We start from the raw sequence: 91625 nt of genomic DNA, 5'->3' as shown, positions 1-91625 counted from the left end.
GTGACCGCTCGGTTCGTAGCCGAGTACTCTATCCAGCTGAGCTACGAGTGCATTTGTTGCGCCGCATTATAGCCCGTCTAATCTCTATTCCAACCACTTTTTCTATAAATTTCAACAACTTACAGAAAAAGCCAGATTACAACGTACTAAGCAAATAATGGCGGAGAACGGGGGATTCGAACCCCCGACACCCTTTTGAGGTGTACTCCCTTAGCAGGGGAGCGCCTTCGGCCACTCGGCCAGCTCTCCGCAACACGGGGCGTATATTAACCACCTTCTTCCCCGTTTGCAAACATAAAAATCGATAAAAATTAATGGCTTGGTTCTTCGTCCTTCTCTTTCTTTATACGCAGATAGATTTCTTCACGGTGCACGGCCACCTCTTTCGGGGCGTTGACGCCGATACGCACTTGATTTCCTTTAACGCCGAGCACGGTCACGGTGATTTCGCCATCACCGATAATCAGGCTTTCTGCGCACCGACGAGTCAGAATCAGCATACCTTTCTCCTCACGCGAATCATTTCAGGGACAACAGTCTGCAAAAAAAAGGCACCCGACCTACAACCGGAGCGATCGTAGCCCTACATGCCTGAGTATTGACCAGCGCGAGCAAAAGAACAGTTCAGGGCTCACGCCATTCAAAAAATAAAGGGCGCGGTCAGACCGCGCCCTTCAGACAACGCATCACTCGCCCTGACGGGCCGGAGCGTCGAGTTCGAAAGCCGTGTGCAGGGCGCGCACGGCCAGTTCCAGGTACTTCTCTTCGATCACCACGGAAACCTTGATTTCCGAGGTCGAGATCATCTGGATGTTGATGCTTTCTTTTGCCAGGGATTCAAACATGCGGCTGGCCACGCCTGCGTGGGAACGCATGCCGACGCCGACGATCGAGACCTTGGCAATCTTGGTATCGCCCACCACTTCACGGGCACCGATCTCGCGAGCGGTGTTTTCCAGCACGGTTTGCGCGGACTGGTAGTCGTTGCGATGCACGGTGAAGGTGAAGTCGGTGGTGTTATCGTGCGCGACGTTCTGCACGATCATGTCGACTTCGATGTTCGCGGCACTGATCGGGCCGAGAATCTTGAACGCCACGCCCGGGGTGTCTGGCACGCCACGGATGGTCAGCTTGGCTTCATCGCGGTTGAAAGCGATGCCGGAAATGATCGGCTGTTCCATGGTTTCCTCTTCATCAATAGTAATGAGGGTGCCCGGACCCTCCTTGAAGCTGTGCAGTACGCGCAGCGGAACGTTGTACTTGCCGGCGAATTCCACCGCGCGGATCTGCAGCACCTTGGAACCGAGGCTGGCCATTTCCAGCATCTCTTCGAAGGTGATCTTGTCCAGACGCTGAGCAACCGATACCACACGCGGGTCAGTGGTGTAGACACCATCGACGTCGGTGTAGATCTGGCACTCGTCAGCCTTCAGCGCAGCGGCCAGCGCCACACCGGTGGTGTCGGAACCGCCACGACCCAGGGTCGTGATGTTGCCGTGCTCGTCGACGCCCTGGAAACCGGCGACCACCACCACGCGACCGGCTTTCAGGTCACCGCGAATCTTCTGGTCATCAATCTGCAAGATACGCGCTTTATTGTGCGCACTGTCCGTCAGGATCCGCACCTGGTTGCCGGTGTACGACACCGCCGGCACACCGCGCTTGATCAGCGCCATGGCCAACAGGGCGATCGTCACCTGCTCACCGGTGGAAACGATCACGTCCAGCTCGCGCGGAACCGGTTGATCTTCGCCACTGATTTGCTTGGCCAGATCGATCAGACGGTTGGTTTCGCCGCTCATTGCAGACAGCACAACCACCAGGTCATCGCCGGCATCGCGGAATTTCTTAACCTTGTCGGCGACCTGCTCGATTCTCTCGACAGTGCCGACCGAGGTGCCTCCAAATTTCTGTACGATCAAAGCCATTTCAAAGCCGCCTCTGCCCATGAAGGGCGCCCAATAATCACTCGAACAGCCGCCGGGTCCGCCACTAGACTGCGGGCCCGACGGGCCGTCTTATAAACCCTGCTCGACGAATGGAACGGTCAGCGCCAGTGCGCCATCCAGTGCGCCGGCGTCGACACCGCCGCCCTGCGCCATGTCCGGACGACCACCGCCCTTCCCGCCCACTGCCGCAGCAGCCTGCTTCATCAAATCACCGGCTTTGAGTTGGCCAGTCAGGTCCTTGGTCACGCCTGCGACCAGTACGACCTTTTCCTCATGGACACTGCCGAGCAGGATCACTGCGCGGCCGAGTTTGTTTTTCAGCTGATCGACCAGCGCCAGCAGCGCCTTGCCGTCCTGACCATCCAGACGCACGGCCAGCACTTTCACGCCCTTGACGTCCACGGCCGAGGCCGACAGATCGTCGCCCGCGGCAGCAGCGGCCTTGGCCTGCAACTGCTCGAGCTGCTTTTCAAGCGCACGGTTGCGCTCCAGCACCGCCGACAGCTTGTCGATCAGGTTGTCGCGGCTGCCCTTGACCAGGCTGGCCGCTTCCTTGAGTTGTTCTTCAGCAGCGTTCAAGTAAGCCAGCGCCGCAGCGCCGGTAACTGCTTCGATACGACGCACACCCGATGCCACACCGCCTTCGCTGATGATTTTCAGCAGACCGATGTCACCGGTACGGTTGGCGTGGATACCGCCGCACAGCTCGACGGAGAAATCACCGCCCATGCTCAGCACGCGCACGTTGTCGCCGTACTTCTCGCCGAACAGCGCCATCGCGCCTTTCTGCTTGGCGGTTTCGATGTCGGTTTCTTCGGTTTCAACGGCGGAGTTCTTGCGGATCTCGGCGTTGACGATGTCTTCCAGCGCTTTGATCTGCTCCGGCTTGATCGCTTCAAAGTGGCTGAAGTCGAAACGCAGGCGCTGACTGTCGACCAACGAACCTTTCTGTTGAACGTGGTCGCCCAGCACTTTGCGCAATGCAGCGTGCAGCAAGTGAGTGGCCGAGTGGTTCAGCGAAGTAGCGTGACGCACGTCGGCTTCGACGTGGGTTTCCACCGGTGCGCCAACGATCAGGCTGCCCGACGCCAGTACGCCGTGGTGCAGGAACGCGCCACCGGTCTTGGTGGTGTCGCGCACGTCGAAACGGCTGTTGCCGGCCTGCAGGTAACCGCAATCGCCGACCTGGCCGCCGGATTCGGCGTAGAAAGGGGTCTGGTTCAGAACCACAACGCCTTCCTGCCCTTCACTCAAGACGTCCACGGACTGGCCATCTTTATAGAGAGCAACGACTTTCGCCGAACCGCTGGTGGCGTGATAACCGGTGAACTCGGTATCGACGTCAACCTTGACCAGGCTGTTGTAGTCCAGACCGAACGAGCTGGCGGAACGTGCACGGACGCGCTGGGCTTCCATTTCACGCTCGAAACCGGCTTCGTCGATGGTCAGGCTACGCTCGCGGGCGATGTCCGCGGTCAGGTCCATCGGGAAACCGTAGGTGTCGTAGAGTTTGAACACCACGTCGCCCGGCACCACGTCGCCTTTGAGCTCGGCCAGATCCTGCTCAAGGATTTTCAGGCCCTGTTCCAGGGTTTTGGCGAATTGCTCTTCTTCGGCTTTCAGTACGCGCTCGATGTGCGCCTGCTGGGATTTCAGTTCCGGGAACGCTTCGCCCATCTCGGCCACGAGTGCGGCAACGATCTGGTAGAAGAAGCTGCCCTTGGCGCCCAGCTTGTTGCCGTGACGGCAGGCGCGACGGATGATCCGGCGCAGCACATAACCGCGACCCTCGTTGGACGGCAACACGCCGTCGGCAATCAGGAAGCCGCAGGAACGGATGTGGTCAGCCACGACTTTCAGCGATGCCTGAGCGTCGTTGGTGCAGCCGATCGCCTTGGCCGATGCGGCCAGCAGGCTCTGGAACAGGTCGATTTCATAGTTCGAGTGAACGTGCTGCAGCACGGCACTGATCCGCTCAAGACCCATGCCGGTGTCCACCGACGGGGCTGGCAGCGGGTGCAACACGCCATCGGCGGTGCGGTTGAACTGCATGAATACGTTGTTCCAGATTTCGATGTAACGGTCGCCGTCTTCTTCCGGCGAGCCCGGTGGGCCGCCCCAGATGTCGGCGCCGTGATCGTAGAAAATCTCGGTGCAAGGACCGCACGGGCCGGTATCACCCATGGTCCAGAAGTTGTCGGACGCGTAAGGCGCGCCTTTGTTGTCGCCGATGCGCACCATGCGCTCGGCCGGCACACCGACTTCCTTGGTCCAGATGTCGTAGGCCTCGTCATCGCTGGCGTAGACGGTGACCCACAGTTTTTCCTTCGGCAGGTTCAGCCACTTCTCGGAGGTCAGGAAGTTCCAGGCGTAGGTGATGGCATCACGCTTGAAGTAGTCGCCGAAGCTGAAGTTGCCCAGCATTTCGAAGAAGGTGTGGTGACGGGCGGTGTAACCGACGTTTTCCAGGTCGTTGTGCTTGCCGCCGGCGCGCACGCATTTCTGGCTGGAGACGGCGCGGGTGTAGGCGCGCTTTTCCTGGCCCAGGAAGCAGTCCTTGAACTGGTTCATCCCCGCGTTGGTGAACAGCAGGGTTGGGTCGTTGCCCGGAATCAAAGAGCTGGAGGCTACACGGGTGTGGCCTTGCTCTTCGAAGAAGCGAAGGAAGGCTTCACGGATTTCTGCGCTTTTCATTAGGTTCTTCCACGGAGGCTGCGGCCAAAGGCCTGTACGAAACGTCAACAGACGAAACGACGGCAAAGGGCCGCATTATATCGGCCCTGCGCGCGGGGTACAGCGTGTTTATACGATAGAAACGGTCAATTGGGCCGCTAACGCTGTCACTTGCGCGAAAACTCGACGAATGTCGCGATCACTTGCTCGATTTGCGAGCGATTGACGTCCATGTGCGTGACCATCCGCAGACGGGCGGCAGCGCTCAACTTGATCCCGCATTCGGCGGCAAATGCCTTGATCGCCTCGGCACGGTCGCCCATCTGCACGTAAACCATGTTGGTCTGCACCGGCTCGACACTGAAACCGGCCTCGCGCAAGCCTTCGGCCAGCAACTGTGCGTTGGCATGGTCATCGGCAAGACGCTCCACGTTGTGATCCAGCGCATACAGCCCCGCCGCCGCCAGCAGTCCGGCCTGACGCATGCCGCCACCGACCATTTTGCGCAGGCGCCGGGCCTTTGCAATCAACGCCGACGAACCGCACAGCACCGAACCGACCGGCGCGCCGAGGCCTTTGGACAGGCACACCGAGACCGAATCGAAATACTGGGTGATTTCCCGGGCATCGACCCCGAGCTTGACCGCCGCGTTGTACAGCCGCGCGCCGTCCAGATGCAGTTGCAGGCCGTTGTCCCGAGTGAACTGGCGGGCCCGGGCCAGATAGTCCAGCGGCAACACTTTGCCCTGCATGGTGTTTTCCAGCGCCAGCAGGCGCGTACGGGCGAAGTGGAAATCGTCGGGCTTGATCGCCGCGGCCACCTGATCCAGGTCCAGCGAGCCGTCGGCCTGCACTTCCAGCGGCTGTGGCTGAATCGAGCCGAGCACCGCTGCGCCGCCGCCTTCGTATTTATAGGTGTGTGCCTGTTGACCGACGATGTACTCGTCACCGCGCTCGCAGTGCGCCATCAAGCCCAGCAGGTTGCTCATGGTGCCGGTCGGGACGAACAGCGCGGCAGCAAAACCGAGCCGTTTTGCCAGTTCGGCTTCCAGACGATTGACCGTCGGATCTTCGCCATACACGTCGTCACCGGTGTCGGCGCGGGTCATCGCGTCGAGCATGGCGGGAGTCGGTTGAGTGACGGTGTCGCTGCGAAGATCGATAACGCTCATGAACCTGGCCTCAAGTCAGCAGGGGAAATCCCTTTTCGAAGAGGAATTACTGCGGGCATGGCGCGGATTAATCAACCCTTGCGCAAGGAAAAGTCGTTTTCACGCTTCGAATAATCCGATGGCAATCATCACAAAGGCGCAATGCACAGCCCGGCAATCTGTGTTAAAAACGCTGCGCCGTCCGATAAAGGGCGGCGAAACGTTCTCAGGGCGGGGTGCAATTCCCCACCGGCGGTAATTGCGCGCAATGTGCATAGCCCGCGAGCGCTTGGTGACGGACACGGCATAAGCCGTGAGCGGCAGCAAGGTCAGCAGACCCGGTGTGATTCCGGGGCCGACGGTCACAGTCCGGATGAAGAGAGAACGGGATTGACGCCAAAGGGCCGTCCGCCGTGTTCGCGCGAGCGTGCGTACCCTTGAATCCCTTTCGATTCATAACGCCCTGTTTTTCACACAAACAGGAGTCAGAACATGCAACCCACCGCTATCGACAGCAAAAGCAAACACACCCACGGCGAGCGCGTCGCGTTCATCCAGGCCTGCTGGCACAAGGAAATCGTCGACCAGAGCCGTAAAGGCTTCCTCGCCGAAATGATCGCTCAGGGTTATCAGGAATCGGACATCGATTTCTTCGAAGTCGGCGGCGCCTTTGAAATGCCTCTGCACGCCAAGCTGCTGGCCAAGACCGGTCGTTATGCCGGTATCGTTGCCGCCGCGCTGGTGGTGGACGGCGGAATCTACCGTCACGAGTTCGTTGCCCAGTCGGTGGTCAGCGGCCTGATGCAGGTTCAACTGGAAACCGAAGTGCCGGTGTTCTCGGTGTCGCTGACCCCGCACCACTTCCATGCCGGCGAAGAACACCAGAAGTTCTTCTTCGAGCATTTCGTGCACAAGGGTCAGGAAGCGGCGAAGACCTGCGCCGATACGTTGCAGAAAGTGCGTGCATTGCGCCGCACCGAGCCGCGTGCTGTAGCGGTCTGATGCAATAACGATCTCCCCCGCGCGCTGCGTGGGGGAGATTTCAGTGTCAGGCAAGACTTTCGTCAGTGGTCGGCACGATCAGAATACCCGCCCGCAGGCCGTTCTTGACCTTGGGGTTGGGGAAGATGATCCGCGCGCCCTGCTCTTCGATGATCCAGCGGGTATTGGCCAGGTCTTCGGCCAGCACATAACCCACATCCAGTTCGGAAAAGTTTTCGATGTCCGCCGGCAGGTTCAGGCGGAACGCATCGCTGTGCTTGATGATTTCCCGGGCCACGCTGAACAGTTGCAGACCATCCAGCCCCTGCTCGGCCATCTCCGGTTCGGTGCCTTCGATGATCTGCTTCAGGCGGGTTTCCAGCAGCGACACATTGACCCCGGCGTTCTGCCCGAATGGCCGCGCCTTGCCCAGTTCCAGCGTGAAGGACTCGGCCCCCAGCTTGTCGTAGGTGTAAGAGCTGAACACGATCGACGGCTTGTTCTGCAACAGCACCGCCTCCATGCCGGCGGCGCGCAGGCGGGCCAGCTCAAGACGGGAATGCTGGCGACCTTCCTTCCACGGATAAAGGGCGAACTGCTCGATCTTCGAACCGCGAATCGCGGTGTGCAGGTCGTAGTGCAGGCGCTGACGATCAGGAAGACTGAAGAAACTCGCCGCCAGACGTTCCAGCTCGCAGGCGCGCAGGGCTTCGGAACCGCTGCTTTGTTCGTGACGGCCGTTGAACAACCGATTGACGTCCTGCTCGACGAAACGCTCGCCCTTGCGAATCGCTTCCGGGTTGCCGAACAGGAACAGAATGCGTGCGCGCGGCTTCAGATCGCCGCGGGCGATGTCATGCAGCAACCGGTCGAGCAATTCGATCGGTGCCGTTTCGTTGCCGTGGATGCCTGCAGACAGCAGCAGGTCCAGGCCATTGTCGCGCGCTTCGGGTGGCCGGACTTCCAGCGCACCCTCGCTCAACCAGCGCATGCGCACGCCTTCGACAGTCAGTTGAGTCTTCTCCGCCGGTTCACGGCCGGCGAGGGTCAGTTCAAGCAGTTTGCCGAGGGCGAGCATAGAGCGGTTTCCTTAGTGGTCGTGATTGCAATCCGGGCCGTGCACGTGGCCGTCATCGTCGCCGAGGTCAGCCGGTTCCATCTCCAGTTGCAGACTTACCAGATTAGTCGCCAATGGGCGCAACAGCAGGTTGGCGTACTCTTCGTCGCCCTCTTCGACGTCCACGCCGATCAACAGTTGGCCGCGGCCGTCCTGCTGGATCCACAGCTCTTTGCCTTGCCACATGACCGCGACGCGGGTGCAGGAAGTTTGCAGTTGCGTGCCGTCAGTGTCTTCAAGGATCAGCTGCAGGGAATCGCTCATGTTTTACGCTCTCTTGGGGAGATGGAACCGTGCGCCGCGACGAGGCGGCGCATCGGTCATCAATTGATCTGGAATGGATAAACCGCGCCCAGTTTAAGGATTTGCGTCAGTTCATCCAGTGCCGTCCGGCATTCAAGCAGCAATTGCGGATCCGCCAGATCGCTTTCGGTCAGGCGGTCGCGGTAGTGCTTTTCAACCCATGCGGTCAACGAACCGTACAACGGGGCAGTCATGATAACCCCTGGGTTGACGGCCGCCAGCTCGGTTTCGTTGAGCGCGACGCGCAGTCGCAGGCACGCCGGGCCACCACCGTTCTGCATGCTTTGCTTGAGGTCGAAGACTTTCACTTCGCGGATCAGGCCGCCGGAGCTGGTCAGGCCTTGCAGGTAATTCCACACGCGCTCGTTGCCACGGCACTCTTCCGGCACGATCAGCAGCATCGAACCGTCAGGACGCGACAGCAACTGGCTGTTGAACAGGTAGGAACGCACCGCGTCGTCCACGGTGACCGCCGAACGCGGCACGCAGACCGACTGGAACTTGCCGCCGACCTTGGCCAGTTTGGCTTGCAGTTCAGCCAGCATCTGATCGGTGTCGAGGAACGCGTCCTCGTGATAGAACAGCACCTCGCCGTTGCCCACCGCGATCACGTCGTTGTGGAACACGCCCTGATCGATAACGGCGGGATTCTGTTGCGCGTAGACCACTCCGTCGTCACGCAGACCGTGCAAACGAGCGACCGCTTGCGACGCTTCGAGGGTCTGACGCGCCGGGTATTTCTGCGGCGCCGGGTAGCGGGTGTCGAACGCACTGCGACCGAACACGAAGAACTCGACACCGGCATCGCCGTACTCACGGCAGAAACGCGTGTGGTTGGCTGCGCCTTCGTCACCGAACTGCGCCACTGCCGGCAACGCGGCGTGGTGAGCAAAGTGTTGCTGGTTGGCGAACATCGCGCCCAGCACGCGACTGGTGGTCGGGTGCTCGATGCTGCGGTGGTATTTGCAGTTCAGGTTGGCGGCGGTGAAATGCACGCGACCGTCAGCGGTGTCGGCACTCGGGCTGACCGTGGCGGCGTTGGCCACCCACATGCTCGACGCCGAGCAGCTGGCGACCAGCAACGGCATCGCTTCTTTGGCGGCGCGCTCGATCACCTGAGCGTCGGTACCGCTGAAACCCAGACGGCGCAGAGCAGCCACGTCCGGACGCTCCTGCGGTGCGAGAACGCCCTGCTGAAAGCCCATTTCCATCAGCGCTTTCATTTTCGCCAGACCTTGCAGCGCCGCTTCCTTCGGGTTCGAGGATTGCTGGCTGTTGCTCTGGGACGCAACGTTGCCGTAGGACAGACCACCGTAGTTATGGGTCGGCCCCACTAGACCGTCAAAATTGACTTCATAGGATTTCATCAGCGAGGCTCCACGAGAATCTGTTGTTATAGGCTTCAGTAACTATTCTTTGAGACCGCGGCGCGGCCATCGCTGGCAAGCCAGATCCCACAGGGATCTCATCGCCCTTGTGGGAGCTGGCTTGCCAGCGATGGGCATCATGCCATCTTCACGCCAGGCGTCAGGGCCGCCGGCAACACCAGGCTCGGGGTTTCCAGCGAGGCCACCGGGTACGCGCAGTAATCCGCCGCGTAGTAGGCGCTGGCGCGGTGGTTGCCCGAAGCGCCGACACCGCCGAACGGTGCGCTGCTTGCAGCACCGGTCAGTTGCTTGTTCCAGTTGACGATCCCGGCACGGCTTTCCAACCAGAACTGCTGGTAGCGCTCTTCGGAATCCGACAGCAGACCTGCGGCCAGGCCAAACGCAGTGTCGTTGGCTTCGGCAATCGCCGCCGCGAAATCGGCGTAGCGGATCACCTGCAGCAACGGGCCGAACAGTTCTTCATCGGAACGCTCGGCAACCGCCGTCACATCAACGATGCCCGGGGTCAGCAGTGCCGATTGCGCCTGTGGCTGAGTCATCGCCAGCAACGACACAGCGCCGTTGGCCAGCAGATGCGCCTGGGCATCCATCAACGCTTTCGCCGCGCCAAGGGAAACCACCGAACCCATGAACGGTGCCGGCTGCTGATCGAACGCACCGACCTCGATGGTCGAGCTGACTTCCACCAGACGCTTGAGCAGGCTGTCGCCCCACGCGCCTTCCGGCACCAGCAGACGACGGGCACAGGTGCAGCGCTGACCGGCGGAAATGAACGCCGATTGAATAATCGTGTACACCGCAGCATCAATATCGGCGACCTGATCGACCACCAGCGGGTTGTTGCCGCCCATTTCCAGCGCAAGAATCTTGTCCGGACGACCGGCGAACTGCTGGTGCAGGTGATTGCCGGTACGGCTCGAGCCGGTAAAGAACAGACCGTCGATGCCCGGGTTCGCCGCCAGAGCGATACCGGTTTCGCGGGCGCCTTGCAGCAGGTTCAGCACGCCGGCCGGCAGACCGGCTTCAATCCAGCACTTGACCGTCAACTCGGCGACTTTCGGGGTCAGCTCGCTTGGTTTGAACAGCACGCTGTTACCGGCCAGCAGCGCCGGCACGATGTGGCCGTTCGGCAAATGGCCGGGGAAGTTGTAAGGGCCGAACACCGCGACCACGCCGTGGGGCTTGTGGCGCAACACGGCGGTGGCGTCGCCCAACGGGCCGCTCTTCTCGCCGGTACGTTCGCGGTAGCTCTGCACCGAGATCGCAATCTTGTTGACCATGCTGGTGACTTCGGTCGCGGCTTCCCACAACGGTTTGCCGGTTTCCTCACCGATGGTGCGGGCCAGTTCGTCAGCATGGTTTTTCAGCGCAGCGGCGAATGCTTCGAGCACGCTGATGCGATCTTCCAGGGTACGCCGGGCCCAGCCCGGGAACGCCTGACGCGCAGCCTGCACGGCCGACTCGACCTGAGCGGCGGTGGCGCCCTCCCCCGACCACAGCACTTGCTGGGTCACCGGGTTCAGCGATTGAAAGGCCTCGCCCTGACCGGCCAGCCACTCACCTGCGATGTATAGCGAATTCATTATTTCGACTCCCGGGCAGCGGACAACGCTACGGCGCGCACCTGATCGCCAGCGTTGAGTTGAAGACGTTTGGCGGTCAGCGGATCGACCACCAGGGTGCCGGCGGCCAGACGGGCCGGCGCAGCCGTGATGCGGCAGTCTTCGCGTTTGCGGTTATGGATGATGAACGGCGTGGCGTCGTCGCCCGGCGTGCCGATAGCCAGCACCAGCGCTTCGCTGTCACGCACCGCGCGGATCTTGCTGGTCTCGCACTCGATGGCGGGGCCGGCGTCGAAGATGTCGACGTAACCCTGATAGCTGAAGCCTTCGCTCTTGAGCATTGCCAGCGCCGGCTCGGTGTCCGGGTGAACCTGACCGATAACGTTGCGCGCGTCCGGCGACAGGAAGCAGGTGTACAGCGGGAATTTCGGCATCAGTTCGGCGATGAACGCCTTGTTGCCGACACCGGTCAGGTAATCGGCCTGGCTGAATTCCATCTTGAAGAAGTGACGGCCCAGGCTTTCCCAGAACGGCGAACGGCCGGCGTCATCCGACACGCCGCGCATCTCGGCGATGATCTTGTTGCCGAACAGTTCCGGGAATTCGGCGATGAACAGCATCCGCGCCTTGGACAACATACGGCCGTTGAGGCCGGTGCGGTAGTCAGCGTGCAGGAACAGCGAGCACAGCTCGGAGTTGCCGGTCAGGTCGTTGGCCAGGAACAGCGTCGGGATCTCGCGATAGATGTTCAATTCCTGCGAGGCGCTGACGGTCAGGCCGACGCGGAAGTTGTACCAAGGCTCGCGCAGACCGACCGCGCCGGCGATGGCGGAAATCCCCACCACGCGACCGTTGTCGTCTTCGAGCACGAACAGGTAATCCGCGTCGCCACGACCGGCTTCACCGCGAAAGGTCTTCTCGGCCCAGCCAACCCGGTGGGTCAGGCGCTCTTCGTTGGCCGGCAAGGTGGTCAGGCCGGTGCCGGTGCTGCGGGCCAGGTCGATCAGAGCGGACAAATCGCTGCTGCGTACGGGACGAACAATCATGCTATCTCCTCAAACGGGCCGCCGTGGCCACCCGTGAAACTCGCTAAGGCGTTAAACCGCCACCAGGCGCACGCTGGCACCTTCACCGACGCCCAGGGCTTCGGCCGCTTCCAGATCCAGGGTCACCGGTTTGCCCGGCGCGTAATCCAGCTCGAGCAATACCGCGCGGTAATCCTGCAACTGGGCGTTGGCCACCAGATACTGGCGACCGGCACCTTTGACCGGCTCGCCGAGCTTCACCGGCACCACACGGCTCTGGGCGATCGAACGGATCCCCGAGACACGCGCATGCAGGGTCGGGCCACCGTCGAAGATGTCGATGTAGTGATCGGTCTCGAAGCCTTCGCGCATCAGGATGTCGAAGGTGATCTGCGCACGCGGGTGTACCTGGCCCATCGCTTCCTGAGCGGAGTCCGGCAGCAGCGGCACGTAGATCGGGTAATGCGGCATCAGCTCGGCGAGGAACGTCCGGCTTTTCAGGCCACACAGACGTTCGGCCTCGGCGTAGTTCAAATCGAAGAAGTTGCGACCGATGGCGTCCCAGAATGGCGAGTCGCCGTTTTCATCGCTATAGCCGACGATCTCGGTTACCACTGAATCGGCGAACCGCTCCGGATGGCTGGCGACGAACAGCAGACGGCCACGGGAGTTGAGCTCGGCCCACGGCGACCCCACCAGCTCGCGCTGCACGTAGAAACTGGTCAGCAAGCTGTTGCCGGTCAGGTCGTGGCATTGCGAGAGCACGTGGATCTTGTTGTGGATCTTCAGCTCGCGGGAGGCGTGCACGAAGGTCTCGTTGCGAAAGCTGTAGAACGGCTCGGAGTAACCGGCCGACGCGACGATCGCCGAGCAGCCCACCAGCTTGCCGGTGGCGGTGTCTTCGAGGACGAAGAAGTAACTTTCTTCGCCGTTGAAGCTCACTTCGGCGGCAAACGAGGCTTCGCTCGCAGCGATTTTGTCGCTCAGGCGTTCAACGTCATCCGGCAAGGAAGTGACACCAATCGGGCTGTCCGCAGCCAGACGCTGTACCTCGCCCAGATCAGCCATTTGCGCGGGGCGCATCACCAGCATGGTGTCACTCCTTTCTCTACTTCAGGTCGGCGAAAGCGCCGACTCGGGAAAAAAATGCCGGGCAGGCCCGGCACAGGAAAATGGTCCCGGCACCTGTCGATGACGACAGACGCCGGGCGGTCTTGCATGAATCAGGCTTGGGTCAATTTCGCCGCAGCACGCTCGAAACGATCCAGACCGGCGTCGATGTCTGCGTCTTCCACCACCAGGCTCGGGGCGAAACGGATCACGTCCGGACCCGCCTGCAGAATCATCAGGCCTTCTTGTTCAGCGGCGTTGAAGATGTCCTTGGCCTTGCCTTTCCAGGCGTCGCTCAGCACGCAACCGATCAGCAGACCGAGACCACGCACCTGGGTGAACAGGCCGTACTTCTCACCGATCTGTTGCAGGCGGGTCTTGAACTTGTCGTGCTTGGCATGGACGCCGTTCAGCACCTCAGGGGTGTTGATCACGTCGATCACCGCTTCGGCCACGGCACACGCCAGCGGGTTGCCGCCATAAGTGGTGCCGTGAGTGCCGACGACCAGATGCTTGGCCAGCGCTTCGGTGGTCAGCATCGCCGCGATCGGGAAACCGCCGCCCAGGCTCTTGGCGCTGGTCAGGATGTCCGGGGTCACGCCGTAATGCTGGTAGGCGAACAGGTTGCCGGTACGGCCCATGCCAGTCTGCACTTCGTCGAACACCAGCAGCGCGTTGTTGGCGTCGCACAATTCACGGGCGCCTTGCAGGTAAGCCAGCTCGGCCGGCAGCACGCCGCCCTCGCCCTGGATCGGTTCCAGAACGACCGCGCAGGTCTTGTCCGAAACAGCGGCTTTCAGCGCCGCCAGATCGTTGTACGGTACGTGGGTGATGCCGGTGATTTTCGGACCGAAACCGTCGGAGTACTTCGACTGGCCACCAACGTTCACGGTGAACAGAGTACGGCCGTGGAAGCTGTTGAGCGCGGCGATGATTTCGTATTTCTCGGTGCCGAAACGGTCGAACGCGACACGACGGGCCAGCTTGAAGGCGGCCTCGTTGGCTTCGGCGCCGGAGTTGCAGAAGAACACGCGCTCGGCAAAGGTGGCGTCGATCAGCTTGTGCGCCAGGCGCAGGGCCGGTTCGTTGGTGAACACGTTGGACACGTGCCACAGCTTGTTCGCTTGCTCGGTCAAGGCACCGACCAGCGCCGGGTGCGCATGGCCCAATACGTTGACGGCGATGCCGCCGGCGAAGTCGATCAGCTCGCGGCCGGCCTGATCCCAGACGCGGGACCCGGCGCCACGCACCGGAATGAAAGCGGCAGGCGCGTAGTTGGGAACCATAACCTGGTCGAAATCGGCGCGTTGTACCGCAGCGTGCTCAACGGACATCGGAGTCTCCTGATGAGGGCCACCCGCCTGAAACTGGCGAGCGATGGGGGGATTGTAAGGACAGTTTTGTGCCCGGCCTTGCCGCCAAGCGACAACTTCTTATAGCGCAAACCCCGGATTTTCCCGGGTTTACGGCAATGCGACATATAGCGTCGCAAAGGCGCAGTTTAAACCGTCGCCAGCAATTGCAGCAGGCCTGAGAGGATATCAATTGCGGCAGCCGCCAATGTCATATCTATGTACCGCACTTTGTCGAAAGCAATTTGATTTGCTGGGCTCCTTTTCCGGATGCCGAAGGCAGGATCACCATGCAATCTCCGATCAATCGGGCCAGCGCCACGGCCGACACCGACGACCGACACAACCCGCCCTCTCATTATCAACCGCTCGTCAACGCCATGCCCTCATGGCTGGGCAATGCCTCGGACAAAAGGCGCGAGGCACTGAAGAACAATCGCAAGACACTTCCCGACACCCTCAAGACTGCACCGCAGGCGGATCACGACGAATTGAGAGCCGCGATCGCCAACCACATGTCAGCTCAGAACACCGTGGATCAGAGGCTCGAACGCGTGCAGGACGCCAGCGCGTTTGCAACACCGCTGCTTGCGCAAGCGTTGAAGTCCCGGTTCGGCGTGGAAGTGGATGTCAAGGAAACCTTCCTGCGCCTCTACATACCGGTGACCGTGTCCGGCTTTGCGATCAAAACCGGCGCCCGGGTCTGGACCGTATCGCTGGTAGAGGCGGCGCTGCACAATTTCGAAGAGAAGGAAACACGGCAAGGGGCTTACGAAAGTGGCTCGTCCTTTATTTCCAGACCGACTGCGACAGGGCAGTTCGAGCCGCTGCCGCAGGTCAACGGCAAAATCACTATCCCGGCCTTCACCAGCCTTTGCCGGGAGCTGGACATCGGCGCCCGCTACAAAAACTACCTTGAAGACAGCCTCGGTTTCACCAGTCCGGTCGCCGCCGCGGTGTTATCCCGCGAGGTCAAGGACAGTCAGAAAGCCGCACTGAGGGCCGCCCTCCAACTGGCACGGATGAACCAGGACATCGGAGAGTTATATTTTCGACTGATCGGCGGCTTGCTCGATGGTCTGGAAGGCATGCGGATCGACCGTCAACCGCTGCGCTGTCACGATTTGACGATGATGTCGGCCACACTGACCGGCATCGTGATATTCACCCCGGATCTGGAACAGGCCAGGGCCTCGACCCGGGTGGTTGCTTACATACCCGATGATCCCGAGCACCCCGTCAAGGAATACGCCTCGCCCGTCGAAATGGAGAAAGAACTGACCCGCCAATTGCGCGCCCCCGACTATCAGCGTTTCTTCAGCCGTTTCGTACTCCATGAACAACGTGGTCATTTCTTCAGCGAACTGAACCGGCGACTGAGCAAGGTGACATGGCACAAGCCTGAGGCGGGAAGCCCGCTGCCTGCCTGGCGAGACACCCCTGTAAACAAGCCGAAACTGCAACTTGCCGTCACGCCCATCACCACAGAACTATGGGAACACCTCTACCAGGGCAAGCTGAACAAGATCCTCAATGACGCAGCGACTATCGCCGTATCAACGGCCACGACGGACGCTAACGCCCGCTGGGCGCTCTGGGACTCCTTCGTCAACGTGGCGTCATCGATTCTCGAGATCGCCTCCTTCGTCCTGATGCCGTTCGTACCGTTTCTCGGAGAAATCATGATGGCCTACATGGCCTACCAATTTCTCGACGAAGCCTTCGAGTGGATTGTCGACTGGGCCGAAGGGCAGATTACAGAGGCCGCCGAGCATTTTTTCACCGCATTGGAATCATTGATTCAGCTGGGAGCCTTCGCCCTCGGTGGCGGGATTGCCCTGGCAGAACTTCCAAAAATACTGCCGGCAGAAGTCATGTCATTCATTGACCGGTTCCAGCCCGTCAAACTGCGCAATGGCAAAACCCTCTACTGGAAACCGGATCTGAAACCTTACGAGCGCCAGGTCAAGCCACCCGAAGGGACCGGGCCCGACCGCCAGGGCCTGCATCACTATCAGGGCGAAAGCCTGCTGCCACTCGAGCAGACGCATTACCTCGTCAGTCCGCATGAACATCCCGGCAAACTCTACATCGAACACCCCGCACGGGCAGATGCCTACCGTCCCATCGTGCGCCATAACGGCGAAGGCGCCTTTCATACCGAGCTTGAACGACCGCTTGAATGGGACGCCCCTACCGTATTGCAACGGATCGGTCACAGCGTCGAGTCGTTCCCTGCGGTGCGACGTGAGCAGATCCTCAAGGTCAGCGGTTATTCGCAAGACGCACTGCGCAAAATGCACGTCAACCAGGAGCGCTTGCCCCCCCTGCTGGCTGACAGCATTCAGCGCTGCCGGATTGATCAGGACCTGCAGGACTTCATCGACCGGATGGCCAGCGACCGCCCCGAGGATTATTCAGGTGCGGATCCGCTGCTCCAGCTCCGGCTTATCGCAGAGCAAACGCCCTGGCCGCAGCGCAAGACATTGCGTTTCATCAACGCTCAAGGTGAGATTGCATGGCAATCCTCTGCCGACGAACAGCTTCCTATGACTGAGATTCGACAGGACAGCCTCTCCGATGGCGACGTCCTCAAGACGCTGCTGCAAACGCTCAGCGAGCCGGAAATCAATACGCTGCTGGGAGAGGATTTCGCAGAGATGCACGCTATCGAAGCGCGCACGCGCAAGCTCAGAGCCAGACTGGCGCAGATCGCCCGAGAGCAGCGCACTTCGCTTTTCGAGCAACGCTACCAGGCGCTCCAACAGCGCGACGAGCCCTTGATCAGGCGTGCGGCCCTGCATGAGCCGCAGCTGCCTGCCAGGGTGACTGAAGAGTTGCTGAACACGGCCACCGGTTCGGAACTGGTGATGATCAGCAAAGGACAATGGCCCGAACGGCAACAGGCGCTGGCAGAACATGCCAGGCAGGAACTGCGCGTCACTCGCGCCTTCGAAGGGTTGTTGCTGGATTCTGTGCGCAATCCTGATACCGATACGCTGGCGCTGCACAGCCTGCAACGATTGCCAGGCTGGTCCGCAGACGTACGCCTTGAAGTGCGCGGTCAAGATCCCCAGGGACAGTTGATCGACAGCACCGGCCCGGTCGATGCCGCCATTCAGAAGGTGCTGGTGCTCAAATCCGATGGGCTCTGGCAGCCGTACGACGAGCAGGGACTGCAACTGCACGGCTCCACCGATTTCTACACTGCCGTCCTGCAAGCCCTGCCGGACGCGCAAAGAAACGCCTTGAACCTGCAGATCAGCGAGGGGGGAAAACTCAGACAAGCCATCAGTGACAATCCGCTGCCACGTACCGAACTGCGGCTGACAATCACGCCCGATCCCGTGCCGCCTCCCGTCATGGATACCTTGCGGTTGCTGGGCACGGACGGCTATTCACGCAACCCGCCACCGGCGCTGCGAGCACCCCGCACGCTGGACAACCGGATCAGACAGATCTACCCGAGAATGCCTGAAGTCGAACGAATCGCCATGGCGCAGCGCCTGGCCAACCATCCGAACGGCGCGATCGCCGAACTGTCCCGGCTTCAGCTGGAATACGCGCAACTCGATAGCGATCTCAATCAATGGCTGTTCGACCTACCGGAGATCAACCCGGCTGACGGCACCCGTCGATCGGACGAGCAGCAGATGGCCGCCATCCGTGATCGCCAGACATTCGCCAACGACCTGCGCAGTTGCTGGCGCAGAGAGATGCATGGCCCGCATGGTTACCAGATGCGTTTTTCACAGCCGATCGTGGGTGACCTTCCTGCCCTGACGGCCGACTTTTCCCACGTCGACAATCTGGAACTGATCGGCAGCGGCGAGCCGGGTGCCATGAACCACTTCCTCGAAAGTTTTTCGGGACTTGTACGCATGGACCTGCGCGACTTCGACCTGCACAATCTGCCGCCGCGCCTGACAACGCTCGCAGGTCTGAAACAGCTGACGCTGCAAAACTGTGGCGTCGTCCTGACACCGGAAAACCGATCGATTCTGTCGAACCTCAACGGGCTGACCGCACTGGATCTGGAAGGCAATCCACTGGGTGTGACGTTCGACTTCACCTTCATGCCGAACCTGACGCATCTGAACCTTTCCAGTACCGGCCTCTCCGAAATCCCCAGCGGCGTCCTGGATCACCCACGCCTGACCAGCGCATGGCTTACCGATAACCAGATCACCACACTGCCCGATGCCTTGTTCGAACAGCCGGCTGCTTCCACCGCAGGGTACGATTTTTTCGGCAACCCGCTTTCTGCTGCGACCCGTGAAAACGTGAAGATCTACTTCAACCGGACCGGCAGCGATCTGGGCGTTCGTCCCGAGCAAACGGATATAAACCGGATCAAGGCACTGTTTCCCGACCTGAATGACCGTCAATCCAGCGAACTGATTTACAGCCTGCCCGGCTCGCTGTTACAGGGTCGGCTTCAACTGGATCGCTGGGAGAGCGAAATAACCCGGCTGACCAGCGAGCTGGCCACATGGGCGCGGGACACACCCAATCGTGATCCGTCCACGGGTGAAATGCTGACCCCCAACGAACATTTCAATCAGTTTTATGAGCGAGAAGTTTTCGCCGGAAGAATTGAGCGGCTGTGGCGTCACCGATCGACGGCACATCCGCTGACGAGAGCGGATGTGTTATCGGCGCAAGCCAATTTCATCGGTGACATGCCGGAGCTGTCGGCGGATTTCAGCCACATCACCGCACTGTCGCTCAACGGGAACAAACAAATACGTGCCACCTCAACCTTTCTGCGCAGCTTTCCCCGGTTGAAACGCCTGATCCTGCATGACTTTGCACTTGAACAACTGCCACAGTCCCTGGCGGCCCTGCCCGTGCTCGATACCCTGGTTCTCAACAACTGCGGCGTGACCTTGACTGGCGAGCTGCAGCTTGCACTGGCGGGGATGCGCGAGCTTGAATCACTCGAACTGCCTAACAACCCGCTGGGCAGTGCGCCCGACGCAGGCAGTCTGCCAGCGCTCATGTATCTGGACCTCTCTCGCACAGGCATCAGCGATGTTCCTCCCGGATTGGCCGGCCATCCGAGATTGAAAACGGCCATTGTCAGTGATAACCGGATCAGCGAGTTGCCCGAGGCGCTCTTTGACCTGCCCGCCGAAGCCAGCGCAGGATTCGATTTCTCCGGCAATCCGTTGACCGCCGACACACTGGAACGGATCAAACGTTACTCGCGCGACACCGGCATGGATTTCGGCGTGATCGCCAAACAGGCTGACATCGATGCCACCCAGGCGCTGTTTCCCGACCTGGACGGCGAAGAGGCCAGCGAGGTGTTTTACGGGTTACCCGGTGACCTGGAACACGGACGCCGCCAGCTCAGGCACTGGAAAGCCGAGCTCGAGCAACTCACCGCCGATCTGTCGCAATGGAAAATGGCAGTGCCCCACGAGCATCCTTTCAGCCATCAACCCCTCTCACCACGGGAGTTCCTCGCCGAACATTCGGCACGAACAGCGTTTGCCGAACAGTTGCAAACCCTGTGGCGCTCACGAATGCCGGAAAACCCCAGGCAGCGGGGCGATTCACTGGTAGCACGTGTGACATTCATCGGCGAACTGCCCACCCTGACGACCGACTTCAGCCACATCCGCGAAGTCTCACTCACAGGGCATGACGCTCTCCGCAACGTCGACGGTTTCCTGCAACCCTTCAACACCTTGCGCCACCTGGAACTGCACGATTTCAACCTGGGCCAGAACCCGCTGACGTCCATGCGCATGCCTTCACTGCAGCGCCTGGTTCTGGAGCATTGTGGATTGACGCTGACCCCGCAAAGCCGCACATCCCTGTCGTCTCTTGAAGATCTTCGGTATTTGAATCTGAGCCGAAACCCGCTGGGCGCCCATCCGCCCCTCGAAGCGCTGCCAGCCCTGGTGCAACTGCGCATGATCGATACCGGGATTTCGAGCCTGCCCGACGGTTTGCTCGGTCATCCACGACTGCTCGTCGCCATGCTCGAACGCAACCGGATCCGCGATCTGCCCGACATCCTTTTCGATATTTCCGCCCGCCCGCCCAAGCAACTCAGCCTCGCCGACAACCCGTTGTCATCCAGCACGCGCGAACGCATCAAGCTCTGTTACCAGCAGTTCAGGCAGCACTTCGGCGTTTCAATGCCTCGAGAAGACCTCGAGCGGATCCGTGAGCTGTTTCCATCCCTGAGCGATGATGACGCCAATCGAGTGCTGTACCTGCTGCCGGGAACTCTCGACTTCGGTCGATTACAGATCGAGCGCTGGGAGACCGAACTGCGGCAGCTTGAAGGCGACCTCGAAAAATGGGTGACCGACGTCCCTGATCGTTATCCGGCAAGCGGCATCGAGCTGACCGCCAGTGATCGATCCGCAGAGCATGCCAGTCGCAGGATGTTCCGACAGGAGATCGAATCGTTCTGGCGCGAAAGGTCTCGCGAACACCCCGAGAGGCGAAGCACGGTGCTCAACCTCAATCCGGCCTTCATCGGTGACCTGCCGGACTTGAGTGCCGACTTTTCTCACGTGACAACGCTATCGATCACCGGCAATGCTCAGTTACGGGCAGGCACAGGCTTCCTGCGAGGGTTCACCGGCCTCGACTCGCTCGAATTGCGTGATCTGGCATTGACCGAAGTGCCACCCGCACTGACCGCAATGCCGGATCTTCAGCAACTGGTGCTGAGCAACTGCGGGGTCGTACTGGATGACAAGGGCAGCGCTACGCTGGCGTCACTGAAGCAACTGGTCAGACTCGATCTTTACAGCAATCCGCTGGGCCGGCTGCCGGATATCCGCGGCCTGCCGGAACTGGAATTTCTCGATCTGTCGAACACCGGGATTACCCGGCTGCCATCGAGTTTGCTGGATCCTCCCTGGCTGGAAACCGCCATCCTCAGCGGCAATCGCGTGACCGAACTGCCCGCCGAGCTTTTCGATTTGCCTGCCTCCGCCAGCAACGGCATTGACCTGGGCGACAATCCGCTGGACGCGGCCACCCGCGAGCGCATCAAGGATTACTTCCGCCGAACCGGGGAAGACCTTGGCGTGCTGGCCGAGCCGTCGGACATCGCACGCGTCCAGACGCTCTACCCGGCCCTGAGCGATAAACAGGCCAGTAATTTCATCTATCACCTCGAAGGCACACTGGCCGATGGCCGGATCGAGCTGGCACGCCGGGAAGCCGAACTCGAGCAATTGCTGGGTGATCTTGCCGCCTGGGAAAACGACATACCCGATCATCCGGTGACCGGGCTGCCACTCCCCCCGGACCAGCGCCTGATGCAAGAGCAAATCAGAACGGCATTGCGAGAAGCATTGCTGACTTGCTGGCGCAAAACCCCGGTCGAAGGAGCAGACGCCAGTGACCACCAGTTTGCGTTCAGGCTGCCGATCATGGGGGAGTTGCCAACACTGACCGCCGACTTCGGCCACGTTTCGGATCTCTATCTGGTCAGCACCAGTAATCACTCGCCGCGGATCGGTCGATTCCTCGAGGCCTTTACCCACCTTGAAAGCGTCGATATTCAAGGTTACGACCTGCCCTCCATCCCCGAAGCCGTGTTCCGGATGAAGCGACTCACCACCTTGAGCCTGCCGACCTGCAATCTCACGTTATCGCCGCAGGACGTGGCCGGGCTGGCAAGTCTGGACCAACTTGATCTGCTGCATCTGCACAATAACCCGCTCGGACTGACACCTGACCTCAGCAATTTGCAGAACCTCACCGACCTGGACCTGAGCACCACCGGCATCAGGGAAATCCCCAAGGGTGTACTGGAGAATTTCAACTGGATGGAAGTGGATCTGTCGGGCAATGAAATCACTGAAATGCCCGATGCACTCATGGAGGTGCCTGCCCACGTCGGCGATCGCTACGACCTGTACGGCAATCCCTTCTCCGCCCAGGCCATGCAGCGAATTCGGGCTTACTACCAGGAAACGGGGATGACCCTGAACGTTGACGACGTCATGGAACATCCACAGGTGCAAACTCGCCCCAGTGCCGAAATCGAAGATTGAAGGACATCTGAAACGCCAGCGCCATGGGGTCGATCTCCATGGCGCAGGGGCTAACCGGTCAACCGCGCTCTGGCGGCACCGACGACAGTTCGAAAGGACTGCTGCTGCGCCGCTGGTTGCGGTCTTCCCGCGGCGTGGCGCCGAAGAAGTTGCGGTAGGCGCTGGAGAAATGCGGCCCCGACGAGAATCCGCACGACAGGCCGATCTGGATGATCGACTTGCTGGTCTGCATCAACATCTGCCGGGCCTTGTTCAGGCGCAGTTCCAGGTAGTACTGGCTCGGCACGCGGTTGAGGTATTGCTTGAAGATCCGCTCCAGCTGCCGACGGGACACGCACACGTGCTGGGCGATTTCGTCGGTGGTCAGCGGCTCTTCGATGTTGGCTTCCATCAGCAGCACCGCTTGGGTGAGCTTCGGATGGCTGGAGCCGAGGCGGTTCTGCAATGGAATGCGCTGACGCTCGCCGCCTTCGCGGATGCGCTCGACCACCAGTTCTTCGGAGACCGCACCGGCCAGCTCCGCACCGTGATCGCGAGCCAAAACTGCCAGCAACAGATCGAGCACCGACATGCCGCCGCACGCGGTCAGGCGATCGCGATCCCAGTCGAACAAATGGCTGGTGGCGATGACTTTCGGGAAGCGTTCGGCGAAATCGTCCTGCCAGCGCCAGTGCACCGCCGCGCGGTAACCGTCGAGCAGACCGAGTTGCGCCAGCGGATACACACCGGCCGACAGACCGCCGATCACACAACCGGCGCGCACCAGTTGCTTGAGTGCGCTGCTGAGTGCCGGCGCCAACGTGGTCGGTGGCTCATCGGCGAGCAGGAACAGTTTCTGGAAGTTTTCGAGCTTGCCGGCCCAGGGTTCGCCGGGCAGTTGCCATTCACCCTCGGCCGGTGCTTCGGCCTGCAGGAAGGACAACTCGTAAACCACGTCCGGATGCACACGCTGGGCAACACGCAAGGCCTCCTCTGCCAGCGCCAAAGTCAGAGCTTTAGTGCTGGGCCAAATCAGGAAACCAATTCGATGGGCAGTCATGGCGGGCGATCCGAAACGTAAACAGAGGGAAAAACCGAAATCGGCTGCAACCAAATTAGACCATCTGGCGCGCTGCGCAGCATGACCTAATCTGGTGCATAACGGGAGCGATTACTTGAGGCTGCCCGAGAGGAATTGTTGCAAACGTTCCGATTGCGGATTGACCAGCACTTCACGCGGGTTACCGCTTTCTTCGACGACACCTTTGTGCAGGAACACCAGCTGGTTCGACACTTCACGGGCGAAGCCCATTTCGTGGGTCACCACCACCATGGTCCGGCCTTCCTGAGCGAGGGCCTGCATGACTTTCAGCACGTCGCCGACCAGTTCCGGGTCGAGGGCGGAAGTCGGTTCATCGAACAGCATCACTTCCGGTTCCATCGCCAGCGCACGGGCGATTGCCACGCGCTGCTGCTCGCCACCGGACATGTGCCCCGGGAACGCATCCTTACGATGAGCCACGCCGACCTTGTTCAGGTAGTGCTCGGCTTTCTCGCGGGCTTCGGCCTTGGACACACCCAGCACGTGAACCGGCGCTTCCATGATGTTTTCCAGCGCGGTCATGTGCGACCACAGGTTGAAGTGCTGGAACACCATCGACAGGCGCGAACGCATGCGCTGCAGCTGTTTCGGATCAGCGGCTTTCAGCGCGCCGTCCTTGTTCGCCACCAGTTTCAGCTCTTCGTTGTTGAGCAGGATCTTGCCCGCGTGCGGCTGCTCAAGCAGGTTGATGCAGCGCAGGAAAGTACTTTTGCCGGAGCCACTGGAGCCGATGATGCTGATCACATCGCCGGCGGCCGCTTTCAGGGAAACGCCCTTGAGCACTTCGTGACTGCCATAGCGTTTATGCAGGTCTTGGACTTCAAGTTTGTACATGCGGTCGGTTCTCACAAAAACAGTCAGTCGTTGAGCAAAGGGCCGTCGCGCAGCGCATCGCGCCCCGCCACTTTGGCCAGCCAGAAACCGGGTTGGGCGTAACGCAGCCGCTCAATGGCAAACAGCACCCCGGACGTACCAGCACACACCGTGCTGACCCGATCCGACAGCGGATCGATCACTTCGAAAATCTTGTCACCGGCTTCAACCCACTCGCCGGGCTTGCGCAGAAAACTCACCACGCCGGGATGCGGCGGCAGGAGCATTTCGGTGCCTTCGAACGGCATGCCTTCGCATGGTTCGTGCGCCGCGCTCGGCCACTCGCCACGGATCAGGCCCTGCTCGGCGAGGAACGCCAGAATGCCTTCGGCCCAGGCTTCGGCCTGCGCCGGCGTGGTGTCAGCCTGACCGCCGAGTTCAACGGTGGTCGCCAGGCACGCCAGTGGAATTTGCGCGTCCGGGAACAGACGCGACAAACGCAGCCACGGCAGCGAACAGGCTTCGTCGAACGAGCTGCCGCCGGAATCTTCCGCCAGCAAGCCGACCTTCACGTCCAGGTGCGCAGCGAGCGAACGCCACTGCGGCCAGTGCTGCGGCAACGCGTACATGTGCAGCGCGGCTTCACAGTCGCAATGCAGATCCAGCACCACATCGGCGGTGGCGGCGTGTTGCAGCAGGATGCGCTGCATGCCTTGCAACTGGCTACTCGCTTCAGGCAATTCGGCCAGATGGTCGGCCATCGCCTGACGGATCAGACGGATGTTGGCGTGCGGATCATCACCGAGTTGTCCTTCCAGCTTGGCGGCCACGGGGGCGCTGAGCTCGACGAAATCACGGTTGAAATTCTTGCCGCTGCCGGCCTCGAAACGGCCCTGGTGGTTGCCTTGCAGCAACTGGCCAAGACCCAGCGGGTTGGCCACCGGCACCAGCTCAATGACGCCGTTGAGCAGGCCCTTGGCTTCGAGTTCGCCGAGGCGTTTTTTCAGTTCCCATGCGGTGCGCATGCCGGGCAGTTCGTCAGCGTGGAGGCTGGCCTGGATGTAGGCCTTGCGCCCACCACTGCGCTCTCTATTTCCAAAGCTGAACACCGAAATCCGGCGCTCGCTGCCCAGGTGGCTCCACGGCAGAACGTGGTCGATGCGTTCCATATCAGTGCTTCCTCGGGGCCAGGTAGCTCAGCCAGCGACGCTCGGCCAGCTTGAACAGGCGCACCAGAATGAAGGTCAGGCACAGGTAGAACACGCCGGCGGTGATGTACGCCTCGAACGGCAGGTAGAACTGCGCGTTGACGGTGCGGGCCGCGCCGGTGATGTCGATCAGGGTCACGATGGACGCCAGACTGGTGGTCTGCAGCATCATGATCACTTCGTTGCTGTACTGCGGCAGCGCCCGGCGCAGGGCCGATGGCAGCAGGATGCGCTTGTACATCTTGACGCGCGACATGCCCATGGCCTTGGCCGCTTCGATCTCGCCGTTCGGCGTGGCCTTCAGGCTGCCGGCGATGATTTCGGCGGTGTAGGCGCTGGTGTTGATCGCGAACGCCAGGCACGCACAGAACGTTGCGCTGGACAGCCACGGCCAGAGGAAGCTCTCGCGCACCGCTTCGAACTGGGCCAGACCGTAGTAGATCAGGAACAGTTGAACCAGCATCGGCGTGCCGCGAATCACGTAGGTGTAGAGCCAGGCTGCGCCATTGACCACAGCGTTCTTGGATACGCGCATCAGCCCCAGCGGCAGGGCCGCGAGCAGACCGAAGAACAGCGACAGCGCGAGCAACTTGAGGGTCGTGACCAGACCGCCGAAGTACAGCGGCAGGGCCTCCCAAATGACGTTGTAGTCGAAGATCATAGATCAGCCGCCCTTACGCCTACCGAGTAGCGCTTCTCAAGGTGACGCAGCGCCAGCAACGAGACACTGGTGATCACCAGGTACATCGCCGCCACTGCGAGGAAGAAGGTGAAAGGCTCGCGGGTGGCGTCGGCCGCCTGCTTGGCCTTGAACATCATGTCTTGCAGACCGACCACGGAAATCAGCGCGGTGGCCTTGGTCAACACCAGCCAGTTGTTGGTGAAGCCCGGAATCGCCAGACGAATCATCTGCGGCACCAGCACCCGGAAGAACACCTGGAAGCTGCTCATGCCGTACGCCATGCCCGCTTCGGCCTGACCTTTGGGGATCGCCATGAACGCGCCGCGGAAGGTTTCCGACAGGTACGCACCGAAGATGAAGCCGAGGGTGCCGATACCGGCGGCCAGCGGGTTCAGGTCGATGTAGTCGTCATAGCCGAGCATAGGCGCAACGCGGTTGAGCAGGTCCTGACCGCCGTAGAAGATCAGCAGGATCAGCACCAGGTCGGGAATCCCGCGAATCACCGTGGAATACAGATCGCCCAGCCACGCCAGCCAGCGCACCGGCGACAGGCGCAACGCGACGCCGATCAGCCCGAGAACGATGGCCAGGGCCATGGACGACAAGGCGAGCTGAAGCGTCAGCCAAGCGCCATCGAGGATGACAGCCCCGTAGCCTTTCAACATGATTCAGGTCCTCGAAAGTTGGGATGAAAAAATGGCGCAAACCGCAGAGATCCTGTTGCTTGCGCCATTTCGGACGGGTCGAGCGACGTCTTTACTTGCCGTAAATGTCGAAGTCGAAGTACTTGTCCTGGATTGCCTTGTACTTGCCGTTCTCGCGGATGGCCGCGATGGCGGTGTTGATCTTGTCTTTCAGGGCGTCGCCCTTGCGTACCGCGATGCCTACGCCGTCGCCGAAGTATTTGACGTCGGTGAACGCCGGACCCACGAACGCGAAGCCTTTGCCGGCGTCGGTTTTCAGGAAGCCGTCATTCAACAGCGTAGCGTCCGCCACGGTGCCGTCGAGGCGGCCGGCGGCCACGTCGAGGTAGATTTCGTTCTGCGAACCATAAGGCTTGATCTCGGCACCCAGCGGGGCCAGGACTTCGCGGGCGAAACGCTCGTGGATCGAACCACGTTGCACGCCGATGTTCTTGCCCTTGAGCTCAGCCAGACCTTCGCTGACCTGAGTGCCTTCCTTCATCACGAGGCGGGCCGGGGTGTTGTAGTACTTGTTGGTGAAGTCCACGGACTTCTTGCGGTCGTCAGTGATCGACATGGACGACAGGATCGCGTCGATCTTGCGCACTTTCAGTGCCGGGATCAGACCGTCGAACTCTTGCTCGACCCACTGGCACTTGACCTTCATCTCTTCGCACAGCGCGTTGCCGATGTCGTAGTCGAAACCGACGATGCTGCCGTCCGGCGCTTTGGAGGCGAATGGAGGGTAAGCCGCTTCGATACCGATTTTCAGAGGCTTTTCATCGGCGAATGTCGGCAGGGACAGCACGGACAGTGCCAGGGCGCCAAGCAGCACAAGTTTCTTCATCTTGGGACTCCATCGGTAAAGGGCAAAAACGGCAGAGTGAGCGACAGCCCAATATGCGAATGGGTGTAACGAAATCGGTTGCTGCGTGCGTGGGACAATTCCAGTCAAAACCGCGAAGGCTTCAACGCAAGCCACGACGAGCGAGTGATCGGCATTCTAACGACAGGCCCGAAGCCGATATTTCTTCAATGCGACAACTAATTACAGATGCACTGAGAAACCCGCTTGAGCACATTGACAGCCCTGCAATTTCATGCAAGAGCGAAAGACAGTGAACCGATCTATGCTGCAAATTGCGGGCCTATTATTCGCAAACCCTTCTAATCCGGCAAGCGCGGGGTTGTGTCTTATTTTTCACCGGGGGTTTTGAGGCCCAAAAACGGGGCAATGCGTTTCCGGACGCCCCGTTGCGGAGCGGGCGGTTACACATTCAGTTACTTGAAGGCGGACGGGTAACAGTGGGAATTGCCTGACGGACGAAACCGATAATTATTGGAAAACAAAAAGCCCCGCCCGGCGCAATGCCGGGCGGGGCTTTTCAGCCTTCAGACCCGTCGCTTACGCGACGTTCATGGTCTTGTGCGTATCGATCAGATGCTGCACCACACCCGGATCCGCCAGGGTGGAGATGTCGCCCAACCCTTCGTATTCGGCGGTAGCGATCTTGCGCAGGATGCGGCGCATGATCTTGCCCGAACGAGTCTTCGGCAGCCCCGGCGCCCACTGGATCACGTCCGGCGAAGCGATCGGCCCGATCTCCTTGCGCACCCAGTTTTTCAGTTCCAGGCGCAGTTGCTCGCTCGGCTCTTCGCCATTTTTCAGGGTGACATAGACATAAATGCCCTGCCCCTTGATGTCGTGCGGCACACCGACCACCGCCGCTTCGGCGACTTTCGGGTGAGCAACCATCGCACTTTCGATCTCGGCGGTACCCATGCGGTGGCCGGAGACGTTGAGCACGTCGTCCACGCGACCGGTGATCCAGTAGTAACCGTCGGCATCGCGACGGGCGCCGTCACCGGTGAAGTACATGCCACGGAAGGTCTTGAAGTAGGTGTCGACGAAACGGTCGTGGTCGCCGTACAGGGTGCGCGCCTGACCCGGCCACGAATCGAGAATCACCAGATTGCCCTCGGCCTCGCCCTCGATGATGTTGCCAAGGTTGTCCACCAGCGCCGGCACCACACCGAAGAACGGACGTGCGGCCGAACCCGGCTTCAGCGCATGGGCGCCCGGCAACGGGCTCATCATGTTGCCGCCAGTTTCGGTCTGCCACCAGGTATCGACGATCGGGCAACGGGACTTGCCGACATTCTTGTAGTACCAGTCCCAGGCTTCCGGGTTGATCGGCTCGCCCACCGAACCCAGCAGGCGCAGGCTGCTGCCGTCCGCACCTTCAACAGCAGCGGTGCCGGAGGCCATCATCGCGCGGATCGCGGTCGGCGCGGTGTAGAGGATGTTGACCTTGTGCTTGTCGACGATCTTCGCCACCCGGGTGATGTCCGGGTAGTTCGGCACGCCTTCGAACAGCAGCGTGGTCGCACCGTTAGCCAGCGGGCCGTAGACGATGTAGGAGTGACCGGTGACCCAGCCCACGTCAGCGGTGCACCAGTAAATTTCGCCCGGACGGTAGTCGAACACGCGCTCGTGAGTCATCGCCGCGTACAACAGGTAACCGCCGGTGGTGTGCTGCACGCCCTTCGGCTTGCCGGTGGAGCCGGAGGTATAAAGGATGAACAGCGCTTCTTCGGCCCCCATCTCTTTCGGCGCGCAAACAGTGCCTGCCACTTTCATCAGGTCTTCGTACCAGATGTCGCGATGCTGGTTCCACTTGATGTCGCCGCCGGTGCGCTTGCACACGATGACTTTCTGGATGCTGCTGGTTTCCGGGTTGGTCAGGGCGTCGTCGACGTTGGCCTTGAGGGAAATCTTCTTGCCGGCACGGATGCCTTCATCCGCGGTGATCACCACTTTCGAGCGGCAGTCGATGATGCGGCCGGCCAGGGCTTCCGGCGAGAAACCGCCGAACACCACCGAGTGAATCGCGCCGATCCGGGTACAGGCCAGCATGGCGACCACGGCTTCGGGGATCATCGGCATATAAATGGTCACCACGTCGCCGCGGTGCACGTCCTGGCCACGCAGGGCGTTGGCGAGTTTGCACACTTGTTCGTGCAGTTCGCGGTAGGTGATGTTGCGGCTTTCGGAAGGATCGTCGCCTTCCCAAATGATGGCGACCTGGTCGCCGCGCTCGGCCAGATGACGGTCGAGGCAGTTGTAGGAAACGTTCAGGGTGCCGTCGGCAAACCACTTGATGTCGACGTGGTGATCGTCGAACGAAGTCTGTTTCACCGTGGTGAAAGGCTTGATCCAGTCGAGGCGCTTGGCTTGTTCGCGCCAAAAGCCGTCAGGGTTGACGACCGACTGTTGGTACATGGCTTTGTAGGTCGCCTCGTCGGTCAGCGTATTGGCCAGAACCTCGGGACGAACGGGATACAGGGAAGCCGCACTCATCTTTCCTACCTCGGTGTAATAGTTGTTTTTGTATGACCCTGTTGTAGCCGGGGCGCCCGTATAGAACCATTCGACGATGGTAGTAACAAGCCCCTACAAAACATCCAGAAATGCCCGAACCACCTTTGAAGCAACGCATGCAACCCTTGTGGGGGCTGGCCTGCCAGCGATTCAGAGGACCCGGTTTCCCGAGAAAGCCGCAGCGCTGGTAACACCCTCTCCAAGGATTGTTACCAAATCTGCCAAAGGTGTTTATCAAAACCGGGTCTGTTTACCCCTGCCCCGCCTCCCTAAAATTCACCTCGCCGACAAGGCAAAGCGATTAACAAGGTTACAGCCCCCACGAAGGCCGTTAATCCAGTTCTGAAGTAACAAAGCAAAACGATGAAGTTCCACACGCAACCCCAAAAAGGTTGCGTGACCCCACTCGACCTCAAGAAGGTAAATTTCAAATGAAAGCTTTATTGGTTCTGGCCCTCAGCAGTCTGTGCGCAACCGCCATGGCAGACGAGGTTCCGACTGATGTCGCCCAGCAACAACCGGCTATCGAGGAATACACTTACTCCACTCACCTGGACATCGCCAAAGTTGTTTCCATGAGCGAAGTTCCGAATGTCTGCGAAGTTGTTCCGGCGAAAATGGAATACGACGACTCCAAGGGTCAGCGTCACATCCTGCGTTACAGCATCATGGGCAACGGCTGCACCAATTGATGCGTTGAGACTGCACCGAATCGGATCACTCAGCGCTACATCGAGGGTCGATTCCAGCCCGGCTTCGGTCGGGCTCAGTTGTGTTTGAAGCGGCGCAAAAGGGTTGCAAAACACAAGATATAGTGAAAAACGCGGTTTTTTGCTCGTTTTTTGAGCAATCAATCACACGCCAAAAAATTAATGAAAAAATTTTCTCCGGGGCCAATCCCGGCGAAAGCCCTGTAAACCCTCGCTCCGATCGAAATCACCCGCGCGCTCGACCGCCCTGCGCTGTTTCGCCCTCCCCCACGCCCGTGTTTTTTTCCCTATAATGCCGCCCTAATCGGGTCAGCAATATTCCCTTACAGGGATCAAAGCCATTCTGAAGCCCCGCAGCAGCGACAACGCTGACCTGCGCCCGTCAGAGGCTCTCGGAAACCCGTAAAAATTTTCTGTTTATTGCCTGCGTAGCACCGCTGCAAAAAACGACATCCAACGCGGCCTGTACGGCCGTGTGAAAAACCAACCAATCAGTTTTCACACGGGCACAGGCCCTCACGCAGGAGACGACACGTCATGCTGAGCTGGGACGAATTCGACAAAGAAGACAGTGAAGTAGCAGCAGTGAAAGGCGCCAACGCCGGCCACGCTAGCGAAGCCAACATGGACCGCCTCGACAGCGCCGGCGGTGCCGCCGCCCTCGAAGCCCGCGCCGTGACCGCCGAAGACTCGGCCGCCGTGGCCCGCGCCAAGGCTGCACTGGATTCCCTCGACGTCGCCGAAGGCCTCGCCGAACTCGAAGGCTCCGCCGCCCGTGTCGCCGTTGACGAAAAGCGCATGATCAACTGCCGCGCCGACCTCAACCAGCTCGTGCCATTCAAGTACGACTGGGCCTGGCAGAAATACCTGGACGGCTGCGCAAACCACTGGATGCCGCAAGAAGTCAACATGACCGCCGACATCGCCCTCTGGAAAAACCCGGAAGGCCTGACCGACGACGAGCGCCGCATCGTGATGCGCAACCTCGGCTTCTTCTCCACCGCCGACTCCCTGGTTGCCAACAACCTGGCCCTGGCCGTGTACCGCCTGATCACCAACCCGGAATGCCGCCAGTACATCCTGCGCCAGGCGTTCGAAGAGGCGATCCACACCCACGCCTACCAGTACTGCATCGAATCGCTGGGCATGGATGAAGGCGAGATCTTCAACATGTACCACGAGATCCCGTCGGTCGCGAAAAAAGCCGCCTGGGGCCTGAAATACACCCGCGCCATCTCCGATCCGGAATTCAACACCGGCACCGTCGAAACCGACAAAGAGTTGCTGCGCAACCTGATCGCCTACTACTGCGTTCTGGAAGGCATCTTCTTCTACTGCGGCTTCACCCAGATCCTCTCCATGGGCCGCCGCAACAAAATGACCGGCGTCGCCGAGCAGTTCCAGTACATCCTGCGCGACGAATCCATGCACCTGAACTTCGGCATCGACGTGATCAACCAGATCAAAATCGAAAACCCACACCTGTGGGATGCCGAAATGAAGGAAGAAGCTTCGCAGATGATCCTGCAAGGCACTCAGCTGGAAATCGAATACGCGCGTGACACCATGCCTCGCGGTGTGTTGGGTATGAACGCGGCGATGATGGAGGACTACCTGAAGTTCATCGCTAACCGTCGTCTGTCGCAGATCGGTTTGAAGGAAGAGTACCCAGGGACTACCAACCCGTTCCCTTGGATGAGCGAGATCATGGACTTGAAGAAAGAGAAGAATTTCTTTGAGACTCGGGTAATTGAGTATCAGACTGGTGGTGCGTTGAGCTGGGATTGATATCTGCTAATACTTAAGCCGACAAAAGGATATCACCAAAAAAGCCCCGAATAATTCGGGGCTTTTTTTTGCACCTCTGAACTTAACACTGAAAAGTGCAAAAAACCAAACATGAACCAAATGAAAAATCAAGATAACTTAAACTTAATCGCTAACCACCTTGTACCCTCACAAAGAAATATATCCCTGATCGATAAGTGAGGCTCTAATCCTCCAGATCTCAATGCATTGTTTTTCCGTAGGTAGTTTATTAGGGATTTGTATAGCAACTTTCAGGAGGGATTCTTGCTTTGGAGTGAGCCTTGCCCCTCTTAGGCCCCACGTGAGCATTCGAGACCATTCATAAGAAGGTGTTTCAATCACGGAAATTTGAATCGCAATTCCATTGTCTGTCTTTTGCAACTCTTTGGAAGTAATAGCTTCCTCAGCACTATTCCGCAAATCTTGTAGAGAATCAACAAACCCCGGAACAAAATCAATCGACAAATCTTTCACTTGTTCCCAACAAGCCTGCATTTTTGCCCATTCAGTTACGTTCTCTTTAGGTCGATCGGGATCAGTGAGAACATCAAACACTCTTTTAGCAATTTGTTCGATCTGCTGCAACAACGGCCCAACTACGGATTGCTTATCCCACGTACTGCGAAGATTCAGCTGTTTACCCAAGGCTTGTTCAGCAACCATATTATGAAGTTTAGCCAGTGAGTACGTTACGATATTTGCTCGATAGCCGCCTTGATACCATTCTTGCTGAGACACAAGACTCTCAGTCTGTTTAAAAATAATTGCCAATGCCACTATATTTTTATAATAATCTTCATTAAACGCTTTCCCATCAGACATCCATGCTTTAGCAATGACGTCTGCAAAAACCATAAAATTTTTCTGAGCTCCCATACTGACTTTATGAGGCAGCTCCCGCCAAGTATTCTCTAGCTTCGCTACATCCGTTTTAGAAAATAACTGTTTACGTGGATTTTGTAAGATGAATTTCGATTTATCTGCGCCGGCCAGTTTAGCTTGCTCATTTAAATATTGACCACGAGCTCTCTCATAGAACCAGTGAGTACCATGCTGCGCGCCACCAGTGGAGGGTGCAAAAATTCGTCGAGAAAACTCCTCCAGCCTTACATGATAAGGGTGGTTAGAAAAAAAGTCCGCATCGCTGACCTTATTTTGGCTGTTGGCATAGCGAGCTATTTCAGGAGTTAATTCCCCAGCCTTTTCTGGAGGCAACACAGACAGTTTCATTTGGACCATGACTCTAGACAAATCTACGCCATCTTTCTTTCCTGAACTACCTCGCTTAGCCAAAGCAAGCGATGCAGTAGTCTGCCCACCATTTACTATTTGTAAATTTGTTGCACTAATTATTTTAGTACCACCACTCTCCGCTTTCAAAACTACGTTCTCTGCGGTAGCAGCAATACCATTATTGAATGCAAAAAACATTTCTGGCTGAGTCTTGATGGTATGCTGAATTTTTGAGTTAACTTTACCTTTTGCACTTAAAAATGTACGAACGTTCCCTTCTAATAACCGGCTACCATAATCCTCGTAGATATCCGCCAACATATCACCGCTAATCATGCAGAGATAAGCTTTATAATCACCATCAGATTCGGCTGCAGCAAGACAGCTCAACCCACTCTGTCCGGAGCCCTCAAAACTCACCACAAGCTCATCTCGACCTGTGGCAGAAACATAAGCAACGTGAAACCTCGCAACATCCCAGATGTGAAATTCCGTAGGGATGCCACTTATAGTATCCTCTGGCCAATCTTTCAAACGCGACTTCAACTGCCCATCGGATACATAATAAAATCTAAACTTTGTGATTTTAGATTGCCAGTCCATCAAATCGCATGCCAAGCCGTATCCTGGTTGACTTTCGTCAAACGCACCGTCAGTAACAAAACCATCTAGAGATTCTTGAACATAGTTCTTAACCGTAAGAAATGCTTTTTTTACCTCATCGGTATTAAACGTTAAAATTTCATCCTCATTTGAAAAGCTCCCAATCAACAATGATACCGAATTATCTGCGTCATCCAAATAATAGCCATCAACGCGCAGCTTTTTCTTATTACTCACCCCTTCAAATCTGCAACTTTCAAAACTAGAAAACTGCTCTGATTCAGTCAGTCTATAGCCACATTCATCAATAAAACTAGCGCTCAGAAAATCTCGAGCAGACTCTGCGCGAGATCGGACGGACTCAAGAAACTCCCGATGAAACTCTTGCAGCGTCACGACACACCTCCGATTAATAAGCGACTCGTTCTATCAAAAAACTTTCTAATTCTTTCAGTTCAATTTCGTAGCAGATATTCACAACCCCGGCAGGTACCATTTCTCTGCTAACATGAGGAAAGCCTTCAGCTATAGTAAAACTAGCCAAGCCGCGGATCTTGAAAAAAACACTTCCATACTCTTCTCTAGCTACATACCCAGCAATTAATAACCGATTATCAAATTCGAGCAAAGCCTCATAACAACTTGATAATTTTTTTCGCAATTTTGAAACTTGAATATTCAAAGTAAACATACCATCCGAGCTACTGCTAACGTCAGCAATCTCAACGACCATTAGTTGTATGTTTTTATCGACACTATCCAACTGTCGCTCTGAGGAAATCATTAACCTTTCAGCATCAGGCCTTATTGTTTTTACTTCCCACCCAGCACTACCAAATTGAAAATCTTGATCGGCCCCAAAGGGGCCGACCCATGACATGACTGCTTGATTGCCTCCAAGCTGGTCAATGAGCTGATCCAAAAAAACTAACTCGCCACACAACCCCCTAATACTAGTCATAGACAAAATATTATCAGAGGCGCGATCTAGTAAACTGCGCCAACTACTTAGCCGCCGAAGCACAAAGTTCAAAGGACTAATTCTTCCGTCAATATTTCTGGAATGCTCAATCAAATCCTCACTAAGTAAAGAAAACATTTCTAGAAGCACAAAATCCTCTAGAATCCATAGCAAAGCCCATCTACCGTCATCTCGAAGACTTTTCTTTAATGTGATTGTCCTCATATCCATCATGTGAGGAGGTTCTTCCGAACAAACGAATAACAATAGATGTCGCCCTTCGCCATCTAAACCCAAGTAAAAATCCAAAGGGTGTGTGGCATCGAATCGCTTAAATATAGATTGTGGGGGTTCTGGCTTTAAAGATTGCCATATTGACAAACACTTATTCGTCGACATTTTCATCTTCACCTTCATCACCTTCGAAGCTTTCCACCTCTTTTGTAAGAAGCTTCCTCAACTCAACCATATTAATCTGGTAGGTCATTTTTTGGCTACCTACAGCAAGTTCGGGAAAACTCAAACCGATAGCTACCAACGAACCGTCTGCTAGTAAGGGCACGTGTTTTTGGTCGCCAAATTCTGGACTCACCAAATGAACAAGCAGCAAAGGGTTTCTTCTAACTTCGTTATAAGCCTTACCCGGCACGTTTTTCTTATCTGCATTATCAGGAATCGTTCGAAAAATTCGTTCAGCTTCTTTAATTTCCTCTACCGTCAGACCAATTTTTTCGTCCGCAGCAGATCCAACCCTCATTTTCTTTTCATTGACTAATAGCGACTGCTTTTCTAGATCAACTTCAATTTTTCGACTTCTGCGAGATGCCAAAAGCCCCGGAACTATCTCGTAGGCACTCACGCTACCTTTCGGGATAGCGACGTACCAATTCTCCAGTCTAGGATCATCAGTTTTTTCTATGAAATCCGCGAGATCTTTAGATTGAAGTCTTAGATTAAGTGGATGGCTTATAAAGCTGTTCAAGAAATCAACAACAACACTCTTATCCACACCAACCCAAACAGGAAAATTATGCGCTTGATCCACTTTAAAATTAGAAGATAGAACTTTTTTAACTAGTGCTTGCGCAGCCTTATGGTTAGAAGATATAGCGTTAGCATCGCTGAGTAACCGTGCAGACTCGAGACTTTCCTTGCTGATAGAAAGCGTGTGAACAATCTGTTCGGAATCACGCATTTTATTTCTGGCAGTGATTATCAGTGATTCTGGATGAGAACGTACTCGCAGCCCAAAATCTATTGGCTTCAGACGAGAAAGCTGCATGCGGCGAACTTCGCCTCTCAATTCGTCGGTAGCCTCGGAAATCAATGAATACCAGTTAATTGTTTCTCGTGGCATCCAGATTTTCATCAAATCCTCGTAGCCGGTTCTATATCCAAACCAACGCCCCATTTGCAGCAGAGCATCGTACATCTGTGTCGATCTATAAAAATAGCTTACACAAAGCCCCTCTAGCGTGAGCCCCCTGGCGAGACTATTTCCCCCTACAGCGATAACTCTGAGACCATTCTCTTTGTATAGCGCATAATTCAAACTAGCGCCGCCACTCTTTTGGTTTACAGATCTGACTTCAATTGGCAACACCGAAGTAACTAGCTCGCGCTGAACCTGCTCCCAAGTACAACCACTATCACCATAATACTTCTCATAGACAGCACGCAACTCACCAATTGTTTTATTTTTTACGGCTTCTTCTACTCTTAGCGACGAATAGCTCCTAATATCTTCCTGCATTCCCCTAATAGCAAAGTCGACAATATCTTTTACTTGATCTTGTATGAGAGTGAAATGACTTACATTGATTAACATCGATCTATGCTTGGGCATTCCCGATCGAAGATCCATTATTGCATTGACAACTAAGAAGCATTTAACAGCTTCCATAAGTGAATCTGGAACTTCATCGATGAAACCATCTGACTTCTGACCTTTTGGAAATGAAGCCTCCGCATCAGAAACTTCTTCGAGACAATCAATCCGTGGATCATCCCCAAAAATGGCCGACGCACCTAAATAGTTAGTAGGAGCGTCTAGGGCATAAATAAAATCACGCGGAAAGAGATCATCCCCCTCCATTTCATTAGTAGTTTCAGGATTAATAAACACGTTCGCAAATGGCGTAGCGGTAAACCCAACGTAACTTGACTTTGGAAAAATATTCAGAAGAGTACGAATTCCGCTATTGATGGCGGTTGCTTTTTTTGGACTGGTATTGATTGACGCGTTATCTGCCTCATCATCAACGAGAAGCAATGGCAGATCGATTTTTCCCGAAGCCTCTGCGTTAAAATTTATCAACCACTCCGTTAAATTTTCTATAATTCTTTTATTTTTCTTAACCACCAGCAACACGGGCTCATTATAGTCTCGCAACTTGAATCCAAGTTGGTTTACAGTAATTGCCTTAAAATCACCTACCGTGGAGGTAAAAACGCCCGCACTCCTCGTAGCATTTATTAAGCCTACGCCTATTTCTTTTCGCCTACGACTTCGGCTGTCACTATTCACAACACCCGAGCTGTCCAACCCTACAAAACCTGAATCCAACCGCTCCTGTGTCTGTCTACGTAGACTTTCCAAAGTTCCTGTCAGGAGAATTACTAGCTTATATCCCGCATCTGCTGCTTTACATATCAAACCGGTATAATTTGAAGTCTTACCTGATTGCACATCTCCCATCACAAGCCCGCGACGAGGCCAGCCAGTCTTCCCTGCCGGATTCCCCATCAAATCTAATATCTCATCAGTTACTTTATCAAGTGATGTAACTACCTTAGCCCCCCACCCCTGTTTAATTAGATCCGTCCTATATCGACTCCAATAGAACGGGTTTATCTGTGCTTTCCTTGCTTGTAGCCATGGGTCGTGCTCATTTACTACGTAACTACCTAGCCCCATATCCAATGCTAAGGCCACGTGAAGCTTTTTAATTACTATTTCAAACTCTTGATCCGAAACACTATAAATTTCCATTTTTCGCAATGCGCTTGCCAAGTCTAATATCTCGCTTTCTGTGGGTACACGATCCACGGTGAGAGATGTAGATACTGCCACTTCAAGCCGTTGCGCATTAACAGAAAGGAAATCTTCGGGTTTACTGTTCAAGATTTTTCAGCTCCTCTACAATTTTTTTTGTAAGCGCGGGGTAAAGATTGAAGGGTTCTATTACATGTAATGTACTTAGCAAATGGGCTCGAACAGGAGATTCAAGAGCCATTCCTTCAAATAGCGTTGTAGCCATTTCTCTAAGCTGACTTTCTAAATATTCGCCATTAAACCCGGGTTTCATATCAGAAGCCATCCGAGAATACAGCGCGTCAGCAGGAAAAGATCCTTCAATAACTTTTAGAATCATCTCAAACAATTGTTCTGCATACTTTCCCGGCAGCACAGTTTGAAACTCTTTTATAAGAGGATGTTCTCGATTTATGTCAAATCGAACACCACTCCTATCTACCACCTCGTTCCAGGTCGAGGTAAATTCGGACTTTTCCGAAATCCGACCTCGAAATGTTATTGTTCGACCACTTACAGCCCTAATTCTATCTATAGTTCTTTTTAGATTTCTACGGACTGCCTCTGGCGGATGAGCCGCAGACTTCTTAATATCAAGAGTCCACAAATGATCTAACGCATTTGGTATATCAACTCTAACGCGAGCCAGCTTACTCAACTCATCCTTACCTGCAAGCCGAAACCAAGTACCCCATATGATTAAACGCCTATTCCTATAAATGTAAAAGCCTTGGTGATTGCGAATACCATCCGTCCCTCCCGCTTGTTCAATTTCCTTTACAGATAGCTTGCTGTAATGAGGAATAATGAATGGCTTTACAATAACCTTTTCGCCCTCTATGGCAAAAGACTCTTGTTCCAATTGCTGAGTTGCCTGATGATTTACTAAGAACGGATCGACGGGCGGAAGATCCCTTCCATTTATAGAAATATTAACCCGCGCTTTTTTATCTTCTTTTGATAGAAATCTATGAAAAACCAAAGATAAATGGTCGTACACATGACTCATCTTCCCTACCAAAGCGGCTTCAGCAGAAACTTCTCCGGCAATTAACTTATCTAACTTTTGCCATAAAACTAAAGTACCGCTCTTTCTTTTAATCAACATTTCCATATGCGGAACACTCGAAAGATCTTCATCCTCTAGTTCCAAAATCACCCACGACTGACGATCTATTACAACGTCTAAATCCCAACACAAACCAGTTACGGTAGAATCCTGCTTGGAAATAACCGTCATTTTTCTGCACTGTGATAGAGAAGAGGTTTTTAACCCTAGGCCATAACGGCCCATGTCATCGGCGGCACGTTTATCCAACGGATTGGTACTGCCGTGACGCATAGCTTGCTGAAGAACGGAAGGCGACATACCGTCCCCGTCATCAATAATTGCTAGATACGGATCATCATGTGGTCGGAATTGGATATCTATATTCTTGGCATTCGCGGATAGACTATTGTCCAAAATGTCCGCCAATGCAGACTCTAATGTATACCCTATAGACCTCATTGACTCTAGCAATGACGCGGCGTGAGGGGGGTGCTCAATCTCCCTCATTTCCTTACATCTCTAAGAAAGCGCAGTTCCAAATACAAAAAACGCATCAACACTCCTTGTTTCATTTGCAAATCTAATGGCGCCATGATTACGCGCCATGATTAAGCCATCATTTGTACATAACCAAAAAAAAAGATCAAGTAGTCAATTGAACATGGCTCCCTCATTGCAGAGTCATCACTCCAAGATCTATTTATCGATTATGCGACAAGTTCTTATTTTTTAAGAAAAATTATCTTGGACTCGCTTTGACTCCTGCTCGGGGCTCCCGTTGACCATTCGTTCCACCACCTCAGCTATTTGTTGGGCAAGAAGGGGTGGAACAGCATTCCCAACTTGGTGAAATTGCTGAGTCCTATTTCCTAGAAAAAAATAATTATCTGGAAAAGTTTGAAGTCGAGCAGCTTCACGCACAGTCAAGCTTCTACATTGATGGGGATCATAATGAATAAAATAGTGCCCATCCTTAGAAATATGGCTAGTTATGGTCGACGAAGTTTTATCTCTCACCTGCACTCTAAAGCGATCACTAAATTTTCCCGTTTCCCAATTTTTATGGTCTGGAGCGAGACCAGGCAGATTGAACTCTTTATGCCCCTTCGGAGAAGCCTTGTGTGCATCTGCAAAAATAGACGCGTATAAGTATCGTTTAAGATCAGAAGTCATGTGACCGCGGGCTTCATGATTCAGCCAAACATTTAGTTTTTTATCATTGAACCACTTCTCAAGCGATGGATCTTCAAACTCTTGGCCACTCTCTATTCCCTTGCTTAATCGCAATGCACCATTAGTATATCTGGCGCCAGCAAATGAATTTCTTACTATTTTAATTTTTTTCTCTAGTAGAGGATCAACCCCTTTCATTACAAGTGTGCGATAGAGATCATCTAGATGAGATATCACCTCGCCGCACCATAAATCAGCTGTATCCCCTCCTCTAGACAGAGTGCTCCTTAACTTTGGCAGCCCTTTAATCATCTGACTTACCGAAGGACTGCTCTTAGCTTTAAGCTTGAACCCATTTAGCTGCCCTGAAAACTCCTCAGAAACACCGACAAGTATCACCCGATGTCTATTTTGAGGAATACCATAATCCTCTGACTTAATAACAAAGTTGTTTAAATTTAGCGAAAGCGGATCAGTGCCACTTTCGTAGACATCTTCACTGACCAACGAGCAAATTTTGTACTTTGGTTTATTAGAACCTACAATTCCCAGCGCCAAATCAGGATCAGCCAAATCTCTGAGAATTTGGGGAAATATTTTTTTACCACCGACTTGGGATGACAAAATCCCCTTTACGTTTTCCATCACAAATATTGCAGGACGCTTACTCTGGATTATCCTCAAGTATTCACGATATAAAAAATGCCGTTGGTCATCTTCTGCTTTATATTCGGAATTACCCTTGTTCCGAGCACGACCTACTATTGAATAGGCTTGGCAAGGAGGCCCACCGATCAGAACCCAAGGGCGACTAGTATCTAGCTTTTTTTCAAGAATGTAGTCCAGCTCTGCATTACCTTCCGGACTCCCTAGACGAATTTGTCGAGCTTCATTATCGGCCTCAATCCATTGAGCTCGGCTTCTTTCCGACCAAGGCTGGCTAACCTCAGAAGATTCACAGTAATTATAGTAGTCGCTTAAAGCCTCGGGGTTTCTCTCTCTCAAAGCCCTGTAGAAAGCCCTAAGTCGTAATGTCGACCTAGCATTAGAATCCATTTCTGCGGACACTATTACTTGAAAGCTACGCCCTTCGTTGAGGGAAGAAAAACCCTCGCCTAATCCGCCCGGCCCAGCAAAAAGGTCGACGACCTGCAAAGGTTGTTTAGTATTCATATGATGATTCTGCAAAGGAGTAATCAAGATGGATGTCGTGGATCAAGTGACACGTTCGAGAATGATGTCTGGTATTCATGGAAAAAACACGCAGCCTGAACTCAAAGTTCGACGTTTTTTGCACGCTCTTGGCTATCGGTTCCGCCTTCATAGAAAAGACCTCCCTGGAAAGCCAGATATTGTACTGCCCAAATTGATGACCTGTATATTTGTACATGGTTGCTTCTGGCACCGACATCCTGGTTGCCGATATTCAACATATCCTTCAACTCGTTCTGAATTTTGGAATGAGAAATTCAAGAAAAATGTTGATCGGGATGCAAGGCATCGGGCGTCCCTTGAAGCTATGGGTTGGATCGTATTAATCGTGTGGGAGTGCGAGCTAAAAGGTGCCGGATCTGCTTTGCTAAACCTCTCGAATGAGCTCGAGGCTATCAAAAAAAACGTCCAGCGACCCACCAAAAAAGCTCAGCTTGACGCGTTCTCTGGTTAATTCTACCCTTCAGACGAGCCTAAGAAACTCTACAAACCAGAGCGGTCCTCCGCACCCGACAGTCATGCGGCTTTTTTTCGTCTGCGGTTTCTCTACGCCTGCGAAAAGTCCCGTTATGTCGGGAGTGGGCGAATACAAGACCCGAAAGGGGAATATGTCCGGCCCGTCTCTGGTGGGTTTCTTAGCTCCCGACACCCTTAACGAATGCCCTAAGAAAGCAGCCAGAGGTAAATGGAAATGCCTGACTACTCAGCCTTCATGATGAAGGCGACTCGCTGTACCCGCCGTTTGAATCCCGTGCTCCCGACTCGGGAGGCACGCCATGTCTGAACCACTTCTTCCAACTCGATTTGTCCGTAACCAAACCCACCTGCATGCCCTTCTGGTGGAGAACCAGGCCTGGTTCTGCGTCCATGAACTGGGGCGGCTGATGGGCAAATATCTGGATGAGCGACAGCTGCGCAAACTCGATGCCGATCAGCGGCAGATGATGTGCGTGGAGACCTACGGCGAGCCCGGAGAACATCTGATGGTGAGCGAGTCAGGTGTGTATGCGTTGCTGATCTATCACTACTGCCCCGAGTATCGGCAGCTTCGTGAGTGGGTGACGCATCAGGTTGTGCCTGCGCTGCGAGATGCCCGTCCGATGCGCTCGGTTGAGCGTCCAACGTTGAGCGTTTTGAGCTGGCCCAAGATGTCGTTGAGCACGCTGCACTGGCAGGATGAGCCGTGGATTCGGTTGCGGGACATGCCGTGTTTGCTGGCGGAAGATCCGTTCAATCGGCAGGAATCCTGGTGGCGTAAAGCTTCACGAGTGCTGCGTAGTTACTGATATCAAAAAACCGCTGCTTGAAAACTCAAGCAGCGGTTTTTTATGACCCGAAGTGTCGGGAACAGCCAGTCCTCGGCAGACGGGTTCTGCATCATTCTGAAAACAATCAGTGCAACCCACCCCACCACCCGCTATTAATACCCCTCCCCCCACTCAAGGACCCGAGCCCCACCATGAAATTCGACCTCGCCTACTGCCTCAGCCTCGACGACAAGTTGTCGATCTATGACGTTCGCGATCTCAATTTCGATGAGACGGTGGCGTTCGATTCCGCGAAGGAACACTTCCAGTGCCCCAACGACGCCTGTCGTGCGGCGTTCGATGCTTCCAACGAGTTGGGTACGTTCAACGCCAAGAACGTGAATTACGTGCGCACGCCGCACTTCAAGAATCTGCCCGGTACGCAGCATGTGGCGGGTTGTCCGTATGTGAGTTTGAAGACGTCGGCGTCGGGAGTTGAGGCGGCGGATGGGGAATCGGATGACGGGCGGGAGGAGCATTTCCCGTCGGAGTTGTTACTGACGCGTCGTGAGTATGTGCGCAAGCCTGCTGCGCCAGCGGGGGCGGCGGATGCGTTGCGGGATGATCCGGTGCGGGTGGCGGCTACCCCCTCAAAAGAATCGCCGAGTCGTGAGACTGCGCCGGACAAGACCAGTGTCTTCGCCCATCCCGTGGAGTGTTTTGTTTCGAACTTCGCGGACAAGGATTTGCTCAAGCGCATGCCGTTGAAGATTGGCGAACATACGGCGCCGTACAGTTCGTTCTTCAAGAAGATCGAGTACTTGATGGACAACAAGGGGCTGATTTATTGGGGTCGGATCAAGAAGATCGAGGACTTTCACAGCGCCAGTTTCCGGATCGATTTCGAGGACAAGGTCTGGTTCAAGAAGCCGGACGACAACAAGAAGAAGCCTTATCCGGTCAGTGTCTATCTCAACAAAAAGCTGATCGACAACTACCGCAAGCGCAAGGCGTTTCTGGAAGAGATCAAGCACGCCATCGACAGTGATAAGGAGTTGTTCTGCTTCTTCTACGGTGTAACGCCGGAGTTGAAGCAGGTGCCGGGCAAGAAGAACCCCGAAAAGCCTTTCGAGGTCTTCAATGCCAATATCGAGAACCTGGATCACTTCATTATTCGTGAAGCGCCGGGTCTGGCGTGATGGTTAGCCCTGAGGCAGTTGCAGTTTGACGGCGCCGGGGTGTTGCTTGACGACTGAGTACGGCAGCACCGACCACTCGGGGTTATCGCAATTGCGCTGGTAACGGGCGAAGTAGGCGCCCAGGTAAATACCCTTCGGCGTGAAGTGCCAGTTGGAATAACCCCAGACGCTCTCATCGGTGTAATCGCAACTGCCGTCATCTTCAGCCGGTTTCTTCATTTCATCCGGGTACAACGTGGTGAACTGTTTGACCAGCCACGGCGCCATGACTTTTTGTTGATCGTATTCGCTGGCTGCGTTATCGGGTTTACCAATCCACAGGACGTCTTTGAGTTTCAACAACTCGCCCGTGTGAACATTCAAGTTGATCGGCGAACTGCCGAAGTCCGGGTGGGCGCCACCGCAACTGTAGCCGGTTGAGATGTCCAGGCTGACCACGTCGGGCGAGAGAAACTCTGGGGCAGCGCCTTGTTCGAACTCCGCGTATTCACCGCCATCCATCATGCAGCGGTGATAGTCGATGACTTCAGTCCAGAGCCGAACGAGCAGGTGGTTGTTGATGCGCTGCTGCTCTTCTTTTGTGTAGCCGGACTCGACACTGAACAGCGAAAGCTTCGACTCAGGCTCCACCCACCATTGCAGGTCGTAGCCCATGAAGTTCTCTTTCTTCCCCGGTTTGAGCTTGAGCCCCTGCAGGCGCAAATACTCGTACGGATCGTCCTTCGGCAACGTGGCAATAAAGGGCAACGTCGTTGCAGTCGGCGTGGGAAGTTTGGCCTCGACCAGTTGCACCGGCAGCTTTTTGCCCTTCGGGTTTTGCCATTCGCCCTGCCAACCATTGGCGGTGGATTTCAGATTTAGGGTTGGCAGTGGCTTGTCCTCGCTGAAGCGATTGTTGCCCTCGACCAGCGTCAGCGTGCTGTCCTGCAACGCGCCACTGAGGGGCAGATCGCGGTGGTATTTCTCGTAGAAGTAACGACCGGTCACTTCGTCCGGCTGCTGGGTATTGAGCTCCAACACAATCGGCGTCTTGCCCAGCGTGCCGGTGAACACACGTTTGCCGTCGTCAGCCTGAGCGGTGGAAAGCAGTGAAAACAGCACGGCGGTGTATGGCGCCAGGCGCAACAGTCCCTTGAGCATGGATCGATCCCTGAGTGAGTAAGGCTGCGGAGTATGAAGAGGATGCGCGCAGGAATCGAGGTGCTACTTCAGTGTCATGCCCAACATCACGACGATGAGTAGCGCGATATACACCCAAGCATGCACCCGATCCGGTATCCGCCCGATCCACGTCGTGGCCAGTCGAATCCCCAGCATCGAGCCCAGCGTCAGCCCCGCAAATGCCAGCAGATCCACATACCCGATAAACCATGGCCCGAGTTCTGTCTCGCTGAACCCCGCCAACATCATGTACGTCAGCGTCCCCGCCAATGCCACAGGCACGCTCAATGGATTGGCCATGGACGTCGCCTGCGACATGCTCAACCCGCAACGCCGCAACAACGGCACGGTCATGACGCTTCCTCCTACACCAAGAAAGGTTGCGATGGCGCCAATGCCTACACCGCCGCCAGACGTTTCCACCGTTCCCAGTCGACGTGGGATGGCGCCTTCGGACTGTGTGAGAAAGCCGCGTCGCAGCAGGCAGTCGACAATCGTCACACCGAGGTAGGCGATGAAGGCATAACGAATGACTTCGCCACTGACCCATACCGCCGCCATTGCGCCGACGATAGCGCCCAACCCGATGAACCCGCCCAAGGGCCACAGGTAATCCCGGATCAGGTTGCCGGCGCGGCGGTGTTTGTCGGCAGCAATCAGGGCGTTGACGATCATCACGCAGGTCGAGGTGGCGACGGCGATGTGCATGGCCGATTGACCGACGGGGTCGTCGACGCCGTGGCTGGCGGTGAGCATGCGGTACAGCAGCGGCACGACGACGAAGCCGCCGCCGAAGCCGAAGAGCACGGCAGTGACGCCGGTCAGGCAGCCGAAAAGTGTCAGCAGGAGGTAGAACATGGCGCGTCGTCCGTTGCTGGGGAGCGGTCGACGATAGTGCGGCGGCGCTTGGCCTGCTTCAGCAAGTCAGCCAATAATGTTTGCGTTTACGCCAACTGCTGGGTGCCGCTCGATGCGCAATGTTTCGATCAATCTGCTGGATGACACGCCGCGCCCGGTGGTGGCGATCGGTACGGATTACTCCCACGGCTATCTGTTGCCTCGTCATACACATCGGCGGGCGCAATTGTTGTACGGCGCGACTGGGGTGATGCAGGTCAGCACGCATGATGGCAACTGGGTGGTGCCGCCGCAGCGGGCGGTGTGGATTCCGCCGGGGGTGGCGCATGAGGTGTTGATGCTGGGGGTCAGCACGCGCAGTTTGTATATCGAGCCGGGGGCGGTGGATCTGGGCGAACGTTGTCAGGTGATCAGTGTGTCGCCATTGATCCGGCACTTGCTGATGGAAGCCGTGGAACTGCCGCTGACCTATGACTTGACCGGGCGCGACGGCGTGTTGATCGATTTGTTGCTGCATGAATTGGTGCGCAGTGCGCCACTTCCGTTGCATATCCCGCTGCCTTCTGACGGACGACTGCTCGAACTGTGTCAGACCTTTCTGCATCAACCGAATGCCCATCAATCCCCCCAGCAATGGGCCGATCAACTGCACGTAAGCTTGCGCACCTTCAACAGATTGTTTCGTCTACAGACCGGCCTGAGTTTCAGTCAATGGCGCCAGCGCGCCTGCGTGGTACTGGCGCTGGCACGGCTGGCGGCGGGTGAGGCGGTGACGCGGATTGCCCTGGATTTCGGCTATGACAGCCCGGCGGCGTTCTCGACGATGTTCCGTCGAATCCTCGGTCAGGCACCGTCCGTCTGGTTGGAGGCGGCGAACTAGGGCAAATCAAAAAATGCGTTTGATCCCGGCCGAAAACAACTGTACAAAAACACAGTACATTTTCCATCAGCACTCTCGAGCCCGGAGCACACCATGGCCTCTTCAGCGATGAACCTCATCCTCGAACGTATCGCCCTTTTCCAGTTCACCCCGACCCATTGCGTCCAGGCCAGAGGAATGTTGGGCTGGAGCGTTGAACAGTTGTCGCGAGAGGCCAAGGTTTCAGTAGACGACATTCAGCGATTCGAAGCGCAGCAGGACGTGGCGGATGCGGTGCGGCTGGCGTTGACCTATCGGTTTGAGGCGCAGGGGTTGGTGTTCTTCCCGGGGTTTGCGCCGGGTCGTGGGGGGAACATGAGGGGATCTGACTCTGTTGAAATACGCGGTGAACTGGTAATGGCCGAGTAACTCACCACGCATAATTGCCGGGATGTGATTATTGCTGTGGTTTGATTTCGAAGGCTCCATTGCCTTTCGCAAGGGAGCCCTCGTTGGCCTGATTACTCCTTGAACCCCGGATGACGCAATTCCATCGAAGCCTGTTCGTAGCTGTACGCCATGGCAAACAACTGTGGCTCGCTCCACTGCTGGCCGTAGAAGGTCACGGAGGTCGGCGTGTCGTCATCGTTCATGCCCGAGGGCAAGGTGATTGCCGGGTAGCCTGCGGTGGCGGCGGAGAACTGGGAAAAGCCGTCCGCTTCGGCGAACAGTGCGTCCAGATTGTGCTCACGCACCTGCTCATCGATAGCGTCCTTGAAGTTCTGGCTGATGGTGATAATCAGTGCGCTCGCCTCCTGGTGGGAAAGCGCCGACGCGTTGATGGTCTCGAGCGTCTGCTGGCCATGTTGCTCCTCACCGGGATTGGCCAGGTTGAAGTCGATCAGAGCCTGCAAGGAGTCGACCGGCAAGCCCTGGCGGCTGGCGAGATATTCGGGCAGCTCATGCTTCATCGCGCCCATCAGGCCGTTAACGTAGTCATCGATGTCCGGCAGACGCACAGTCAGCGGGACCAGCGTAGCGCCCTGCTCTTCCAGGGTGGCCATCGCGGCAAGCATCTCCAGACTCGGGTTCAGTACCGTAGCGTGGGATCCAGTGTATGCAATCGGATAACCGATCCGTTTGCCTTGCAGGGCTTCACTGGAAAGCAATGCGGTGTAGTCGACGCCAGTGGGCGCGTCAGCAGTGGCGCTATCCGAGGCGTCAACGCCTTGTATGACGTTGAACAACAGCGCGGCATCCCGCACGGTTCGGGTCATTGTGCCCGGCGTGTCTTGCAAGCGGGTGATTGGCACGATGCCGGCGCGGCTGAACAATCCGAGCGACGGTTTGACGCCAACCACACCATTGGCCGACGCCGGGCAACTGATCGAGCCGTTGGTTTCAGTTCCCATGGCCAGTGGAGCGAGCCCTGCGGCAACCGCTGCCGCCGAACCTGAACTGGAACCACAAGTACTTTCGCTGAGGACATGAGGATTTTTCCCCTGACCACCGCGCCCGCTCCACCCCAAGGGCAGTGACAAGTCCCGCATTCCCGACCACTCGCTCATGTTGGCCTTGCCCAGCAGGATGGCGCCGGCATCGCGCAATTGTTTGACCGTGAACGCATCCTGAGCCGCCGGCTGCCCGATCATGGCCAACGAACCGGCACCGGTTTGCATGCTGTCGGCAGTATCGAAGTTGTCCTTCAACAGGACCGGGATTCCGTGCAGCGGGCCACGGAGGTTGCCTTGCGCACGCTCTTCATCCAGCGCGGTCGCGATGTCGAGAGCCTGGGGGTTTATTTCGATGATGGCATTGAGGGTCGGGCCTTGCTTGTCCAGATCCGCAATGCGTGTGATGAGGTGTTGAACCAGCGCGACCGAGGTCAGTTCGTTGCTGGCCATCATTGCACTCAGCTCGCTGGCGCTTGCGTATTCAAGTGGCGCACTGGAGGACGCTGCGAGGGCGACGCTACTGTTCAGCGAAAGCAGGATGGCCGGCGCCAGCGCATTCATGCTGCGTTTAAAGCGGAATTTCATTTTCTAATCCTTGTTTAAGCCAATCACGAGTGAGTCATTTCACTCGCGACCAAGCCTACCGAAGCCGCAGGAAACGGCTGTCAGCAACAAGAACCAGTGCCGGTAGGAAAACTCACCCAGCCTTGTAGCCGCTACAAGCAACACGCCCTTTTTCTGACATCTCTTGTTCCATTTCCAACCACCACGCGTCCCCACGTTGCGGTTGCATCAGGTTAAAAGCCTCGCCCATTCTCGGCGTGGTGATCGACACGCTGCGTTCCCATGCCAGCGCAAGAATGCGGTCGAACGGCTCATGCCAGGCGTGCATCGCCAGATCGAACGTGCCGTTGTGGATCGGGAACAGCCAGCGGCCCTTGAGGTCGAGGTGAGCCTGCAATGTTTCTTCAGGTTGCATGTGCACGTGAGGCCATTCGACGTTGTAGGCGCCGGTCTCCATCAGCGTCAGGTCGAACGGTCCGTACTCTTCACCAATGCGTTTAAACCCGTCGAAGTAGCCGCTGTCGCCGCTGAAGAAGATGCGTTTGTCACCGTCGATGATGACCCAGGATGCCCACAGCGTCTGGTTGCTATCGAACAGGCCCCGACCGGAAAAGTGCTGCGACGGGGTGGCGATGAAGCGGATGCCGGCGACTTCGGTGCCCTGCCACCAGTCGAACTGGCGGATCTTGCTGCCATCGATGCCCCATTTGATCAGGGTGTCACCGACGCCCAGCGGGGTCAGGAACACATTGACCTTGTCCGCCAGTTTCAGCACCGCTTCATAGTCGAGGTGGTCATAGTGGTTGTGCGACAGGATCACCGCTTCGATCGGCGGCAATTCATCGATGCTGATCGGTGGCTGGTGAAAGCGTTTCGGCCCGGCCCATTGCACCGGCGAGGCACGCTCGGCGAACACCGGATCGGTGATCCAGAATTTGTCTTGCAGCTTGAGCAGCAAGGTCGAATGGCCGAGGCGATAAACACTGTGGTTGGGTGCCGCGATCAGGTCGGCGCGGGTCATTGGCTGCACTGGGATGGCCGACGCAGGACGGGTGTTGCGCGGCTTGTGGAAGATCATGTTCCACATGATGCGCAGCATCTTGCGCAAACCTTCGCGCTGCACCGGCGCGTGGTTGCGGAAAGTCCCTTCGGCCTGGCGCGAAGCTTCAGGTGCTGGACTAACCGCGGGAGAATTTGATTTGGCCATGACTGAATGACTCCGGAAACGCCGCGCAATTCACGGTTTTCCACGGTGGGACGATAATGGCCAAGGCACGCACGCATCAGCCGGACATCTGTTTTTAGGTTGCACCGATTAACCCAGCATTACACTGATCGGTGTAGTTTCTAGGTTGCAACAAACCGGATGACAAGTAAACTGCCGAGTGTAATTTAACCTTTTCCTGCCGAATCGAATTTATGACAGCTCCCCAGCGCCTCACCGACCGTAAACGCGAAGCCATCATCCAGGCCGCGATCGCCGAATTCCGTACCAACGGTTTCGAGGTCACCAGCATGGACAAGATTGCGGCCACTGCCGGGGTGTCAAAGCGTACGGTGTACAACCATTTTCCGAGCAAGGAAGAGCTGTTCGCCGAAATTCTCAACCAGTTGTGGGCACGGATCAGCACCGAGCAAACCGTCTCGTATCAGCCCGATCAGCCATTGCGCGATCAATTGCGAACCATGCTGCTGGCCAAACTGCAGATGATGGCGGACGACAATTTCATGAATCTGGCCCGTGTCGCCATCGCGGCGGCGATCCATTCGCCAGAGCGCGCGCAGAACATGGTGGCGCGCATGGGCGAACGTGAGGAAAGCGTGACGGTGTGGATTCGCGCCGCCCAGGCGGATGGTCGATTGAAACCGGTCGATCCGGCGTTCGCCGCCCATCAAGTGCAAGGGCTGCTGAAAACCTTTGCCTTCTGGCCACAGATCTCCCTGGGCCAACCCTCGCTCGACAGCACAGCGCAAAATGCCGTGGTCGACTCTGCACTCGACATGTTCCTGACCTGCTATCAGCTCTAGCTCAGGCCTGCGCCATGGTAAATGGCTCGCAAGGGCACTGAATTTTCCCGCTGGAATAAATGACAATGTCTGTCATTGGCCGATGAACGGTCTGTCTGAAGAATTACACTGCAAAGTGTTTCAGAATGAATCTGGCGTAGAACATCATGGAAAACCAACGCGGCAAAGGTTTGTCATTCGCCAGGCGCATTTACTTGCCGCGGGCCATCGGATTAGGCATCGGCTTCTTCAGTGTGGGTGCCGCGCTGTATCCGTTGAACATGCCGTCCTGGCTCTGGGCCGTGTTGCTGTTTAACGGCTTTCTCTGGCCGCATGTGGCCTATCAATGGTCGACCCGCTCGGCCTTTCCTTATCGCGCCGAACGCCGCAACCTGCTCTATGATTCGGTATTCGGTGGTTTCTGGACCGCCTGTTTCCAGTTCAACCCGCTGACCACCGTGACCATTCTGTCGATGATGACCATGAACAACGTGGCCGCCGGTGGCGTGCGCCTGTTCTGGCTGGGCGCCCTCGCCCAGGTGATCGGCGTGCTGCTGGGCTGGTCAGTGTTCGGCATCCATTTCACCCTGACGGCTACACAGACTCAGGTCTTGGCCTGCCTGCCAATGCTGACCCTTTATCCGCTGGCGCTTGGCATGGTCTGTTACCGGTTGGCGATCAAACTCGCCGAACACAAACGCACCCTGAGCGCCCTGAGCCGTACCGACAGCCTGACCGGACTGCTCAACCACGGCGCCTGGAAAGACCTGCTGCACCTCAAGTTCCAACAGTGCCGGCAGCACAATTCCCAAGCCATCCTGGCGCTGATCGACATCGATCATTTCAAGTCGATCAACGACAGTTACGGGCACATCGTCGGCGACGCGGTGCTGCGGCAGTTAAGCCATGAGCTGAAATTCGTACTCGACGAAAGCAAGCTGGCCGGGCGTTACGGTGGCGATGAATTCTGCGTGATCCTGCCCAACCTGCCCCTGAGCAAGGCTGAAGCGCTGATGGAGCAACTGCGTCAGGCACTGGATCGATACCGCCATCCCGACGTTTCCGAGCTGCGGGTCAGCCTGAGTATCGGGCTTGCTCGCTATCAAACCTCTTACGCCGACGCCCTTGAGTGGTTCGAAGATTCCGACAAGGCGTTGTACACGGCCAAGCACACGGGACGTAACACAATCAGCGTAGCGTTGAGCCGATCACCCGCCTGAAAAAACTTGTACAAAATTGAGAAAAATCGATTTCTTGTACAAGTTTATAAAGTTTTGTATAAGTTAATCCGCCAGCCAGGATGCTGGCACACTGCTTCCAGCCATCGAGCTATCTGGCTGGCTGACGCGGAAACAGGGACCCCACCTTCAGCCCTATTTCCAGAGTGCCACGAGCATGATTTTCAATCGTCACAAGACCGCCCTCGTCGATCTTCAAAACACCATCAACCAACAAGCCGGCCTGTTGGAAGCGATCAACCGCTCCATGGCAGTGATCGAATTCGATGTCGACGGTGTCGTTCTGCGCGCCAACGACAACTTCCTGAAAACCATGGGTTACACCCGCGAACAGGTGGTCGGGCAGCCTCATCGCCATTTCTGTTCTCCAGAGTTTGCCCGTGGCAATCAGTACACCGAATTATGGTCGCGATTGAAAAGCGGCCAATTCCAGTCCGGCACCTTTGAACGCATCGACAGTCAGGGCCGTCCGATCTGGCTCGAAGCCAGCTATAACCCGATCAAGGACGACTCGGGCCGCGTAGTGAAAGTGGTCAAGTACGCGATGGATGTCACCGCCAAAGTGCAGCAGGAAAGCGAAGCCAATGCGAAATTGCAGGCGATCGACCGCGCCATGGCGGTGATCGAATTCGATCTCGACGGCAATATTCTCACCGCCAATCAGAATTTCCTGACGCGCATGGGTTACACCCTTGCCGAACTCAAAGGCAAACATCACCGCTTGTTCTGCCCCGCGCAACTGGTCAACAGCAGCGCCTACCAGGATTTCTGGCGCCGGTTGAATCAGGGCGAACTGTTTCAGGGCCAGTTCGAACGCGTCGACAAACGCGGTCAGACCGTGTGGCTTGAAGCCAATTACAACCCGGTCTACGACGCCGCCGGCCGCTTGTGCAAAGTGGTGAAGTTCGCGTCGGACGTGACCGCCCGGGTCGAACAGCACGAGCAGGATGCGCGCAGTGCCAGCGCGGCCTATCACATCTCGGTGGCCACCCGAAAAGTCGCCGAGCAAGGTACGCAAGTGATTCAGCAAGCCGCCAGTGAAATGCGCGAGATTGCCGACGACATTGCCGAATCCTCAACCCTCATCGCGCAGCTCGGCGAACGCTCCGAGCAGATCACTGCCATCGTCAACACCATCCGCGCGATTGCCGATCAGACCAATCTTTTGGCCCTGAACGCTGCAATCGAAGCCGCCCGAGCCGGTGAGCAGGGTCGCGGTTTTGCCGTGGTGGCCGATGAAGTGCGGCAGCTGGCAGCGCGCACCAGCGGCTCCACTGCGGAAATTTCCAACATGATCAGCCTGATCCAGACCGAAACCCGTCAGGCGATCAAGAGCATGGACGGCACCCGAGGGCGTGCGGCGCAAGGTGTGGAGCTGGCGGATCAGGCCGGTACGGTGATTCTGCAGATTCGGGACGGCGCCAGCGAGGCGGTGGAAGCGGTGAGCATGTTTGCCAACGAGCGTGCGCCGGGATAAGGCCAACACGGGCGACGCATGGCTATAGTGACTCAACGTCCCAAGCCCTGCCGAGTCCGTCATGACCACCGAAAAAACCGAATCATCCACCGCCCCTGTCGATCACCTGCGCTTTCATCGCCCCCACGCCCACCTCAACACAACCTTCGGTAACGACAAATTCGCCTTGCGGGCCGAGGCGTTTGCGCGTTTTTTCGGCACGCCAACCTTTCTCGGCGCGCAGACGCTGATCGTGGTGCTGTGGATCAGTCTCAACATCTTTGGCGTGACCCATTTCGACGTTTATCCGTTCATCCTCTTGAACCTGGCTTTCAGCCTCCAGTCCGCCTACGCCGCGCCGCTGATTCTGTTGGCACAGACTCGTCAGGCTGCACGCGACAAAGCGCAATCGGACGCTGACGCGCAACATCGCGAAGCCCTGGCCGTGGCCAACAGCGAACGCCAGGCGCAAGCGGCGAAGAACACCGCGCAACTGCTTGAGCTGCTGGAGCAGAACACCCGACTCACAGAGATGACCAAGAACCTGACCGAGCGCATCGAAGGCCTGACCCGCGAACTGCACGATCACATGCGCCAGACCCAGCAGGGCTGATCACGAAAGCCTCAGCGCCCGCCCCAGTTCATCGAACAGCGTGACCACCGAGCGCAACGCGCGGCAGTCCGGGCGGGTCAGCAGCCACAGCGCGGTGTCATAACCGTGCAGTGGTTCGAGACAGACAGCATGCTGTTGCAGCGATAGTTGGGAGTCACCCCCGGCAACTGCTGGCGGCGCCAGGCGACGGTCGGGTGATCGGGCAAAAAGTCGTCCGGGGCGATCCAGGTCAGCGCCGCCAGATCGGCCGCTTCAACCTTTTGTAGATAACGCTGACTGGCGCAGACCCGGTAGGAAATCTTCGCCAGCTCCCGTCCGACCAGATGCTCCGGTGGTGTGCGCGTCAGGCGCAGGGCGATGTCGGCATCGCGGCGGCTGAGGTTGGCGAAATCATTGGAGGTGCTCAGTTCGATGCTCAGCGCCGGGTAGTTCGGCATGAACTGCGCCAGCGCCGGCAGCAGCAGACCTTGCAGCACGGAGTCGGTACAAGTCAGGCGCACCGTGCCGCTGACCACTTCACCGCCCTGCTCCACGCCGATTCGCGCCGCTTCCAAAGCTTGCTCGGCGCGTTCGGCCTGCTCGGCCAGGGTCTGCGCGAGGCTGGTGGGCAGGTAACCGGCGCGGCTTTTTTCGAACAGTTGCTGGCCGAGTGATGCTTCCAGTCGGCGCACGGCGCGAAACACCGTCGACACATCGACCTTCATCAGCTGTGCGGCCCGGGCCAATGAGCCGCCACGCACTAAAGCGAGGATCAGGGCCAGATCCGGGAAATCGAGTCGGTATTGCGTGGTTGCATTGATCACTTGGGCAAACGCCGATTTAGAGTGCGTGAACGCCAATCTATAGTGAGCTTCATCCCTCAACAAGCACAGCGAGTACTCATGGAATCCAGAGCCCTGCGCATCGCCCTGATCGGTGACTTCGACCCGCAAGTTACTGCCCACCAAGCCATCCCGGTCGCCCTCGGAATGGCGGCGGAACACCTTCGCCGTCCGGTCGATTTCGAATGGTTGGCCACCGACCGAATCCTGCCCGAGACACCGCTGGAACCTTTCGACGGCTTCTGGTGTGTCCCGGCCAGCCCTTATATAAGCGAAGTCGGTGCCTTGCGAGCCATCCGCTTTGCCCGCGAGCGGCAGCGCCCTTTCCTCGGCACCTGCGGCGGTTTTCAACATGCCGTGCTGGAGTTTTCCCGCCACGTGCTGGGCTGGACCGATGCCGCGCACGGCGAAACCTCGCCAGACGCCAGCCGCGCGGTACTCACGCCGCTGACCTGCTCGCTGGTGGAAGCGGTGGACAGCATTCATCTGGTGCACGGTTCGTTTATCGCCAGTGCGTACGAAACGTCGGAAATTCGTGAAGGCTATCGCTGCCGCTACGGTGTGAATCCGCAATTCGAACGGGAGTTGCTGACCCATGACCTGCACGCCGTGGGTCACGATTCGTCAGGCGACTTGCGCGCCATTGAACTGAAAAACCATGTGTTCTTCGTCGCCACACTGTTCCAGCCGGAACGCGCAGCGCTCAAGGGGCAATTGCCACCACTGGTGCGGGCGTTTGTTGAAGCCTGTGTCGAGGCGCGGGCATGATCACCGAAACACTGAAAGCGCCGTACTACGCAGTGATCTTCACTTCAAACCGCACCGATGGTGATCAGGGCTACGCTGAAGCCGCTGAACGCATGCTGGAACTGGCGCGCGAGCAACCGGGTTTTCTCGGTGTCGAGTCGGCTCGCGGCGCGGACGGGCTCGGAATTACGGTTTCATATTGGCAAAGTGAAGCGGCGATCCTGGCGTGGAAACATCATCCCGAGCACCAGGCGATTCGTGAACGCGGACGTTCGACCTGGTACTCGGGTTTTCATACGCGGGTGTGCAAAGTGGAACGCGATTATCGATTCGGATGATCAGCCCTTCACCAGACTACGCACCGCCTCAATCTCCGGCACTTCGCGCTTATTCATATAAACGCGCAGCGGCTCGGTGATGTTGATCCGGTCATCGATGTTCTGGTCCAGCAGCAACTGGATCAGTTCGCGCTTGAGGGTCATGGTCTGTTCAGTGGCCGGTGCCCAGACGAATTCGCTGCACGGAATGATGCCGTCATCGGCCACGTCCATGCCGAACGAGTCTTCGCTGAAACGCACGATGTACTGGCCGGTCTTGCGGTTGAGGCCGACAAAGCCCTTGAGGTCGTCGGCGGCCTGGCAGATGAGTTGCGATGTGATGCGCATGGTAAACCTCACAAAAGTGATCGAAGGTTTACACGCAGGGCATAGAGGCGCGCCCTCTGCCGGGGCGGTTGCCGTGGCCAAGCGTACTGCAAACGAACGCACAAAAGTGCGCAAATTTTCGCTTTCAGTACGTTTATGTCGGTCTCGCGATAGCAGGTTTTCGTTTGAGTTGCTAAAAGGTACATCTTCGAAAATACCTGCGAAAGGACCTCGACATGCCCGCCACGTTCACCAAAAGCGCACTGCTGCTGAGCCTGCTGCTCGGCCTCGGCCAGGCCCACGCCGCCAGCCAGCCAAGCCCTGTTGCGCTCGCTGCCTCCGAGGGCATTCCGCACCCGGCGGTGATCGCCCACCGTGGTGCCTCCTTCGATGCCCCGGAATCCACCGCCGCGTCCTACAAACTGGCCCGCGACCTGGGCGCCGATTACCTGGAAATGGACTTGCAGCGCAGCAAGGACGGCGTGCTGTTCGCCCTGCACGACGATAACCTGCAGCGCACCACCGACGTCGCCACCAAGTTCCCGGAGCGCAAGGACAGCCCGGCCAATGCCTTCACCATGGCCGAACTGAAAACCCTCGACGCCGGCAGCTGGTACAACGCCAAGTACCCGGATCGCGCCCGCCCGTCCTACGTCGGCCTGAAGATTCTGACCCTCGATGAAATCATCGACATCGCCCAGGCCAATCCGAAGCACAAGCCGGGCCTGTACATCGAAACCAAGGAGCCGAAGCTGTTCCCGGGGATCGAGCATGACCTGAAGGCAAAACTCCAGGCTCGTGGCTGGTTGATTCCGGCGGACGCCAAACCGGCGAAAAACGTCGCCAGCGTCGGCGAGAGCAACGGCAAGGTGATCCTGCAAACCTTCGAGAAGAGCAGCCTGGAAATGCTGCAAAAGGAAATGCCGCAGGTGCCGAAGATCCTGTTGCTGTGGGTGGGCGAAGGCAGCATCGAGCCGAAATCCAAAGTGACCTTTGCCGACTCCGGCGAGAAGGACAAGAACGCGTTCTACGGCAAGCAAGAGCCGAAATCCGAAGCCGAGTTCAAGCAGTGGATCGACTACGCCAAGGCACAGGGTGCGATCGGCACCGGCCCTTCGGCGAAGCTGACCCACGGCGGCGATCAGAGCTATTCGGATCTGGTGCAGCCATGGATGAACAAATACACCCACGATCAGGGCCTGCTGGTGCACGTCTACACCGTGGATGAGCCGGTGGACTTCGAAAAAGTCATGGCCGCCGGCGTCGACGGCATTTTCACCAACCGCGCCAGCGAACTGCTGAAGTTCTACAAACGCCCGGCCGCCGCCAGTGTGGATCAGGTGTTGAAGAACAACGGTTTCTGATCTGTAAATCCGCGCGTCAGTCAGTGTCGCGAGCAGGCTCGCTCCCTCGGGAGTCCAGCCTGCTCGCTGCGTTTTAAGGGTGAATTAAGTTGTGGCGATTAACCTGAACTCACTTAAACGAATCACCCAAAGGAATAACCGATGAAAACCTTGACTGCCCTGTTTACCGCTGCCGCCCTGACCCTCACCGCTGGCCTGGCCCAGGCTGACGTTCGCGTTGACCAGATCCCTGAACTGGTCAAGTCCGGCAAGATCAAGTCGCTGGAATCGATGAACGCAGAAGCGCTGAAACTGCATCCGGGCGCGACCATTACCGACACCGACCTGGATAACCACTTCAACGGTTACGAATACGAAGTCGAGCTGAAAACCGCCGATGGCAAAGAGTTCGACGTGGACTTCGATGCGACGACTGGCAAGGTGCTGAGCAACAAGCAAGACACTTGATTGGCTGATAGAACAAAGCCGCATGACTTTCGGGTTGTGCGGCTTTTTTGTGTCTGGCGTTTGACGAAACTCCGGTTTCGCCTGTGAGAACCATCCCCTCACCCCAGCCCTCCCGAAACGTCGGACCGCCCCCAAGGGGGCGAGGGGGAAAGGGAGCCGATCTTCATGCTGTTCAAACCTGAGTTCGACTCAGAACTGTCAGGTCGGCGTAACTCGAACATTCAACTCCGTCAGTCCCCTCTCCCTTTGGGAGAGGGCTAGGGTGAGGGGTAAGGCTTCACGCGGAGGTGCTGACCAGCGAGCCGGAGGTGCTGCTGTCGGAATCCCGCAGGGCTTGCAGCAGTGCGGCAGTCGCGGTTTGCAGTGAGGCCGACGTCGTCGCGATCTGCGACTGCGTAGCCGCAACATCCGCCGCCTTGGCATCCTGACTTTCCTGCTTCGCCTGAGCCGCCTGCAGCGCCTGCTGCTCTTCCTGCAATTGCTTCTGCAACTCGGCGATCTGCTTGCGCAGTTCCTTCACCGTATCCGATTCATCGCTGCTGGAACTGCTGTCGCCCGCCGGCGCCGCACCACCGCCCGCCGCGACTTTGCTGGTGTCGGCTTTCACGCCGGTGCTGGCCGCCGCGGTGGTCGAGGTGTCGTCACCGGTGTCGGCAATCGAGGTTTTGCTGGTGGGCGTAGTGACGGTCTGATTGATCGAAACAGACGTGATGCTGACCATGGGAAATCTCCAATGCCGGTTATGGATAACCGGGCATCGGCGGCGGTCTGCACCAATTGAGATCGACTGTGTAACGACTCGGTAACCGAACCGGTACACAGTCACTGGCCGGTCAGACGCTCAGGCGAGCGGTGACGTCGTTCAGTTGGCCGGACAGGCCGTGCAGGTTCTGGCTGGCGCTTTCGGTGCGCTGCACGTTGTCGAGGTTGGTGCTGGCGATCGAGGTGATCTCGGTCAGGTTGCGCGAGATGTCTTCGGCCACCGACGTCTGCTCTTCGGCCGCCGTGGCGATCTGACGGTTCATGTCACGGATCGCTTCCACCGCGTGGGTGATGCGCTCGAGCATGGCGCCGGCCTGGGTCACTTGCTCGACGCTTTCATCGCTGCGGGTCTGACCGCTGTCGATGGCCTGGGCCGCGTCCACCGCACCGGTCTGCACGCTGTGGATGATCTGGTTGATCTCGATGATCGACTCCGCCGTACGCTGCGCGAGGTTGCGCACCTCATCGGCGACCACCGCAAAACCACGCCCGGCCTCACCCGCGCGGGCTGCTTCGATGGCGGCGTTGAGCGCCAGCAGGTTGGTCTGCTCGGCGATCCCGCGAATCACTTCCAGCACTTTGCCGATGCGACCGCTGTCGGCTTCCAGACGACGGATGACCGTGGCGGTGTTGGCAATTTCGCCGCGCATCTGGGTGATGCTGTGGATGGTGCTCTGCATGACCTTCTCGCCCTGCTGCGCGGACTGGTCGGCATCGTCGGCCGCACGTGCAGCGTCAGCCGCATGACGGGCGACTTCCTGGGCGGTGGCGGACATTTCGTTCATCGCCGTGGCCACCTGATCGGTGCGGCTGAACTGCTCGTTGGTGCCGCCGGCCATCACGGTGGCGATGGCGTTCAATTCGCCGCTGGCACTGTCCAGATCCTTGGCGCTGCGCTGCAGGTGATTGAAGGTTTCGGCGAGGAAATCGCGCAGGGTGTTGGCCGCGGCGGCCAGGTTGCCCAGCTCGTCCTGACGGTCACTGGCCACGCGCTCGACCAGACGGCCCTTGCTCAGTTGAGTGACGTAGTCGATCAGTTTGCTGATCGGCTCGACCAGGTTGCGGTTGACCAGCCACAGGCTCAGCAAACCGATCAGCAGACCGGACGCGAGCATCACCAGCAGACCCAGCCACACGGTGCGATCGGCACTGGCGCTGATCTGCGCCGATTGCTCGGTGCCCTGCTTGCGCAACTCGGCGACCAGCTCGCTCATCTGATCGCTGGCGGCACGGTCGACGCCTTTGACAGCAGCGTCGCCCGCAGTCGGATCGGCACCGGCGGCGACGTAGGCATCACGGCCCTTCTGATACGCAGCGCCGAGCAAACGATGTTCTTCGCGCAGGCGTTCGATACGGGTTTTCAGCGCAGGATCGAGGCCTTTCTGGTTGGCCAGCTCACCGAGGATGCCCTGCACATCGCGCTGACGGTCTTCGAACTGGCCCCAGTACTTGGCCAGATCCGCCGGTTCCTTGCCGCGCAGCAGAACGTTTTTCCACTCCTGAACCTGCACCTTGAATTGCAGGTTGGCTTCATCGATCAGTTGTGAGGTGTGCAACGGACCTGCAATCAATTGGCTGTAGTTCTGCACGCCGTTGGACAGGAAATGAAAGCAGGCCAGCGCGATCAACAGCATCGCCAGCAGGCTGCCGCTCAGCAGGGCGAGAATTTGCGCTCTCAGGGATTTTTGCAGCATCACAGGTACTCAGGACAGGGATGAGGCACGCCCGGTAAGACGTGAATTGTTGCCGGACATCCGTGTCGGCGGACCTTGGCTCATGGCCGAAGGCGCGCAACCTAACTCATGCGTGATCGGCGTTCCAGCGCCCTTCTTGAGAAAAATCCGACCGCCGGTAACGCGTTGATTTGACATCATTTTGCTGTCACACAAGCGTCATGTGACATTGCGATGATGCGGCTCAGGTGAATCTGCAAATCCCGCGACAGACGCCTTCTCGCAGCGAGCCTTCATGAACCACAGCCTCGATATCAGCCATCGTGATCCTGACCTGTTCGGCCTGCTTTACGGCTTTCGCTTTCGCCCCGGCGAACGCGGGCGCGAGGTGGATTCGGCGACTGCCCTGCGCTGCCTGCAAGATGACAGCGAGGGCGATGAATTTCTCTGGCTGCACCTGAACCTGGCCCACGCCGCGTGCGAGCGCTGGATGAAAAGCCATCTGCAATTGCCCGAAGAATTTTTCGAAGCGCTGCACGAAGGTTCGCGCTCGACCCGCATCGAGCATGTCGATTCGGCGTTGCTGGCGGTGGTCAACGACGTGGTGTTCAACCTCAGCAGCATGGTGTCGTCGGACGTGTCGACGCTGTGGGTTTGCGTGCGCAGCAAACTGATCGTCAGTGCGCGTCTGCAACCGCTGCATTCGGTGGACAAGCTGCGTTCTTCGGTGAAGGCCGGTGAGTGCTTTCGCTCGCCGTCGGAACTGCTGGTGCACCTACTGCGCGATCAGGGCGAAGTGCTGACCCAGATCGTGCGCAAGACCAGCATGAGCGTCGATCAGGTCGAGGACGAATTGCTGTCCTCGCGACTGTCGACCAACCGCGCCGAACTCGGCGCCAACCGGCGGGTGCTGGTGCGCCTGCAACGGCTGCTGGCGCTGGAACCGGGTTCGCTGTTGCGCCTGCTCAACCGGCCGCCACCGTGGTTGCAGAAGGAGGACGTTAAGGAGCTGCGCAAGTCCACCGAGGAGTTCGCGCTGATCATCAACGACCTGACCGCCCTCGGCGAGCGGATCAAGCTGTTGCAGGAAGAGATCGCCGCCAACCTCAACGAACAGAGCAACCGCACGCTGTTCACCCTGACCGTGGTCACGGTGCTGGCGCTGCCGATCAACATCATTGCCGGTTTCTTCGGCATGAACGTCGGCGGTGTGCCGCTGGCCACTGATCCGGAGGGGTTCTGGATTCTGGTAGCGCTGGTGGCGACGTTTACCGTGATCGCCGGGCGCTGGGCGTTTCGCAAGCGGCGGGATTATTAAGACCAACGGCGCGGCTAATCCGCCAAACACTGATCTGTCGCAGCGTCTCTGTAATATTTAGCAACGATCATGGGCGACACTCCTTCCCCCGCTCAGGATTGTCCGCCCATGGCTACTCCCTCCCTGACCGCCAGCCTGGCCCCCACTGCCAGTGGCAGGCCGGCGCTCGACAAAAAAACCGGCCCCTTTACTTACGTGGTGTTCTTCGCCGTGCTGGCGATGGGGATGCTGTTCACCGCCTACAGTCTGATGCATGACATGCACGAACTCGGCACGGTGGTCACCACCTGGACCCCGTTCCTGCTGCTCGGCGTAGCGCTGTTGATTGCGCTGGGCTTCGAGTTCGTCAACGGCTTCCACGACACCGCCAACGCCGTGGCCACGGTGATCTACACCCACTCGCTACCACCGAATGTGGCCGTGGTGTGGTCGGGATTCTTCAACTTCCTCGGGGTACTGCTTTCGAGCGGTGCGGTAGCGTTCGGCATCATCGCCCTGCTGCCGGTGGAACTGATTCTGCAAGTGGGTTCGTCCGCCGGTTTCGCGATGATCTTCGCCCTGCTGATCGCGGCGATCCTGTGGAACCTCGGCACCTGGTGGCTGGGCCTGCCGGCCTCGTCGTCGCACACCCTGATCGGTTCGATCATCGGCGTCGGCGTGGCCAACGCGTTGATGCATGGTCGCGACGGCACCAGCGGTGTGGACTGGGCCCAGGCGACCAAGATCGGTTACGCACTGCTGCTGTCGCCGCTGGTGGGTTTCGGTTGTGCGGCGCTGTTGCTGCTGGCGTTGCGCGCATTCGTGAAGAACCGTTCGCTGTACAAGGCACCGGAAGGCAACACCCCGCCGCCGTGGTGGATTCGTGGTTTGCTGATCCTGACCTGCACCGGCGTGTCCTTCGCTCACGGTTCCAACGACGGCCAGAAAGGCATGGGCCTGATCATGCTGATTCTGGTCGGCACCCTGCCGATGGCTTATGCACTGAATCGCACCATGCCGGAAGAACAATCGCTGCAATTCGCCGCTGTCGCTCAAGTGACCCAGCAAGCGCTGGTGAAAAGTGCGCCACTGCCAGCACCGGCCGATCCACGCGCCGTGCTCTCGGATTACATGCGCAGCAAGGAAGCCACGCCGCAACTGATTCCTGCCCTCGCCTCCCTGACCGGACACATCGGTGAAGAAGTCAAAGGCTACGGCTCGCTGGCGAAAGTCCCGGCCGAGGCCATGGGTAACGTGCGTAACGACATGTACCTGGCCAGCGAAACCATTCGCCTGATGGACAAGAACAAGGTCGGCAGCTTCGACGCCGACACCAGCGGCAAGCTGCAACTGTTCAAACAGCAGATCGACAACGCCACGCGGTTCATTCCGCTGTGGGTGAAGATCGCCGTGGCGATTGCCTTGGGTCTGGGCACCATGGTCGGCTGGAAGCGGATCGTGGTCACGGTCGGCGAGAAGATCGGCAAGACCCACCTGACCTACGCCCAGGGCGCCTCGGCGGAAACCGTGGCGATGCTGACCATCGGCGCCGCCGACATGTTCGGCTTGCCGGTCTCGACCACCCATGTGTTGTCCTCGGGCGTGGCCGGGACCATGGTCGCCAACGGTGGCGGCTTGCAGATGAAGACCATCCGCAATCTGCTGATGGCGTGGGTGCTGACCTTGCCGGCGGCGATTGTGCTGTCGGGCAGCCTGTATTGGCTGTTTACCCAGATCTTCTGATCCATCCCAATCCCTGTGAGAGCCGTTGCTCCCACAGGGATTTGCGGCAAGAATCAGAGCGTCGAACGAATCAACTCCCCCAGCCAGTCCATGAACACCCGCACCCGCAACGGCAGATGCCGCTGCCTCGCGTACAACAGTGAAATGCCCATCGCCGGCGCGGTGTACTGCGGCAGCACGGTGACGATCTCGCCGCTGTCCAGATAGGTGTTCATGCCGGTTCGCGGCACCTGGATCAGACCAAACCCGCCAAGGCACGCCGACTCGTAGGCATCGGTACTGTTGACCGTCACACTGCCGGGCATCGGCACCCGGTGCACCTGTCCGTCCTGCTCGTAGACAAACCCTTCCGAACGCGAACCCAGCACACCGACGTAGTGCACCAACCGATGCTGCGCCAGATCTTCCAAGGTCTGCGGCACGCCGTAGCGCTCCAGGTACGCGGGGCTGGCGCAGTTGATCATGCTGAAGTCCCCCAGGTGCCGCGCCACCACCGACTGATCCGGCTGCGCGCCGATGCGCACCACGCAATCGAAGCCTTCGGCGAGCAGGTCGACCCGGCGATCGGTGCTGCTGATTTCCAGCTCCAGGTTCGGATGGCGCGCCATGAATTCCGGCAGCTTGGGCATGATCAGCCGCCGCGCCAGAATGTTCGGCATGTCAATCCGGATCCGCCCGGTCAGCGACGCTTCGTCCTGACGGAACAGGTTTTCGATTTCGTCCATGTGCGACAGCAGATCCTTGCTCCGCTCATACAGCGCGAGGCCGTCCTGAGTGGGCTGGACCTTGCGCGTGGTGCGTTGCAGCAGGCGCGTGCCGAGCAGATTTTCCAGCGCCTGCACCTGCTCGGAGACCGTCGAACGCGGCAGCCCGAGACTCTCTCCCGCCATCGTGAAACTCGACAATTCGCTGACCCGGACGAAGGTGCGCAGCAGTTCCAGTTTGTTCATGTGCCACCCATTGATTGTTCGGACAATCCGACCAGTGATTCCGGTTTCAGTCTGTTTATCACCTCATGGCGGATAAATAAACTTTGCCCCATCAACCGTCATCGCCATTGAGGAAAACCCATGAACCGCAAAATCGCATTGATCACAGGTGCCAGCCGTGGCCTGGGCAAGAACGCCGCCCTGCACCTCGCCGCGCAAGGCGTGGACATCATCGGCACCTACAACAGCCGCGCCGATGAAGCCCAGGCGCTGGTGCAGGAACTGGAAGCACTCGGCGCCAACGCCGTGATGCTGCAACTGGATGTCGGGCGCAGCGAAGGTTTTGCCGAGTTCGCCGTGCGGGTCGAGCAGGCGCTGCAACAACTTGAACGTCCGCGCTTCGATTTCCTGATCAACAACGCCGGGATTGGCGTGCATGCCTCCTTCGCCGACACCACGCCGGAACAGTTCGACCTGCTGATGAACGTGCAGTTGAAAGGGCCGTTCTTCCTGACTCAGCAATTGCTGCCGCTGATCAACGATGGCGGGCGGATCATCAACATCTCCAGCGGTCTGGCCCGTTTCACCCTGCCGGGTTATGCCGCTTACGCTGCGATGAAAGGCGCGATGGAAGTGCTGACCCGTTATCAGGCCAAGGAGCTGGGCGCGCGGCAGATCGCCGTGAATATCCTGGCACCGGGGGCCATCGAAACCGACTTCGGCGGCGGCGCGGTGCGCGACAATTCGGCACTGAACGCCATGGTCGCCAGCAACACCGCCCTGGGCCGTGCCGGGCAGCCGGATGACATTGGTGGCGCACTGGCGCTGCTGCTGTCGCCGGGGGCGCAGTGGATCAACGGTCAGCGGATTGAAGCGTCGGGCGGGATGTTTCTCTAAACCCTGCAAAAATCCCGGACAAAAAAAATCGCAGCCCTCACAGGCGGCGATTTTTTGTTTTCAGCTCTGGCAGACGCTCCGCATCACCAGTCGCTCGCGCACCACGTCATAACCCCAGTGGTAGACGTAGGTGTACGGCAGGAAGAACAGCAGCACGCCGATGTCGAGCAGGAACGCCTGCCACAGGCTGACCGACAGCCACCAGGCAATCAGCGGCACGCCCATCACGATCAACCCGCCTTCGAACAGCAGCGCGTGCGCCACTCGCACCCAGGCATTGTGGGCGATGTTCCAGCGCTTGAGCATGCGGTCGAAGAAGCCGTTGAACACCACGTTCCAGCCCAGGGCCAGCATCGCGATGGCGATAGTGACGGCGCCCATTTCGACCAGCGGTTTGCCCATGATCCACGCCAGCAACGGGGTACAGATCAGGATCGCCAGCAGTTCGAAACCGATGGCCTGGAAGATACGTTCAGTGATGGATTTGTTGGCAGTCATGGCCGAAGTCCTCTGTGAAGATGGTTGCCATGATCCAGCACCACACCGATACTTCATAACCAATAACCATCGATCAAGGCGATAGTTCATGGCATCTCAGGAAGTGTTGCTGGCATTTGTCCAGGCGGCGACTCAAGGCTCGTTTTCGGCGGCAGCGCGCAAACTCGGGCGCAGTCAGTCGACAGTGAGTGCGGCGGTGGCGAGTCTTGAGATCGATCTGGACCTGATCTTGTTCGACCGTAGCAGCCGCAAACCGACCCTGACCCCGGCCGGACACGTGATGCTGCAACGGGCCGAGGCGATTCTGTCCGCCACCAGCCGCCTGGAAATGACCGCCCGGCAATTGGCCCAGGGCGTCGAGCCGAAACTCACGGTGGCGATCTCCGACACTTATCAGTCCGACCGTTTTGAAGCGGCACTGGTGGGTTTCGAGCAGCGCTATCCGGATCTGGAGCTGGAATGCCTGATCGCCGAATGCGATGACCTGGTCGAACTGGTGCAGCGCGGTCGGGCGCATCTGGCATTCGCCGAGATGCAGGACAACTACCCGCCGGACCTCGCGACCGCGACCGTCGCCGAACGCACTGAAATCGCCCTGTTCGTGGGCCGTGGGCATCCGTTGGCGACGCAGGAATCCATCGATCAAACGGTCCTTGAACAGCATCGCGAGCTGCGCCTGGCCACCATCGTCAATCCCTATGACAGTCGCGGCAAAGGCCGGGTGTGGTCGGCGCCGAGTTATCTGATGCTGCTGGAAATGGCCGAAAAAGGTTTCGGCTGGGCGCCGCTGCCGCGCTGGCTGGTGGAGCGTTTCGGCAATGACTTGCTGGTGGAACTGAAGGTGCGCGGCTGGCCGAAACCGGTGTTCGTCGATGCCCTATGGTCGCGGCTGTACCCGCCGGGGCCGGCGGGGAGCTGGTTGCTGAGCAAGATGCTGGAATAGCTCAGGCCGCCTCGATGGCTGCCGGGCGATTGACCTGAAAATACGCGTGCAACCCGCGCATCGTCGGCAACTCCAGCGCCTGCGCCGCGTAACACAATCCCACTCGCCGGGTCGGCGCCGGCAGGTGCAACGCACGCACGACGATGCGCTCATGCCCGCTGACCAGCGACTGCGGCAACATGGCCACACCGACACCTGCCGCCACCATGTGCAACGCCTGTTGCAGTGAACCGGCATGCCCCGCCACCGCTTCCGGCGAACGTCCGTACAGCGCCATCAAGCGCTGATGGGACGGATGCTGCGGGCAGGTGATCCAGTCCTCAATCGGCGCCCAGCCCTCTTGCGCGTTGGCCATCGGATGATCGAGGGGCAGCGCCATCACATAGGATTCTTCCCACAGCGGCAGGAACAGTTCGTCTTCGCAGCACATTTCCTCGACGGCCAATCGACCATCGCCATGGCAGCCCTCCTCCAGGGTCAGCAGCAGATTGGGCAACGCCTGATGGGCCATCCGGACGAAGGCTTCAATGTGGCTGGCGGCGATGTCGCCTTCGATGCCGAGAGTCAGCGGCGCACGATTTTCGCGGCCGCGAAACATCCGGCTCAGTGCCTCGGATTCGGCCACCATCCGCCGCGCCTGCGGGTAGAGAAGACGCGCTTCGTCGCTGACCTCCACACCACGGGGCTGACGTACGAACAGCGTCGCACCGAGTTCTTCTTCCAGCTGTTTGATGGTCACCGACAACGTGGGCTGACTGATGAACAGCCGTTGCGCGGCAGCGGTGATGTTGCGTTCTTCGAACACCGCGAGGAAGGCTTTGAGATGGCGGATATCCATAGGAGATTCCGATAGCAGACAGAGGAATAAGGCATTTTTCAGCCTCCAGCGGGCTAAATATACTGCGTCCCGAATCTGGTTATTTGTTTTTCTTATCTCAGGAGTTCAACCATGAGCAAGCCATTGATCATCATCACCGGCGCCAGCTCGGGCATCGGCGAAGCCACCGCCCGCCGCTTGAGCGCGGCCGGCCATCCGCTGCTGTTGCTGGCCCGGCGCATCGAACGCCTGGAAGCACTGGCCCTGCCGAACACTCTCAGCCGCCGCGTCGACATCACCGACCGCGCCGCATTGCTGGCCGCTGTTGCCGAGGCGGAAGCGCAGTTCGGTCCGGCCGATGCGCTGATCAACAACGCCGGGGTGATGCTGCTGGGCGAGATGAGCAAACAGGATCCGGCACAGTGGGACCAGATGCTCGACGTCAACGTGAAGGGCCTGCTCAATGGCGTGCACGCGGTGGTCGCCGGGATGATCGAGCGCAAGCACGGCACGATCATCAACGTCAGCTCGGTGGCCGGGCGCAAGACGTTCCCGAACCATGTGGCGTACGTCGGCACCAAGTTTGCGGTGCACGGGTTGTCGGAAAACCTGCGTGAAGAGCTGTCGCCGCATAACGTGCGCGTGACCACTATTGCGCCGGGTGCGGTGGAGACCGAGTTGTTGAGTCACACCACGGATGAGGCGATCAAGACCGGGTATCAGGCTTGGAAGCAGGACATGGGTGGGACGGTGCTGAGTGCCGAGGATGTGGCGACGGCGATTGCCTATGCGTATGGGCAGCCGCAGGGGGTTTGTATTCGCGAGATTGTGATGGCTGCGACTCGGCAGCAGGCCTAAAAGCTAAAGGCGAAAGGCAAAATCAAAAGCGCCCTCACCCTAACCCTCTCCCGGAGGGAGAGGGAACTGACCGAGGTGTCTTACGTCATACATCGACCTGAAAGATCTGGTCGATTATGGATTCACAGCGAACCGCTCAGGTCGGCGTATATCCCCAATATCCCCGGATCGGTCCCCTCTCCCTCCGGGAGAGGGCTAGGGTGAGGGCAAGCGATCCAAAGCCGAAAGCCGCCCCTCGATAAACCGCCGCTCCGACTCCTGCCGCGTCAACTCCAGTGCCCGTGAATAGGCCACCCGCGCCTCCTCAACCCGTCCCAACTGCCGACAAAACTCCGCCCGCGCCGAATGCGCCAGGTGGTAATCCTGCAAATCCCCCCGATCCAGAATCCCCTCGATCAAGGTCAACCCGGCCAACGCCCCATCACGCTTGGACACCGCCACCGCCCGGTTCAACTCGATCACCGGCGACGGCACCGCCCGCAGCAACACGTCATACAGCCCGACGATCTGCGCCCAGTCCGTCTCCCCCGCCGTCGGCGCTTCGGCGTGCACCGCCGCTATCGCCGCTTGCAGGCAGTACGGCCCGAAACGTCCCGTGGTCAGCGCTTTTTCCACCAGATCGCAGCCTTCGGCAATCAACTCGGCATTCCACAATCCGCGATCCTGATCATCCAGCAGAATCAGTTCTCCATCCGGCGTCGACCGCGCCGAGCGCCGCGATTCATGCAGCAGCATCAACGCCAGCAACCCCATGACCTCTGGATCCGGCAACAACTCCAGCAACAACCGCCCGAGACGAATCGCCTCACGAGTCAAATCCTCGCGGGTCACCTGGGCGCCGCCGGACGCCGAATAACCCTCGTTGAACACCAGGTAAATCACCCGCAGCACACTGTCGAGGCGCTCGGGCAACTCGCTCAGGCTCGGGACTTGATAAGGGATTTTTGCATCGCGGATCTTCGCCTTGGCGCGCACGATGCGCTGGGCAATCGCCGCCGGGGCCGAGAGAAATGCGCGGGCGATTTCCTCGGTGGTGAGATCGCAGACTTCGCGCAGGGTCAGCGGCACTTGCGCGTCCGCCGCCAGTGCCGGGTGGCAGCAGGTGAAGATCAGGCGCAGGCGATCGTCTTCCACGTCTTCAACGTCCCATTCCGACTGTTCCAGCTCCTCCAGTTGCGCCAGCAACAACGGCTGCGACGCCTTGAACCGCGCACGGCGGCGCAACACATCGATCGCCTTGAAGCGCCCGGTGGACACCAGCCAGGTCCGCGGATTGTCCGGCACGCCGTCGCGCTGCCAGCGCTCGACCGCGACGAAGAACGCCTCGTGCAAGGCTTCTTCGGCGAGGTCGAAATCGCCGAGCAGGCGGATCAGGGTCGCGAGGATCCGCCGCGAGTCTTCACGATAGACCTGCTCGACCCGCGCCCGGACCTCAGACATTCAACTGCCGCACGGGACGCACTTCGACGCTGCCGACCCGGGCCGCCGGAATGTTGCCGGCGACCTGAATCGCTTCGTTGAGATCCCGCGCGTCGATCAGGTAGAAGCCGGCCAACTGCTCCTTGGTCTCGGCGAACGGGCCGTCGGTGATCGACAGTTTGCCGTTGCGCATCCGTACCGTGGTGGCGGTCTGCACCGACTCCAGTGCTTCGGCGGCGACCATCCGGCCGCTGCCCTGGATCGACTCGGCGTAGGCCCAGCACTCGGCATCTTCCGGGCTGTCGGGCGACGAATGCAGCAGGCGCTCATCGCTGTAGACCAGGCATAAATACTTCATGGCATTCTCCTGAATCGGACGGATCAACTATGGCTGAAGATCAGGGTTTCACATCGAACAGGGTCGCGCCGCTCATCGGGTCGAACGGTGCCGACCAGTGCTCGTGAACAATTTTCCACGCACCGCCGATCTGCCGATAGCAGGCGGTGACGCGCATCCAGCAGCTCTGGGTTTCGCCTTTTTCATTGGTGCCGCCGCAATTGGCGACCCAGTGGGCGAAGGCGATGTTGTCGGCGGTCTCGATGGCGATTTCATGGAATTCAAAGATGTGCGGGCCGGGGCACATTTCCATGCAATCCACCCAGTGGGCGCGGTAGGCCGGTTTGCCCTTGAATTGCAGGGCCTTGATCGCATCGAACGAGAGGATGTCGTCGGCGTACAGCGCCATGACTTTCTCGACGTCCTTGGTCATGACGGCTTCGCGGTAGGTGTTGATCAGGGTCTGGATATCGCTTTGTGCGCTCATGGTGTTCTCCGTGGTTTTTGTTGTGAAGACACCCTTGGTCGTTCGGCGATTTGCCGGATCGACAGCTGAAACAAAAAAAATCCAGAGAACGCAAAGTCGCTAGAATCCGAGGCTCATCTTTGTAGGAAAAAGGAAATTCCCGTATCAGCCAAACTCGTACCGTACGAGAGCCTTAACGCCTTGCAGCGTCAGCAAGTCGAAGCGATTGAAATCCACGCCGAGCAGATCAAGTTCTCCGGCGATATCCACGGCGCCTTGCATACGCTGTTGTCGAAACCCGGCCCCGGCGTAAAAGGTTTTGCCCTGCTGGCCGAAGACGTGCCGGTGGCCTTCCTGCTGCTCAAACGCCCACCGGTGTTACCGGAGTGGGCCGATGAACACAGCGCCACCCTGCATGCATTGCAGGTCGATCACCGCGCCCAAGGCAAGGGTTACGGCAGGGCCTGCCTGCTGGCGTTGCCTGACGCTGCGCGCCAGGCCTGGCCGGAGATCAAAGGGCTGGAGCTGTCAGTGGACGCCGACAACGACGCCGCGATTGCGCTGTACGCCAAGTACGGCTTCGTCGACAGCGGCGAAGCGTACAAGGGCCGCATCGGCTACGAGCGGCGCATGGGGCTGTTCTTCTAATTGTCGGGGGAGCAACGATGATCGATTCAATCGAAGCGCTGGAAGCCATCTACGGCTTGCCCCACGAACGGGCGGTGCGCAAACAGATCGGTTTTCTCAACGAGGACTATCAGGCGATGGTCCGGGTCTCGCCGCTGGTGATTGTAAGCTCGGTTGGCGCCGATGGCATCGACGGTTCCCCGCGCGGCGATGCGCCAGGGTTTGTGCGGATCATTGACGAGCGCACGCTTGCCCTGCCGGATCGTCCGGGCAACAACCGCATCGATACCTTGCGCAACGTGTTGCACGATCCGCGGGTATCGCTGCTGTTCATCATTCCGGGGATTGGCGAGACGTTGCGGGTCAACGGCACGGCGACCATCAGCGCTGATCCGCAATTGCTGGAAAGCTTCGCGGTGAACGGCAAACCGGCGCGCACGGTGTTGCTGGTGGCGGTGGAGGCGGCGTTCTTTCATTGCTCGAAAGCGTTTGTGCGTTCGGATGCGTGGAACCCTGAAACCCACTTGCCGCGCTCGGCGCTGCCGACGGCGGGTGCGTTTCACAAGCGGTTGAATGATGGGCAGTTTGATGCCGAGGCCTATGATCGCGAGGCCCCGGCCAGAGTGCACGACAGTCTTTATTAAGAAAACATCTCAGCCAAGCTCCTACAGATTCTGCGGAAACTATCTGTAGGAGTTAACTTAAATAAAAAGAATTTTCCTTCACCAAAAACACTCTCGCCCTTCAACAACTTGTAAGGCTCTTCTGATTCTGGATCCAAATATTGACGGAAGACTCGAGTAAAAACTAGGCTTTCTTCATGAGCGAGGTTTACAGAAAATTTAAATACACAGGACATCCAATATGGAAACCTTAATAAAAACATCAAAATCCTCAATTTCGGAGAACAACGTAACAATATTGGATGGGAAATTATCATTACCAAAAAGCTATTTACTCGATAAAGCACACTTGGAGCACACAAGCACTCTGATTGTTTCAGGCTCTTTAATTGAGGGGATCGGAACAATTCATTCTGACATCGACTGCATTATCATTTGCGAAAAACGTCCAAAAGCGCAAAACATGAAACACATCGGACATGCGTTTGTTACCGATATCAATTATCGCCACATCACTAAAGATGAAGAAGTCCACAATACAACAGACTTCTACGGTGATACCAGCATTCACATCGATGCCGACTATGTAACATACTCAGAAATAGATAATATATTTTTCAAAATTGAACAAACATTTGAAGAAATTGCCTCCGACCAACGTTTTCTTTACGCCCCTGCTTTGACGAACACAGAAAACAATGTAATCCATAGACTAATAATCGGGCATGCTCTGAATAACGATGAAAAATTCTTTAAACTTAAATCAAGAATCCCCGTAGAGAAACATATCTACTTAGCTCACCGAGAGAAACTTCCAGTATTTTATGCTTTCCAGGATGTTCAAGGTTGCTGGCAATCAGAAAATTTATGGATGGGTTGCGAGATAGCTAGAGACATGATGTTTAAAACCGCGATGAGTTTCACCTACCTTACGGGCACAACAAACAAGCATTACAAGTGGGTATACTCAAACATGTACCGCATTGAAGGATTTGATGAGATCAAGAATAAATTCTTCACACTAGCCAGACAAGGCGCCAGCACAAGAGACGAATGCAGGTCGTACATTCAAGAAACCCTCCAATATATGGATCTGCTATTTCTAGAAATTGAAAAAATTCTAAATAGCTCAAAAATCTATCCAACTGCAGAACAGTCTCTTGCCGCCCTCGACAATGAATTCAATGAGCGCAAGCAGACCACGCACAAAGTTTCAAAGTCCGAATACTATTTCAGAAAAAAATACTTTGCCGCAAAGGACACTCCGCCGCTTTTGAGTTTACTGAAAGAGTGGGAATAAAGAGCTTCTACAACACTATGCTTGTTAATTGGTGCTACTTGCTGGCGGTCCGCTTATGGAAATTTACAAAATAGCAATTCCGCTCATATTCTCTAGATTGGGCGACATGACAGCTTCACTGATCTACTTTTCCTTCGCTGGCCATTTTATTGTTGACTCACTTGATTCCGCTTCATTTGCCTTGGCATCAATATCATTTATTACTGTCATCGGTATCGGATTTTTTTCTCCAACACTGATTAAGATAGCAGGATCAAATGATCTGAACACAAACAACATAAAATCCGAAATAACAATATCACTCAGGCTTTCGATTTTATTTGGAGTCTTGATCATATGTATAATTTTTTTTGTGCACAAAATCGCACTCACGCCAATCACAAACCTAACCAACACGGAAGACATCCAAGCACTGTTGCTGATATCCCTATCAATTCCAGCCATATATCTACAGGTTACAATATTCAATTTTTTTAATGGAGTTCAAAAAACACACTATGAAGTAATTTATACGTGGACATTTAATATTTGCCTCACTTCCGCCTGCATAGTCTTGATTAACACGAACTCGGCAATCACGCTACCTGACTTCATACTCATATATTCTTGCTTACGATGTGCTTTCGCAACTCTCGCACTCTTCTACTTCAACTCTAAAATCCACCTTTACATCAACAACTCTCAAAAATCCATACAAATACCGAAAGAACAGTATCTTAAGTATATAGCTCGAGGCTTGCCAATGGCCTTATGCTTTGGAGGTGAAAGCTTTCTATTTTTCATCTTATCATTCATTTCAAAAAACTTAGGTGAAAACAATTTATCCGCCTACCAAGCATCACTACACTTTATAAGCATCATATATATGATATCAATTGGAATAGGGAATGCGACGGGGCTTATCGCCGCCCGTCACTTTACCAGGAGGGATTTAGGTTCACTAAAAAAACTTATATCCAAGGTCTAAAATCAGGCCTGTTAACACTAGCGCCCTTTTTGCTAGCCAGTGTCCTTTGGAAAGAAAACATTTCCATGACCTATACATCAGATTCAACGATCAGGAAACTAATTGAAACCAATACTCTTTACTCGATTCCTTTTTTAACTTTTGAGTTCGTCTATGTTTTAACCAGGACGATTTTGAGAAGCATGGACGATTTCTGGGCTCCCACACTTTTAACCATTCTGACGTTGAACACTTTTGGCATCGCCCTTTGCGCAATTCTTCTAAATTTTTACCGCAACATACATTCTATATTTATAACCTTAACAATCTGTTCATTCATTCTGATGCTGACAATGTTTTGGCGATTAACATTTTTATTGAAAATACACAGCAGCCAGCCAATAGGTAAACTTTAGATACTTGATCGCGTTTTTACTAATTGACAACGCAAGTTAAAACACCTAACCGATTGCATTTTCGTGAGACTCCAAACATGAATCACGCTAGCGCGTTACCTTTGTTCTACAACTCGCACTTAAATTCCACGACCATTATTAGCGAACATCACGCATGGAGAACTCTGACCGGTTTACAAACCAGTGATTATTACGCTTACCGCAAAGCGCTAATGAGCGGGTGCCATCTCCAGAGAGCCTCCTTTGAACTCCGCCATCCGGAAGTCATGGTTTGCGACTTGAGCAACCTCGACCCAATTTATGATGGCATGTCAGACGAAGAGGTAATACGAATATGGGAGTACTTAAACTCAAGGACAACCCAATTACAATCATCTGACATTTGCAAGATAAAGGGAGATGGTCTCTCACCAGAACTAGCCGTTTCAGGACCTTCCAAAACCAAACTATTAGATTTCAAGAGCGACCTGATTAAAGAAGCACTCGCGACATCCCACCAGCCCTTCTCCTGCGTAAAGCCAACGAATAGGGGCCTTACAAAAACCAGACTGCTAATAGATACTGATAATGAAACCTTGGATTTCCACAATAAATTCTGCGCTTTCTACAGCAAATACATTTCTTATGAACACTGGGATAGCAGTCTTGCTCTCAATACCAGATACATCTATGACGACCACTCTATCTGGCTGAAAATCAAAAACATATCAAAAAATAAGCTCTTTTTATTGTCAGCCGGCCTACCGCTTGCACTTGGATATTTGGCAGCTACCAAAGATACAGATATATTTTTCTCTGAAATTCATCGCCAAAATGACCCGAGCCTTTTAACTAGAGATGAAAATTTTCTAGACATATTCCCTCATACAACTTCGTCGAATGATTCATGGCTGATTATAGACAAGGCCTATACCGGTGGAAGCCTCAGGCAAGCGGCGAACATGATCAGAAAGAAACTTGGTTATAATTTCGAAGTTAAAACACTAGCACTTTTCCCCAAAACGTTCAGCGCCTTTATGAGTGCAGACTACGCCGTTTACGCAGGAAAACTATTCGACGTAAAAGTCTACGCATCTAAACTCAACCGGAAAAACTGGCATACGCAATTAATATCTGAGAAGTCGGTATGAGAGCTCTATTCAAGCGCGAATACATTCCAGAACTGGAAGTAAGTCTTTATGAAGCCAGAAAGCAGTTGCGGCGCTATTGGGCCGGCACATTGTCCAGCCTTCCAGATTTTAACAAAACCAATGCAGACCAGCATTTCAACCAAACACAATACGACATAGATTGCCAGAACATACTCTTTAGTTACCTGTCAAAATCTCGTATCAAAATGACAATTTACTCAGAAGAAAGCACTTCACCAATAAAACTTGGAGACCAAGGTGACCTTTACGCTCTTATTGACCCCCTAGATGGCACACACAATGCGCTTATGGGTTTCCCGAACTACACATCTAGTGTTGCCATCTATCATGGTAATGAGTACGTATTTGGATGGATTTACGACATCTCTAGAGATTTAGTCTATACCGCTTCACTTGGTGAAGGAGCGTATCTTCAGTCCGCAATAATTGTAAAACGGTTAAACACACGAAAAACCGAATCATTAGAACAAATGCGACTTTCATTTCACCGTCCTCGTGGCAGTAAAGAAAGACATAAAATAGAACGGCTTTTATGGTCAGCGGACAAAGTTCGTGTTTACTCTTGCTCTTCGCTGGAAATCTGCCTGATTGCTGCTGGGGTTCTTGATGCGTTTATTGATATCGGCTCACCTGGACATGAGAGAAGCTGTGATATTGCGGCGGCAGAACTTATTTTGAGAGAGTCAGGCGGAGCATTATTCGATGAAAAAGGTCACTCAAGGCATTGCTTACCGCCATCCATAGAAGCCCTGAAGGATAATGGAACATTGATTGCTTTATCTTCAGAAGATCTAATAAAAATATTTTTGTAGTGCAATTAACTGGAAGCCGAATCATGCTATTCGATACAGTAAAATTGAAACTCGCCCTACTGGCTAACGGCGTTAATTTCAGCCGGGATTTCTTAGAGCATTTCCAAACAGAGGTGAATCATATTGAAAAAAGACGTGCATACGGAACAGGTGACAGCGTCATAATCAACCCAACGATCCGAACCCCACAAGAAATTGTTCTTGATGGCGATATCATTACTGCCGCCAACTACAACCCACACTCAAAATACAAAATCATCTTAGAGCGAAACGCTCCCGCACTAAGCCACAATAAAAACATCATTAAAATTACTTTTCCAGCCAGGCCTAAATCTTACGGAAAAATTTTAAGTAATGGCGAGTTATTTGAAAAACATCTGACTATATACGGAAACTCTACGCTTGGAATTTTCTCCCCCGGCCATTGCTACTACTTCAATGACGGTCATGAATGTAAATTTTGCTCTCTGGGTTCAGCTCGAGAAAGCCTGTCAGATCATAGAATGCGAATTAAAGGTGACATTGCTGGAGAAGCAGTAGCGATGGCTGTCAAAGATGAGAGTAGCCGATACCGTAGGGTATTATTAAACGGAGGTACAATCCGTAACTACGACAAAGGGTATGGGATGCATATCGATTTGCTGAATAGAGTAAAAGAAAAGAATGCGCATAACCACTTGGACTACCACTTGATTTCTATGCCGCCCAAAGACTTCCGACTTTTCGAAAAATTCAAGACTGTCGGCAATAATATGTCAATGAGCTTGGAAGTATTCGACCCTGGCCTTTTTTCAGAAGTGTGCCCAGGCAAATCTCGTGACTACACTCGGGATCGGTTCCTCGAAGCTTTTGAAGCCGCTGTAGAAACTCTCGGGCGCGGCAACGTATATGCCGGATTCGTTGCCGGAATGGAGCCATTAGAGTCAATCATAGAGGGTATCGAATACTTTGGTCAGATGGGCGTAGTTCCAGCAGTGGCAGCATTTCACCCAGATGCTGGCTCGCAATACAGTGCGAGAGAACGACCTTCCGTAAAATTTCTGAGTGCAATTGGTAAAAAGATGTCAGAAATTTATCAAAGAGAAGGATTTCGACCATTGATAGAGGGTAGCGGTAGAAACTCTCTAGATACTGAGGCTTACCTAGGAGCTTTCGCATGAACTACACCTCTGAGCAAGGAATATTTATCACATTTGAAGGAACGGATGGTGCAGGAAAGTCGACTATCGCAAGAGCAACATACGAAATCCTCTCACAATCGAATATAGATTTGCACTACGTCGACAAAAACCGCCCACCCGTTTCTTCAGGATATACCGAATTCCACATGTCACGACTCCGGGAAGTTCTTTGGGACTATCCGGACAACGCCCCTCTTGAGCAATTAGGCGACAAACACTGGATGAGCCTTATAACCGCATGGTTTCAAGCGACAGACCATGCTGCTATATCTCCGATAGTTAGCTCTGGCAAAAATTGCATCGCAGATGGCTGGTACCACAAATACCTAGCGCGCTTCTTGCTTAAAAGTACAGATTTAGCAGAAGAAGCCCTAACAGTATTCTCAACAATTAGAAAGCCAGACTTCGTGATTTTTCTCGATGTTGACCCGGCTCTCGCGGCACAAAGAAAGGGATCGTTCCGTCTTAGCGAGAGCGGAGCTTATGACGGTGGCAATGAGGATCGCCTTAAAAGTTTCATTGCATATCAGAACCGAGTCCGATCCAGTTATGAGCGCTGTGGTTTGGCAAATTGGGTGGTGATTGACACCACCGATTTAAGTGAAGAGGCAGTACTTGATAGAGCGGTAGGCGCGGTACAAAAAATCCTCATTAAAAACTAGAAATCCCGCCTGCCCGGGTGAGTGCATGACACGTACAAATGAGTAACCAATCTCCCACAGGGGTTTAGCGTTAGCTCACAGAGTGAAGATCATCTCGTGCCACGCCATCCCGCCGTGGTCGGACTCGGACGGTTTGATGTAGGCAAAACCGAATCCGGCGTAGAGCGGGATGTGCCGTTCCTTGCACATCAGGTGAATCGTCGCCTTGCCCTGCTCGCGCATGCGCTCGATGAATTCCCCCAGCAGGCGCTTGGCCAGACCCAGGCCCTGATTATCCGGATGTACCACCACCGACATGATCACCACGTTCGGCCCGGCCGGGTCGTGGCCGATCAGCTCCTTGAACGCCTCGTCGGACATCTGCACGTCAAACGCTGCGCCGGAGTTGATGAAGCCGGCCACCTGCCCGCCCACCTCGGCGACGATGAAACCGTCCGGCCAGGTGGCGATGCGCGTGGCAATCTTCTCGCGGGTCGCGGCTTCGTCACCTTCATAGGCGAGGGTTTCGATGGCGTAGCAGCGGTCCAGGTCGGCGGCGGTGACGTGGCGGATGAGGGTGTTCATGGCGGCTCGAAATCAGTAGAAACAAGGCCGCCAAGGATAAAGGAATAAGGTGTTCATATCGATCCGCACGGGGGGCGTAAAGCCTGCGTATAAGCGCTTTTCTTCGGAATCGAGACGGTCTATTTCTGACGCCTGTCTCTGATCACCCGAGGGGGGAACCGTTTATGAGCAGCGTGGAAATCGGTTTGTTGATGGTGTTGGGCATCAGCTTCTTCGGCTTCATTACCCTGGGCATTGATCTGTTGCGGGCACGACGGATCAAGGGCAAATAAAGCCCGACCGGCAGCGCGAAGCGGGTTCGCGCTGCCGGTCAGCAATCAGGTTTTCTTTTCCACCGGGACGCAGATTTCCAGTTTTCCGGTATTGAGCTTCGGATTGAAATCGGCGCTGTAGCGTTCCAGCTCCGGGGCGTTGAGGCCCTTGTATTCGGAGGCTGGCAGCCAGGTTTTGTAGATGTAATCAATGGTCTGCGGCAACTGATCCAGCGAACCCTTGTGTTCGAACACCGCGTACTGGCGCGGGAGGATTTCGATCCACGGATACTTCTCCTGCGGGAAGTCATCCAGCTTGCGGATTTCGACCCCGGCCATGTAATCGAAACCACCGTTGCCGTCGAAATTGCTGCAAACGCCGTAGGTCACTTCGCCCTTCTGCCCCGGAATATGTCCGATGTGCGGGATCAGTTTTTCCCACAGTGCAGAGATGTCCTGAACGGTCTCTTTGGTGAAGCGATCGCGAAATCCTGCAATCAGCAGGAAGTGTCCATGTTCGAAGCGAGGTTCAGCCACTTCGACGCGTTTTTGCTCATCCATGACTCGACTCCTTGAACGAAAAAAGTGGGTTCGGCTGGGAGTATAGAAGCCAAACCCGATTCGCACATTTACAGCGTATGCAGGGCCTCGGCGGCGCCCGAGCCGACGAACTCGTTATAACCGGATACGATCACGTAGACCGCGAAATAGCAGAAGATCGCTGCAGATGCCATGTAGGAATAGCGCAGCAGTTTGTCGCCCAGCAACTTGCCGCCATGGCTCGCGGCGAAGCACAGGCCTGCCGACCACAACAGCCCGGCGCACAGGAAGCCGCCGAGAAACAGCGTCGAGCTCAAAGGACCGCCGCCACCGGAGCGGGCGATCAACGTGCCGCCCACGGCCGCGAACCAGAGGATGGCGCTCGGCGACGACATGGCCAGAAAAATCCCACGAAAGAATTCCTTGCGATGGGAGTTCTGGCCCACTTCGGCGGTCGCCGCCAATTGCGCTTCGTGGTGGATCGCCGAATAGATCATCTTCGCCGCGAAGTAGATCAACAGCGCCGAACCGCCGATCCACAGCACCCAGCGCACGGTTTCGTATTGCAGCAGAACGGTCATTCCGGCCAGCGCCAGCACCGCGTAGATCAGGTCGCCGACGCAGGTGCCGAGGCCTAGTGCGAAGCCCTGAAAATAGCCGCGCTGCATCGCCAGGGTGATCATCGCGATGTTGGCCACGCCGATGTCCAGGCACAGCGAAAGGCTCAGCAAGAAGCCGCTGGTGAATTCCATTAACCGATTTCCTTGGGAAAAATTTGTTTACAAAGGCGCTGGACAGTCTGCCATCGCTGCCCTTATCGTCCGCCACAGGTCACCGCAGTGACCAGCGTCGCTCGGACGGTTCCGGGCGCTTACGTTATCCGAGGCAACAATGGCTGAACAAGGTTCGCCGCGCCGCTTTGCGCGCATTGATCGACTCCCCCCTTACGTTTTCAACATCACCGCCGAGCTGAAGATGGCTGCCCGACGTCGCGGCGAAGACATCATCGACTTGAGCATGGGCAACCCCGACGGCGCCACGCCGCCGCACATCGTTGAAAAACTGGTGCAGGTTGCACAACGCGAAGACACCCACGGTTACTCCACGTCCAAGGGCATTCCGCGCCTGCGCCGGGCGATTTCCAACTGGTACAAGGAACGCTACGAGGTCGAGATCGACCCGGAAAGCGAAGCCATCGTCACCATCGGTTCCAAGGAAGGCCTGGCGCACCTGATGCTGGCGACCCTGGATCAGGGCGACACCGTGCTGGTGCCGAACCCGAGCTACCCGATTCACATCTACGGTGCCGTGATTGCCGGCGCCCAGGTGCGGTCGGTGCCGCTGGTGCCGGGCGTGGACTTCTTCGCCGAGCTGGAGCGGGCGATTCGCGGCTCGATCCCGAAACCGAAGATGATGATCCTCGGCTTCCCGTCGAACCCGACCGCGCAGTGCGTGGAGCTCGACTTCTTCGAACGGGTGATCGCCCTCGCCAAACAGTACGACGTGCTGGTGGTGCACGACCTGGCTTACGCCGACATCGTCTACGACGGCTGGAAAGCCCCGTCGATCATGCAGGTGCCGGGCGCCAAGGACATTGCGGTGGAGTTCTTCACCCTGTCCAAGAGCTACAACATGGCGGGCTGGCGCATCGGCTTCATGGTCGGCAACCCGGAACTGGTCAGCGCCCTGGCGCGGATCAAGAGCTACCACGACTACGGCACCTTTACCCCGCTGCAGGTGGCCGCGATTGCTGCGCTGGAAGGTGATCAGCAGTGCGTGCGCGACATCGCCGAGCAATATCGCCAGCGCCGCAATGTGCTGGTCAAAGGCCTGCATGAACTGGGCTGGATGGTCGAGAACCCGAAAGCCTCGATGTACGTGTGGGCGAAGATTCCCGAAGCCTACGCGCACCTCGGCTCGCTGGAGTTCGCCAAGAAGTTGCTGGCCGAGGCCAAGGTCTGCGTCTCGCCAGGTGTCGGCTTTGGCGAGTACGGCGACGATCACGTGCGCTTCGCGCTGATCGAAAACCAGGACCGAATTCGCCAGGCGGTACGCGGGATTCGCGGAATGTTCCGGGCGGATGCTCTGGGCACCAAGTAACTCGCGAATTGCACCCACAAAAAAACCGCATCACTGCGGTTTTTTTGTGTCTGCATCTTCTTGAACGAAGAGAGTCTTAAACGAACAGCGACAACAACAGAATAAAGCCCAGCCCCACCACCGACAGGATGGTTTCCATCGCAGTCCAGGTCTTGAAGGTCTCGGCCACGGTCATGTTGAAGTACTGCTTCACCAGCCAGAAACCGGCGTCGTTGACGTGGGACAGGATCAGCGAACCGGCACCGGTGGCCAGCACCAGCAGCTCACGGTTCACGCCCGGGATCATCCCCACCACCGGCACCACGATGCCCGCGCCAGTGATGGTCGCCACAGTAGCCGAACCCGTCGCGATGCGGATCACCGCCGCCACCAGCCACGCCAGCAGGATCGGCGAGATCTGCGCGCTGACCGCCATGTGGCCGATCACGTCGCCCACGCCGCTGGTCACCAGCATCTGCTTGAAGCCACCGCCGGCACCGATGATCAGGATGATCGCGGCAGTCGGCGCCAGGCTCGCATCCAGCCATTTGAGCATCTGCTGAGAACCGATGCCCTGCTTGTAGCCGAAGGTGTACAGCGACAGCAGCAATGCCAGCAGCAATGCCGAGATCGGGTGACCGATCATGTCCATCCAGGTGCGGAAGAAATGACCGTCCGGCAGGGCCACGTCAGCGAAGGTTTTCAGCAACATCAGGAACACCGGCAGCAGCACGGTGACCAGGGTGATGCTGAAGCTCGGCAGGTTGGCCGAATCGTTTTCACGGGCCAGTTGATCGACCAGTTCCTGGTTCGGCGTACCGGGAATGTGCTTGGCGATGAACGTACCGAAGATCGGGCCGGCGATGATGGCGGTCGGCAGCGCGACGATCAGACCGTAGAGAATGGTCTTGCCGATGTCGGCACCGAACACGCCGATGGCCAGCAGCGGACCCGGGTGCGGCGGCACCAGGCCGTGCACGGCGGACAGGCCGGCGAGCAGCGGGATACCGATCTTGATGATCGACACACCGGTGCGGCGAGCGACGATGAACACCAGCGGAATCAGCAGCACGAAGCCGATTTCGAAGAACAGCGGAATGCCCACCAGGAACGCGGCGAACATCATCGCCCACTGCACCTTGTCCTTGCCGAACGCGCGGATCAGGGTCTGGGCGATCTGATCGGCACCGCCGGATTCGGCCATCATCTTGCCGAGCATCGTACCCAGGGCGAGGATGATGCCGACGAAACCGAGCACGCCACCGAAGCCGTCCTGGAACGCCTTGATGATGGTGCCGATCGGCATGCCGGACGTCAGGCCGAGGAACGCAGCGGCGATGGTCAGGGCAATGAAGGGGTGAATCTTGAACTTGGTGATCAGGACGATGAGTCCGATCACCGTAACCACTGCATCGAGCAGCAGGTAGGCGTCATGGGACATGCCAAACATGAGGGGGTGTCTCCTGGTTTGTTGTTGTTATTAAAGCGGGTTAATCAGAAGTCGAAAGGACAGCGCTGTCTTCACAATCACACTCATACCGCCTGTTTCAGACCATGGGCCTGCCACCAGACGTGGGCTTGCGCCGCCAGTTCTTCAACGCTGTGGATCGAAGCATTCAGGGCCAGGGTCAGCGGCTCGCCCTTGGGCGACTCGAGGGTGGCGAACTGGCTTTCGATCAGGGTGGCCGGCATGAAGTGGCCCGGACGGTGGGACACACGTTCGGCGGCCACTTCAGGCGTCAATTCGAGGAACACGAAGCCCAGGCCCGGCAAGGCGCTGCGCAGCACTTCGCGATAACTGTGCTTGAGGGCCGAGCAAGTCAGCACCGGACGTTCGCCCAGGGCATCGACGCGACGCAGTTCGTCGCACAGGCTGTCGAGCCAGCCGGCACGGTCTTCGTCGTTCAGGGGGATCCCCGCGCTCATCTTTTCGATGTTCGCGGCCGGATGGAAAGTATCGCCTTCAATGGCAGTGGCGCCGCTCAATTGGCACAGGGCCTCGCTGACGCACGTCTTGCCGCAACCGGCAACGCCCATGATGACCAGGGCGGTGATGGGATGATTCATGTAACACCTCAGCGCGCAGACAGCGCTACCTTTGCTAGCTATGACTCTAGTGCACAGGCAGAAGTTGCCGACGCCTTCTTGTCGTTTTTTTGGGTTGCAGCAGGTTTTGTCCGTACGCCAAAAAGCGAGGATCAGGCAGGACCTCGCTTACGCATTTGCAGCTGCATAAGGACAGCGCTACCTTAGTGCCTTGATTTTTGTTTGGCAAGCCGCCCGATGACCACCCCTAAAAACGATAAAAACACCCGCACCACCGGCCGTCCCACCCTTAATGAAGTCGCCCGTCTGGCCGGCGTCAGCCCGATTACCGCCTCCCGCGCCCTGCGTGGGGTCAGCACGGTCGCCACCGAATTGGTGGAAAAAGTCCAGAAAGCCGCGCTGGAACTCAACTATGTGGTTAACCCCGCCGCCCGCGCTCTGGCCTCGGCCCAGAGCCATTCGGTGGTGGTTCTGGTGCCTTCGCTGTCCAACTTGCTGTTCATCGACACCCTGGAAGCCATTCATCGGGTACTGACGCCCAAAGGTTTCGAGGTGCTGATCGGCAACTTCCACTATTCCCGCGATGAAGAAGAAAACCTGCTGCGCAACTACATGGCCTATCAGCCACGCGGCTTGCTGCTGACCGGCTTTGACCGCACCGAAAGTTCGCGGCGGATGATCGAGGCCAGCAATATTCCCTGCGTGTACATGATGGAACTGGACAGCGCCGCCGGGGTGAACTGTGTCGGCTTCTCCCAGCTCAGCGCCGGGGAAACGGCTGCCGAACATTTGCTGTCCCGTGGCCGCAAGCGTCTGGCGTACATCGGCGCGCAACTCGATCAGCGCACCCTGCTGCGCGGTGAAGGCTTTCGCAAGGCGTTGCAGAAGGCCGGTCGCTACGACCCGGATCTGGAAGTGCTGACCCCGCGTTCATCGTCCGTGGGCCTGGGTGGCGAGTTGTTCCTGCAATTGCTGGCGGCGCATCCGGATGTCGATGCGATCTTCTTCGGCAACGACGACCTGGCTCAGGGCGCCTTGCTCGAAGCGCTGCGCAACGGGATCAGGATCCCCGAGCAAGTAGCGATCCTCGGCTTCAACGACCTGCCGATGTCGGAGCACATGGTGCCGCGCCTGAGCAGCATCAATACGCCCCGCGAAGCGATCGGCAAGCGTGCGGCGGAGCAGATGCTGACACTGATGGCCGGCAACAGTGTGGCGCGGCCGGTCGAAGACATGGGCTTCGAGCTGAAGATTCGCGAGAGCACCTGACTCAACCGCCCAGCAACTCCACCAGAGCCAGCGCGCCCTTCTGCAGCGGCTGGCTCTTGAGCCACACCGCGTGCACCGGCAGCACCAGGCCGTTTTCGATGTTGCGGAAATTCAGCCGTTTCAGTCGTCCGCTATCGAGCCACGGCTGCACCACTGACAGCGGAAAATTGCCCCAGCCCAACCCCGCCTCGACCATTTCCAGCGCCGTCTCCAGGTTGTCGGTGCGCCAGTGGGACTCGGCCACCAGTGGCCGGGTTTCGCTGATCGGCAAATCGCGACTGCCAACCACGATCTGCCGCACATGCACCAGATCCTCGAGAAACAGATCCTGCCCCTGCAACAACGGGCTGTCCGCCGCCAGCGTGGCGATCATTCGTTCGCTGCCGACAAACTGAAACCGTTCCAGCACATTCACGCTCAACCCGGCGAACGCCAGACACACGCTGACCCGGCCACTGTGAAGCATTGCCAGCACATCATCCTGCGGCGCAGTCAGCACTTCGATGTCGAGCAGCGGATGGCGCTCGCTGAGGTCCTTGATCGCCGCCAACAACCGTCGACGGTCAATGTCCGCCGCCACGCCAATCGACAATTTGCTCTCCAGCCCCAGCGATAACTGCACCGCATGCACTTGCAATTGCTTGAGCTGATCGGCGATCAGCCGCGCGTGTGGCACCAGCGACAGCGCCATCGCCGTGGGTTGCGGTTCGCGGTGACTGCGGTCGAACAACGCATAACCGAGTTCGGCCTCGAGATTGCCGATCGCCATGCTCACCGCCGACGGGACTTTGCCCAACGCCCTTGCAGCGGCGGAAAACGAGCCGCGCTCGATCACGGCGAGAAACAGCTCGATGCTTTCGCTGTTGAAATTCACTTCATTTACCTATCAATAAAACTGAAAGCTTCTGACTTTTTCTGTCACCGCCATTGAAGCTATCTTTCGTCGCCTTCGCCAGCCCCGTTGGCCACAAGTCGCAAGAAAGAGGCAATTCCCATGCAAGGCGTCAAACGCAAACTGGTCTATGTGTCGCTCTATGAAGTGATCGGCATGACCTTCTCGGCCCTCGGCCTGGCCTTGTTGTCCGGCACCTCGCCCGGCAGCACCGGCCCGCTGGCGGTGATCATTACCAGCATCGCCGTGACCTGGAACTTCATCTACACCTCGCTGTTCGAGCGCTGGGAAAGCCGCCAGGTGTCGCGCACCCGCACGGTGAAACGGCGCATCGCCCACGCCGTCGGGTTCCAGCTGACGCTGATCGTGTTCCTGATTCCGCTGATCGCGTGGTGGATGAACATCAGTCTGGTGCAAGCCTTTTTGCTGGATCTGGCACTGATTGTGTTCATCCCTTGCTACACCTTCGCGTTCAACTGGCTGTTCGATAAGGTGTTCGGCCTTCCGGCATCGGCATTGCCGGATCCGCAGCCTGCGACATAAATCGTTAACTGGTAAGCGGATATTGCAAGAAATCGTCGGTTTTACCTCGCCAACCGCCGATATAAACAATCCTTGATTTCCGATAGCAGGCTAAGCTTTTCCATCAATAAAAAATGGATCAGCCCATGACTGCACACGCCCCCGCCGCGCAACGCGACGGCATCGACCCCATACGCGCCGCACAGATTTCCGCCCGCATCGACCGCCTCCCGGCAGTCGCCACGATCTGGCGGCTGGTGGCGCTGCTGTCGATCGGTGGTTTCTTCGAACTCTACGACCTGTTCCAGACCGCCTATATCAGCCCCGGCCTGATCCGCGACGGCATCTTCGCCACCGGCAATCAGGGCGTGTTCGGTTTCTCCGATCAGGCCGCGTTCGCCTCGGCGACGTTCCTCGGACTGTTTCTCGGCGCCAGTCTGCTGAGCCCGATGGCGGATCGCTTCGGGCGGCGGGCGATCTTCACTTTCGCGCTGGTCTGGTACACCGTCGCCACAGTTTTAATGGGCGTACAGAGTTCAGCGCTGGGGATCATCTGCATGCGTTTTCTGGTGGGTATCGGCCTCGGCATCGAACTGGTGACCATCGACGCCTACCTCTCGGAACTGGTGCCCAAGCGCATGCGCAGTTCGGCGTTTGCCTTCGCGTTTTTCGTGCAGTTCCTGTCGGTGCCGGCGGTGGCGCTGATGTCCTGGTGGCTGGTGCCGCAGGCGCCGTTCGGCATCAGTGGCTGGCGTTGGGTGGTGTTGGCGAGCGCGGTGTTTGCGCTGTTCATCTGGTGGCTGCGCAAACGTCTGCCGGAGTCGCCGCGCTGGCTGGCGCAGCATGGCCGCTTCGATGAGGCGAACCGGATTCTCGACGGCATCGAGGCGCGTTGTGAGAAGGATCACCGTCAGCCACTGGATGCGCCGGAAGCAGTAGCCGTCGATGTCGAGGGCAGGGGCCGTTTCGCCGATATCTGGCAGCCACCGTACCGGCGCCGCGCGCTGATGCTGATTGTCTTCCACATCTTCCAGGCGATCGGTTTCTTCGGCTTCGGCAACTGGCTGCCAGCGCTGCTTTCCGGTCAGGGTGTCAGCGTCACCCACAGTCTGATGTACGCGTTCATCATCACCCTCGCCTACCCGCTCGGGCCGTTGCTGTTCGTCAAATTCGCCAACCGCTTCGAGAACAAGTGGCAGATCGTCGGCTCGGCCCTCGGCGCCATGACTTTCGGCACCCTGTTCGCGTTGCAGACCAGCGCCTTCGGCCTGATCTTCTGCGGTGTGATGATCACCTTCTGCAACGCCTGGCTGAGCTTCAGTTACCACTCCTATCAGAGCGAACTGTTCCCCACCAACATCCGCGCTCGGGCCGTCGGGTTCTGCTATTCGTTCAGTCGTTTGTCGACGGTGTTCAGCAGCCTGCTGATCGGTCTGTTCCTCGACCACTTCGGGACACCGGGCGTGTTGGCGTTCATCGTCGCCAGCATGTTGATCGTGATGCTGACCATCGGCTGTTTCGGTCCTCGCACCCGAAACCTGGCGCTGGAAAACATCGCCCATCGCTGACGGACAACGGTCATCCTCTGCCGCCCTCCGGCAAGGGATGACCGCTTTGCCGGTTCACCGAAAACCACAAGCCATTGAAATAAAAGAACTTATTAGATGGGCATGGTAATTGCTCCCTAGGACTGACAGTCATTACCTACAGGTCCTTTCATCATGTTGGTCAGTGCAAAACAACAGCAAATCATTCACCTGCCCAAGCCGCTGAATGACGATGCAACCGCCACCGCTGCGGCCGGCCTGCATGGCGCAATGCTGCAGACCCTGCAAAACCAGGCCCAGGCGCAAACCGCCGAAGCCACCGCCAAAGTGCAGGAATCGGCTACCCAACTGGCGACCCAGCAAGTCAGCGAAGCCACGCGCATCAGCGACAACGTCGACGAAGCGTTCGCCAAGACCCGCGTCGCCCTGCAAACCTCCGATACTTCGCCGAGCAAATCCACAGGCTCATCGGCCCTGGATGAATTCAAGGACTACATGAGCAAAACGCCGGAACAGCGTCTGCGTGACAGTATCCTCAAGGAAATGGGCCTGACCGAAGACGACATCAAAGCGATGCCGCCGGAGAAACAACTGGCAATCGGCAAAGAGATCGCCGAGCGTCTACAGGACAAGATCAAGCTGGCCGAAGCCGAAAAACAAAACAAGCAAAACGCCAACTCGACGAAGATCAGCGACGAGTCGGCGGACAAGTTCCTCGCTTCGCTCTAAGAAGATCCCTTCCCTCAGCAGAGTCTCACTCGAGACTCTGACCTCACCGTCCGGTTACCGCTAGTCGATTTCTTACTCCCGAGAGTCGATACCTGTAAGTTCTGACAGTTGTCCTGGATTTTCTCTGCCTCCAACATGGCTCATGCAAGCGTTCAGTTTGCATTTCAAAAGGAGAACTTCATGACCACTAAAGGTAATGCCATAGGCTTGTTATCAATCAAGATAGCCAAGAACGGCGAACCATCACAAACGATGTCGACACCGTTCATTACGCTTGACCTCAAAAGTAACAATTTGAGTATCGGTGGCTACAATATCGAGCCCGAAGGACTGGAAGGTGCACAAATTGATATTCATGAACAACACATCCAACCTGGCACCTATTTCTTTACAGAAGATTTTAGAGTTGCCGGCTTTTATACTCCACGAATGCAAAATTCCTGGAATGGTGACGTGGGAGGTGAAATCACCTTGATTGAGGTCGACCTCACGAAAAAATTCGTCAGAGGCACTGCCAAATTCAAAGCAGTTAGCAAGTACGACGACTCATACGCCGAAGTTGACTTCAATTTTTCTTTAACAGGTGCACAGTAACCACAAAAAATCTGCCCCTCAAAAATGAGGGGCAACCGTGCAGTTGCTACTCGAGTTTCAACGTCTCATTGAACTGACTGATCGCATCCACCACATGCCGCGAGCCCTGCTGAATCTCCCGAATCGCATCCCCCGCCTCGTTCGCCAGTTCCACCCCGAGCCCGGTGCGGCTCAGGCTCGACTGCATGCTCGACACTGCGCTCAGTGACAGCTCATGGTTCTTGCGCACCACGTCGACGATCTCCACGGTCGCCTGGCTGGTTCGCGCCGCGAGGCTGCGCACCTCGTCCGCCACCACCGCAAAACCACGCCCGTGCTCACCCGCCCTTGCCGCTTCGATCGCCGCGTTGAGCGCCAGCAGGTTGGTCTGGTCGGCAATCCCGCGAATGGTCTGGACGATGGTGCCGATGATGTCCGACTGCTTGCTGACCGCATCGATGCTCAGCGCCGCTTCGTTGAGGTCGCGGGAAATGTCCTGAATGATCTGCACCGTTTGCTGCACGACCTGTGAGCCTTTTTGCGCGCAGGCGTCGTTTTGTACAGAGGTGCTGTGGGCCGATTCCGCAGCGGTCTGCAAGGTGGTCATCTGGTGGGTGATGTCACTGGCGAACTTCACCACTTTGTACAACCGGCCTTTGGCATCGAACAACGGGTTATACGAGGCTTCGAGGTAAACGGTCTGCCCCGACTTGTTCTTGCGTTCGAAGCGGTGCGAGTGATATTCGCCGCGATTGAGCGAGGCCCAGAACGCCTTGTACTGCGCGGACTCGGCCTCGACCCGGTGACAGAACAGACTGTGATGATGGCCGACGATTTCGTTGAGCGAGTACTGCATGGTCTTGAGGAAGTTGTCGTTGGCCGTGATCACATTGCCTTCCGGGGTGAACTCGATCACCGCCATCGAACGGCCGATGGCGGCCAGCATGCTTTCTTCTTCTTTTTCCTTGTTCACTCGCGCGGTGATGTCCGCCGCCACTTTGATCACACTGCGGACCTGTTTGTCCGGGCCATACACCGGCATGTAACTGGCTTCGAGCCAGATTTCCCGACCGCTTTTGTTCAAGCGCAGGAAAGTCCCGCTGATGGGTTCGCCACGGGCCAGGTCACGCCACAACTTGGCGTATTCCTCGCTGCGATAAAATTCTTCTTCACAAAAAATCCGGTGATGTTTGCCACGCACTTCTTCGGCGCTGTAGCCCATGGTCTTGCAGAAGTTGTCATTGGCATCCAGCACGATGCCCTCGGGGGTGAATTCGATCATTGCCATCGAACGGCTG

80 protein-coding genes, 1 tRNA gene, 4 pseudogenes and 1 riboswitch (1 of these 86 only partly in view) are annotated in these 91625 nt (G+C 56.9%); of the genes and pseudogenes, 38 read left to right on the top strand and 47 right to left on the bottom strand.

Translation table 11 applies throughout. The features are described from left to right. Positions 1-158: 158 nt before the first annotated feature. The 5 genes from QRN46_RS02210 to ltaE form a co-directional block, all read right to left on the bottom strand. Positions 159-249, bottom strand: a tRNA-Ser gene (locus QRN46_RS02210). 62 nt (positions 250-311) lie between these two features. Next, positions 312-500, bottom strand: a complete 189-nt coding sequence (csrA, locus tag QRN46_RS02205) for a carbon storage regulator CsrA (RefSeq protein WP_002554426.1) — start codon at positions 498-500, stop codon at positions 312-314. 186 nt (positions 501-686) lie between these two features. Beyond that, entirely contained in the window at positions 687-1928 is a 1242-nt protein-coding gene (locus tag QRN46_RS02200) for an aspartate kinase (RefSeq protein WP_007951048.1), read from the bottom strand. 90 nt (positions 1929-2018) lie between these two features. Beyond that, the gene (gene alaS, locus QRN46_RS02195; RefSeq protein WP_129974031.1) at positions 2019-4643 is read right to left on the bottom strand and encodes an alanine--tRNA ligase; all 2625 of its coding nucleotides are present in this window, start codon (positions 4641-4643) and stop codon (positions 2019-2021) included. A gap of 146 nt (positions 4644-4789) precedes the next feature. Next, positions 4790-5794, bottom strand: coding sequence for a low-specificity L-threonine aldolase (gene ltaE, locus QRN46_RS02190; RefSeq protein ID WP_201816015.1), 1005 nt, complete (start codon positions 5792-5794; stop codon positions 4790-4792). A 197-nt stretch (positions 5795-5991) separates the two neighbouring features. Beyond that, positions 5992-6163, top strand: a riboswitch (FMN riboswitch). Between the two features lie 102 nt (positions 6164-6265). On the opposite strand from ltaE, the gene QRN46_RS02185 reads away from it, so the two are divergent. Beyond that, a complete protein-coding gene (locus tag QRN46_RS02185; protein ID WP_011335530.1) occupies positions 6266-6775 on the top strand; it encodes a 6,7-dimethyl-8-ribityllumazine synthase in 510 nt (169 codons plus the stop codon). Positions 6776-6821: 46 nt separating this feature from the next. Here QRN46_RS02185 and astE read toward each other — a convergent pair whose 3' ends face one another. The 7 genes from astE to QRN46_RS02150 all read right to left on the bottom strand — a co-directional run bounded on the left by astE (position 6822) and on the right by QRN46_RS02150 (position 14593). Beyond that, entirely contained in the window at positions 6822-7832 is a 1011-nt protein-coding gene (gene astE, locus QRN46_RS02180; RefSeq protein WP_201816018.1) for a succinylglutamate desuccinylase, read from the bottom strand. Between the two features lie 12 nt (positions 7833-7844). Further along, positions 7845-8135, bottom strand: a complete 291-nt coding sequence (locus QRN46_RS02175; protein ID WP_011335531.1) for a hypothetical protein — start codon at positions 8133-8135, stop codon at positions 7845-7847. 59 nt (positions 8136-8194) lie between these two features. Next, the gene (astB, locus tag QRN46_RS02170; RefSeq protein ID WP_011335532.1) at positions 8195-9541 is read right to left on the bottom strand and encodes an N-succinylarginine dihydrolase; all 1347 of its coding nucleotides are present in this window, start codon (positions 9539-9541) and stop codon (positions 8195-8197) included. A 137-nt stretch (positions 9542-9678) separates the two neighbouring features. Then, positions 9679-11148, bottom strand: a complete 1470-nt coding sequence (astD, locus tag QRN46_RS02165; RefSeq protein WP_201816523.1) for a succinylglutamate-semialdehyde dehydrogenase — start codon at positions 11146-11148, stop codon at positions 9679-9681. Continuing rightward, positions 11145-12170: an arginine N-succinyltransferase gene (gene astA / locus QRN46_RS02160; protein ID WP_011335534.1), complete on the bottom strand. Its 1026-nt coding sequence runs from the start codon at positions 12168-12170 to the stop codon at positions 11145-11147. Before astA ends, astD begins: the two co-directional genes overlap by 4 nt. A 51-nt stretch (positions 12171-12221) precedes the next feature. Beyond that, on the bottom strand, positions 12222-13241 hold the full coding sequence (gene aruF, locus QRN46_RS02155) for an arginine/ornithine succinyltransferase subunit alpha (RefSeq protein ID WP_064598807.1): 1020 nt from the start codon (positions 13239-13241) through the stop codon (positions 12222-12224). 131 nt (positions 13242-13372) lie between these two features. Continuing rightward, positions 13373-14593, bottom strand: a complete 1221-nt coding sequence (locus tag QRN46_RS02150; RefSeq protein WP_011335536.1) for an aspartate aminotransferase family protein — start codon at positions 14591-14593, stop codon at positions 13373-13375. Positions 14594-14901: 308 nt separating this feature from the next. On the opposite strand from QRN46_RS02150, the gene QRN46_RS02145 reads away from it, so the two are divergent. Then, complete coding sequence (locus QRN46_RS02145) at positions 14902-22644, top strand: dermonecrotic toxin domain-containing protein (protein ID WP_285354228.1); 7743 nt, start codon at positions 14902-14904, stop codon at positions 22642-22644. A 58-nt stretch (positions 22645-22702) separates the two neighbouring features. Here QRN46_RS02145 and argR read toward each other — a convergent pair whose 3' ends face one another. The 7 genes from argR to acs all read right to left on the bottom strand — a co-directional run bounded on the left by argR (position 22703) and on the right by acs (position 30472). After that, on the bottom strand, positions 22703-23683 hold the full coding sequence (argR, locus tag QRN46_RS02140) for a transcriptional regulator ArgR (RefSeq protein ID WP_011335538.1): 981 nt from the start codon (positions 23681-23683) through the stop codon (positions 22703-22705). 111 nt (positions 23684-23794) lie between these two features. Further along, positions 23795-24559 (bottom strand): ABC transporter ATP-binding protein, encoded by a 765-nt coding sequence (locus tag QRN46_RS02135; protein ID WP_003227281.1) that lies wholly within the window; start codon positions 24557-24559, stop codon positions 23795-23797. Between the two features lie 23 nt (positions 24560-24582). Beyond that, positions 24583-25707, bottom strand: a complete 1125-nt coding sequence (locus QRN46_RS02130; RefSeq protein WP_221615369.1) for a succinylglutamate desuccinylase/aspartoacylase family protein — start codon at positions 25705-25707, stop codon at positions 24583-24585. A gap of 1 nt (position 25708) precedes the next feature. After that, positions 25709-26407, bottom strand: a complete 699-nt coding sequence (locus tag QRN46_RS02125; RefSeq protein WP_011335540.1) for an ABC transporter permease — start codon at positions 26405-26407, stop codon at positions 25709-25711. Then, entirely contained in the window at positions 26404-27093 is a 690-nt protein-coding gene (locus QRN46_RS02120) for an ABC transporter permease (protein WP_007951063.1), read from the bottom strand. Before QRN46_RS02120 ends, QRN46_RS02125 begins: the two co-directional genes overlap by 4 nt. Before the next feature lie 91 nt (positions 27094-27184). Then, positions 27185-27958, bottom strand: coding sequence for an L-arginine-binding protein AotJ (gene aotJ, locus QRN46_RS02115; RefSeq protein ID WP_011335541.1), 774 nt, complete (start codon positions 27956-27958; stop codon positions 27185-27187). 558 nt (positions 27959-28516) lie between these two features. Then, complete coding sequence (gene acs / locus QRN46_RS02110) at positions 28517-30472, bottom strand: acetate--CoA ligase (protein WP_007951065.1); 1956 nt, start codon at positions 30470-30472, stop codon at positions 28517-28519. 452 nt (positions 30473-30924) lie between these two features. Here acs and QRN46_RS02105 point away from each other — a divergent pair, with 452 nt between their 5' ends. Further along, positions 30925-31185 (top strand): DUF2790 domain-containing protein, encoded by a 261-nt coding sequence (locus QRN46_RS02105; protein WP_011335542.1) that lies wholly within the window; start codon positions 30925-30927, stop codon positions 31183-31185. 555 nt (positions 31186-31740) lie between these two features. Continuing rightward, entirely contained in the window at positions 31741-32991 is a 1251-nt protein-coding gene (locus QRN46_RS02100) for a ribonucleotide-diphosphate reductase subunit beta (RefSeq protein ID WP_007951068.1), read from the top strand. Between the two features lie 168 nt (positions 32992-33159). Here the strand turns inward: QRN46_RS02100 and QRN46_RS02095 are convergent, their stop codons facing one another. The 5 genes from QRN46_RS02095 to QRN46_RS02075 all read right to left on the bottom strand — a co-directional run bounded on the left by QRN46_RS02095 (position 33160) and on the right by QRN46_RS02075 (position 42240). Then, positions 33160-35244 (bottom strand): AIPR family protein, encoded by a 2085-nt coding sequence (locus tag QRN46_RS02095; protein ID WP_139217032.1) that lies wholly within the window; start codon positions 35242-35244, stop codon positions 33160-33162. A 13-nt stretch (positions 35245-35257) separates the two neighbouring features. Next, positions 35258-36208: a PD-(D/E)XK motif protein gene (locus QRN46_RS02090; protein ID WP_285354227.1), complete on the bottom strand. Its 951-nt coding sequence runs from the start codon at positions 36206-36208 to the stop codon at positions 35258-35260. After that, positions 36195-38933 (bottom strand): Z1 domain-containing protein, encoded by a 2739-nt coding sequence (locus QRN46_RS02085; protein ID WP_285354226.1) that lies wholly within the window; start codon positions 38931-38933, stop codon positions 36195-36197. The genes QRN46_RS02090 and QRN46_RS02085 overlap by 14 nt, the downstream gene beginning before the upstream one ends. Further along, complete coding sequence (locus tag QRN46_RS02080; RefSeq protein WP_256574382.1) at positions 38923-40353, bottom strand: ATP-binding protein; 1431 nt, start codon at positions 40351-40353, stop codon at positions 38923-38925. Before QRN46_RS02080 ends, QRN46_RS02085 begins: the two co-directional genes overlap by 11 nt. A 270-nt stretch (positions 40354-40623) precedes the next feature. Then, positions 40624-42240: a DNA cytosine methyltransferase gene (locus tag QRN46_RS02075; protein ID WP_074688213.1), complete on the bottom strand. Its 1617-nt coding sequence runs from the start codon at positions 42238-42240 to the stop codon at positions 40624-40626. Positions 42241-42268: 28 nt separating this feature from the next. Between QRN46_RS02075 and QRN46_RS02070 the strand changes: the two genes are divergently transcribed. The 3 genes from QRN46_RS02070 (at position 42269) to QRN46_RS02060 (ending at position 44725) form a co-directional block, all read left to right on the top strand. Continuing rightward, complete coding sequence (locus tag QRN46_RS02070; protein ID WP_074688215.1) at positions 42269-42733, top strand: very short patch repair endonuclease; 465 nt, start codon at positions 42269-42271, stop codon at positions 42731-42733. 322 nt (positions 42734-43055) lie between these two features. Then, complete coding sequence (locus tag QRN46_RS02065; protein WP_221397947.1) at positions 43056-43565, top strand: BRO-N domain-containing protein; 510 nt, start codon at positions 43056-43058, stop codon at positions 43563-43565. A gap of 173 nt (positions 43566-43738) precedes the next feature. Further along, positions 43739-44725: a hypothetical protein gene (locus QRN46_RS02060; RefSeq protein WP_285354225.1), complete on the top strand. Its 987-nt coding sequence runs from the start codon at positions 43739-43741 to the stop codon at positions 44723-44725. A 3-nt stretch (positions 44726-44728) separates the two neighbouring features. Here the strand turns inward: QRN46_RS02060 and QRN46_RS02055 are convergent, their stop codons facing one another. Together QRN46_RS02055 and QRN46_RS02050 are read right to left on the bottom strand one after the other, a co-directional pair. Further along, positions 44729-45865 (bottom strand): hypothetical protein, encoded by a 1137-nt coding sequence (locus QRN46_RS02055; RefSeq protein ID WP_285354224.1) that lies wholly within the window; start codon positions 45863-45865, stop codon positions 44729-44731. A 63-nt stretch (positions 45866-45928) separates the two neighbouring features. Then, a complete protein-coding gene (locus QRN46_RS02050; protein ID WP_285354223.1) occupies positions 45929-46744 on the bottom strand; it encodes a sulfite exporter TauE/SafE family protein in 816 nt (271 codons plus the stop codon). 112 nt (positions 46745-46856) lie between these two features. Between QRN46_RS02050 and QRN46_RS02045 the strand changes: the two genes are divergently transcribed. After that, positions 46857-47624, top strand: coding sequence for an AraC family transcriptional regulator (locus QRN46_RS02045; protein ID WP_221615362.1), 768 nt, complete (start codon positions 46857-46859; stop codon positions 47622-47624). 93 nt (positions 47625-47717) lie between these two features. Beyond that, the gene (locus QRN46_RS02040) at positions 47718-48032 is read left to right on the top strand and encodes a helix-turn-helix domain-containing protein (protein ID WP_221615361.1); all 315 of its coding nucleotides are present in this window, start codon (positions 47718-47720) and stop codon (positions 48030-48032) included. A 92-nt stretch (positions 48033-48124) separates the two neighbouring features. Here QRN46_RS02040 and QRN46_RS02035 read toward each other — a convergent pair whose 3' ends face one another. Next, complete coding sequence (locus QRN46_RS02035) at positions 48125-49642, bottom strand: amidase family protein (RefSeq protein WP_221615360.1); 1518 nt, start codon at positions 49640-49642, stop codon at positions 48125-48127. 112 nt (positions 49643-49754) lie between these two features. Then, on the bottom strand, positions 49755-50828 hold the full coding sequence (locus QRN46_RS02030; RefSeq protein WP_201816033.1) for an MBL fold metallo-hydrolase: 1074 nt from the start codon (positions 50826-50828) through the stop codon (positions 49755-49757). A 212-nt stretch (positions 50829-51040) separates the two neighbouring features. Here QRN46_RS02030 and QRN46_RS02025 point away from each other — a divergent pair, with 212 nt between their 5' ends. The 5 genes and pseudogenes from QRN46_RS02025 (at position 51041) to QRN46_RS02010 (ending at position 54935) form a co-directional block, all read left to right on the top strand. Next, positions 51041-51649, top strand: coding sequence for a TetR/AcrR family transcriptional regulator (locus QRN46_RS02025; RefSeq protein ID WP_201816035.1), 609 nt, complete (start codon positions 51041-51043; stop codon positions 51647-51649). Between the two features lie 146 nt (positions 51650-51795). Next, positions 51796-52848 carry a diguanylate cyclase gene (locus tag QRN46_RS02020; RefSeq protein ID WP_108563029.1) on the top strand — a complete coding sequence of 351 codons (1053 nt, stop codon included), beginning with the start codon at positions 51796-51798 and terminating at the stop codon, positions 52846-52848. 175 nt (positions 52849-53023) lie between these two features. Next, a pseudogene (locus tag QRN46_RS29090) lies at positions 53024-53797 on the top strand (PAS domain-containing protein); the annotation flags it as partial. Continuing rightward, on the top strand, positions 53783-54343 hold the full coding sequence (locus QRN46_RS29085) for a methyl-accepting chemotaxis protein (protein ID WP_371915540.1): 561 nt from the start codon (positions 53783-53785) through the stop codon (positions 54341-54343). The pseudogene QRN46_RS29090 and the gene QRN46_RS29085, both read left to right, overlap by 15 nt. A 61-nt stretch (positions 54344-54404) precedes the next feature. After that, positions 54405-54935 carry a DUF1003 domain-containing protein gene (locus QRN46_RS02010; protein ID WP_011335556.1) on the top strand — a complete coding sequence of 177 codons (531 nt, stop codon included), beginning with the start codon at positions 54405-54407 and terminating at the stop codon, positions 54933-54935. Here QRN46_RS02010 and QRN46_RS02005 read toward each other — a convergent pair. Further along, positions 54936-55738, bottom strand: a pseudogene (locus QRN46_RS02005) (LysR family transcriptional regulator). 78 nt (positions 55739-55816) lie between these two features. On the opposite strand from QRN46_RS02005, the gene QRN46_RS02000 reads away from it, so the two are divergent. Together QRN46_RS02000 and QRN46_RS01995 are read left to right on the top strand one after the other, a co-directional pair. Beyond that, entirely contained in the window at positions 55817-56524 is a 708-nt protein-coding gene (locus QRN46_RS02000) for a CTP synthase C-terminal region-related (seleno)protein (protein WP_285354222.1), read from the top strand. After that, positions 56521-56841, top strand: coding sequence for an antibiotic biosynthesis monooxygenase family protein (locus QRN46_RS01995; protein WP_285354221.1), 321 nt, complete (start codon positions 56521-56523; stop codon positions 56839-56841). The genes QRN46_RS02000 and QRN46_RS01995 overlap by 4 nt, the downstream gene beginning before the upstream one ends. Here the strand turns inward: QRN46_RS01995 and QRN46_RS01990 are convergent, their stop codons facing one another. Then, on the bottom strand, positions 56842-57168 hold the full coding sequence (locus QRN46_RS01990) for a DUF2025 family protein (RefSeq protein ID WP_064598843.1): 327 nt from the start codon (positions 57166-57168) through the stop codon (positions 56842-56844). It lies immediately after the preceding gene. A 215-nt stretch (positions 57169-57383) separates the two neighbouring features. Here QRN46_RS01990 and QRN46_RS01985 point away from each other — a divergent pair, with 215 nt between their 5' ends. Beyond that, positions 57384-58511, top strand: a complete 1128-nt coding sequence (locus QRN46_RS01985; protein ID WP_285354220.1) for a glycerophosphodiester phosphodiesterase — start codon at positions 57384-57386, stop codon at positions 58509-58511. Positions 58512-58652: 141 nt separating this feature from the next. After that, positions 58653-58958 carry a PepSY domain-containing protein gene (locus QRN46_RS01980; protein ID WP_007917758.1) on the top strand — a complete coding sequence of 102 codons (306 nt, stop codon included), beginning with the start codon at positions 58653-58655 and terminating at the stop codon, positions 58956-58958. 277 nt (positions 58959-59235) lie between these two features. Here QRN46_RS01980 and QRN46_RS01975 read toward each other — a convergent pair whose 3' ends face one another. Both QRN46_RS01975 and QRN46_RS29080 read right to left on the bottom strand, forming a co-directional pair. Beyond that, positions 59236-59679: a hypothetical protein gene (locus QRN46_RS01975; RefSeq protein WP_285354219.1), complete on the bottom strand. Its 444-nt coding sequence runs from the start codon at positions 59677-59679 to the stop codon at positions 59236-59238. 112 nt (positions 59680-59791) lie between these two features. After that, positions 59792-60400 carry a methyl-accepting chemotaxis protein gene (locus QRN46_RS29080; protein WP_373456534.1) on the bottom strand — a complete coding sequence of 203 codons (609 nt, stop codon included), beginning with the start codon at positions 60398-60400 and terminating at the stop codon, positions 59792-59794. 1288 nt (positions 60401-61688) lie between these two features. Here QRN46_RS29080 and QRN46_RS01965 point away from each other — a divergent pair. Then, positions 61689-62711, top strand: a complete 1023-nt coding sequence (locus QRN46_RS01965) for a transporter (RefSeq protein WP_011335565.1) — start codon at positions 61689-61691, stop codon at positions 62709-62711. A gap of 108 nt (positions 62712-62819) precedes the next feature. Further along, complete coding sequence (locus QRN46_RS01960; protein WP_285354217.1) at positions 62820-64433, top strand: inorganic phosphate transporter; 1614 nt, start codon at positions 62820-62822, stop codon at positions 64431-64433. A 53-nt stretch (positions 64434-64486) separates the two neighbouring features. Here QRN46_RS01960 and QRN46_RS01955 read toward each other — a convergent pair whose 3' ends face one another. Continuing rightward, complete coding sequence (locus QRN46_RS01955; protein WP_011335567.1) at positions 64487-65383, bottom strand: LysR family transcriptional regulator; 897 nt, start codon at positions 65381-65383, stop codon at positions 64487-64489. Between the two features lie 120 nt (positions 65384-65503). Here QRN46_RS01955 and QRN46_RS01950 point away from each other — a divergent pair, with 120 nt between their 5' ends. Next, complete coding sequence (locus tag QRN46_RS01950; protein ID WP_011335568.1) at positions 65504-66259, top strand: SDR family NAD(P)-dependent oxidoreductase; 756 nt, start codon at positions 65504-65506, stop codon at positions 66257-66259. Between the two features lie 60 nt (positions 66260-66319). On the opposite strand, the gene QRN46_RS01945 is transcribed toward QRN46_RS01950, so the two are convergent. Beyond that, the gene (locus QRN46_RS01945) at positions 66320-66757 is read right to left on the bottom strand and encodes a multidrug/biocide efflux PACE transporter (RefSeq protein WP_011335569.1); all 438 of its coding nucleotides are present in this window, start codon (positions 66755-66757) and stop codon (positions 66320-66322) included. Between the two features lie 88 nt (positions 66758-66845). Between QRN46_RS01945 and QRN46_RS01940 the strand changes: the two genes are divergently transcribed. Continuing rightward, positions 66846-67700 (top strand): LysR family transcriptional regulator, encoded by an 855-nt coding sequence (locus QRN46_RS01940; RefSeq protein ID WP_011335570.1) that lies wholly within the window; start codon positions 66846-66848, stop codon positions 67698-67700. A gap of 1 nt (position 67701) precedes the next feature. On the opposite strand, the gene QRN46_RS01935 is transcribed toward QRN46_RS01940, so the two are convergent. Then, positions 67702-68538 carry a LysR family transcriptional regulator gene (locus tag QRN46_RS01935; protein WP_201816071.1) on the bottom strand — a complete coding sequence of 279 codons (837 nt, stop codon included), beginning with the start codon at positions 68536-68538 and terminating at the stop codon, positions 67702-67704. Positions 68539-68649: 111 nt separating this feature from the next. On the opposite strand from QRN46_RS01935, the gene QRN46_RS01930 reads away from it, so the two are divergent. Further along, positions 68650-69375: an SDR family oxidoreductase gene (locus QRN46_RS01930; RefSeq protein ID WP_011335572.1), complete on the top strand. Its 726-nt coding sequence runs from the start codon at positions 68650-68652 to the stop codon at positions 69373-69375. A gap of 195 nt (positions 69376-69570) precedes the next feature. Here the strand turns inward: QRN46_RS01930 and QRN46_RS01925 are convergent, their stop codons facing one another. From QRN46_RS01925 to QRN46_RS01915, 3 genes are read right to left on the bottom strand one after another with little or no spacing between them, the layout of a single operon-like run. After that, positions 69571-70815, bottom strand: coding sequence for an RNA polymerase sigma factor (locus tag QRN46_RS01925; RefSeq protein WP_285354216.1), 1245 nt, complete (start codon positions 70813-70815; stop codon positions 69571-69573). Then, a complete protein-coding gene (locus QRN46_RS01920; RefSeq protein ID WP_007951101.1) occupies positions 70808-71152 on the bottom strand; it encodes a YciI family protein in 345 nt (114 codons plus the stop codon). Before QRN46_RS01920 ends, QRN46_RS01925 begins: the two co-directional genes overlap by 8 nt. A gap of 40 nt (positions 71153-71192) precedes the next feature. Continuing rightward, complete coding sequence (locus QRN46_RS01915) at positions 71193-71618, bottom strand: YybH family protein (RefSeq protein ID WP_285354215.1); 426 nt, start codon at positions 71616-71618, stop codon at positions 71193-71195. A 135-nt stretch (positions 71619-71753) separates the two neighbouring features. Here QRN46_RS01915 and QRN46_RS01910 point away from each other — a divergent pair, with 135 nt between their 5' ends. The 3 genes from QRN46_RS01910 to QRN46_RS01900 all read left to right on the top strand — a co-directional run bounded on the left by QRN46_RS01910 (position 71754) and on the right by QRN46_RS01900 (position 74147). Further along, complete coding sequence (locus tag QRN46_RS01910; protein ID WP_285354232.1) at positions 71754-72245, top strand: GNAT family N-acetyltransferase; 492 nt, start codon at positions 71754-71756, stop codon at positions 72243-72245. A gap of 17 nt (positions 72246-72262) precedes the next feature. Next, the gene (locus tag QRN46_RS01905) at positions 72263-72868 is read left to right on the top strand and encodes a pyridoxamine 5'-phosphate oxidase family protein (RefSeq protein WP_285354214.1); all 606 of its coding nucleotides are present in this window, start codon (positions 72263-72265) and stop codon (positions 72866-72868) included. 220 nt (positions 72869-73088) lie between these two features. Next, positions 73089-74147, top strand: a complete 1059-nt coding sequence (locus QRN46_RS01900) for a hypothetical protein (RefSeq protein WP_108563046.1) — start codon at positions 73089-73091, stop codon at positions 74145-74147. 123 nt (positions 74148-74270) lie between these two features. On the opposite strand, the gene QRN46_RS01895 is transcribed toward QRN46_RS01900, so the two are convergent. Beyond that, the gene (locus tag QRN46_RS01895) at positions 74271-74591 is read right to left on the bottom strand and encodes a hypothetical protein (protein WP_234420583.1); all 321 of its coding nucleotides are present in this window, start codon (positions 74589-74591) and stop codon (positions 74271-74273) included. A 298-nt stretch (positions 74592-74889) separates the two neighbouring features. Here QRN46_RS01895 and QRN46_RS01890 point away from each other — a divergent pair, with 298 nt between their 5' ends. The 6 genes from QRN46_RS01890 to QRN46_RS01865 all read left to right on the top strand — a co-directional run bounded on the left by QRN46_RS01890 (position 74890) and on the right by QRN46_RS01865 (position 79315). Continuing rightward, the gene (locus tag QRN46_RS01890; protein WP_285354231.1) at positions 74890-75114 is read left to right on the top strand and encodes an MATE family efflux transporter; all 225 of its coding nucleotides are present in this window, start codon (positions 74890-74892) and stop codon (positions 75112-75114) included. A 29-nt stretch (positions 75115-75143) separates the two neighbouring features. Then, positions 75144-75509, top strand: coding sequence for a hypothetical protein (locus QRN46_RS01885; protein ID WP_285354213.1), 366 nt, complete (start codon positions 75144-75146; stop codon positions 75507-75509). 278 nt (positions 75510-75787) lie between these two features. Next, complete coding sequence (locus QRN46_RS01880; protein ID WP_234420585.1) at positions 75788-76639, top strand: hypothetical protein; 852 nt, start codon at positions 75788-75790, stop codon at positions 76637-76639. Beyond that, positions 76636-77472: an inositol monophosphatase family protein gene (locus QRN46_RS01875; protein ID WP_285354212.1), complete on the top strand. Its 837-nt coding sequence runs from the start codon at positions 76636-76638 to the stop codon at positions 77470-77472. The genes QRN46_RS01880 and QRN46_RS01875 overlap by 4 nt, the downstream gene beginning before the upstream one ends. A gap of 23 nt (positions 77473-77495) precedes the next feature. After that, the gene (locus QRN46_RS01870; RefSeq protein WP_285354211.1) at positions 77496-78632 is read left to right on the top strand and encodes a radical SAM protein; all 1137 of its coding nucleotides are present in this window, start codon (positions 77496-77498) and stop codon (positions 78630-78632) included. After that, positions 78629-79315 (top strand): dTMP kinase, encoded by a 687-nt coding sequence (locus QRN46_RS01865; RefSeq protein ID WP_285354210.1) that lies wholly within the window; start codon positions 78629-78631, stop codon positions 79313-79315. Before QRN46_RS01870 ends, QRN46_RS01865 begins: the two co-directional genes overlap by 4 nt. 75 nt (positions 79316-79390) lie before the next feature. Here the strand turns inward: QRN46_RS01865 and QRN46_RS01860 are convergent, their stop codons facing one another. The 3 genes from QRN46_RS01860 to QRN46_RS01850 all read right to left on the bottom strand — a co-directional run bounded on the left by QRN46_RS01860 (position 79391) and on the right by QRN46_RS01850 (position 81422). Beyond that, positions 79391-79879 (bottom strand): GNAT family N-acetyltransferase, encoded by a 489-nt coding sequence (locus tag QRN46_RS01860; RefSeq protein WP_285354209.1) that lies wholly within the window; start codon positions 79877-79879, stop codon positions 79391-79393. A 317-nt stretch (positions 79880-80196) separates the two neighbouring features. Next, positions 80197-80691, bottom strand: a complete 495-nt coding sequence (locus QRN46_RS01855) for a GyrI-like domain-containing protein (protein WP_285354208.1) — start codon at positions 80689-80691, stop codon at positions 80197-80199. Positions 80692-80759: 68 nt separating this feature from the next. Then, complete coding sequence (locus QRN46_RS01850; RefSeq protein WP_285354207.1) at positions 80760-81422, bottom strand: LysE family translocator; 663 nt, start codon at positions 81420-81422, stop codon at positions 80760-80762. Positions 81423-81561: 139 nt separating this feature from the next. Here QRN46_RS01850 and alaC point away from each other — a divergent pair, with 139 nt between their 5' ends. Next, on the top strand, positions 81562-82770 hold the full coding sequence (gene alaC / locus QRN46_RS01845) for an alanine transaminase (RefSeq protein ID WP_201816119.1): 1209 nt from the start codon (positions 81562-81564) through the stop codon (positions 82768-82770). A gap of 76 nt (positions 82771-82846) precedes the next feature. Here alaC and QRN46_RS01840 read toward each other — a convergent pair whose 3' ends face one another. Then, entirely contained in the window at positions 82847-84199 is a 1353-nt protein-coding gene (locus QRN46_RS01840; RefSeq protein ID WP_285354206.1) for a GntP family permease, read from the bottom strand. A gap of 83 nt (positions 84200-84282) precedes the next feature. After that, positions 84283-84816, bottom strand: coding sequence for a gluconokinase (locus QRN46_RS01835; protein ID WP_011335582.1), 534 nt, complete (start codon positions 84814-84816; stop codon positions 84283-84285). Positions 84817-85032: 216 nt separating this feature from the next. On the opposite strand from QRN46_RS01835, the gene gntR reads away from it, so the two are divergent. Continuing rightward, on the top strand, positions 85033-86064 hold the full coding sequence (gntR, locus tag QRN46_RS01830; RefSeq protein WP_039766142.1) for an HTH-type transcriptional regulator GntR: 1032 nt from the start codon (positions 85033-85035) through the stop codon (positions 86062-86064). Position 86065: 1 nt separating this feature from the next. On the opposite strand, the gene QRN46_RS01825 is transcribed toward gntR, so the two are convergent. After that, positions 86066-86938, bottom strand: coding sequence for a LysR family transcriptional regulator (locus QRN46_RS01825; RefSeq protein ID WP_201816121.1), 873 nt, complete (start codon positions 86936-86938; stop codon positions 86066-86068). Between the two features lie 120 nt (positions 86939-87058). On the opposite strand from QRN46_RS01825, the gene QRN46_RS01820 reads away from it, so the two are divergent. The 4 genes from QRN46_RS01820 to QRN46_RS01805 all read left to right on the top strand — a co-directional run bounded on the left by QRN46_RS01820 (position 87059) and on the right by QRN46_RS01805 (position 90348). Next, a complete protein-coding gene (locus tag QRN46_RS01820; RefSeq protein WP_201816129.1) occupies positions 87059-87499 on the top strand; it encodes a PACE efflux transporter in 441 nt (146 codons plus the stop codon). Between the two features lie 125 nt (positions 87500-87624). Continuing rightward, positions 87625-89046, top strand: coding sequence for an MFS transporter (locus QRN46_RS01815; RefSeq protein WP_285354205.1), 1422 nt, complete (start codon positions 87625-87627; stop codon positions 89044-89046). Positions 89047-89199: 153 nt separating this feature from the next. Beyond that, entirely contained in the window at positions 89200-89754 is a 555-nt protein-coding gene (locus QRN46_RS01810) for a hypothetical protein (RefSeq protein ID WP_285354204.1), read from the top strand. 180 nt (positions 89755-89934) lie between these two features. Further along, a complete protein-coding gene (locus QRN46_RS01805; RefSeq protein ID WP_108563056.1) occupies positions 89935-90348 on the top strand; it encodes a hypothetical protein in 414 nt (137 codons plus the stop codon). 46 nt (positions 90349-90394) lie between these two features. Here QRN46_RS01805 and QRN46_RS29075 read toward each other — a convergent pair. Together QRN46_RS29075 and QRN46_RS29070 are read right to left on the bottom strand one after the other, a co-directional pair. Next, positions 90395-90823 (bottom strand): annotated as a pseudogene (locus QRN46_RS29075) (methyl-accepting chemotaxis protein); the annotation flags it as partial. A 120-nt stretch (positions 90824-90943) separates the two neighbouring features. After that, positions 90944-91625 (bottom strand): annotated as a pseudogene (locus tag QRN46_RS29070) (PAS domain-containing protein); its annotated part runs 89 nt beyond the window's last position; the annotation flags it as partial.

This window comes from Pseudomonas sp. lyk4-R2A-10 (assembly GCF_030209075.1).
Taxonomy (GTDB): Bacteria; Pseudomonadota; Gammaproteobacteria; order Pseudomonadales; family Pseudomonadaceae; genus Aquipseudomonas; species Aquipseudomonas glycinae.
Note: the sequence above shows the minus strand (reverse complement) of the source record. Positions and strands in the feature narration are given on the sequence as shown.

Excerpts from the sequence above, each read along its gene's own strand:
- QRN46_RS02185 (WP_011335530.1), top strand. The coding sequence starts at position 6,266 with ATGCAACCCACCGCTATCGACAGCAAAAGCAAACACACCCACGGCGAG.
- QRN46_RS01920 (WP_007951101.1), bottom strand. The coding sequence starts at position 71,152 with ATGAAGTATTTATGCCTGGTCTACAGCGATGAGCGCCTGCTGCATTCG.
- QRN46_RS01945 (WP_011335569.1), bottom strand. The coding sequence starts at position 66,757 with ATGACTGCCAACAAATCCATCACTGAACGTATCTTCCAGGCCATCGGT.
- QRN46_RS02150 (WP_011335536.1), bottom strand. The coding sequence starts at position 14,593 with ATGTCCGTTGAGCACGCTGCGGTACAACGCGCCGATTTCGACCAGGTT.
- QRN46_RS01900 (WP_108563046.1), top strand. The coding sequence starts at position 73,089 with ATGGAAACCTTAATAAAAACATCAAAATCCTCAATTTCGGAGAACAAC.
- QRN46_RS02075 (WP_074688213.1), bottom strand. The coding sequence starts at position 42,240 with ATGAATACTAAACAACCTTTGCAGGTCGTCGACCTTTTTGCTGGGCCG.
- QRN46_RS02050 (WP_285354223.1), bottom strand. The coding sequence starts at position 46,744 with ATGTTCTACCTCCTGCTGACACTTTTCGGCTGCCTGACCGGCGTCACT.
- QRN46_RS01925 (WP_285354216.1), bottom strand. The coding sequence starts at position 70,815 with ATGTCTGAGGTCCGGGCGCGGGTCGAGCAGGTCTATCGTGAAGACTCG.
- QRN46_RS02105 (WP_011335542.1), top strand. The coding sequence starts at position 30,925 with ATGAAAGCTTTATTGGTTCTGGCCCTCAGCAGTCTGTGCGCAACCGCC.
- QRN46_RS01975 (WP_285354219.1), bottom strand. The coding sequence starts at position 59,679 with ATGGTCAGCATCACGTCTGTTTCGATCAATCAGACCGTCACTACGCCC.
- QRN46_RS01955 (WP_011335567.1), bottom strand. The coding sequence starts at position 65,383 with ATGAACAAACTGGAACTGCTGCGCACCTTCGTCCGGGTCAGCGAATTG.
- QRN46_RS01990 (WP_064598843.1), bottom strand. The coding sequence starts at position 57,168 with ATGCGCATCACATCGCAACTCATCTGCCAGGCCGCCGACGACCTCAAG.
- argR (WP_011335538.1), bottom strand. The coding sequence starts at position 23,683 with ATGACTGCCCATCGAATTGGTTTCCTGATTTGGCCCAGCACTAAAGCT.
- QRN46_RS01870 (WP_285354211.1), top strand. The coding sequence starts at position 77,496 with ATGCTATTCGATACAGTAAAATTGAAACTCGCCCTACTGGCTAACGGC.
- QRN46_RS01820 (WP_201816129.1), top strand. The coding sequence starts at position 87,059 with ATGCAAGGCGTCAAACGCAAACTGGTCTATGTGTCGCTCTATGAAGTG.
- astB (WP_011335532.1), bottom strand. The coding sequence starts at position 9,541 with ATGAAATCCTATGAAGTCAATTTTGACGGTCTAGTGGGGCCGACCCAT.
- aotJ (WP_011335541.1), bottom strand. The coding sequence starts at position 27,958 with ATGAAGAAACTTGTGCTGCTTGGCGCCCTGGCACTGTCCGTGCTGTCC.
- astE (WP_201816018.1), bottom strand. The coding sequence starts at position 7,832 with ATGCTCGCCCTCGGCAAACTGCTTGAACTGACCCTCGCCGGCCGTGAA.
- QRN46_RS01895 (WP_234420583.1), bottom strand. The coding sequence starts at position 74,591 with ATGGCTGGAATTGATAGGGATATCAGCAACAGTGCTTGGATGTCTTCC.
- QRN46_RS01835 (WP_011335582.1), bottom strand. The coding sequence starts at position 84,816 with ATGAATCATCCCATCACCGCCCTGGTCATCATGGGCGTTGCCGGTTGC.
- QRN46_RS01865 (WP_285354210.1), top strand. The coding sequence starts at position 78,629 with ATGAACTACACCTCTGAGCAAGGAATATTTATCACATTTGAAGGAACG.
- QRN46_RS02200 (WP_007951048.1), bottom strand. The coding sequence starts at position 1,928 with ATGGCTTTGATCGTACAGAAATTTGGAGGCACCTCGGTCGGCACTGTC.
- QRN46_RS29080 (WP_373456534.1), bottom strand. The coding sequence starts at position 60,400 with ATGCAGAGCACCATCCACAGCATCACCCAGATGCGCGGCGAAATTGCC.
- QRN46_RS02090 (WP_285354227.1), bottom strand. The coding sequence starts at position 36,208 with ATGTCGACGAATAAGTGTTTGTCAATATGGCAATCTTTAAAGCCAGAA.
- QRN46_RS02065 (WP_221397947.1), top strand. The coding sequence starts at position 43,056 with ATGTCTGAACCACTTCTTCCAACTCGATTTGTCCGTAACCAAACCCAC.
- QRN46_RS02060 (WP_285354225.1), top strand. The coding sequence starts at position 43,739 with ATGAAATTCGACCTCGCCTACTGCCTCAGCCTCGACGACAAGTTGTCG.
- QRN46_RS01985 (WP_285354220.1), top strand. The coding sequence starts at position 57,384 with ATGCCCGCCACGTTCACCAAAAGCGCACTGCTGCTGAGCCTGCTGCTC.
- QRN46_RS01840 (WP_285354206.1), bottom strand. The coding sequence starts at position 84,199 with ATGTTTGGCATGTCCCATGACGCCTACCTGCTGCTCGATGCAGTGGTT.
- gntR (WP_039766142.1), top strand. The coding sequence starts at position 85,033 with ATGACCACCCCTAAAAACGATAAAAACACCCGCACCACCGGCCGTCCC.
- QRN46_RS01875 (WP_285354212.1), top strand. The coding sequence starts at position 76,636 with ATGAGAGCTCTATTCAAGCGCGAATACATTCCAGAACTGGAAGTAAGT.
- QRN46_RS02125 (WP_011335540.1), bottom strand. The coding sequence starts at position 26,407 with ATGATCTTCGACTACAACGTCATTTGGGAGGCCCTGCCGCTGTACTTC.
- QRN46_RS02045 (WP_221615362.1), top strand. The coding sequence starts at position 46,857 with ATGCGCAATGTTTCGATCAATCTGCTGGATGACACGCCGCGCCCGGTG.
- QRN46_RS01805 (WP_108563056.1), top strand. The coding sequence starts at position 89,935 with ATGACCACTAAAGGTAATGCCATAGGCTTGTTATCAATCAAGATAGCC.
- QRN46_RS01860 (WP_285354209.1), bottom strand. The coding sequence starts at position 79,879 with ATGAACACCCTCATCCGCCACGTCACCGCCGCCGACCTGGACCGCTGC.
- QRN46_RS01960 (WP_285354217.1), top strand. The coding sequence starts at position 62,820 with ATGGCTACTCCCTCCCTGACCGCCAGCCTGGCCCCCACTGCCAGTGGC.
- QRN46_RS02100 (WP_007951068.1), top strand. The coding sequence starts at position 31,741 with ATGCTGAGCTGGGACGAATTCGACAAAGAAGACAGTGAAGTAGCAGCA.
- QRN46_RS02070 (WP_074688215.1), top strand. The coding sequence starts at position 42,269 with ATGGATGTCGTGGATCAAGTGACACGTTCGAGAATGATGTCTGGTATT.
- alaS (WP_129974031.1), bottom strand. The coding sequence starts at position 4,643 with ATGAAAAGCGCAGAAATCCGTGAAGCCTTCCTTCGCTTCTTCGAAGAG.
- QRN46_RS01935 (WP_201816071.1), bottom strand. The coding sequence starts at position 68,538 with ATGGATATCCGCCATCTCAAAGCCTTCCTCGCGGTGTTCGAAGAACGC.
- astA (WP_011335534.1), bottom strand. The coding sequence starts at position 12,170 with ATGATTGTTCGTCCCGTACGCAGCAGCGATTTGTCCGCTCTGATCGAC.
- QRN46_RS02025 (WP_201816035.1), top strand. The coding sequence starts at position 51,041 with ATGACAGCTCCCCAGCGCCTCACCGACCGTAAACGCGAAGCCATCATC.
- QRN46_RS01905 (WP_285354214.1), top strand. The coding sequence starts at position 72,263 with ATGATCGATTCAATCGAAGCGCTGGAAGCCATCTACGGCTTGCCCCAC.
- QRN46_RS01855 (WP_285354208.1), bottom strand. The coding sequence starts at position 80,691 with ATGGATGAGCAAAAACGCGTCGAAGTGGCTGAACCTCGCTTCGAACAT.
- csrA (WP_002554426.1), bottom strand. The coding sequence starts at position 500 with ATGCTGATTCTGACTCGTCGGTGCGCAGAAAGCCTGATTATCGGTGAT.
- aruF (WP_064598807.1), bottom strand. The coding sequence starts at position 13,241 with ATGCTGGTGATGCGCCCCGCGCAAATGGCTGATCTGGGCGAGGTACAG.
- QRN46_RS01995 (WP_285354221.1), top strand. The coding sequence starts at position 56,521 with ATGATCACCGAAACACTGAAAGCGCCGTACTACGCAGTGATCTTCACT.
- QRN46_RS01950 (WP_011335568.1), top strand. The coding sequence starts at position 65,504 with ATGAACCGCAAAATCGCATTGATCACAGGTGCCAGCCGTGGCCTGGGC.
- QRN46_RS02030 (WP_201816033.1), bottom strand. The coding sequence starts at position 50,828 with ATGGCCAAATCAAATTCTCCCGCGGTTAGTCCAGCACCTGAAGCTTCG.
- ltaE (WP_201816015.1), bottom strand. The coding sequence starts at position 5,794 with ATGAGCGTTATCGATCTTCGCAGCGACACCGTCACTCAACCGACTCCC.
- QRN46_RS01850 (WP_285354207.1), bottom strand. The coding sequence starts at position 81,422 with ATGGAATTCACCAGCGGCTTCTTGCTGAGCCTTTCGCTGTGCCTGGAC.
- QRN46_RS01890 (WP_285354231.1), top strand. The coding sequence starts at position 74,890 with ATGGCCTTATGCTTTGGAGGTGAAAGCTTTCTATTTTTCATCTTATCA.
- QRN46_RS01815 (WP_285354205.1), top strand. The coding sequence starts at position 87,625 with ATGACTGCACACGCCCCCGCCGCGCAACGCGACGGCATCGACCCCATA.
- QRN46_RS02035 (WP_221615360.1), bottom strand. The coding sequence starts at position 49,642 with ATGAAATTCCGCTTTAAACGCAGCATGAATGCGCTGGCGCCGGCCATC.
- QRN46_RS01930 (WP_011335572.1), top strand. The coding sequence starts at position 68,650 with ATGAGCAAGCCATTGATCATCATCACCGGCGCCAGCTCGGGCATCGGC.
- QRN46_RS02130 (WP_221615369.1), bottom strand. The coding sequence starts at position 25,707 with ATGGAACGCATCGACCACGTTCTGCCGTGGAGCCACCTGGGCAGCGAG.
- QRN46_RS02020 (WP_108563029.1), top strand. The coding sequence starts at position 51,796 with ATGGAAAACCAACGCGGCAAAGGTTTGTCATTCGCCAGGCGCATTTAC.
- QRN46_RS02000 (WP_285354222.1), top strand. The coding sequence starts at position 55,817 with ATGGAATCCAGAGCCCTGCGCATCGCCCTGATCGGTGACTTCGACCCG.
- QRN46_RS02055 (WP_285354224.1), bottom strand. The coding sequence starts at position 45,865 with ATGCTCAAGGGACTGTTGCGCCTGGCGCCATACACCGCCGTGCTGTTT.
- QRN46_RS02145 (WP_285354228.1), top strand. The coding sequence starts at position 14,902 with ATGCAATCTCCGATCAATCGGGCCAGCGCCACGGCCGACACCGACGAC.
- QRN46_RS02135 (WP_003227281.1), bottom strand. The coding sequence starts at position 24,559 with ATGTACAAACTTGAAGTCCAAGACCTGCATAAACGCTATGGCAGTCAC.
- alaC (WP_201816119.1), top strand. The coding sequence starts at position 81,562 with ATGGCTGAACAAGGTTCGCCGCGCCGCTTTGCGCGCATTGATCGACTC.
- QRN46_RS02040 (WP_221615361.1), top strand. The coding sequence starts at position 47,718 with ATGGCCTCTTCAGCGATGAACCTCATCCTCGAACGTATCGCCCTTTTC.
- QRN46_RS01810 (WP_285354204.1), top strand. The coding sequence starts at position 89,200 with ATGTTGGTCAGTGCAAAACAACAGCAAATCATTCACCTGCCCAAGCCG.
- QRN46_RS01940 (WP_011335570.1), top strand. The coding sequence starts at position 66,846 with ATGGCATCTCAGGAAGTGTTGCTGGCATTTGTCCAGGCGGCGACTCAA.
- QRN46_RS02120 (WP_007951063.1), bottom strand. The coding sequence starts at position 27,093 with ATGTTGAAAGGCTACGGGGCTGTCATCCTCGATGGCGCTTGGCTGACG.
- QRN46_RS02010 (WP_011335556.1), top strand. The coding sequence starts at position 54,405 with ATGACCACCGAAAAAACCGAATCATCCACCGCCCCTGTCGATCACCTG.
- QRN46_RS01915 (WP_285354215.1), bottom strand. The coding sequence starts at position 71,618 with ATGAGCGCACAAAGCGATATCCAGACCCTGATCAACACCTACCGCGAA.
- QRN46_RS01980 (WP_007917758.1), top strand. The coding sequence starts at position 58,653 with ATGAAAACCTTGACTGCCCTGTTTACCGCTGCCGCCCTGACCCTCACC.
- QRN46_RS02175 (WP_011335531.1), bottom strand. The coding sequence starts at position 8,135 with ATGAGCGATTCCCTGCAGCTGATCCTTGAAGACACTGACGGCACGCAA.
- QRN46_RS02080 (WP_256574382.1), bottom strand. The coding sequence starts at position 40,353 with ATGAGGTCTATAGGGTATACATTAGAGTCTGCATTGGCGGACATTTTG.
- acs (WP_007951065.1), bottom strand. The coding sequence starts at position 30,472 with ATGAGTGCGGCTTCCCTGTATCCCGTTCGTCCCGAGGTTCTGGCCAAT.
- QRN46_RS01965 (WP_011335565.1), top strand. The coding sequence starts at position 61,689 with ATGAACCACAGCCTCGATATCAGCCATCGTGATCCTGACCTGTTCGGC.